The sequence below is a fragment of the Alteromonas sp. ABH4_453 genome, assembly GCF_056160665.1.
Genome location: NZ_JBSWXP010000006.1, coordinates 115,344 through 230,686, shown reverse-complemented (window position 1 = coordinate 230,686; position 115,343 = coordinate 115,344). Strand labels below are relative to the sequence as shown.

General features: G+C 44.4%; 101 protein-coding genes, 4 tRNA genes, 1 other RNA gene and 1 riboswitch (2 of these 107 cut by a window edge). Of the genes, 36 read left to right on the top strand and 70 right to left on the bottom strand.

The window, feature by feature from the left end; all coding sequences use genetic code 11:
* Positions 1-253 carry the beginning of a peroxiredoxin gene (locus ACXAGV_RS13655; protein ID WP_474873728.1) on the bottom strand. 353 nt of this gene lie to the left of the window's left edge, so the window shows 253 of its 606 coding nt (coding positions 1-253); its start codon is at positions 251-253; its stop codon lies off the left edge, out of view.
* Positions 254-516: 263 nt separating this feature from the next.
* Between ACXAGV_RS13655 and ACXAGV_RS13650 the strand changes: the two genes are divergently transcribed.
* Complete coding sequence (locus ACXAGV_RS13650) at positions 517-711, top strand: bacterioferritin-associated ferredoxin (protein WP_025254510.1); 195 nt, start codon at positions 517-519, stop codon at positions 709-711.
* Between the two features lie 123 nt (positions 712-834).
* On the opposite strand, the gene ACXAGV_RS13645 is transcribed toward ACXAGV_RS13650, so the two are convergent.
* The 5 genes from ACXAGV_RS13645 to ACXAGV_RS13625 all read right to left on the bottom strand — a co-directional run bounded on the left by ACXAGV_RS13645 (position 835) and on the right by ACXAGV_RS13625 (position 9,081).
* The gene (locus ACXAGV_RS13645; RefSeq protein ID WP_474873853.1) at positions 835-3,789 is read right to left on the bottom strand and encodes a TonB-dependent receptor domain-containing protein; all 2,955 of its coding nucleotides are present in this window, start codon (positions 3,787-3,789) and stop codon (positions 835-837) included.
* Between the two features lie 216 nt (positions 3,790-4,005).
* A complete protein-coding gene (locus tag ACXAGV_RS13640) occupies positions 4,006-5,061 on the bottom strand; it encodes a FecR family protein (protein WP_474873727.1) in 1,056 nt (351 codons plus the stop codon).
* A gap of 1 nt (position 5,062) precedes the next feature.
* The gene (locus tag ACXAGV_RS13635) at positions 5,063-5,623 is read right to left on the bottom strand and encodes an RNA polymerase sigma factor (protein WP_474831674.1); all 561 of its coding nucleotides are present in this window, start codon (positions 5,621-5,623) and stop codon (positions 5,063-5,065) included.
* Positions 5,624-5,789: 166 nt separating this feature from the next.
* Positions 5,790-8,396 carry a TonB-dependent receptor plug domain-containing protein gene (locus ACXAGV_RS13630; RefSeq protein WP_474873726.1) on the bottom strand — a complete coding sequence of 869 codons (2,607 nt, stop codon included), beginning with the start codon at positions 8,394-8,396 and terminating at the stop codon, positions 5,790-5,792.
* Positions 8,397-8,730: 334 nt separating this feature from the next.
* A complete protein-coding gene (locus ACXAGV_RS13625; protein ID WP_136780857.1) occupies positions 8,731-9,081 on the bottom strand; it encodes a Grx4 family monothiol glutaredoxin in 351 nt (116 codons plus the stop codon).
* A gap of 348 nt (positions 9,082-9,429) precedes the next feature.
* On the opposite strand from ACXAGV_RS13625, the gene sodB reads away from it, so the two are divergent.
* The 4 genes from sodB to ACXAGV_RS13605 all read left to right on the top strand — a co-directional run bounded on the left by sodB (position 9,430) and on the right by ACXAGV_RS13605 (position 15,114).
* Positions 9,430-10,011, top strand: a complete 582-nt coding sequence (gene sodB, locus ACXAGV_RS13620; protein ID WP_025254504.1) for a superoxide dismutase [Fe] — start codon at positions 9,430-9,432, stop codon at positions 10,009-10,011.
* Between the two features lie 242 nt (positions 10,012-10,253).
* The gene (locus ACXAGV_RS13615) at positions 10,254-12,176 is read left to right on the top strand and encodes a PrkA family serine protein kinase (protein ID WP_474873725.1); all 1,923 of its coding nucleotides are present in this window, start codon (positions 10,254-10,256) and stop codon (positions 12,174-12,176) included.
* Positions 12,177-12,278: 102 nt separating this feature from the next.
* The gene (locus ACXAGV_RS13610) at positions 12,279-13,565 is read left to right on the top strand and encodes a YeaH/YhbH family protein (RefSeq protein WP_474873724.1); all 1,287 of its coding nucleotides are present in this window, start codon (positions 12,279-12,281) and stop codon (positions 13,563-13,565) included.
* A 1-nt stretch (position 13,566) separates the two neighbouring features.
* Positions 13,567-15,114, top strand: coding sequence for a SpoVR family protein (locus tag ACXAGV_RS13605; RefSeq protein ID WP_474873723.1), 1,548 nt, complete (start codon positions 13,567-13,569; stop codon positions 15,112-15,114).
* Between the two features lie 28 nt (positions 15,115-15,142).
* Here the strand turns inward: ACXAGV_RS13605 and ACXAGV_RS13600 are convergent, their stop codons facing one another.
* The 3 genes from ACXAGV_RS13600 to prmB form a co-directional block, all read right to left on the bottom strand.
* Positions 15,143-16,360 (bottom strand): MFS transporter, encoded by a 1,218-nt coding sequence (locus ACXAGV_RS13600; RefSeq protein ID WP_474873722.1) that lies wholly within the window; start codon positions 16,358-16,360, stop codon positions 15,143-15,145.
* Between the two features lie 153 nt (positions 16,361-16,513).
* Positions 16,514-17,611, bottom strand: coding sequence for a chorismate synthase (gene aroC / locus ACXAGV_RS13595; RefSeq protein ID WP_474873721.1), 1,098 nt, complete (start codon positions 17,609-17,611; stop codon positions 16,514-16,516).
* A 9-nt stretch (positions 17,612-17,620) separates the two neighbouring features.
* The gene (gene prmB / locus ACXAGV_RS13590) at positions 17,621-18,556 is read right to left on the bottom strand and encodes a 50S ribosomal protein L3 N(5)-glutamine methyltransferase (RefSeq protein ID WP_474873852.1); all 936 of its coding nucleotides are present in this window, start codon (positions 18,554-18,556) and stop codon (positions 17,621-17,623) included.
* A gap of 152 nt (positions 18,557-18,708) precedes the next feature.
* Between prmB and smrB the strand changes: the two genes are divergently transcribed.
* Complete coding sequence (gene smrB, locus ACXAGV_RS13585) at positions 18,709-19,359, top strand: endonuclease SmrB (RefSeq protein WP_474873720.1); 651 nt, start codon at positions 18,709-18,711, stop codon at positions 19,357-19,359.
* A 28-nt stretch (positions 19,360-19,387) separates the two neighbouring features.
* Here smrB and ACXAGV_RS13580 read toward each other — a convergent pair whose 3' ends face one another.
* The 6 genes from ACXAGV_RS13580 to ACXAGV_RS13555 form a co-directional block, all read right to left on the bottom strand.
* Positions 19,388-19,513, bottom strand: a complete 126-nt coding sequence (locus ACXAGV_RS13580) for a hypothetical protein (protein ID WP_012517787.1) — start codon at positions 19,511-19,513, stop codon at positions 19,388-19,390.
* Positions 19,514-19,668: 155 nt separating this feature from the next.
* Positions 19,669-20,106, bottom strand: coding sequence for a hypothetical protein (locus ACXAGV_RS13575; RefSeq protein WP_474873719.1), 438 nt, complete (start codon positions 20,104-20,106; stop codon positions 19,669-19,671).
* A gap of 98 nt (positions 20,107-20,204) precedes the next feature.
* Entirely contained in the window at positions 20,205-20,663 is a 459-nt protein-coding gene (locus ACXAGV_RS13570) for a hypothetical protein (protein ID WP_474873718.1), read from the bottom strand.
* A gap of 292 nt (positions 20,664-20,955) precedes the next feature.
* On the bottom strand, positions 20,956-21,594 hold the full coding sequence (locus ACXAGV_RS13565) for a transglycosylase SLT domain-containing protein (RefSeq protein ID WP_014948754.1): 639 nt from the start codon (positions 21,592-21,594) through the stop codon (positions 20,956-20,958).
* 67 nt (positions 21,595-21,661) lie between these two features.
* Complete coding sequence (gene gshA, locus ACXAGV_RS13560; RefSeq protein WP_474873717.1) at positions 21,662-23,260, bottom strand: glutamate--cysteine ligase; 1,599 nt, start codon at positions 23,258-23,260, stop codon at positions 21,662-21,664.
* A gap of 74 nt (positions 23,261-23,334) precedes the next feature.
* Positions 23,335-26,220 (bottom strand): M16 family metallopeptidase, encoded by a 2,886-nt coding sequence (locus ACXAGV_RS13555; protein ID WP_474873716.1) that lies wholly within the window; start codon positions 26,218-26,220, stop codon positions 23,335-23,337.
* A 337-nt stretch (positions 26,221-26,557) separates the two neighbouring features.
* On the opposite strand from ACXAGV_RS13555, the gene ACXAGV_RS13550 reads away from it, so the two are divergent.
* The 3 genes from ACXAGV_RS13550 to ACXAGV_RS13540 all read left to right on the top strand — a co-directional run bounded on the left by ACXAGV_RS13550 (position 26,558) and on the right by ACXAGV_RS13540 (position 28,910).
* Positions 26,558-27,124, top strand: coding sequence for an Hpt domain-containing protein (locus ACXAGV_RS13550; protein WP_014948751.1), 567 nt, complete (start codon positions 26,558-26,560; stop codon positions 27,122-27,124).
* Positions 27,124-27,876, top strand: coding sequence for a pseudouridine synthase (locus tag ACXAGV_RS13545; protein WP_474873715.1), 753 nt, complete (start codon positions 27,124-27,126; stop codon positions 27,874-27,876). The genes ACXAGV_RS13550 and ACXAGV_RS13545 overlap by 1 nt, the downstream gene beginning before the upstream one ends.
* Before the next feature lie 92 nt (positions 27,877-27,968).
* Entirely contained in the window at positions 27,969-28,910 is a 942-nt protein-coding gene (locus tag ACXAGV_RS13540; protein ID WP_474873714.1) for a ketopantoate reductase family protein, read from the top strand.
* A gap of 40 nt (positions 28,911-28,950) precedes the next feature.
* Here ACXAGV_RS13540 and lysS read toward each other — a convergent pair whose 3' ends face one another.
* Positions 28,951-30,519 carry a lysine--tRNA ligase gene (gene lysS, locus ACXAGV_RS13535; protein ID WP_474873713.1) on the bottom strand — a complete coding sequence of 523 codons (1,569 nt, stop codon included), beginning with the start codon at positions 30,517-30,519 and terminating at the stop codon, positions 28,951-28,953.
* Between the two features lie 23 nt (positions 30,520-30,542).
* A protein-coding gene (gene prfB, locus ACXAGV_RS13530) for a peptide chain release factor 2 (protein WP_474873712.1) occupies positions 30,543-31,641 on the bottom strand; the annotation gives its coding sequence in 2 pieces (ribosomal slippage) (positions 30,543-31,565 and positions 31,567-31,641; 1,098 coding nt in all).
* A gap of 311 nt (positions 31,642-31,952) precedes the next feature.
* On the opposite strand from prfB, the gene ACXAGV_RS13525 reads away from it, so the two are divergent.
* Positions 31,953-32,171: a hypothetical protein gene (locus ACXAGV_RS13525; RefSeq protein WP_014948746.1), complete on the top strand. Its 219-nt coding sequence runs from the start codon at positions 31,953-31,955 to the stop codon at positions 32,169-32,171.
* Positions 32,172-32,396: 225 nt separating this feature from the next.
* Here ACXAGV_RS13525 and ACXAGV_RS13520 read toward each other — a convergent pair whose 3' ends face one another.
* On the bottom strand, positions 32,397-33,482 hold the full coding sequence (locus tag ACXAGV_RS13520; protein ID WP_474873711.1) for an alkene reductase: 1,086 nt from the start codon (positions 33,480-33,482) through the stop codon (positions 32,397-32,399).
* Positions 33,483-33,771: 289 nt separating this feature from the next.
* Here ACXAGV_RS13520 and ACXAGV_RS13515 point away from each other — a divergent pair, with 289 nt between their 5' ends.
* Positions 33,772-34,830 (top strand): flavin reductase family protein, encoded by a 1,059-nt coding sequence (locus ACXAGV_RS13515; RefSeq protein ID WP_474873710.1) that lies wholly within the window; start codon positions 33,772-33,774, stop codon positions 34,828-34,830.
* Positions 34,827-35,981: a fatty acid desaturase family protein gene (locus ACXAGV_RS13510; RefSeq protein WP_474873709.1), complete on the top strand. Its 1,155-nt coding sequence runs from the start codon at positions 34,827-34,829 to the stop codon at positions 35,979-35,981. Before ACXAGV_RS13515 ends, ACXAGV_RS13510 begins: the two co-directional genes overlap by 4 nt.
* Here the strand turns inward: ACXAGV_RS13510 and ACXAGV_RS13505 are convergent.
* Entirely contained in the window at positions 35,959-36,396 is a 438-nt protein-coding gene (locus tag ACXAGV_RS13505; protein ID WP_474873708.1) for a DUF2177 family protein, read from the bottom strand. The genes ACXAGV_RS13510 and ACXAGV_RS13505 overlap by 23 nt on opposite strands.
* A 202-nt stretch (positions 36,397-36,598) precedes the next feature.
* On the opposite strand from ACXAGV_RS13505, the gene ACXAGV_RS13500 reads away from it, so the two are divergent.
* Positions 36,599-37,045, top strand: coding sequence for a hypothetical protein (locus tag ACXAGV_RS13500; protein WP_474873707.1), 447 nt, complete (start codon positions 36,599-36,601; stop codon positions 37,043-37,045).
* Between the two features lie 69 nt (positions 37,046-37,114).
* Here ACXAGV_RS13500 and ACXAGV_RS13495 read toward each other — a convergent pair whose 3' ends face one another.
* Entirely contained in the window at positions 37,115-37,573 is a 459-nt protein-coding gene (locus tag ACXAGV_RS13495; RefSeq protein ID WP_474873706.1) for a hypothetical protein, read from the bottom strand.
* Positions 37,574-37,804: 231 nt separating this feature from the next.
* On the opposite strand from ACXAGV_RS13495, the gene ACXAGV_RS13490 reads away from it, so the two are divergent.
* Positions 37,805-38,671 carry a DUF417 family protein gene (locus ACXAGV_RS13490; RefSeq protein ID WP_474873705.1) on the top strand — a complete coding sequence of 289 codons (867 nt, stop codon included), beginning with the start codon at positions 37,805-37,807 and terminating at the stop codon, positions 38,669-38,671.
* Between the two features lie 94 nt (positions 38,672-38,765).
* Here the strand turns inward: ACXAGV_RS13490 and ACXAGV_RS13485 are convergent, their stop codons facing one another.
* Entirely contained in the window at positions 38,766-39,980 is a 1,215-nt protein-coding gene (locus tag ACXAGV_RS13485; RefSeq protein ID WP_474873704.1) for an endonuclease/exonuclease/phosphatase family protein, read from the bottom strand.
* Between the two features lie 410 nt (positions 39,981-40,390).
* Here ACXAGV_RS13485 and ACXAGV_RS13480 point away from each other — a divergent pair, with 410 nt between their 5' ends.
* From ACXAGV_RS13480 to ACXAGV_RS13460, 5 genes are all read left to right on the top strand, one after another.
* Positions 40,391-41,440 (top strand): PLP-dependent cysteine synthase family protein, encoded by a 1,050-nt coding sequence (locus tag ACXAGV_RS13480; RefSeq protein WP_474873703.1) that lies wholly within the window; start codon positions 40,391-40,393, stop codon positions 41,438-41,440.
* Between the two features lie 119 nt (positions 41,441-41,559).
* Positions 41,560-42,735 (top strand): DUF2891 domain-containing protein, encoded by a 1,176-nt coding sequence (locus tag ACXAGV_RS13475; protein ID WP_474873702.1) that lies wholly within the window; start codon positions 41,560-41,562, stop codon positions 42,733-42,735.
* A gap of 105 nt (positions 42,736-42,840) precedes the next feature.
* A complete protein-coding gene (locus ACXAGV_RS13470) occupies positions 42,841-43,476 on the top strand; it encodes a response regulator transcription factor (RefSeq protein ID WP_014975961.1) in 636 nt (211 codons plus the stop codon).
* 243 nt (positions 43,477-43,719) lie between these two features.
* The gene (locus tag ACXAGV_RS13465) at positions 43,720-45,570 is read left to right on the top strand and encodes a methanol/ethanol family PQQ-dependent dehydrogenase (RefSeq protein WP_474873701.1); all 1,851 of its coding nucleotides are present in this window, start codon (positions 43,720-43,722) and stop codon (positions 45,568-45,570) included.
* A gap of 65 nt (positions 45,571-45,635) precedes the next feature.
* Positions 45,636-46,304, top strand: coding sequence for a pentapeptide repeat-containing protein (locus tag ACXAGV_RS13460; RefSeq protein ID WP_474873700.1), 669 nt, complete (start codon positions 45,636-45,638; stop codon positions 46,302-46,304).
* 41 nt (positions 46,305-46,345) lie between these two features.
* Here ACXAGV_RS13460 and ACXAGV_RS13455 read toward each other — a convergent pair whose 3' ends face one another.
* From ACXAGV_RS13455 to prfC, 3 genes are all read right to left on the bottom strand, one after another.
* Positions 46,346-46,912, bottom strand: a complete 567-nt coding sequence (locus ACXAGV_RS13455) for an NADPH-dependent FMN reductase (protein ID WP_014978661.1) — start codon at positions 46,910-46,912, stop codon at positions 46,346-46,348.
* 288 nt (positions 46,913-47,200) lie between these two features.
* Positions 47,201-48,931: an arginine--tRNA ligase gene (argS, locus tag ACXAGV_RS13450; protein ID WP_474873699.1), complete on the bottom strand. Its 1,731-nt coding sequence runs from the start codon at positions 48,929-48,931 to the stop codon at positions 47,201-47,203.
* A gap of 33 nt (positions 48,932-48,964) precedes the next feature.
* Complete coding sequence (gene prfC / locus ACXAGV_RS13445; RefSeq protein ID WP_474873698.1) at positions 48,965-50,554, bottom strand: peptide chain release factor 3; 1,590 nt, start codon at positions 50,552-50,554, stop codon at positions 48,965-48,967.
* 352 nt (positions 50,555-50,906) lie between these two features.
* On the opposite strand from prfC, the gene ACXAGV_RS13440 reads away from it, so the two are divergent.
* The 4 genes from ACXAGV_RS13440 (at position 50,907) to ACXAGV_RS13425 (ending at position 55,407) form a co-directional block, all read left to right on the top strand.
* Positions 50,907-51,386 carry a MarR family winged helix-turn-helix transcriptional regulator gene (locus tag ACXAGV_RS13440; RefSeq protein ID WP_474873697.1) on the top strand — a complete coding sequence of 160 codons (480 nt, stop codon included), beginning with the start codon at positions 50,907-50,909 and terminating at the stop codon, positions 51,384-51,386.
* A complete protein-coding gene (locus ACXAGV_RS13435) occupies positions 51,386-52,459 on the top strand; it encodes an HlyD family secretion protein (RefSeq protein WP_474873696.1) in 1,074 nt (357 codons plus the stop codon). The genes ACXAGV_RS13440 and ACXAGV_RS13435 overlap by 1 nt, the downstream gene beginning before the upstream one ends.
* An 8-nt stretch (positions 52,460-52,467) precedes the next feature.
* On the top strand, positions 52,468-53,499 hold the full coding sequence (locus ACXAGV_RS13430; RefSeq protein WP_474873695.1) for a DUF2955 domain-containing protein: 1,032 nt from the start codon (positions 52,468-52,470) through the stop codon (positions 53,497-53,499).
* A 150-nt stretch (positions 53,500-53,649) separates the two neighbouring features.
* Complete coding sequence (locus ACXAGV_RS13425; RefSeq protein WP_474873694.1) at positions 53,650-55,407, top strand: diguanylate cyclase; 1,758 nt, start codon at positions 53,650-53,652, stop codon at positions 55,405-55,407.
* Here the strand turns inward: ACXAGV_RS13425 and ACXAGV_RS13420 are convergent.
* From ACXAGV_RS13420 to ACXAGV_RS13405, 4 genes are read right to left on the bottom strand one after another with little or no spacing between them, the layout of a single operon-like run.
* Positions 55,402-56,337: an alcohol dehydrogenase catalytic domain-containing protein gene (locus tag ACXAGV_RS13420; RefSeq protein WP_474873693.1), complete on the bottom strand. Its 936-nt coding sequence runs from the start codon at positions 56,335-56,337 to the stop codon at positions 55,402-55,404. The genes ACXAGV_RS13425 and ACXAGV_RS13420 overlap by 6 nt on opposite strands.
* A 30-nt stretch (positions 56,338-56,367) precedes the next feature.
* A complete protein-coding gene (dkgB, locus tag ACXAGV_RS13415) occupies positions 56,368-57,204 on the bottom strand; it encodes a 2,5-didehydrogluconate reductase DkgB (protein ID WP_474873692.1) in 837 nt (278 codons plus the stop codon).
* Between the two features lie 21 nt (positions 57,205-57,225).
* Positions 57,226-58,134, bottom strand: a complete 909-nt coding sequence (locus tag ACXAGV_RS13410) for a TIGR03571 family LLM class oxidoreductase (RefSeq protein WP_390606415.1) — start codon at positions 58,132-58,134, stop codon at positions 57,226-57,228.
* Between the two features lie 10 nt (positions 58,135-58,144).
* A complete protein-coding gene (locus ACXAGV_RS13405) occupies positions 58,145-59,344 on the bottom strand; it encodes an MFS transporter (protein ID WP_474873691.1) in 1,200 nt (399 codons plus the stop codon).
* Positions 59,345-59,536: 192 nt separating this feature from the next.
* Here ACXAGV_RS13405 and ACXAGV_RS13400 point away from each other — a divergent pair, with 192 nt between their 5' ends.
* A complete protein-coding gene (locus ACXAGV_RS13400) occupies positions 59,537-60,433 on the top strand; it encodes a LysR family transcriptional regulator (RefSeq protein ID WP_474873690.1) in 897 nt (298 codons plus the stop codon).
* Between the two features lie 7 nt (positions 60,434-60,440).
* On the opposite strand, the gene ACXAGV_RS13395 is transcribed toward ACXAGV_RS13400, so the two are convergent.
* The 10 genes from ACXAGV_RS13395 to ACXAGV_RS13350 all read right to left on the bottom strand — a co-directional run bounded on the left by ACXAGV_RS13395 (position 60,441) and on the right by ACXAGV_RS13350 (position 68,338).
* The gene (locus ACXAGV_RS13395) at positions 60,441-61,370 is read right to left on the bottom strand and encodes a DMT family transporter (protein ID WP_474873689.1); all 930 of its coding nucleotides are present in this window, start codon (positions 61,368-61,370) and stop codon (positions 60,441-60,443) included.
* 228 nt (positions 61,371-61,598) lie between these two features.
* Complete coding sequence (locus ACXAGV_RS13390) at positions 61,599-61,895, bottom strand: hypothetical protein (protein WP_014948713.1); 297 nt, start codon at positions 61,893-61,895, stop codon at positions 61,599-61,601.
* Between the two features lie 128 nt (positions 61,896-62,023).
* Positions 62,024-62,524, bottom strand: a complete 501-nt coding sequence (gene rimI / locus ACXAGV_RS13385) for a ribosomal protein S18-alanine N-acetyltransferase (RefSeq protein WP_474809190.1) — start codon at positions 62,522-62,524, stop codon at positions 62,024-62,026.
* A gap of 8 nt (positions 62,525-62,532) precedes the next feature.
* Complete coding sequence (locus ACXAGV_RS13380; RefSeq protein ID WP_474873688.1) at positions 62,533-63,204, bottom strand: alanine acetyltransferase; 672 nt, start codon at positions 63,202-63,204, stop codon at positions 62,533-62,535.
* Between the two features lie 307 nt (positions 63,205-63,511).
* A tRNA-Trp gene (locus ACXAGV_RS13375) sits at positions 63,512-63,588 on the bottom strand.
* 211 nt (positions 63,589-63,799) lie between these two features.
* A complete protein-coding gene (locus tag ACXAGV_RS13370) occupies positions 63,800-64,651 on the bottom strand; it encodes a phosphotransferase (protein WP_474873687.1) in 852 nt (283 codons plus the stop codon).
* On the bottom strand, positions 64,608-65,252 hold the full coding sequence (gene pnuC / locus ACXAGV_RS13365) for a nicotinamide riboside transporter PnuC (RefSeq protein ID WP_474873686.1): 645 nt from the start codon (positions 65,250-65,252) through the stop codon (positions 64,608-64,610). The genes ACXAGV_RS13370 and pnuC overlap by 44 nt, the downstream gene beginning before the upstream one ends.
* 5 nt (positions 65,253-65,257) lie before the next feature.
* A complete protein-coding gene (locus ACXAGV_RS13360) occupies positions 65,258-65,515 on the bottom strand; it encodes a hypothetical protein (RefSeq protein WP_474873685.1) in 258 nt (85 codons plus the stop codon).
* A gap of 17 nt (positions 65,516-65,532) precedes the next feature.
* Complete coding sequence (locus ACXAGV_RS13355) at positions 65,533-67,623, bottom strand: TonB-dependent receptor (protein ID WP_474873684.1); 2,091 nt, start codon at positions 67,621-67,623, stop codon at positions 65,533-65,535.
* 55 nt (positions 67,624-67,678) lie between these two features.
* Positions 67,679-67,782: riboswitch (TPP riboswitch) on the bottom strand.
* Positions 67,783-67,912: 130 nt separating this feature from the next.
* Positions 67,913-68,338: an acyl-CoA thioesterase gene (locus tag ACXAGV_RS13350; RefSeq protein ID WP_474873683.1), complete on the bottom strand. Its 426-nt coding sequence runs from the start codon at positions 68,336-68,338 to the stop codon at positions 67,913-67,915.
* 59 nt (positions 68,339-68,397) lie between these two features.
* Between ACXAGV_RS13350 and ACXAGV_RS13345 the strand changes: the two genes are divergently transcribed.
* Positions 68,398-70,740, top strand: coding sequence for a tRNA(Met) cytidine acetyltransferase TmcA domain-containing protein (locus ACXAGV_RS13345; protein ID WP_474873682.1), 2,343 nt, complete (start codon positions 68,398-68,400; stop codon positions 70,738-70,740).
* Positions 70,741-70,891: 151 nt separating this feature from the next.
* On the opposite strand, the gene ACXAGV_RS13340 is transcribed toward ACXAGV_RS13345, so the two are convergent.
* Genes ACXAGV_RS13340 through ACXAGV_RS13315 form a run of 6 tightly spaced genes read right to left on the bottom strand, consistent with a single transcriptional unit; the run spans position 70,892 to position 75,835 of the window.
* Complete coding sequence (locus ACXAGV_RS13340; RefSeq protein ID WP_474873681.1) at positions 70,892-72,157, bottom strand: tetratricopeptide repeat protein; 1,266 nt, start codon at positions 72,155-72,157, stop codon at positions 70,892-70,894.
* A gap of 2 nt (positions 72,158-72,159) precedes the next feature.
* Positions 72,160-72,771: an energy transducer TonB gene (locus ACXAGV_RS13335; RefSeq protein ID WP_012517738.1), complete on the bottom strand. Its 612-nt coding sequence runs from the start codon at positions 72,769-72,771 to the stop codon at positions 72,160-72,162.
* 1 nt (position 72,772) lies between these two features.
* A complete protein-coding gene (locus tag ACXAGV_RS13330; protein ID WP_012517737.1) occupies positions 72,773-73,171 on the bottom strand; it encodes an ExbD/TolR family protein in 399 nt (132 codons plus the stop codon).
* Between the two features lie 11 nt (positions 73,172-73,182).
* On the bottom strand, positions 73,183-73,707 hold the full coding sequence (locus ACXAGV_RS13325) for a MotA/TolQ/ExbB proton channel family protein (protein ID WP_012517736.1): 525 nt from the start codon (positions 73,705-73,707) through the stop codon (positions 73,183-73,185).
* 1 nt (position 73,708) lies between these two features.
* Positions 73,709-75,067: a MotA/TolQ/ExbB proton channel family protein gene (locus ACXAGV_RS13320; protein WP_474831370.1), complete on the bottom strand. Its 1,359-nt coding sequence runs from the start codon at positions 75,065-75,067 to the stop codon at positions 73,709-73,711.
* 6 nt (positions 75,068-75,073) lie between these two features.
* Positions 75,074-75,835, bottom strand: a complete 762-nt coding sequence (locus ACXAGV_RS13315; RefSeq protein ID WP_118489934.1) for a DUF3450 domain-containing protein — start codon at positions 75,833-75,835, stop codon at positions 75,074-75,076.
* 553 nt (positions 75,836-76,388) lie between these two features.
* Between ACXAGV_RS13315 and ACXAGV_RS13310 the strand changes: the two genes are divergently transcribed.
* A complete protein-coding gene (locus tag ACXAGV_RS13310; RefSeq protein ID WP_474873680.1) occupies positions 76,389-76,943 on the top strand; it encodes a 2OG-Fe(II) oxygenase in 555 nt (184 codons plus the stop codon).
* A 9-nt stretch (positions 76,944-76,952) separates the two neighbouring features.
* Here ACXAGV_RS13310 and ACXAGV_RS13305 read toward each other — a convergent pair whose 3' ends face one another.
* From ACXAGV_RS13305 to ACXAGV_RS13275, 7 genes are all read right to left on the bottom strand, one after another.
* Complete coding sequence (locus tag ACXAGV_RS13305) at positions 76,953-78,758, bottom strand: tetratricopeptide repeat protein (RefSeq protein WP_474873679.1); 1,806 nt, start codon at positions 78,756-78,758, stop codon at positions 76,953-76,955.
* Positions 78,758-79,750, bottom strand: coding sequence for an aspartyl/asparaginyl beta-hydroxylase domain-containing protein (locus ACXAGV_RS13300; RefSeq protein WP_474873678.1), 993 nt, complete (start codon positions 79,748-79,750; stop codon positions 78,758-78,760). The genes ACXAGV_RS13305 and ACXAGV_RS13300 overlap by 1 nt, the downstream gene beginning before the upstream one ends.
* 51 nt (positions 79,751-79,801) lie before the next feature.
* Positions 79,802-80,074, bottom strand: coding sequence for a hypothetical protein (locus tag ACXAGV_RS13295; protein WP_474835042.1), 273 nt, complete (start codon positions 80,072-80,074; stop codon positions 79,802-79,804).
* A gap of 5 nt (positions 80,075-80,079) precedes the next feature.
* Positions 80,080-81,210, bottom strand: coding sequence for a 2OG-Fe(II) oxygenase (locus ACXAGV_RS13290; RefSeq protein ID WP_474873677.1), 1,131 nt, complete (start codon positions 81,208-81,210; stop codon positions 80,080-80,082).
* Positions 81,211-81,276: 66 nt separating this feature from the next.
* Entirely contained in the window at positions 81,277-84,078 is a 2,802-nt protein-coding gene (locus ACXAGV_RS13285; protein ID WP_474873676.1) for a TonB-dependent receptor domain-containing protein, read from the bottom strand.
* Positions 84,079-84,403: 325 nt separating this feature from the next.
* Entirely contained in the window at positions 84,404-87,349 is a 2,946-nt protein-coding gene (locus ACXAGV_RS13280) for a TonB-dependent receptor (protein ID WP_474873675.1), read from the bottom strand.
* Positions 87,350-87,601: 252 nt separating this feature from the next.
* Positions 87,602-88,690: a tryptophan 2,3-dioxygenase family protein gene (locus ACXAGV_RS13275; RefSeq protein ID WP_474873674.1), complete on the bottom strand. Its 1,089-nt coding sequence runs from the start codon at positions 88,688-88,690 to the stop codon at positions 87,602-87,604.
* Positions 88,691-88,960: 270 nt separating this feature from the next.
* Between ACXAGV_RS13275 and ACXAGV_RS13270 the strand changes: the two genes are divergently transcribed.
* Positions 88,961-89,254 carry a late competence development ComFB family protein gene (locus tag ACXAGV_RS13270; protein ID WP_474831393.1) on the top strand — a complete coding sequence of 98 codons (294 nt, stop codon included), beginning with the start codon at positions 88,961-88,963 and terminating at the stop codon, positions 89,252-89,254.
* 14 nt (positions 89,255-89,268) lie between these two features.
* On the opposite strand, the gene ffs is transcribed toward ACXAGV_RS13270, so the two are convergent.
* Positions 89,269-89,365: signal recognition particle sRNA small type (ffs, locus tag ACXAGV_RS13265), an RNA gene on the bottom strand.
* A gap of 86 nt (positions 89,366-89,451) precedes the next feature.
* Positions 89,452-90,510, bottom strand: a complete 1,059-nt coding sequence (locus ACXAGV_RS13260; protein ID WP_474873673.1) for a Glu/Leu/Phe/Val dehydrogenase dimerization domain-containing protein — start codon at positions 90,508-90,510, stop codon at positions 89,452-89,454.
* 319 nt (positions 90,511-90,829) lie between these two features.
* On the opposite strand from ACXAGV_RS13260, the gene ACXAGV_RS13255 reads away from it, so the two are divergent.
* A complete protein-coding gene (locus tag ACXAGV_RS13255; RefSeq protein ID WP_014948689.1) occupies positions 90,830-91,297 on the top strand; it encodes an Lrp/AsnC family transcriptional regulator in 468 nt (155 codons plus the stop codon).
* 42 nt (positions 91,298-91,339) lie between these two features.
* Here ACXAGV_RS13255 and maiA read toward each other — a convergent pair whose 3' ends face one another.
* The 7 genes from maiA to pspA all read right to left on the bottom strand — a co-directional run bounded on the left by maiA (position 91,340) and on the right by pspA (position 97,751).
* Positions 91,340-91,993 carry a maleylacetoacetate isomerase gene (maiA, locus tag ACXAGV_RS13250; RefSeq protein ID WP_474873672.1) on the bottom strand — a complete coding sequence of 218 codons (654 nt, stop codon included), beginning with the start codon at positions 91,991-91,993 and terminating at the stop codon, positions 91,340-91,342.
* 169 nt (positions 91,994-92,162) lie between these two features.
* Complete coding sequence (locus tag ACXAGV_RS13245; protein WP_474873671.1) at positions 92,163-93,173, bottom strand: fumarylacetoacetate hydrolase family protein; 1,011 nt, start codon at positions 93,171-93,173, stop codon at positions 92,163-92,165.
* A 363-nt stretch (positions 93,174-93,536) separates the two neighbouring features.
* A complete protein-coding gene (gene tyrR, locus ACXAGV_RS13240; protein WP_474873670.1) occupies positions 93,537-95,093 on the bottom strand; it encodes a transcriptional regulator TyrR in 1,557 nt (518 codons plus the stop codon).
* 214 nt (positions 95,094-95,307) lie between these two features.
* Positions 95,308-96,108 carry a phenylalanine 4-monooxygenase gene (phhA, locus tag ACXAGV_RS13235; protein ID WP_474873669.1) on the bottom strand — a complete coding sequence of 267 codons (801 nt, stop codon included), beginning with the start codon at positions 96,106-96,108 and terminating at the stop codon, positions 95,308-95,310.
* 201 nt (positions 96,109-96,309) lie between these two features.
* Complete coding sequence (gene pspC / locus ACXAGV_RS13230; RefSeq protein WP_039222982.1) at positions 96,310-96,756, bottom strand: envelope stress response membrane protein PspC; 447 nt, start codon at positions 96,754-96,756, stop codon at positions 96,310-96,312.
* Positions 96,753-96,992: an envelope stress response membrane protein PspB gene (gene pspB, locus ACXAGV_RS13225; RefSeq protein ID WP_039222985.1), complete on the bottom strand. Its 240-nt coding sequence runs from the start codon at positions 96,990-96,992 to the stop codon at positions 96,753-96,755. The genes pspC and pspB overlap by 4 nt, the downstream gene beginning before the upstream one ends.
* Before the next feature lie 75 nt (positions 96,993-97,067).
* Positions 97,068-97,751: a phage shock protein PspA gene (gene pspA / locus ACXAGV_RS13220; RefSeq protein ID WP_474873668.1), complete on the bottom strand. Its 684-nt coding sequence runs from the start codon at positions 97,749-97,751 to the stop codon at positions 97,068-97,070.
* A gap of 221 nt (positions 97,752-97,972) precedes the next feature.
* On the opposite strand from pspA, the gene pspF reads away from it, so the two are divergent.
* The 6 genes from pspF to ACXAGV_RS13190 are packed head-to-tail and all read left to right on the top strand — an operon-like array spanning position 97,973 to position 104,455.
* On the top strand, positions 97,973-99,094 hold the full coding sequence (pspF, locus tag ACXAGV_RS13215; RefSeq protein ID WP_474873667.1) for a phage shock protein operon transcriptional activator: 1,122 nt from the start codon (positions 97,973-97,975) through the stop codon (positions 99,092-99,094).
* Between the two features lie 3 nt (positions 99,095-99,097).
* A complete protein-coding gene (locus tag ACXAGV_RS13210; protein ID WP_474873666.1) occupies positions 99,098-100,747 on the top strand; it encodes an ABC transporter substrate-binding protein in 1,650 nt (549 codons plus the stop codon).
* Complete coding sequence (locus ACXAGV_RS13205; protein ID WP_474873665.1) at positions 100,744-101,775, top strand: ABC transporter permease subunit; 1,032 nt, start codon at positions 100,744-100,746, stop codon at positions 101,773-101,775. Before ACXAGV_RS13210 ends, ACXAGV_RS13205 begins: the two co-directional genes overlap by 4 nt.
* A complete protein-coding gene (locus tag ACXAGV_RS13200; protein WP_474873664.1) occupies positions 101,762-102,655 on the top strand; it encodes an ABC transporter permease subunit in 894 nt (297 codons plus the stop codon). Before ACXAGV_RS13205 ends, ACXAGV_RS13200 begins: the two co-directional genes overlap by 14 nt.
* Before the next feature lies 1 nt (position 102,656).
* The gene (locus ACXAGV_RS13195; RefSeq protein WP_474873663.1) at positions 102,657-103,652 is read left to right on the top strand and encodes a peptide ABC transporter ATP-binding protein; all 996 of its coding nucleotides are present in this window, start codon (positions 102,657-102,659) and stop codon (positions 103,650-103,652) included.
* Entirely contained in the window at positions 103,652-104,455 is an 804-nt protein-coding gene (locus tag ACXAGV_RS13190) for an ATP-binding cassette domain-containing protein (RefSeq protein WP_474873662.1), read from the top strand. The genes ACXAGV_RS13195 and ACXAGV_RS13190 overlap by 1 nt, the downstream gene beginning before the upstream one ends.
* A 172-nt stretch (positions 104,456-104,627) precedes the next feature.
* Here ACXAGV_RS13190 and ACXAGV_RS13185 read toward each other — a convergent pair whose 3' ends face one another.
* The 10 genes from ACXAGV_RS13185 to ACXAGV_RS13140 all read right to left on the bottom strand — a co-directional run bounded on the left by ACXAGV_RS13185 (position 104,628) and on the right by ACXAGV_RS13140 (position 113,306).
* A complete protein-coding gene (locus ACXAGV_RS13185; protein ID WP_014948675.1) occupies positions 104,628-105,758 on the bottom strand; it encodes a sodium ion-translocating decarboxylase subunit beta in 1,131 nt (376 codons plus the stop codon).
* 3 nt (positions 105,759-105,761) lie between these two features.
* Positions 105,762-107,582: a sodium-extruding oxaloacetate decarboxylase subunit alpha gene (gene oadA, locus ACXAGV_RS13180; protein WP_474873661.1), complete on the bottom strand. Its 1,821-nt coding sequence runs from the start codon at positions 107,580-107,582 to the stop codon at positions 105,762-105,764.
* Between the two features lie 19 nt (positions 107,583-107,601).
* Entirely contained in the window at positions 107,602-107,889 is a 288-nt protein-coding gene (locus tag ACXAGV_RS13175) for an OadG family protein (RefSeq protein WP_474873660.1), read from the bottom strand.
* A gap of 219 nt (positions 107,890-108,108) precedes the next feature.
* Positions 108,109-108,585 (bottom strand): acyl-CoA thioesterase, encoded by a 477-nt coding sequence (locus ACXAGV_RS13170; protein ID WP_039223004.1) that lies wholly within the window; start codon positions 108,583-108,585, stop codon positions 108,109-108,111.
* 140 nt (positions 108,586-108,725) lie between these two features.
* Positions 108,726-108,802: transfer RNA gene (locus tag ACXAGV_RS13165), tRNA-Arg, on the bottom strand.
* 53 nt (positions 108,803-108,855) lie between these two features.
* Positions 108,856-108,932, bottom strand: a tRNA-Arg gene (locus ACXAGV_RS13160).
* A 37-nt stretch (positions 108,933-108,969) separates the two neighbouring features.
* Positions 108,970-109,061 (bottom strand) — tRNA-Ser (locus ACXAGV_RS13155).
* 565 nt (positions 109,062-109,626) lie between these two features.
* Positions 109,627-109,818 (bottom strand): carbon storage regulator CsrA, encoded by a 192-nt coding sequence (csrA, locus tag ACXAGV_RS13150; protein ID WP_012517705.1) that lies wholly within the window; start codon positions 109,816-109,818, stop codon positions 109,627-109,629.
* A gap of 134 nt (positions 109,819-109,952) precedes the next feature.
* Positions 109,953-112,550, bottom strand: a complete 2,598-nt coding sequence (gene alaS, locus ACXAGV_RS13145; protein ID WP_474873659.1) for an alanine--tRNA ligase — start codon at positions 112,548-112,550, stop codon at positions 109,953-109,955.
* A gap of 297 nt (positions 112,551-112,847) precedes the next feature.
* A complete protein-coding gene (locus ACXAGV_RS13140) occupies positions 112,848-113,306 on the bottom strand; it encodes a regulatory protein RecX (RefSeq protein ID WP_474873658.1) in 459 nt (152 codons plus the stop codon).
* Between the two features lie 117 nt (positions 113,307-113,423).
* On the opposite strand from ACXAGV_RS13140, the gene ACXAGV_RS13135 reads away from it, so the two are divergent.
* Together ACXAGV_RS13135 and ACXAGV_RS13130 are read left to right on the top strand one after the other, a co-directional pair.
* Entirely contained in the window at positions 113,424-114,749 is a 1,326-nt protein-coding gene (locus tag ACXAGV_RS13135; RefSeq protein ID WP_474873657.1) for a GNAT family N-acetyltransferase, read from the top strand.
* Positions 114,739-115,343, top strand: partial view of a M13 family metallopeptidase gene (locus tag ACXAGV_RS13130; RefSeq protein ID WP_474873851.1) — the beginning only. 1,471 nt of this gene lie beyond the right edge of the window; only the first 605 of its 2,076 coding nucleotides appear in the window; the start codon lies at positions 114,739-114,741; its stop codon lies beyond the right edge, outside the window. Before ACXAGV_RS13135 ends, ACXAGV_RS13130 begins: the two co-directional genes overlap by 11 nt.

Genomic DNA, 115,343 nt, shown 5'->3' with positions numbered 1-115,343 from the left:
CGTTGTGAGAGAACTGAGAATCGATAGAAACACCAATCACCTCAACACCACGCTTTTTGAACTCATCAAAACGCTTGTCAAAAGCAATAAGCTCTGACGGGCATACAAACGTAAAATCTAGCGGGTAGAAGAATACAACAGCTTTCTTGCCTTTGATTGCTTCACTTAGCGTGAATGAATCTACGATTTCACCGCTACCAAGTACCGCAGCTGCAGTAAAATCAGGGGCTGGACGGCCAACTAATACACTCATGAGTCTCTCCATTTATATTTGGATTGTAATAATAGAAGCGATTACGTTGTGTAACCACTTTGATAAGAAATTTCTTCCAAACAAAATAGGTACGAATAGGAAAATAACAATATTAAACAACGAGTTTTTTTACTGATCCTACCAACACTCCCCATTTGGTTCAGTCTTTCCTCAATGACCTTGTATTAAATTTGTCATTATCCACTTGCCAAAGCAAGGAATAACAATTATTATCATTTACAGATTCATTTGGAGTACGTTTAATGTTTGTTTGTATGTGCTATGGGGTAACTGATAAAAGCATTCGCGCTGCCGTTGAAGAAAACGGTGTGGGTAATATGCGTGAGTTACGTCAACATTTAGAGCTTGGCTCTCAATGCGGTAAATGCATAAATATGGCACAACAAATCATTGACCAAACCATCATTGATGAGTCACTGTTCAAAGACGTTGGCTAACTAGCGCTCCCTTATTCTAGCAAGCCTATTATAGCTGTCTGAACTGCAGACTACGTCTATACCGTTTCACTTTAACTCCCCCACCTTTTTACTCTTTCAAAAGTCGCCTGCGATTGCTTTGGGTTATTTAAAGCTATATTCGATACCAGCATAGTAAAATGCCCCGTTAATGCCGCCAGGCGAGGTGGGTGGATATAGCGCTCCCACTTCCCCTTTAAACGGGTTTTCATCTGGCAACGCATCAAACAAGTTCTGCGCACCCAATGTGAGCTGAGTATCAGGCAATATTTTCCAAGCAAGCTGCGCATCAAAAGTGGTGAGTGGACTGCCGTAAATATCTAAACCAGCGGATGCATCAAGATGATCTTCATAAAACTTTCCATAATAATTCAGTCGCCAAGTGAATGCCCATGCGCCTTTCGATTGCTCTAGTGTAATGCTGCCTCGATGCGCAGGAAGGTTGTCCTCTAACATTCGTATTCGTGCCGAAGTAAGATTAGGTTGAAGCTGTATTTCGCCATCGGTCAGCGCTGGATAAAGAGTAACCCGTTCTACTTGCGTGTCTGTCCAGTTGTAGGCAACAAGCAATGCATTTGACCAATCATGTAAAGCGAAGTTGTAATTAACAACTAAATCGACACCCTGTGTCTTTGTGTCAAAGTCATTGGTAAAGTACTTAGCTGAATTATATCTCGCTGCATCGGGGCGGCCTTTAACAATAAGCGCGTTAACATCATCGTCGGTCAAAGGAATGGCAGACGTTGTACTAATGCGATCGGCAAGACGGATGTTGAAGTAGTCAAGCGTAGCAAAGAAACTCTCACTTGCTTGCATAACCACGCCTAGGCTAAAGTTTGCAGATTCTTCCGGAGTCAGTGGCGTAGCACCTAACTGCAGCGATATAAGGTCTGTAGGAGGCAATGTAGCTTGGTCTTCTAAGCCGTTAAGGCCATAAGCCGTGGTCACATTAATGACGTTGCTTTGCCCTACGGTCGGGGCTTTAAAGCCTGTGTTTACCGAACCTCGCACGGCAAATGTGTCATTAAGTTTGTAACGGGTACTTAGCTTTCCATCAAATGTCGACCCGAAATCACTGAAGTGCTCTACCCGTGTCGCCACACCAAATTGCCATGAGTCAGTAACGTAAAACTCCAAATCCGCATACATCGCCCAATTGCTTCGACTCCAGTGCCCAGCAGATTGCGGCTGATATCCAGGGAAACCATTTGAGCCAATTGAAAACCCTTGGCTTAAACCTATCGGTGGCTCTAGAGCAAAAGGGCCTGCGATATAAGAAGCTTCATCGCCCGCTTTTTGAAAGTACGTCTCCTTACGCCATTCAACGCCTACGGCAATGCTAACCGGGTCCTCGAAAATAGTTTGAATGAGTTTCGTAAAATCAAGATTGGTTGTTCGCTCTACTTGCGATACTCCACCTGGCGAAAAGGTCGTTGGCGATTGCGGCCCAAGAGAAGGGTTAACCGTATTTAAGATGGCGTACTCAATATCGCTATAACCCAGGGTCGCACTAATGTCCATTGCCCAACCACGAGGTAATTCTTGTTTTACGCCCATGACTATCGAGGCATCTGTTATTGTGCCACCAAATCGGGGCGTAAAGCCGCCGGGAAACCACTCATTAAATGCAAAACAGTTTGCGCCGAGTTCGGTCGAGTTATCAGCGATAAGCCGGTAGTTTGCATCCTCTAATACATTGTTATTCGATAGTGTAATTGAAGGGCACGCTATACCGGTATCTACCCCATCTAAATCCGCGACGATAAGACGATTTTCTCCGGTATTTGGATCAGTGCGGCTAAATACACCTTCGCGAGTTTGCGGGTTTCGAAAGTAAAAGCCTCCGTGTATTTCCCTTCTCGCTGCAGTTGCAAAGCTATAAAACGTTGATGTAGAGGAAATATCAGCGCCGGCATTGAGCGCAAGTTTAATATCTTCGTCAACATCAAGTGCCCCCCAAACCTGAGAAGGCGAAGCGATAAAACTATTACCTTGCTCAAACAACGTTTGGGCATCGTTTCTCTGCACAGAACGCGACGTGCCATTTTGCTGTCGATACTCTGCGGTTGCATTCAAAAAGCCATGTTCGCCTAGCGCGAAGCCCTTATTAACCTGTATCTGAAATAGTTCGCCGTCACCCTCGCTGTACCCGCCAACTTTTAACGATGCGCTTCCACCATCACGGGCATCGTTGAGTACAAAATTGATAACGCCCGCGATAGCGTCTGAACCATACTGCGCTGAAGCCCCGTCTCGTAATACTTCAACTTGTTTTAATGCGTAAGCAGGAATGACGGAAATATCAGGGCCTTGTGCACCGTCAGATAGACCGCCGCCCAAAAACGTAATAACTGCTGAACGATGGCGTCGCTTTCCATTTAATAAAAGTAAGGTATGGTCCGAAGACATCCCCCTGAGATTTGCAGGCCTCACCAAACTGCTTGCATCATTAATGGGCTGGTCATTTACGTTGAGTGAAGGAACCATAGCACTCAACATGGACAACACATCACTGTTACCTTGAGAACTAAGTGTTTCTGCACCAATTACATCAAGGGGAACAGGAGAATCAACTGCGCTTCGTGGCGCATTACGCGTGCCAACCACAGCAATTTTTTCAAGCCCGTTAGCGCTTTCTTCATCTGGCTGTTCTTTGGCGTCAACAGCTTCACTTTTTGCAGTTAACGACGCGCGTGACCGAATACTCAACACCCCACTTTCATCGGCAACTACTGCTAACTCAGTTCCTTCAAGAAGTTGAGCCAGTGCTTCGTTCAGCGTAAAGGTACCGCTAACTGCATTGGTGGTGACTTTTTTCGCCAGGTCGAATGGAAACAGTAGCGTTGTGTTAGCTTGTTTCGCCAATTCAGTCAGGGCTTCGTTAGCGTTTTGTGCTGGAATAGAAAAACTAAAAGCATCGGGCGCTGTTACCGAAAGGGTTTCAGAAGGTGGTATTTTTTTTAAGGGCGATGAGCTCTCGTCTTGCGCATATAGCGATGACGTTGTTGATAACAGTAAACATACACCGGATACAATGTGTATAGGCGACGCGAGCGAAATACTTGAAGACTTAGTGATTTTCATTTGCGAAAAAAAGCTAGCCGAACACGCTAAGGCATGCAGCTTCTCTATTGCTTTTTTCGTTTGCCTGCTTATCGCAAAATTGCCGTTGTGCAAGATAAAAAATCGATGTAATTATTATTTTAATTATAGTGTCACATTAAATAAGTTGATGCCAACAAGGAATCACCAATAGCATCTCACTTTCAGAAACATTTAACTTTTCGCCAGCTTAAGCTCAATACTGGTCTCTGTGACCTTCTCGTAATTTATGTTAAAACTGCTTTCAAGCGCCGACAGCAAACCGTCTATATCACCCACTTTAAAATAGCCAGCCACTCTTCGCTTTCGTAAACTATCGTCGGAGATATGAAAGCGTACGGGTGTATATCGCCCAATTTCTGCTAGCACCGAATCTAGAGGCTCACCTTTAAAAACAATCATACCTTGCTGCCAAGCTAAGTCGTCATCAATGTCATTTTGCGACATACTTTCTCGGGCTTCTACTTTACCCAAAACAGTCGCTTTCTCCCCAGCAAACATTAGCAGGCCTTCTTCTGTAACGGGGCGCTTACCAAACAATGATTCATTTGAAGATGACGCTTTAAAACGGTCTTTAACTAATACTTTGCCATCAGTGACAACAAGTTCGAATGCGTTGTCATCAACATATTGCATATTAAACGCCGTACCTACCGCTGTAACCGTGTTATTTCCTGCGGTAACAGAGAAAGGTCTTGTTTTGTCGTGAGCCACTTCAAAATGAGCCTCACCTTTCAAAAGCACAATGTTGCGTGCTGTTGATGTGAAGTCCACAGTTACGATGGAATTAGTGTTCAGATGAAGCTGAGAACCATCGGCTAGTGTTACATTTTTCTGTTCACCAACGCCTGTTTGTACTTTTTGACTTACAGCGGCAAACTCAGGTGCGCTGTTTAACCAAGTTCGCTGAACAATGACGCCAACAGCAATTGCCATAACTAAAAACGTAGCAGCGATGCTCCACACTGCAGCCTTCGGTAAGCTTTGTTTTTTAGCGGTACTACGGGTTGTCGGTTGTGGAAACAGACCGCTTAGTTCGTTAAGCACCGACATGTCGTCCCACAAGCTAGCTGCATCTAATAATGCTTGGCGATGGGCATTACTCTCTGCCAACCAGGCGTCTAATTCTACTTTTTCGTCACTTTTTAAACCGCGATCGAGACGGCTTATCCAAAGGCAGGCTTGCTCTTGAATATCTTCTTTGCTTGAAAACTGGCGAATATTGTTCATGTTAACTACTGCTTATGTCCTGAGTCGCGGTAGCAGTGGCACGGGGAGATGCACTGTCATTTGAAAGCTCTGCTAAATACCTAGAGCACATCATTAAACCTTTGGCGACATGCTTTTCTACGGTGCTTTCGCTTAGCCCCACAAGCTCTGCAATCTCTTTTTGTCGCATGCCATATACTTTTTTAAGTAAAAATACGCGTTTTACATCAGCAGACAGCGTGTCTGTCGCTCGGCAAAAATGAATAAAGCGCTCTTTACTCTCTACATTTTTTTCTAAACTGTGCCCCACTAGTTCGTAAGGCAAAATATCCATGTCATCTAGCTGCTGCTTGTTTTTATTTTCTGCTTTTGCAACATGGTTTAGCGCTAAGTTACGCGCTGTTTTGAGCATGTATGTCCGCTCGTACTGTATTTCTTGTTTTAATTCTGCTTCGTAGCTCTTTATAAAGGCTTCTTGCACGATATCTTCAATATCGTCGGCGCCAACAATAGAACCTACCGCGCGCATTAATTTCGAGCGGTATTTTAAAAAGGTTTCAGCTACTGTCGACTTTCTTGTCATAATAATAAAAGTTGTGTGTTTCGAATTGCTTACAATGGCATCAATAATGCCTGTTTCTTCATAATTTTTCACGCAAATGATGTTCGATATTGAAAATAAAAGGGGAGCTAACGCTCCCCTTCACGTCGAAACAATTGTGAAAGTTATTTTCGCTAATAATTAGCGATTAGAACGTGTAAACACCTCTTAGATAATAGAAGCCACCGTTAATACCGATTGGTGAGGTAGTTGGATACAACGAACCTGCAATACCGGCATACTGTGTATTTTCATCTGGGTATTCATCGAAGGCGTTTTTCGCGCCTACTGTTACAGTAAACTCTTCAGTAAAGTTGTAAGCCACTTCTAAGTCCACAGTAATTTCTGAGCCTACTTTATCAATAGGCAATGCAGAATCTAAGTGATCTTCAAAGATACTACCGTAATAGTTCAAGCGTGCAAGGAAGCGCCAGTCACCGTTAGTGTGGTTTGCTGTTGCACTGTAGCGCACTGCTGGAAGGTTATCTTCTAGCATGCGAATACGCTCAGGTGAAATATTCTCTGATGCACGATCTACTTCTGTCGACGTCCAGTTGTAAGCAAGTGAGAACTTAGTTTCACCGCCCATCATTTCCATTGCGTAGTTCGCTACAACGTCCACACCTTCTGTTGTTGTATCGAAGTCATTCGTAAAGAAGCTGATCTCTTGGAAGCTAGACGCATCATTAATGCCTTGCGCAAGCAGCGCTGCGATATCATCATCAGTTAACTCGATACCAGACGCGGTACTGATACGATCTGTCAGTTCAATGTTGTAGTAGTCAGCAGTAATGAACAAACCATTTTCAAAGTCTGCTACTACACCAAATGTGATACTCTCAGACTCTTCAGGTGTTAGTTGCTCGCCGCCTTTAAGCTGAGATACCGGATCAGTTGGCGGTAAGGTTGCACGGTCAATAAGCTGTCCACCCTTACCAAACGCTGTGGTTACGTTACGAACGTTACTTTGACCCAGCGTAGGCGCTTTGAAGCCTGTTGAGAATGCACCACGGAACGCAATGTTCTCAAGCGCTTGCCAGCGGAACGCAATTTTACCTTTCGTGGTATCGCCAAAATCAGAGAAATCTTCGTAACGTAGCGCACCGGCTAACATGAAATTTTCAGTGATATAGGCTTCTGCATCAATGTAAAGCGCGATGTTGTTGCGGGACACACGACCTTGGCTATTGGCCGCCAAGCCAGGGAAACCATTTGAGCCAATGCCAAAGCCTTGTGTCGCCAGCGGACCTATTTCATAAGAGGCAGTATCACCTGCAACGCTCTCATAACTTTCGTTGCGGTATTGGAAACCAGTCGCTACGAATAGCGGCTCATACAAACCAACATCGAAAGGTTTTGTAAAATCAATATCAAGTGTTTGCTCAGACTGCGTGTAACGACCTGGGCTGAACGACGTTGGCGTGTCTGGACCAAGCGACGGGTTGATAGTGTTACTAATAGCAAAATCAACTTCGTTTTGACCAAGGTTCAAACTCACGTCATAGGTAATATCGTTGTCTAACTCGCCTTTAGTACCAAAGACAAGAGACATATCCGTTACCGTACCGCCAAAGCGAGGAGTGAAACCACCTGGAAGTATTTCGTTAAACGCGAAGCAATCTGGATTGTTTAACACCTGATTGATATAGGTCGGGTTTTCAAGAACATTGTCGCCAACTCGAATGTTGGTTGGACAGTTACCTGACATATCGCCAGTTAAATCCCCAACAAGTAGCAACTGAAACCCCTCACCCTCTTCAATCACTCCGTCGCCGTTGCGATCAGCTGGGTCAATACCACCGTCGTTCACGCCACCTCGGTTGTGTGGGTTACGAAAATAAAAACCACCTTCAACTTCACGCTCGGCGAAGTTACCGAATATATAAGCTTCTGACGTATCTGAAAGCTCTATACCTGCGTTTGCGAAAAGCTTGATGTCATGCTTAATTTCAGGCGAGCCCCAAATTTGTGCAGGGTCTGCGACAAATGTATTACCGGCAGCAACAAGCGCTGCGGCATCGTCACGCTGTATACTGCGAGACGTGTCATCAGCAGTACGGTATTCGGCTGAAAGGTTAATAAAGCCTTTGTCAGACAGTGGTAAACCCACGTTACCTGACAACTGAATCATGTCACCGTCGCCTTCGTAGAAAGAGCCGTAACGCGCTTCAAATGTACCGCCTTCCGATGCATCATTAAGTACGAAATTAATTACACCGGCAATGGCATCTGAACCGTATTGTGCTGCTGCACCGTCACGTAGTACTTCCACCTGCTTCAATGCAGCTGCTGGGATAACAGAAATATCTGGGCCCTGCGCACCGTCTGACAGACCGCCACCTAGGAATGTAATTACCGCAGAACGATGACGACGTTTACCATTTACAAGTACGAGCGTGTGATCTGAAGCCATACCACGAAGGTTAGCAGGACGAACTAGCGTTGAAGCATCGTTAATAGGCTGGTCATTTACGTTAAAAGACGGAACAACGGTTTGCATCATAGATACCATATCTGTGGCACCCTGCTGCTTAAATTCTTCGTCAGAAATGATATCAATTGGAACCGCAGAGTCTGCTACAGAGCGAGGCGCTGCTCGCGAACCAACGACGGCGATTTGTTCATAATCTTCAGCTTTAGCACTCTCTTCAGCTTCTTGGGCGTAAACAGGTGCTGTAGCCATTACTGAAAACGCAGCAGAAGCAGCTAGTACGCCTCGCACGTTTTTGGTCAATAAAGACAAGGATGTATTCATGGTGGTTTCCCGGATTTTCTCTAAAACACTTTCAGCGTTTTTCACACAATAAAAAAGTATTTCGAGAGGTTGTTATTTTATACCTTCAACACTGACTCATTTGCGGCCAGATACTTGGGTTTATAGAACGCAAGATATTAAAAAACAAACCTTTTTCGACAAAATAAAAATATTTTTTTAGACCATAGAGGATCTTTATTTCTGACCTGTCTATATAGTTTTTACGGGAATAAAAGTGAGGCGTTTTTGGCGGTTTTTAATGAAAAAAGCTGGCATAAAGCCAGCTTTTTAATCGACATTTAAGATGTCAGAAATCTGCTACAAATCGAAAGATTTACTCTTCTTCTTTGTATTTTTCTGCCGTTTCTTTAATAAGCGGCTGAAGTTCGTTTTGTTGGAACATTTCAATAATAATATCGCAACCACCAACAAGTTCACCTTCTACCCATAGCTGTGGGAATGTAGGCCAATTCGCGTATTTAGGCAGTTCAGCACGAATATCAGGGTTTTGTAGAATATCTACATAAGCAAATGGTTCGCCACATGACATCAACGCTTGTGATGCTTGTGATGAAAAGCCACAGCTAGGTAGTTTAGGAGAGCCTTTCATATACAACAAAATTGGGTTTTCTTCGATTTGCTGCTTGATTCTATCTAGCGTTGATTGATTTTCAGTATTATCCATTTGATTCCTCTGAGCACAAAAGTGTATTCCCTTTAAGATGGGAATGCATGAATGATTTATCAAGGCGAAGGGTATCATAAAATCCCTTTTAATTACCCATTACTGAATTGATCTTTTAGTACGCTCTATCCCTATCTACCTGTATATCTACCAACGCTATATCTTCACAAAATAGTTTTTGAAAAAAATTCACAATTTTGTCATTGAGTTATAAGACTTTATCCCCACATTTGGGATATGCTTTAGCGTCTAAGGTGATATAGTCAGCTACGCGTTGACTGGCACTTATTGAACAGGCGAAGATAAGTGTGCTTTAGACTACAATACTAAACCAACATGGAGACCGTCATGGCTTTTGAACTACCAGCATTACCATACGAACAAAATGCACTAGAACCGCATATTTCTGCTGAAACGCTTGAGTACCACTATGGCAAGCACCACGCTACTTATGTAACTAAGCTTAACGGCCTAGTTGAAGGTACTGACATGGAAAACAAAAGCCTAGAAGAAATCATCAAATCTTCTGAAGGCGGTGTTTTCAATAACGCAGCACAAGTTTGGAACCACACGTTCTACTGGCACTGCCTTAGCCCGAATGGCGGCGGTGAGCCTACTGGCGCACTAGCTGACGCGATTAACGCTAAATGGGGCTCATTTGCAGACTTCCAGGCAGCGTTTAACGACAAAGCAGTTAACAACTTCGGCTCTAGCTGGACTTGGCTAGTTAAAACTGCAGACGGTAGCCTAGATATCGTTAACACTAGCAACGCTGAAACACCTATCTCTGGCGATGACCTAACACCAGTACTTACTGTTGATCTTTGGGAACACGCTTACTACATCGACTACCGTAACGCGCGTCCTAAGTACCTAGAAAATTTCTGGGCACTGGTTAACTGGGAATTCGCAAGCAAAAACTTTGCGTAAGCCTTACGCCTGTTTGTAGTGCGCAACTCGTGCTACATAGCGTTAAAGAATACGAATAGAAAGCCCCGCTCTACAGCGGGGCTTTTGTTTATGTGAAAAGCTTCATTAACAGACACTAAATTCTTATTAAAGTTGCATTTTTTATTAGACGAAAAGATTAAAAACTATACACAATATTTACTATCCTTTTCCCAAATACCTACTAAGCTGAAATTACGGGGTTCCGTATTTAAGGGGTATTCATGGGTATTTTTGAACACTATCAAAGTCGCTATGAAGAGCGAAAACAGGAAGAGTTCACCATTGGGGAGTTCCTTGAAATTTGTAAGGAAGATCAAAGTGCTTATGCAAACGCTGCAGAACGTTTGTTACAAGCCATCGGTGAGCCAGAACTAATCGACACTGCAAACGACCCGGCGCTAAGCCGCATTTTCTCTAACCGCGTCATTTCTCGTTATCCAGCTTTTTCAGAATTCTATGGCATGGAAGAGGCCATTGAACAAATCGTCTCTTACCTCAAGCATGCCGCACAAGGTCTTGAAGAGAAGAAACAAATACTTTATTTACTTGGCCCAGTTGGCGGCGGTAAATCGTCACTGGCTGAAAGACTTAAAGAGCTAATGCAGCACGTGCCTATTTACATGCTTAAAGGCTCACCAGTGAATGATCATCCATTCTGTCTATTCGATGTCAAAGAAGATGGCGACATATTAGAAAAAGAATATGGCATTCCTAAGCGCTACCTAAAAACCATCATGTCACCGTGGGCTCGCAAACGCCTTCATGAGTTCAATGGTGATATTACCCAGTTCAAAGTGGTTCGGGTTTATCCATCGGTGCTTGACCAGGTGGGCATAGCTAAAACCGAACCTGGAGATGAGAATAACCAGGATATTTCAGCTCTTGTGGGTAAAGTTGATATTCGCCGCCTAGAACAATATGCACAGAATGACCCAGACGCTTACAGTTATTCAGGGTCGCTGTGTAAAGCCAACCAAGGCTTAATGGAATTTGTAGAGATGTTCAAAGCACCGATTAAGGTGCTGCATCCCCTATTAACTGCTACACAAGAGGGTAACTACAACCCGACAGAGGGCTTCTCTGCCCTTCCCTTCGATGGATTAATACTGGCACACTCAAACGAATCTGAGTGGCAATCGTTTAGAAACAATAAAAACAACGAAGCGTTTTTAGACCGTGTTTATATTGTTAAAGTCCCTTACTGCTTAAGAGTAAGCGAAGAAATTCACATTTATAAAAAATTACTCGATAGCAGCGAGCTTAAGGGCGCGCCCTGCGCGCCAGACACGCTAGAGTGTTTAGCGCAGTTTACTGTGTTATCGCGCTTGAAAGAGCCAGAGAACTCCAGTCTGTTTTCTAAAATGCGAGTGTATGATGGCGAGAGCCTGAAAGACACCGATCCGAAAGCCAAGTCTTATCAAGAGTACCGAGACTACGCCGGTGTCGACGAAGGCATGGAGGGTCTATCCACCCGCTTTGCATTTAAGATCCTCTCTCGCGTGTTTAACTTCGATCATCAAGAAGTGGCAGCGAATCCAGTTCATTTATTCTACGTATTGGAACGTCAGATTGAGCGGGAACAGTTCCCCCAAGAAACCGCTGATAAGTATTTGGAGTTTTTAAAAGGCTACCTGATCCCCCGCTATGTGGAGTTCATAGGCAAAGAAATTCAAACCGCTTATTTAGAGTCATACTCTGAATACGGGCAAAACCTGTTTGACCGCTATGTGACTTATGCTGATTTCTGGATCCAAGACCAGGAGTATCGCGACCCAGAAACCGGGCAGCTGTTTGACAGAGCATCGCTTAATGCTGAGTTAGAAAAAACAGAGAAGCCCGCTGGGATTAGCAACCCGAAAGACTTCCGTAACGAAATCGTTAACTTTGTTTTGAGAGCCCGTGCAAATAACGGCGGCAAAAACCCCGCGTGGACAAGTTATGAGAAGCTTCGCACCGTCATTGAGAAGAAGATGTTCTCTAACACGGAAGATTTACTGCCCGTTATTTCTTTTAACACCAAAGGCTCAGCAGAAGAGCAGAAAAAGCACGACGACTTTGTAAATCGTATGACCGAAAAAGGCTATACGCAAAAACAAGTTCGCTTGCTGTGTGAATGGTACCTACGCGTACGAAAAGCGTCATAACCTAAAGGCTGGAAGCTTCTAGAACGTAATTGGTACTAAAGCGTGCGCTAAGCGCGCTTTAGTACCGGTACTTGTGGTTCACAACAACTCAAGCAGGTGTGTATGGCGCATTTCATAGACCGAAGGTTAAACAGTAAAGGCAAGAGTACGGTAAACCGCCAGCGCTTTATCAAGCGTTACAAACAGCAGATAAAGCGCGCTGTATCTGATGCAGTGGGAAAACGTTCTGTTACCGACTTAGATTCTGGCGAGCAAATTAGCATTCCAGCCAGAGATATTTCTGAACCTATTTTTCATACCGGGCGAGGTGGCAGCAGAGATATTGTCCACCCAGGTAACGACCAATTCACCGCAGGAGATAAAATTGACAGGCCGCCTGGTGGCGGTGGTAAAGGCGCAGGTGAAGGCGACGCTAGCAATGAAGGTGAAGGGCAAGACGAGTTCGTATTTTCAATATCCAAAGACGAATACTTAGACTTACTATTTGAAGATTTAGCGCTTCCAAATTTAAAGAAAAATCAGTTCGATAAAGTTACCCAATTTGAAACCTACCGCGCGGGTTATCAGACCGATGGCGTGCCAAGTAATTTAGATATTGTTCGCTCACTCAAAGGTTCTGTAGCAAGGCGTATTGCCCTAAGCGGAAGTGATAGAAAGAAACTCAAAGAACTTGAAGAAAAACTGGTACTGCTTGTAGAAGACAAGCATGACAATACGCTGGCTATAAATGCACTAAAAGAAGAAATAGACGCACTTAAAGCCAAAATTGCCCGCGTGCCTTTTATTGATACTTTCGATTTGCGCTTTAAGAACTATGACAAACGGCCGCTTCCCTCAAGTAAAGCGGTGATGTTTTGTTTAATGGATGTGTCTGGCTCTATGGACCAAGCCACTAAAGAAATGGCAAAACGCTTCTATATTTTGCTTTATCTATTTTTAAGTCGCACTTACGAAAACGTAGACGTGGTATACATTCGCCATCACACTCAGGCTAAAGAAGTAGACGAGCAGGAGTTTTTCTATTCTCAAGAAACTGGCGGCACTATTGTTTCAAGTGCCTTGAAACTAATGGATGAAGTAGTGCGTGAGCGCTATAGCGATGGAGACTGGAATATCTATGCAGCACAGGCGTCTGACGGCGATAACTGGGCTGACGATTCGCCACAATGCCGCGATTTGCTTACAACTAAACTGCTGCCGGCCACCCGCTATTATGCCTATATCGAAATAACAGAAAGGCAACATCAAAGCTTGTGGCGTGAATACGAGAAAGTCGCCGCCACTCACGATAATTTTGTATGTAAGCACATACAAACCCAGGCCGACATCTATCCTGTGTTCAGAGAGCTATTCAAACGCTCTGAGCAAGATGCGCAGCAAGGAGCCTAATATGACAACCGACGCTATCGCAACAGAAAACAGCAAGGCTAAATCATCAAAACGACATTTGCTAAGCGATGGGCCCGACTGGACATTTCCGCTTATCGAAGAGTATGAGCAACACATCGATCGCATCGCCAAAAAGTTTAAGCTAGACACCTATCCCAATCAAATTGAGGTCATTACCGCCGAGCAAATGATGGATGCCTACGCCAGCATAGGCATGCCGCTCAACTATACCCATTGGAGCTTTGGCAAAAAATTTATTCAAACCGAGCAACAATATCGTCGCGGGCAAATGGGCTTGGCTTACGAAATTGTTATTAACTCTGACCCCTGCATTGCGTATTTAATGGAAGAGAACACTATTACTATGCAGGCGCTGGTGATGGCCCATGCCTGCTACGGGCATAATTCGTTTTTCAAAGGCAACTACTTATTTAAAACCTGGACCGATGCCAGCTCTATCATCGACTACCTGGTATTTGCTAAAAACTACATTGCCAAGTGCGAACAAAAGTACGGCTATGACGAGGTCGAAAATATGCTCGACTCGTGCCATGCGCTGATGAATTATGGCGTTGACCGATACAAACGCCCGCAGAAAATCTCACTGCAAGAAGAGAAAAACAGACAAGAAGAGCGCGAAGCCTATCTGCAATCGCAAGTAAATGAGCTTTGGCGCACCCTGCCAAATAGCCCCCATAGTAAACACAAAGAAAAAATTCGTTTTCCACAAGAGCCGCAAGAAAACCTGCTTTATTTTATTGAAAAAAACGCACCTTTACTTGAACCCTGGCAGCGGGAGATTGTGCGTATTGTACGGAAAGTTTCGCAGTATTTTTATCCGCAAAAACAGACTCAAGTGATGAATGAAGGGTGGGCCTGTTTTTGGCACTACCATATCCTCAATGAGATGTATGATGAGGGTTTGGTCAGCGACCGCTTCATGATGGAGTTCTTGCACAGTCATTCAAGTGTAGTGATGCAACCCGAGTACAACAGCCCTTATTACTCTGGCATCAATCCGTACGCGTTAGGCTTTTCCATGTTCATGGATATTAAACGGGTATGTCAGTCGCCTACTGAGGAAGACTATAAATATTTGCCCAGTATTGCGGGTAAGGACTGGCTGGAAACCGTGCATTTCGCTATGCAAAACTTTAAAGACGAGAGCTTTATCAGTCAGTTTTTATCGCCAAAAGTGATTCGAGATTTTAAATTATTCGCCCTTGAAGATGATACTGCTAAACCCTTTATCGCAGTCAGTGCTATCCACGATGAAAGGGGTTATCAAATTATTAAAGAGAAGCTTTCCGCCCAATACAATTTGAGTAATTTAGAGCCCAACATTCAGGTGCATAACGTGGATGTGCGTGGGGATCGGTCATTGACTCTGCGCTATATTCCTCAGCGGGGTATTCCGCTAGGCGATTCAAAAGATGAAGTTATGCGACACCTGCATAGACTTTGGAAATTTGATGTACGTTTAGAACAAGACAATGGTGATGAGGGTATTGAAGTAATATCGGAGTGTAAACGCGCACCGCAGGCGTAAGCCTGCGGTCAGCCCTCAGAACAAGATTTTAAGCCGCCTTTGCACTTTCCATTTCTTTTCTGGAACACAGTAGCAATGACAGTGCGCCTATTGCTGCAAAAACGGCTGCGGTAACGAACGTCTCATAGGCGTTAGTGCCCTGCTGCCATTGCTGCCCCGCCATGTAATTACCCAATGCGCCGCCAAGGCCAAAGGCTACACTAATATAAACGGCTTGCCCTCGGCTGTGATACGCCTTAGGTAAAAACTGGTGGATAAAGTGTACCGATACCGCATGGGTTAATCCAAAGCTTAATGCATGAATAAGCTGGCTTAATACAATCACCATAAACCTGTCAGCAAATGCCGCCATTACGTACCAACGAAGGCCTGTGAGCGCGATACTTACAAACAATAAATTCCACACGCCAAATTGACTAATAAGCCTGCGGGCAACAAGAAATATCCCCACTTCAGCAAGTACCCCCAGCGCGATAAATATGCCGGTTTGTTGTCCGCTGTAATCAAGGTCTCGCATATAGAGGGCAAAAAAGCCGTAATACGCGCCGAAGCTAATTTGCAAGCACGCTGAAGCGAATATAAAGATGGCGAAAGGTTTTTGTTTGGCGTATTTCCAAATACTGCCCGCCGTAGACGTTTCAGGTGCAGCTTCTTTGGGCGCATGTATGAACAAGGTACTTATAAATAAAAGCGCTAGTACACCAACACTGGCATGCACAGGAGTATCGGTAGTAAAAATATCTAGGGCCTTACCCACACCTACCGTCAAGCAAATAAATCCAACACTTCCCCATAGCCTTATTTGCCCATAGGTAGCCTTGGTTTTCGCCACTGTATTCATAGTGATGACTTCTAGCTGAGGCAATACCGCTGTCCAAAACATCATCATTAATCCGAACGCCAACGTAAGCCCCCAGAAACTGGTGAAGTAAAAGACAGAACTAAAAGTCAGCACCGTAAGAAAGCAGCCTAAACGCATGACGCCTATAGCGTTTCCCGTTTTATCAGCAACGCCTGCCCACAAGCCAGGACCTAAAATACGCGCTAGGGTAATGACGGCAAAAAGCTCACCAATCTCGGCAGAAGAAAAGCCCCGTCCATCGAGAAAGATCCCCAAGTATGGAACAAGTACGCCAAGTTGTCCGAAGTAAAGCCAGTAGGTAATAGCAAGGATAAAGAGCGCAGTTTTGCTACTTTTTGCGCTTGGATCAGCGCTTTTGGCGTTGTTTAGACCATTTGATGACAATTCACATCTCCATATGCAAAAACGCCACTAGCGCAAAACGGGTAGTGGCGAATAGTAAAATTGATTAGCGCAACATGCGCTCATGCTGCGTGTATTTTTAATCCGCGTTAACGTCGCGGTATTGGCATTGCGATCTTGCGATTTTAAAAATTGCTAGGCCTGACCTGCAATCGGCTTAGTCGTTGATAGCACGCCCATATTTTGCGCGCGGTGACGTAGCAAGTGATCCATTAACACTAGCGCCAGCATGGCTTCAGCAATAGGTACAGCACGAATACCCACACACGGGTCGTGACGACCTTTGGTGACGATATCAATCTCTTCATTGTCTTTATTAATGGTTTTACCCGGTACAGAAATACTTGAGGTTGGCTTAAGCGCCATGTGTACTTCAATATCCTGACCAGTAGAGATGCCGCCTAACACGCCACCGGCATGATTAGACGTAAACCCTTCAGGCGTTAACGTATCGCGATGTTCACTGCCCTTTTGATTAATAACATCAAAGCCATCGCCAATTTCAACGCCTTTCACCGCGTTAATGCCCATCATAGCGTGTGCTATTTCAGCATCCAGCCTATCAAAAACAGGCTCGCCTAGACCCACAGGGACATTTTTAGCTACAACCGACACTTTCGCGCCAATGCTGTCACCAGACTTTTTAAGATCACGCATGTATTCGTCCAGCGCATCTAACTTAGACTCGTCTGGGCAGAAGAACGGATTAGTGTTGGTCACACTATGGTCAACTTTATCTACCGTTACAGGGCCAAGCTGAGACAAATAACCCAACACCTCGATACCATGCACTTTTTTCAAGTACTTTTTCGCAATACCGCCAGCGGCTACGCGAATAGCTGTTTCGCGGGCTGACGAACGTCCGCCACCGCGATAGTCACGGCTACCGTATTTTTGATCGTAGGTATAGTCGGCGTGGCCCGGGCGAAAACGGTCTTTGATATTGCCGTAATCTTGGCTTCGCTGGTCTTTATTTTTAATCAATAAACCAATGCTAGTGCCTGTGGTCTTGCCTTCAAATACGCCAGATAGAATTTGTACTTCGTCGTCTTCTCTTCGCGCAGTGGTATAGCGCGAAGTGCCTGGTTTGCGTCTGTCTAAATCCACCTGAAGATCTTCTTCTGTGATCTCAAGACCTGGAGGGCAACCGTCTACTACACCGCCAATTGCAATGCCGTGGCTTTCACCAAACGTGGTTACAGTGAAAAGTTTTCCGAAGCTGTTACCTGACATAATTAACTGTTAATCCTTACTACTAAAATACTGTACTAATGTGTTTTTCTGTACGGCGAAAATACCTGAACCGCCATTTTCGAACTCAAGCCAAATGACTTCTAAGCCAGAAAACCTTTCATTCATGTGTACTTCACTGTTGCCTACTTCTACGAACAGCCAGCCGCCATCATTAAGGTAATTTGGCGCATCTTTAAGCATAATGTCCACAAGGTCTAAACCGTCGTCGCCTGCGGCAAGGGCAAGTTCAGGCTCGTGATGATACTCTTCTGGCAAATCAGCCATGTCCTCTGCGTCAACATAAGGTGGGTTGGACACGATAAGGTCGTATTTCTGCCCCTCTAAACTTGAAAACAGATCTGACTGGATTGGATACACGCGGTGGCTTAAACCATGCTCCTGAATATTAATGTCAGCCACTTCTAAGGCATCTGTGCTGATATCTACAGCGTCCACCTGCGATTCTGGATACGCATGAGCAAGTGCAATAGCAATACAAGCACCGCCTGTGCACATGTCGAGAATAGTGTTTGGCGCTGACTCAACAAAAGGCGCAAATTCGTTTTGAATGAGTTCGGCAAACGGCGAACGTGGGATAAGCACGCGCTCGTCTACGTAGAACGGCATACCGCAGAACCAGGCTTCATTAGTGATATAGGGCAATGGCATGCGCGTCTGCACACGTTTTAAAACAAGCTCTGCAATCTTCTCTCGCTCGCTTTTCGTTAAGCGAGACGCCATTACACTATCGCCCACCTGCTCGAGTATAGGGTGAGGCAAATGTAAAGCTTGCATAACTAGGCTTGTCGCTTCGTCCCACGCGTTATCAGTACCATGACCAAAATACAAAGCCGCATCGTTAAAACGGCTGGTTGCCCATCGTGTCATATCTAACAGGGTATGCAGATCTTCAATGGCTTCTTCAAGGTAAAACTTATCGGTCATGGCGTTTGGGTACATCAAAAATTTCAAAGCTGGTATCATACCCAAACTTCATACCGATTCACATAATTAACTACGTACCGAATCTTTCTATTCGTTATAATTTAGGCGTTTTGAATCGTTAAACTCGAGTGTATTAACCCAAGCTAGTGTTTATGAAAACCTTTAAAAAAGAGCTCAAAGCATTAAAGAAGCAACTTTCTGAACCTCATCGCCATAAAAGTCTGGCGAGACAGGAAGGCGCGCGCAATGGAAACACGTCTACGGATACCGAGGAAGACACCTTTTCATTTGCCGATGCTATGCAGGGGGTGACGCCTTTATCACAAGATAAAGTTGAGCCTGATAAGCAAGTTGAGTTATTTAAGAAGTCACAGCAGGTAAAAGGTGAACATCTAAAACACAGCAAGCAATTAGCGGCAAGCTTCGACTTTTCTGATATGTACCAGGCAGCGTTGCCGCAAGAAGGGCCCATGCGCTTTTGCCAAGAAGGTGAGTCTACACATATTTTGAAGCAGCTGCGCCGTGGCGACTACTCGCCAGAAATGACTTTAGATTTACATGGCCTAACCCGCGAAATGGCAAAAGCCGAGCTTGCCGCACTCATTCACACGGCAAGAAAAGAACTGATTGACTGCGTTTGTGTAATGCATGGATTTGGTCAGGGCGTGTTAAAAGCCGCCCTGCCCCACTACTTAGTTCAGCATCCACACGTACGTGCGTTTCATCAAGCGCCCCTTGAATACGGCGGTCAAGCAGCACTATTAGTGCTTGTTGATGTTCCGCTTCAAAATAATAAGCGTTAATTGCGCCTTGGTAGACCTACATGGTGACTTATTTGTCTTCATCTGCACTGTTGTGCATAAACAAATAAGTGTAATACATCATCATCGCTACAATAATGCCTATACCGAGTAGTGAGCCCCATACCACAGGGTCTTTCATCATAGTCCACAACATAAGTAATCTCCTCTTCAACTGAGTAAATAGTAGAGGAGGCGTTAGATAGAGGATATGATCCAGATCAAATTCGATTTCTAGTCGTTAGCTGTCGGCCTAATTATTTGATCCAGGTCAACATACAGTTAATACCAATCCGCATATTTGTCGCGCCATCACAATTGGGGCTTTGCCATACTTAGTTGTAACGATTGAATATATTCAGGTTCCCCCTCATATCCAAGCAACGCTTCTGCATTACGGCATAGCTGTTCCATCGATTCACTGACTTGGATATCAAAATTTGGGGGTGTTGCTCGAAGACTGTGTTGAAAGATTTTGGCGTTTACATGGTTGGCAAGCAAAAGAAAACCCAAACACCCATAGGTTCTTAGAAAGGGAAGCCGTGAACAAAGTTGCGATGCGGCAGTATGTGTAATCGTTAAACTCTTATCGGGTATAGATAGAATTACCCACTTATCAAGTTTCTGACCCTCTCTTGCGATATTCCTAAACCATCCATCGACAACGCTATCGTCGTATACATTGCTTGGTATATCAAATAGAACATTATTAACGTTGAAAAAACGGTATTGATGCTGACTACCTACCATGGCTACCTCCTGTTATGCCTTCATTCAATTGGTAGAGTGGAGCTCTGAACAAAGATCAGTTTTAACAGGACGAGTTCGCCTTGTTAGGATTGTTATGGCTATCGTCTGGCATTATTGAACTGGTTAACATTGTGAGCCTGCAGACAAGCAAGTACTTTTTCACTCAACCACAGTGTTGCCTGAGCAGTGTCGTCAAAGTATTCGAACGCTAGTGTTGAAGATTCATAAACACGAGACCAAAACTTCTTTTGCATTGCCACACCTTCTGGTTCATGAAGCACCACTGCCGTGGCGATTAGTCCCAATGCTACGGCTTTACTAACAATTTCTTGCCCAGTGTTAGTAGCCTCCATCGGCGCAAGTGCCAGACCATGCACATTTACTAAGCTTCCCCAACACGGTGTATCAATATTCTTTCTTTGTGCGCCAACCACACGCTCATACTTTTGCATGAACTCAAGATTAAACGGACCTACTAAGTCTATATGTAGAATATTTTGCTCTGCTTGAAAATGAGCGTGAACTTCTCCATGCGCACTAAACTTATCTATATCCATACGTTCCTCCACTTGAAAAGTATAGAACAAGATTAGGGCCAGATAAATTTGTTGCATATTGAGGGATAAAATTAATCCACAAAAAGTTATTGCAAATCATTCTCATTTGCACTATCTTGTAAATGCCTGTTCGACGTTGGGTAAAAAACGGTCTTGGCTTAGCGTCGCTGAGGGATAGACGCCCGTCTATCCCTCAATTTTTTCTTGAATATATTTTACTACTTATTTTAATCAACGTTCATAGACGCATAAAAAAAGCGACTATAACGTCGCTTTTTCTCGCTTCTTTAATTTAGCTAAACAGCTTCATAAACCAACCTTTTTGAAGATCTTCCTCGCAGGTTTTAAGTTGAGTAGCATAGCGCAGCGAGCGCGCTTTAACTTTTGACGCCACTTTCTTAAGCCACGGCTTTCTATCATAGCTTCTGCGTTTGTACCCGCCCCATCCTTCGTGATAGTTAAGGTATTGTGCGTAGGCGTCCCATTTAGAAATACCGTTCACCTTTTGCGACTTGTAAATAAACCATCCCATAAAGTCGATAGCGTCCTCGAAATCATCACGATCTGCACCACTGTTATCTGTTTCTCTCATATAGTCAGACCAGGTAGGTGTTTTCGCTTGTGAATAGCCATAAGCCGAACTAACACGCCCCCAAGGAATAAGCCCGAAGAAAACGTAATCTCGCGGTGGAAGCGCATCATGGCGGAAGGAACTTTCTTGATACATCATAGCCATTGGAACATGTATAGGCACACCCCATTTATCGCGGGCATCAGCAGCTGCATCATACCAATCGTCCTTTTCGTAGAATATTTCGCACAAATTACTGATGTCTTTAGGAGGCGTAGTTGCACACCCAGCGATAAACAGTGGAAAAAGAACGATGAGAGTTGATAAAAAAACAACCAATTTTTTGAACTTTTGGTTCATAGCTTGTCTTAACTAATGTTCTAGTAAAATGTGTGTTTCCCTGGAACCCTTCGATGCCTGACCTATGTCAGGCATTTTTTTTTGCTGGGGCCTCAGCGAAATAATCACGAATGAATGTATCAAAGTCTTTCACATCAGCAGCTTCTATTTCTCTTTGAGCAGCAAACGACACGTCAGCTTGGGCAGCAAAACCAGCAGCATCCGTATCCGTGTATTCAAAAGACTTCATCTCAGCTTGATAAGCTTGTGCCAGTTCTAAGCCCAACACGCCATTATCTTTGTCGCTTTCTAGCAAAGTAGCAAGTAGTTTACCTGACGGCGTTAGCGCCGGATCCGCCACCTTTTCAGCCTCGACGTTCACCGCTTGTGTATAACGCGACGTATCATTGGCCAAATCGAGTAATTCGGCCGCTTGCTCGAAGGACTTAAACAGCGAGGCACACCAGTTAGGTAGTGAAATATTTTCTCCGCCATTTTGCAGGAGCAAATCAGGGTTTCGCCCTTCTAACACCACTTTATTCATATTCTCTTTAGCTTCTTTAAGCTGCGCTTCGTCAAGTTCTGCACTTGGCATTAGTAAGCACGCCACTAAGAAAACATCTAAGAAATCGAATTGCGTCTGTGAAATACCAATTGCCGAAAATGGATTTACATCTAGAGCGCGCACTTCAATGTAGCTGATACCGCGTCTAACCAAAGCGTCTGTTGGCTTTTCCATTGACTGAGTGGGCTGCTTTGGGCGTATGGGCGAGTACAGTTCATTTTCAATTTGAATGATGTTGCGACTTAACTGTTGATAATTGCCCTCTTCGCCTGCAGCAAACTGGCTAAAACGGGATGAAGGCGTATTCATCGCATCGCGCAGCAAGGTGACATAGTTGTCTAGCTTGTTGTAACAGATCTTAAGCGACGATTGCTCTGCACTTGTGTAGCCTAAATCACTCATTCGAAGGCACGTGGCATAAGGCATGTATACCGTGCCTTTACCCACTTTCTTAAACGGCAAAGCGTGCTTTTTACCTTTTAGGAACGAACCACAAAGTGCGGGGGATGCGCCGTAAAGGTAAGGTATTAGCCAGCAAAGACGGCGATAGTTGCGAATTAACCCAAAATAATCCGCCGATACTTGATCTTGCGAATATTCTTTACCGTTCAGTTCAGCCCATAGCTTCCAAAACGTTTCGGGAAGGGAAAAGTTAAAATGAACGCCAGCAATAGCCTGCATCATGCTGCCGTAGCGGTTTTTAAGCCCTATGCGGTACACCCGCTTCATTTTTCCTACATTTGACTCACCAAAATAAGCAATAGGAATATCTGCTTCATCTTCGATGAAACACGGCATGCTTAGCGGCCATATTTGCTCTTCACCAATATTATCAATAACGAATTTATGGATATCTTTTAACTGAGAAATCGTTTTGGCTGCACTGTTTTCTGGCGGCGTAATGAATTCAAGCAACGATTCAGAAAAGTCTGTGGTGATTGAATTGTGAGTCAGCGCAGATCCCAGCGGTTTAGGATGGGGTGTTTGTGCCAACGTACCGTTCGGGTTTATACGAAGGGCTTCGCGCTCAACGCCGCGCTTAATATCTTTTAGCGCAGCGAGAAATTCGGGTGACTTTAGCGCAGCAATGCGCGCTTCAAAACGGGATGAGTCTACAGTCAAAATGGTGGTCCGTTATGTCAATATAGCCCCCTGTTATGGGGGGCAATAATGTAAATTCAACAAAAATCAATCTATCAGTTTAACGTTTCTCGGGTATTACTCTCTACTGATAACTCGATAATTGGCATCGATAGCGCGTTTAACTGAGGCAAAATTTTAGCTTTATCGCCTACTACAATAATTTGCATCTTATCAAGATTCAAATATTGCTTTGCCAAGGTATCCATCGTTTTCTTATCAATATTGTTGATAATAGCAAGCTGCTCTTCACGATAACCTTTATCAAGACCATAGCTAAGCAATTGCCTTAAAAAGCGCGCTTTACTGGTAGGTGTTTCAAATTCAAGTGCGTCGCTTAACGTAAAGGCATTGCGCATGAAGGCAATTTCTTCCTCGGTTACACCTTCAGTGCGGTAGCGATTAATCTCTTTTAAAATTTCAGCGATACCTTCACCTGTGTTAGCAGCAGTGAGGTCGGTACTTGCTTCAAACCAGCCAAGGGTTTTGCCACCAACGAAACCACTATTTGCTCCATAGGTGAAGCCTTTATCTTCTCGAAGGTTCAGATTTATGCGGCTATTAAATGCTCCCCCTAATGGGAAGTTCATAAGGCGAGACTTAAAGTGATCGCCTGTCGCATCAAAAGGTAAGCTTCTATCAACAATAAATACTACCGACTGAACCGCTTCTGGGCTATCCACTAGGAAAATTTGGTTTTCTTCGTACTTGGGAAAGTCGCTGTAATCAGCAAATTCATAGGTATTACCCTCCCACTGACCAATAAAGTCTAGTGTATTCACCATGTCTTTTTTCGGCAAGTTACCAACAACGACGATACTCGCTTTCTCTGGCGAGTAGTAATTGGCATAAAACGTTTTAACATCTTCCAACGTGATATTTTGCACAGTTTGCAGCGTGCCTTCATCCGGCAGGCTCACGCGGTTATCTTCACCAAACAGAACGAGGTCACGCGCGCGGCGAGCTAAGCTAGACGGCGTTTTCGCTTGCTGCTGTAAGCCTTGCACAACACGCTCTTTCATGCGGTCGAAATCTTCTTGAGTGAACGCAGGGTTGAACAGCTTTTCTTTTAACAGCGCTAGGGTTTCATCTAAATGCTTGGTTAAAGTAGAGACGTACACTTGTGAGTATCGACCTGCAGTACTAAATCGGATAGCACTACCCAGTTTTGCAAGTTCGCTGGCTAACTCTTCATTGCTGTAATGCTTTGTAGTTTCATTCATAAGTAACGCGGTTAAGTAGGCCGTACCCGCTTTACCCTCAGGGTCTAGCAACATGCCTCCATCCATGCCTAATGTAAGCGTTACCGTTGGCGTTTCGGTGCTGGTTACGCCAAGTATTTCAATGCCGTTAGCAAGTTCAGCTTCCCAATAATCTGGAACTTCCACAACCGGTGCCTCACCGGCTTTCGGCATTACGCTTCTATCAAAGCTAGGGGCGGTATTGGTAGATAGGGCACTGGAAAAGGCTTCGTCATCAGACACTTCTACTGTATCGATTTCAATATTTCTCACCGGACGTTCAAAGGTCTGCTTAGCCGCAGCGAGCTGAAGCTGCCCTTTTGGCACCACGCTTAACACAACGCTGTTGGCGTCTTTAATGTATTTATTGTAAACACGCATAACGTCTTCAGCAGTTACGGCGTTGTAGCGCGCAATATCTTCGGCAATCAAATCTGGCGTTTGGTAAAAGGTTTCGTTAGCGGCGAGGGCTGAAACTTTGCCAGATACACTTTGTAAGCCAAATACCGTACGCGCTTCAATTTGTCCTTTTGTACGCGCTAAATCATCTGCCGTTACACCACGTGTCTCAAACTCTTTTAGGGTTTCATTCAGTACGTTCTGGAGAGTAGAAAGTGAGGTGATTTTTGCAGGGTTAGCCAAAGCGAGTAGCTGAAATTCACAGGCAAGTTCGCGGCAAGGGTGAGACACTACGGCTTGCACAGCCATGCCTTCTTTCACTAGGTTTTTGTAAAACAGTGAGGTTTTTCCACCGCCTAGAATATCGGCCAATACGTCCAGAGGCGCTTCGTCTTCATGGCGACCATACACTGTAGGATAAGTTATTTGCAGAAGCGGAAGATGAACTTTATCTTCTAACGTTACATAACGGGTTTCGTCTAGCGTTACTGGCTGAGGCTCAGGCTCTTCTACTTTCGGTCCTGTTGGGATTTCCCCAAAGTACTTATTCACCCACGCTTTGGTTTTGGCTACGTCGATATCGCCGCCAATAGTTAGGACCGCATTGTTCGGGCCATACCAGCGCTTAAAAAAGGCTTTTAGGTCATTGACGTCAACCCGGTCTAAATCTTCGACATAGCCAATAGTCATCCACGAGTATGGATGCCCTTCAGGATATAGCGCTTCACCATTGAGCTCGAAACGCAATCCATAGGGCTGATTGTCCACACGTTGCGCACGCTCGTTTTTAACCGTTTCTCTTTGGTTTTCAAACTTAGTTTGGTCTACGGCCTCTAACAGATAGCCCATTCTGTCAGACTCTAACCAAAGGACTTTTTCTAATTGGTTGGCAGGCACTGTTTCAAAATAGTTAGTGCGATCGGTATTGGTTGTGCCGTTTAAGTTACCGCCCGATTCTGTAATCACCTTAAAATGCTGCTCATCGGCAACGTGTTTTGAGCCTTGAAACATCATGTGCTCAAAAAAGTGAGCAAAACCCGATTTACCTACCTCTTCTCGCGCAGAGCCAACGTGATAGGTAACGTCAACATGAACCAGTGGGTCAGAATGGTCTTCGTGGAGAATGACGGTAAGTCCGTTTTCTAATGTGTACTTTTCGTAAGGAATAGACACGGTGTTCGACGAATCAGCTACTGTGTTTAGTTGGTTATTTGTCTTCTCTTCCTGTACGTGCTGACACGCTGTTACTGCAATGACGCCTATGGTCATAACGAAGGTACGTAGGGTCAGTTTTCCTGACATGATGATTCCTTTTAAATTACTACACATTCTTCACTCTGCCTTTTCACTCTATATTTACTGAGTGGTACTTGGCTTATTGGGTGAAAACAGAGGTTGCTATCTCTATAGCGCAAGCGAATTTTCGAAGACTACCAGACTTTTTAGCGCTTTACTTGCTTCGACTTTGCTATGATTGTATTAATTTGTGTATTTCTGAAATACACTTACACTTCATAGCCTTTTGTAAAATAGGCTTTAGCCAGTTGAATTCGCTAAGTGATACGAATGAACTGACAAACGGTTTCCATTTGGAATAGAAATAGCCCAATAGAAGTTGCGAAATAAAAAGGATAGTTGCATGGATCAGTCAACAACAGTAGTCGATATTGATTTTGGAATGTCACAGCTAAGTGGTAACAAAAAACTGTTGTTCACCCTACTTGGTAAGTTTACGGACGAATACCGTTCTCTTGATGCTGACTTGCAGGCGCATGTTGCTAAGGGTGATTTTAATGAGGCTTACTCTCTTGTTCACACGCTAAAAGGCGTGACAGGAAACCTAGGGTTGTTTGCTTTGCACAATGCGAGCAAGCCTGTAGAAAGCGGCTTTAGAAACGACAAACGCGTTGCTGAACAATACCCTGCTTTTATCGCAGTACTAGATGAAACCATTGCTGCGGTTGATGCGTTGATCAAAGAGCCAGAAGTCACAGCTTCTGCCCCGGCACCGGCGAATGGAGCAGCAGCTGAGCAAGCGCGAAAACAGTTAATGACAGCGCTGAAAGCGAGCGAGTTTATCGCCCAGGACAAACTGGATGAATGGCTAGATGCCCTTGCCCTACCACAAGAAAAGCGCTCGGCTATTATCGATGCGGTAGACGAACTTGACTATGAAGAAGCCATTTCAGAGTTAGAAAATAGCTAGTGCAGCCGATCCCCGTTCTCTTTGAAAATACAGACCTCATTATTGTTAACAAGCCTATTGGCATTGCTATGCACGATGCCAATAATGAGGCAGATGTTAGAGAAAATATTGCCGAAAACGGCGAACCAGAAAAAATTGACGGCATTGTCACCCGATTAAAAAAGCAGTTAGCCGTAACAGAACTGCATCTTTGCCACCGCTTAGATACGGGCACGTCGGGCTGTTTGTGTCTTGCTAAAAACGCGGCTGTAGCCGGAGAAATTGGCGATCTTTTCTCATCAAGGCGCATCAGCAAATATTACTTGGCTTTGAGCAGCCAAAAGCCCAAAAAAAAGCAAGGCACGATAATGGGCGACATGAAAAATCGTCGAGGCGGCCAGCGGATTTTGCTAAAAACTTTAGAAAACCCGGCTATCACTCAGTTTTTCAGTAGCGCGGCTAAGCCCGGCACACGAGGCTTTATCGTAAAGCCTCACTCGGGGAAAACCCATCAAATTCGTGTGGCGTTTAAAAGCATTGGCGCACCTATTCTAGGTGATACACTTTATGGGGGTGAAACGTCAGACAGGCTGTATCTTCATGCATGGCATTTGCACCTTCCTTTGTCTTCTGGTGAATTATCGGTTACTGCACCTTTCGATACAGGTGAAGTCTTAAACGAAGCCGATGTGCAGACTTGGTACAACGGGCTTAATGCGCCCGAAACTTATCCATGGCCCTCCCTGCCCGCACGCTTTTTGCCGGCGTGCTAGGGTAAAACGCAAACGGCCTAATAGGTGCTAACCTAATAGGTGCTAATAGTCATAATAAAATAGAAGCTACTTTGAATGTTAAATAGGTGCTAATGGGTAAACTAAATATAGTCGGCGGCGGTGCCATAGGAAGCCTAATTGCTGCGAGCGCCCAGAAAAACGGCGTGCCGTATGAGTGCTACCCCAGAGACATGAAAACCATGCCGTCTTGCGCACATTGGCAAAACGGCCAAACCACTGCGCTAAAACCAGCCAAACCTTCACCTATCGTGTTACCTGAAAGTGATGTGCTGATATTCCCCTTAAAAGTATATCAACTTAAAGCAGCCCTATTGCAATGGCTTCCCTATCTCACACAGCAACCTACCGTTGTGTTACTTCACAACGGTATGGGCGGGCTTGAGGTCGCAAGAGATTTACTTGGCGGCGATTATCCTTTGCTTCTTGCTACAACCAGTCATGGCGCATTAAAAGTAAGCGCGTCGAGCGGCGATTTTCATGTTAAGTATACTGGCGTTGGCGCAACGCAAATTGGTGCGCCAAATGTAGATAAGCCATCACCTCAAACATTGGCCGCCCTTTCACAAATAGCGCCAAAACTAGCCAGCGCAATTTCGACGTTAGATAACGCACTTCCGCCGGTGCAATACCAAAGTAATATTCTAAAAGCACTATGGACGAAGCTTTCCGTTAATGCCGTGATTAACCCACTAACGGCGCTTCACAATATCCAAAATAAGTACATTGCTAAGCCTGAATTTGAACAAAGCCGTATTTCAATTTGCAATGAGTTTACTCAGGTAGCGGATGCTTACGGGCTAGATTTTGATGCACTGTCAGTTCATGAAAATGTGCTGTCTGTAGCCAAGGCGACCGGAGAAAACTACTCAAGCATGCATCAGGATGTGGCCCACGGTAGACAAACAGAAATAGACGCCATTAACGGTTACATTGTAGATATGGCAACAAAAAAGGGTATTCCCGTTCCCGAGAATACCCTTTTAGTAGAGCGTGTTAAGGCGCTGAAGCTTTAACAGCGCCGAGCACCTAAATCACGCTATTTAAGGATTAAGATTATTCTTGTTCACCCGCATCTTGCGCGTCTTTTGGCGCCTGAGGCTTCATGTGTGGGAACAAGATAACGTCTTTAATTGTTGAGCTATCAGTAAATAGCATAGCTAAACGGTCAATCCCGATACCTTCACCCGCTGTTGGCGGTAAGCCATATTCAAGCGCACGAATGTAATCGTCGTCAAAGTGCATAGCTTCATCATCGCCAGCATCTTTTTCTTCAACTTGCTTCGCAAAACGTTCCGCCTGATCTTCTGGGTCGTTAAGCTCGCTAAAGCCATTCGCTAACTCACGTCCACCTACAAAAAACTCAAAACGGTCGGTAATGAACGGGTTGTTGTCGTTACGGCGCGCAAGCGGTGATACTTCCCACGGATACTCTGTAATAAACGTAGGCTGCTCAAGCATTTCTTCAGCGGTTGCTTCGAAGATTTCACAAAGATACTTGCCTGCACCCCAAATACCATCAACTTCAGGTTCTTTAATGTGAAGCTGTTTTGCCATTGCTTTAAGCGCGTCAAGGTTCGCCTCTGGGTCGCGAATAGCTTCCTCGTTAGCTTCTGGCCAGTACTTAAGAATAGCTTCGCCCATGCTTAAGCGGTCAAACGGCTTACCAAAATCGTATTCAACTTCAGACGTTACGTTGCCTTCAGCGTCTTTGGTTGTGTTTTTGATAATGCTTGTACCAAGAATATCTTCTGCCAGCGTGCGCAGCATATCTTCTGTAAGGTTCATCAGGTCATTGTAGTCAGCATACGCTTGGTAGAATTCAAGCATAGTAAACTCTGGGTTGTGACGGGTTGATAGACCTTCATTACGGAAGTTACGGTTAATTTCGAACACACGCTCAAAACCACCAACCACTAGGCGCTTAAGGTAAAGCTCTGGTGCAATACGCAGGTACATATCGATGTCTAACGCATTGTGGTGAGTCACAAACGGCTTCGCTGTCGCGCCACCAGGAATAACCTGAAGCATTGGCGTTTCTACTTCAAGGTAGTCACGTTCGGTAAGATAATTGCGAATACCGTTTACAATCTTGCTACGGATCATGAACGTTTTGCGCGTTTGTTCACTTGTGATCAAATCAACGTAGCGCTGGCGATATTTCGTTTCTTGGTCGCTCAAACCGTGGAATTTTTCTGGCAATGGACGAAGTGCTTTGGTTAGCAGCTCGTATTGCTCCATGTTCACGTAAAGGTCGCCTTTACCTGACTTATGTAGGTCACCCGCCACGCCAATAATGTCACCAATATCCAGTGCACCATATTTTGCTTTAAGCGCTTTTTGCGTGTCTTTATCTGCGTATGCCTGAATGCGGCCAGTCATATCTTGAAGCAACATGAAAGGGCCACGCTTTGCCATAATACGGCCAGCGATGCTTACTTTGTTACCCTGCTCTTGTAGCGTTTCTTTGTCGAATTCACCGAACTTAGCTTGAAGCTCATCCGCATAGTTTTCGCGACGGAAGCTGTTTGGGAAACCGTTTGCACGGCACTGTTCGCGAATAGCGCTTAGCTTAGCACGGCGCTCTGCAATCAATTTGTTATCGTCTGTTTGTTGGTCAGTCATAACCTTTCACTTCGTTGTTCGGTTTACAGCCCAGATTTCAGGCTGGCTTCAATAAATTTGTCCAAGTCGCCATCTAGCACGGCTTGAGTGTTGCGTGTTTCCACGCCAGTGCGCAAGTCTTTAATGCGAGAGTCGTCAAGTACGTAAGAGCGTATTTGACTTCCCCAGCCGATATCAGACTTGCTGTCTTCCATCGCTTGTTTTTCGGCGTTTTGTTTTTGCAGTTCAAACTCATAAAGTTTGGCTTTTAACTGCTTCATCGCCTGATCTTTGTTTTTGTGCTGCGAGCGGTCGTTCTGACACTGCACCACAATACCCGTTGGCTCGTGAGTAATACGTACCGCAGAGTCCGTTCTGTTTACGTGCTGTCCACCTGCGCCCGATGCGCGATAGGTATCTATACGTAAGTCAGACGGGTTGATATCTATATCGATATCGTCGTCAATTTCTGGGTATACAAACGCTGATGAAAATGACGTGTGACGGCGGTTACCCGAGTCAAACGGTGACTTACGAACCAAACGGTGCACGCCAGTTTCTGTGCGCAGCCAACCGAATGCATATTCGCCCTGAATACGCAAAGTTGCGCTTTTAATTCCGGCTACATCACCGTCTGATACTTCAATAAGTTCAGTTTTAAAACCGTGGGCTTCACCCCAACGCAAGTACATGCGAAGCAGCATATTCGCCCAATCTTGCGCTTCTGTGCCACCAGAGCCCGACTGAATATCAATGTAGCAGTCGTTCTCATCATTTGGACCAGAAAACATACGGCGAAACTCAAGCACTTCTAGCTGTTCAATTAAGCCTTCAAGTTCACTTTGGGCCTCAACGAAGGTATCTTCATCTTCGGCTTCAACGGCCAAGTCAACAAGACCTTCAACGTCTTCAGTTCCCTGATCAAGCTTATGGATCGTTTCAACAATTTGTTCAAGGGCCACTTTTTCCTTGCCAAGTGCCTGCGCTCTGTCTGGATCGTTCCAAACATCAGGACTTTCTAACTCTCGGCTAACTTCTTCTAAACGCTCTGACTTTGCATCAAAGTCAAAGATACCCCCTAAGCGCTTCGGTGCGCTCGCGGATATCTTTTATCGCATTAGTAACGGGGTTTATTTCAAACATAGTCCGCTTATTTCGTTAAAAATTTAAGACCGCGGATAGTACCGAATTTGAAGGAATTTTGATAGGGGTTGGCGCAAATATTGCGACACTGAGTTTGTGCAAATTTTCGTATGGATTTTAAGCGCCTTCGTTGAAGCGAACATTTTTGCCGTTCAATGGCGCGCATCTACTATTGGCTAGGCTGTCTTAGCCCATACGAATAGAGTAAATGTTTGAAAAGGCAGCCTTCAGCTGCACTAGTTTGGAGCATTATTGCTAATTGTCGCGTGCGTTTAGTGTGCGAATTGATTGGAAAATCTTTTAGGAAAAGTATGTCGTTCAATAATTTATCTTATGCCGTTATCGGCGTACTTCTCGGTCTTTTTGTATTGGCCTTGGGCCAACTCGTCGACTGCCAGAACCTTGCCGGGGCAACGATGGCGTTACAGTGCCCCAACGGCACGCCCATTTCTAAATTGTGGCTTGCCACGTCAATGTTAATAGCGGGAAGCGGAATTTTCACTTGGCTATATCGCAATCGTAAATATTAACCGTAAAGTGCAGAAATGACTCGGTGAGTATCAACGGTGTTAACACATCACTGCGTATAACTGTTACGTAATGAGTCTAACTGCTGACTGACGAAAGTAAGAATTAGAACGAACAACATGTTTTAAGTGCTGTTCGTTCTGGTAAAAAAGAGCCATGCTCATTTTTCATGGATTGCCCCTTTTTCCTGAGCAAAGTGTTTTCTACACACCCGCTGGAATTTCCGGCTATTTAGCAAAAGAATAATCTGTGTAGCCCTTCTCACCACCGCCAAATAACGTATCGGGGTTGTGCTCATTCAGCGGTACATTATTCGCTAGTCTGTAGGGTAAATCTGGGTTCGCCACGAAAGGTCGACCAAAACCAATCATATCTGCCCACCCTTCAGTTAGAGCTTGTTCGGCACGCTCTGTGTCGTACTTTCCGGCATAAATGAGCAGACCGCTATAAGCTTCACGAATAGCCATCTTGAATGATATTGGCATTTGCGGCGCATCATCCCAGTCGGCTTCAGCAATATGCATATAGCCAATCTTGAAACTATTAAGCATAGAAGCAATCGCAAGATAGGTCTCTTCGGGATTGTCGTCGACCGTCCCGTTTAATGTTGTTAGGGGCGCCAAACGTACACCTACTTTATCAGCGCCAATTTCCTCAGACACAGCCTGCACCACTTCTTTCAAGAATCGAATACGGTTCTGTACACTTGTGCCGTATTCATCAGTTCTTGTATTACTCTGAGAATCAATAAACTGGTTAAGCAAGTAACCATTAGCAGAATGCAACTCAATGCCATCAAATCCGGCATCTACGGCATTGCGCGCCGCAACGCGATACTCTTCCACCACGGCTTTTATATCTTCAATGCTCATTTCTCGGGGCATGACCGACTCAACAAAGCCAGGGTTGCCGCCTTCATCAACAAATACTTTTACGCCTTTTGCTTGAATCGCCGATGCGCTAATTGGCTGCTGCCCTTCTGTATTTGATGGATGAGAAACACGACCCACGTGCCAAAGTTGCGCAAACATCACACCACCCGCTTCATGGACTTTATCTGTTACCAACTTCCAGCCATCGATTTGCGCCTTGGTATAAATACCCGGCGTCCACGCATAACCCTTACCGAGTGCCGAAATTTGTGTGCCTTCACTCACAATAAGCCCTGCACTCGCGCGCTGAGCGTAATATTCAGCCATAAGGGTGTTGGGCACATCTCCCGGCTGTGTTGAGCGGGAGCGGGTCATTGGCGGCATAACAACCCGATTGTTCAGCGTTTTTCCAGCCAGCGATAGGGTTTCAAATAGTTTCATAATACGATCCTTTGGACTTTATTCTTGCAATTTACACGTTTAGATAGCGGTAAATATAAGACCCTAAAGCTGGATTAGAACCCGTACTTTTAACAAAGCACTTTTGCATTTTTCACAAAAGTACCGGCACATTTCGACGACGTTATCCCAAATTTCATGCATCTCCTCTTGACGCAGAAAAAATTAAGCTTACACTTGTTCGCTGAGTTGGCGTACAAGTGTAAGCTAAACTATTTTCATCCTTTTTGTATTTAAGATATTCCGACGAAATACAGGTGTGATTTCTACATTGAGACTATTACTAGATAAATTCACTGATCGCATTTTTCACCATGCCTCTTGGAAGGGCTACTGGGAAGTGCTGATGCAGCAAGTTAGACCCGCGTGGCGCGATGGATATTTCAGAGCTAGAGTTGTGACCGTAAAAAAACTGAGAACGGATATGCTCGAGGTGTTACTTATACCAGAGAGGTCTTGGCCAACGCATATTGCAGGGCAACATATCGCATTAACCATAGAAATTAATGGCAGGCTCACCACTCGCGTGTTTACCATAGCGAGTGGTGCTAACACCCGACAAAAAGAAAAGCAGATTCGCCTTGTAACCAAGGTTAAAGCTCAGGGCGCATTAACACCTTATCTTCACTCTTGTGTGCCTAATCAATGGGTAAATATCTCAGCCCCTATGGGGGAATTTATCTGGCCGAAGGTGGGAAAGCCCCTACTTATGATAGCAGGCGGCTCGGGTATAACTCCTTTCATTGCCATGCTTGACGATGCCGTTAACAACGCGCAGCTAAACCATACACCGGTACACTTACTTTATTTTGCTAAGCCAGGCGAGCATGTCTTACTCAATGAAATATCAGCGTTAAGTCAGCGCTGTGAGCACTTCACCTATGATATTTTGAGCAAGCAAAAAGACGGAGACGTAGAAGCGCATTTGTGTAACTTTGCCAATGCATACTGGTTAGTGTGTGGTCCACATGCCATGTTCGAGCAAGTTGAAAGTTATGCAAAAACGGTCAACGTCCCTGTTTCGAGCGAGCACTTCGCTGCGCTTCCTGTGGTGAGCAACACCAGCCTTACCGAAAACGAAACCTTCTCTTTGGTTCACAATGGCCAATCTTTGGCTATTGACAATCAGCAAACCCTACTTATACAACTTCAGCAAGCAGAACAACCTGTGACTTATGGCTGTGGCATGGGAATTTGTCATCAATGCCAATGTGTTAAGAAACGGGGCGTGGTAAGAGACACCCGTACTGGCGAACTTTCAGATAGTGCAGAGCAACTTATTCAGTTGTGTGTATCACAAGCCGTTACTGATTTGGAGATTCAACTATGAACACTAGCGTTTCAATAGACAAACAACACCGTGAAGCAGCCATCGAACAAGCGCATTTTCCGATAAGTGAAACCAAAGCAATTCGGCCAACGAGCACTAAAGAGAAACCGAACTACGAGTTACTTGCCGCTCAGCTTGATGAAATTAAAGCTGACATTAAACGAAAAGTGGGTGCTGAAGATGCGGCCTATATCCGACGTATTATTCTTGTTCAGCGAATTTGCGAGTGGAGCGGACGGATACTTTTAATGTTGGGGTTCATTCAACCGCTGCTCTGGGTTGCCGGCGTATTGAGTTTAGCTACAGCAAAAATTCTCGATAATATGGAAATAGGCCACAACGTGATGCACGGCCAGTACGATTGGATGAACGACAAACACATTAATTCGAAAGGCTATGAGTGGGATATCGCCTGCGATGGTTCGAGCTGGAATCGCGTTCATAATTACGAGCATCACACGTATACCAATATTATTGGGAAAGACAGAGACTTTGGCTATGGTTTGCTTCGCCTGTCTAATGATTTCAGATGGCGTGTAAAAAACCTATGGCAGTTCGCAACTTATATCGTACTTAGTGTTTTATTTCAGTGGGGCGTGTCTTATCACGAGATGGCTGCAGAACGGGTCTTCTTTGGAAAGAAGAAAGACAACCGCAAGAATCAAGTTACCCATAATGAACTTAAGAAACGCTTTTTTAGTAAAGGCGCACGTCAGTTAGTAAAAGATTATGTACTATTTCCTTTGTTAGCTGGGCCGTTATTTTTATGGGTATTTACCGGCAACCTTATCGCCAATTTGCTACGCAATTTATGGACATCTACTATTATCTTTTGCGGCCATTTCACTGGCGACGTGGAAACGTTTAAACAAGAAGATTGTGTTAATGAAACCCGAGGGCAATGGTACTACCGACAAGCGCTGGGCTCGTCGAACATAAAGGGCGGAAACCTGTTTCACGTGCTTACTGGGCATTTAAGCTTTCAAATTGAGCACCACCTGTTTCCAGATATCCCAGCCAGACGCTACCGAGAGATGGCGCCCAAGGTAAAAGCCGTATTCGAAGAACACGGCATGCACTACAACACTGGCGGCTTTTTAAAACAATACGCCAGCGTGTTAAAACGCATTATTCGCTACTCTTTCCCTTAACCAGTTGAAACCCTAACCAGCCGGCCATGGCGCTTGCGCTGGTTAGGCACGTGCCCCACGCCCAATCAATCAACATAATAAACAAAGTAAAACCTTCAATAATGCTGTACGCCGTTAAATTGTAGGCGCCATAACTGGCCAACCCTAGAAACGCGCCATCGATCCCAGCATAAAGTAGCGACTTATCTCTGTTCGCCACCACAGCAAGTACAAACACCACACATCCATACATGAGGTAAAAAACCACCCAAGGCCACGTGATAAATTGACTTCTAAGCAGAGGAGCCATTTCACTTTGATACCAGCCATCCGCAATGACGCCAAGCCACAAGAAGTCGAGCACACCAAAACACACAAAGATTGCAATTAATGACACGACGATGTTTTTCGCAAAGCGAATGATGTTGGAAAGCATGGAACCTATCCCTGTAAATAAGCAAATTGCGGATGCAAGTGATTTAAAATATGAATACGCAAGTGTTGCACAATAAGCGCACCGCGAGAATGCTAAACCTTAAAAAACAAATCCACACTTTACTTAAAACTTACAGTGGGTGCTGCAACTAAAGAGGCGTTTGAATATCAAAGTGACGTGGTTCAAATAAGCGTTAAATAAAATGAATAAAACACTATTAGTAATAACGACCTCTTTGATTGTCAGTGCGTGCGCTCATAGGCCTCCACCTTTAGACATGGATGAAATATTTTTTGAAACGAAGATCAAGCAAGACGGTACCAAGCTCTTCGCCTTTAGCATTCCGTTAATGCAGCATCGTGACGGTGCCAAAGGTGGCGGTAAAGGCGGCCGTGGTCAGGGAGGCGAACGAAGTGGTCGTGGCGGTCGCCAAGGACAGGAAAGTCGCGAAGGCTCGTCACATAGCAGCGATAGAATGACTGAGCAACTTTATACATCTCTTGATGAGAAACTGGATGAGACCGGTTACTGCCAAACGGGCTTTCTAGAAATAGATACACACCAAACCAAAGATAGGCTACACCTATTAGGTGAGTGCAATGAAACGGCGAGCGAACTGGACAAAATCGAGTTCCCCAACGTTAATTAACCCGCGTTGTTGTGAAGCGCATTGCCGATGGCGTGCGCTTCATTCAACGTTCGTTTGCTAAACAACCTATTAGTCAACACACAAGGTATGCTCCACAACGCCGTTAGACACATAGGCTCGACAGCCGAATAAGTCCGTACTTTCTAAACACACGCCGCGCGCCTTTTCTCCCGCTTCCATATTATTGTTTTCCGTAACACAAGCCACTTCGCACTCGCTGCTGTCATTACACGCATTACCAGCATCGTTTGCTGGTAGCACACAAGCATGCGCCTGCTGTCGGCCTACTTTCTTCCAGTTACCACCGTGTTTATCGCACACTTTTTCAGACTCAATGGAATAGGCCTGCTGTACCAACGGTAAAGAGGTATCAACAACTTGCTCTAATCTTTCGACGTCTTCAACACTCGCGATTGGCTCATCAATAGGTTCTGGGGGCTGAGCGCCACAAGCCGTTAACGTTGCACTCAAGCCTACTGCCAACCAGGCCCTTAACAGATGCTGTATCTTAACGCTTGCCTGTTTCATTCTTTCCCTCTATTTGTTTTACTTTTTAAACAACCACTACTTAAAAGCCACGCTTTTTTAAACCTGCGATACTTATGACCACCGCTATTAGATAAGTTCTTATTTTGTCGATAAATCCTTATTTGCTTATTGCGCTATGCCTAGTAAATTATCAAACCTATGAAATTTTAGTGCTACCTCGACGGGTCTCTACATACACTTCGCAAAACTAGCAGTATTTACGGACGCTTTATGACACTAAACCAAACCGAAAACATGGTCACCGCATTGCTCACTTTTAGCTTCGCAGTTCTTGGCCTAACATTTTTACTTGGTGCAAACCCCAATGCACTAACCGCTACATTTAATTTCTACTCGTTAGACACTGTGTTGAGCGAGAGTGCCCTTGGTGCTTTTTCTGGTATCGCATTGCTGTTACTACCGTTAATGACCATTGCAGCACGTTTTAACCTTGTTTCAGCAAAAGCAGTAACACTATATGCCGCTTTTGTAACTGCCATTCCATTGCTGACGTTATTATCACCAACAAGATGGATGGCCGATTTAGGGGGCTTTCCGATTATTGGCAGCGGTCAAGGCATCATTAAGTACTTCGCAGTATTACCGCTTTTCCTGTTCTTGTTTTATCGCGACAAACTTTCTCATAAACAGCTGACTTACCTTAACTTTGCACCTGTAGCCATGGTTTTACTATGGATAGGAAGCATGAAGTTTTTCGAGTTTGAAGCCAATGCTATTGTTGGGTTAGTAGAAACCTCGCCGTTTATGTCGTGGCTTTATGATGTGTTCAGTGTACAGGGAGCATCGAATGTAATAGGTAGTTTTGACGTCTTTTTTGCGCTCGTTTTGGGCGTAGGTATTTGCACTAAGAACAAGCTAATGATCATTACGAGTGGAATCGCTTGTTTATCCGTATTTTTGATGACCCAAACATTTTTGTTTACTGTGCCGGATACCTTTAACAGTACAACAGTCGTAAACCGTTTAGGGCAATTCGTTATTAAAGACCTTTGGTTTGTCGCTAACTTAGCGGTAGTGGCCTACTTCACAATATTTAATTCGGTGTCAGACCAAAACCGAGAAGCGCAGATAGACTAAAATGTGCTAAGTTGAGTTACATAAGGCCGCTTGCCGCGGCCATCCCAAGTGATATAAAACAACACTCAAATAATAAGCAATCGTTTGATGGCCTTTATTTATCTTGTTCTAGCGACAAGCTTACCCAGACCAACCTATGATCTGAGCTGGCAGCACGGTCTTTAACTAATCGATACAGGTCACTTGTTTTAGCTGGCCAAAAAACGCCTGCATCATGTACATCGAACCCATATCGAGATGGTAGAACATAGTCGGCTCTGGCGCCCCAATAGGCAGTAAAACGCTTGCTAAACGCAGCGCCGGACGCGCCCGCACCACCTGCGCTTGTTGGAATTGTGTCGTTATTGACGAGCAGGTGCTCAGTTAGCTGTTCTATTACACCTTCTCTGTGTTTGTCCCCGATATCAGCAGCATTAAAATCACCTACAAGCACAAAGCGCGTATTATTTGATAGGCTAACTTTCTCACCCGTGTCATCATAGATATATGCGCCTTTGTCGGGAGACAGGTAATCCGCCATTAACCTTATTTCATCGAAATTACGCTTTCCGTTTCTGTCTTCGCTCCCATCAAAATTCGGTGGCGTTGGGTGCATTGCTAACACATGTACGGTCTTATCACCCACTTTAATTGGTACGTCCCAATGAGACTTTGAACTTAACCTCAATCCCGCCCATTCATTTACATCGTACCAAGGAGTGCCCTTATCCACGCTGCCATTTTCATCAGGGATTATAGGTATTTGTGGATGAGGCATATGGTGCCATTTGAATTTCTGAAAGGTACGAATACTCTCCACATCAATAGGGTATTTTGACAGTAGCGCCATTCCGTATTGACCTGGATATAAACCAAACCCATAAGCGTCGCCACCAAAACCTTCTGCCTTACCATTATTGTCTAAGTCGAAGGTGGTAGGCTCGCCCGTGTTTACTGGCGCTACGTAGGTGTAGGGGTAATCCACTGGCTTTAGGCCACGCTGAGAAACGTTCAGGTAGTTCTTTATAAAAGCCTCAACCCCTTTGCGTTTATCTGCAATGTAATCAAACTCATTCAACATCAAAATATCAGGGTTCACACGTTGAATGATCTCAGCAATATTTTGAACTTGAGGGTGCTCGCCCGTAGATAGAACGTGTTGAAGTACTTTGTCGCTCGACTCCATACCTAATGCTTTGTAGTTGGTGGCTTCCATACTTACGTTAAACGTAGCAACTTTTAGCATTTGCTCTTCTTGCGAATAAGCCAACGTGGATACGCATAACGCGGGGAAAAGAGCAGTGACAAAGAAAAGCGCCCTAATTTTCATGTTGTTACCTTTAAATAAAGTCGTTTGCTAACGATACCAATATAGACAAGGATTCTATACTATTTTGTACTGAAGAATAGCCAGGATCTGTTTAGCGCTAGGGGCAATGAACCTTACCTAAAGTTACCTCACTTACGGCTATTTTTTTGCCCTTGTCGTCACAATCTTGGGTTAGTTTTAATATCTCAAACTATGTCGCCATCATCACTTTGAAAAATAAGTGCACAATTAAAAACATTGATAAAATAAAATTGCACAATAACAACCATACAGTGGAATAATAGAATCCATTACTCATATTGTACTGATAATCTTTTTCTGGCCTTAAGAGAATATAGCGCCCCTGAACTTCAACTGCAGCGCGCATTTTTAAGTAATGGCCAAGAACTCAATAGAAAGAGAGAAGAGTTATGAAAAGCTGGGTTTCAAAAGCGATCAATATTATCAATGCAGATTATCAACGTTCGGCTGATACGCACTTAATCAAATTAGAGCAGATCGCCTTTAAAGATATTGATATCTACCTTAAAGATGAAAGCACCCATCCAACAGGCAGCCTAAAGCACCGTCTAGCCCGGTCCCTTTTTCTGTACGCCCTTTGTAATGGAAAAATTGTAGAGGGAACGACTGTGGTTGAAGCCTCGTCAGGCAGTACAGCGGTGTCTGAAGCTTATTTTGCTAAAATGATTGGCGTTCCATTTGTTGCTGTTATGCCTACATCTACCGCCCAAAGTAAAATCGCGCTTATTGAGCGATATGGCGGACAGTGTCACTTTGTGGATTGCCCTACACAAATGCACAGCGAAGCCACTAAGGTAGCGAAAGAACTTAACGGCTACTTTATGGATCAGTTCCTTTACGCTGAGCGCGCTACAGACTGGCGCGGCAATAATAATATTGCTGAAAGTATTTTTGAGCAGATGAAAGCCGAGCCCCACCCTGTACCACACACCGTGGTTATGAGTGCAGGTACAGGCGGAACATCAGCAACCATAGGCCGCTACATTCGCTACAAAGGTCTTTCTTCAAAACTCGTTGTAGTAGACCCAGAATTCAGTGTGTTTTTTGATAGCTTCAAAAATAAGGATCATACACTTACCGCTACCCGTGGAAGCCGCATAGAGGGGATTGGACGTCCTAAAGTGGAAGCCTCATTTCAGCACGACGTTATAGACGACATGATTGCCGTTCCTGATACGGCCAGTATTGCTACTATGCATTGGTTAAACAATACCATGGGAATAAAAGCCGGCCCCTCCACTGGCACAAACCTATGGGGTGCACTAAGTATTGCTGAACAAATGAAGCAGCGAGGAGAAATGGGCTCGATTGTAACGCTTATGTGCGACAGCGGAGAGCGGTATAGTGAAACTTACTATAATGCTGGTTGGGTAGAAAAGACCATTGGTTCATTCGCTGAATACACCACCAAACTAGAGGCCATTGGAGCCCCTGCTTAAATAGCCTGTTTCTGCTGTTTAAAGTGCTGGGGCGTTATGTATCGCGCAGCACTTTATTCAAAAGGTTTAACACTATACATTGGTGGCATACTCATATCATTGATAAAGCGCGTAATATTATGCTCAAAATAAAGAACCTTATTTACTGCACTGCTGCACTAGCCACCACGGTTACTGCAAATACTGCTTTTGCTAGCAGTACGTCGACTATTGATGCCGCGAACACAAGCAGTACTAGTATTAACCAAACCGCAAATGCGACCACCAACGCTGATACTTCTAACAGCAACTACGAAAGCGTTTTTGCCAACCTTGCACTTCACTGTATTCATCAAGAGTTTCCCAATGTAATAAAACACATGATGAATAACGGCGATGACGTTAAGGCACCAAATCAACTCTACCCTTCATTTTATGGTTGTTTAGACTGGCACTCGTCGGTTCATGGCCATTGGCTTTTAGTAAGAATGCTAAACACTGCGCAAGATGCAGTGGATAAGGATGAGATCATTGAAAAGCTCAACATCAGCTTTACGCCTAAAAATATCCAAGGTGAATTGACGAGCCTTAAGCGTGAAAACAATGCCTCATTTGAACGCCCCTATGGTCTTGCTTGGTTCCTGCAGCTAACCGCTGAACTACGTCAATCTTCCCTTCCTGAAGCAACAAAATGGCTAAATACTTTACGTCCTCTCGAGGACGAAATTGTAGCCAGAGTAAGCGCATGGTTACCCAAATTAGCTTACCCAATCCGAACGGGTGAGCATAGCCAAACCGCCTTTGCTTTTGGCTTAATGTTGGATTGGGCGAAAACAGCAGGTAATAAGGAGTTTGAAGCGCTGTTAACGTCCAGGGTGAAAGACTACTATCAGGACGATACACAGTGCCCTCTTGCCTACGAACCTTCAGGACAAGATTTCTTATCACCGTGTTTGGCCGAAGCTGATTTAATGCGAAGAGTAATGTCTAAAAAGGACTATAGCCAATGGCTTTCAGCGTTCTTTCCTAGCCTCACAGCTAGAACATCAAATTGGCTAGCTCCCGCTACAGTGACTGACAAGACGGATGGTAAACTCGCTCACCTAGACGGGCTGAACATCAGCCGAGCGTGGATGATAGAAGGCATAATGCAAGCTTTGCCTGAAGGTGACAAACGCTTACCTGTGCTTAAGAAAGCATTAAGTTCACATCGTGAGGCCGGGCTCAACGCGGTGTTTGGTGACATGCACTATATGGGCAGCCATTGGCTTGGCAGCTTTGCCAGCTACTTAGAAACACAGCGCGGTTTGAATTAACTTATATCCTACTAAAGTGTGAGATGAATGAGCACTAAAGTGCTATTCGTCTCACACGCCTACCGTGGCATGCTCATTCTATGGTGATATGAATAAAGCGCAGCTATGGAAATTTTACTCGTTGATGATCACGCAATAGTGAGAGAAGGCTTTTCTACACTGTTATCTTCGGTACTCGAAGGCGCTGTCGTCACCAATGCAAAAAATGCGCAGCAAGCCACAAATGCACTTCGTGCGAACCACTTCGACCTCATTATTTTAGACATTAATTTAGGAACCACCAGCGGACTCACGCTAGCGGAATATATTGTTCAGCGCTGGGAGCACGCAAAAGTACTTATGTTCAGCATGTTCGATGATATTTCCATCATCGATAGAGCTATGAAACTAGGGGCAATGGGCTATGTTAGTAAACAAAGTGAACCTGATGTACTGATAAGCGCGGTGACATCTATCATTAAAGGCCGCCGTTATTTAGAACACAATACTGCCATTGAGCTCGCTACATTCAACCTGTCACATTCTGGAGGCAACTTAACAGATCTGACACAAAGAGAGTTGGATATATTCCTTGGCATAGCGAATGGGCTTTGCCGAAAACAGGTCGCTGAAAGCCTCAATATTTCTGAAAAGACGGTCTCAAACGTTATCACCCAGCTCAAGCGAAAACTTGAGCTACAGACAAATGCCGAGTTTGTTCACCTTGCCATAAAGCAGGGTTATATCAAAATTGCCAGCTAAACAAGCGCCACTAAACAAGGTCGGGAAAACTTCCCTGTACTTTCGTATCTTTTTTATACCCCTTTGGTACTGACTTTGTCTCATGATAAAGATACCTAATGCAAATCAATATATTAGCGTTTTCATTACACTTCAATCTAAGGGAATTTTTCCCGTATTTTGAAGGACGGAATCCGTTTATCAGGGCCTCTACTTAGTTACATACTGTTAACACAACATCAAGGTAACAGTGGAAATAAAACTATGGCTAAGTTCTATTCAAAGGCTTCATTGGCCTTAAGCGTAATTATTGGTTTAGGTACGAGTTCACATTTATATGCGGACGATGGCGTGACATGGGCAGACATTGAAAATGATGCCAAGACGCCTGAGAACGTGCTGATGTATGGTATGGGTCCAGAAGCTCAGCGTTACAGCGGACTCGACCAAATCAACAAAGAAAATGTACACATGCTATCTCCGGCTTGGGTGATGAGTTTTGGTGATGAAAAGCAACGGGGTCAAGAGTCCCAGGCAATAGTGTACGACGGTATTGTCTATGTAACCGGTAGCTACTCCCGTATCTACGCCTATGAAGCAAAAACAGGTAAGAAGTTGTGGGACTACGCCCACCGCCTTCCAGAAGGTATTCGACCTTGTTGTGACGTGGTAAATCGCGGCGCAGCAATTTATGGTGACTTAGTCTTTTTCGGTACGCTGGATGCTGGCGTTGTTGCCCTTGACCGGCTAACGGGCAAAGTAAAATGGAAGAAGCGCTTTGAAGACTATCGTGCAGGCTACACCATGACGGGGGCACCTACGATTGTTAAAGACCAAAAGTCAGGAAAGGTCATGCTTATTCACGGTTCATCCGGTGATGAGTTTGGTGTTGTAGGAAAACTATTTGCACGCGATCCTGAAACCGGTGAAGAGATTTGGATGCGTCCATTTGTTGAAGGCCACATGGGCAGATTAAATGGAAAAGACAGCACGCCTACTGGTGGTTCATACGAAGTGACAACGTGGCCGAAAGATGAAAATGGCGAAATGGTTGAGGCATGGCACCACGGTGGTGGCGCACCATGGCAGAGTGCAAGCTTCGATGTTGAAACTAACACTATCATCATAGGTGCAGGTAACCCCGCTCCTTGGAATACATGGAAACGCACCGCCAAAGGCGGCGATCCGCGAGATTGGGATAACCTTTATACTTCCGGCCAAGTGGGTGTAGATGCAACCACTGGTGAGGTTAAATGGTTCTATCAACATACACCTAATGACGCATGGGATTTCTCTGGTAACAATGAACTTGTTTTATTCGACTATTACGATAATGGAAAGCTCGTAAAAGCGACGGCTCATGCAGACAGAAATGGCTTTTTCTATGTAGTTAACAGGCAAAACGGTGAATTCATCAGAGGCTTTCCCTTTGTAGATAACATTACGTGGGCCACACATATAAACCCTGACACGGGTCGCCCAGTCGAAGTAGACGGACAGCGCCCGCCACTGCCTGAGCCTGGTGAAAAACGAGGAAAATCAATAGAGGTTTCGCCTCCTTTCTTGGGCGGGAAGAACTGGAACCCGATGGCCTACAGCCAGAATACCGGCTGGTTTTATATGGGCGCAAATCACTGGAAAGAAGACTACTGGACAGAAGAAGTGACCTATAAGAAAGGTGCTGCTTACCTAGGACAGGGTTTTAGAATTAAACGCATGTATGACGATCACGTGGGTGTACTTCGTGCCGTAGACCCAGTTTCAGGTGAAATAAAATGGACGCATAAAGAGAAACTTCCTATGTGGGCTGGGGTACTGGCGACGAAAGGCGGACTCATTATTACCGGAACGGGCGATGGCTATGTCAAAGCTTTCGATGAGGAAACCGGTGAAGAACTTTGGAAGTTCCAAACGGGCTCGGGCATCATTTCATGCCCTATAACCTGGGAAGAGGATGGTGAGCAATACATCGGCTTAGCGTCAGGGTATGGTGGTGCAGTACCTCTATGGGGAGGAGATATGGCTGAACTCACCAAACCTGTCGCGCAAGGTGGTTCGTTCTGGGTATTTAAACTTCCTAATCACAATAAAAAGCAAAACGTAGCTAAACAATAGCTTTATCTTTGCAACAAACCAAACCGAGAGGCGGTGAAAACGCCTCTCGGCATTAAGGAGCTCTCATGCGCTTACGTTTTCAAGCAACCAAACAACTCCCTATATTATTAGTTGTCCTATATTCAGCAACTGCCAGTGCCATTCCCGATTTCGAAGATGACGTGGAAATTATCAACGGATGTGAAATAAAACCAAAGACAGTGTGTAGCGATACAGACTTAAGCGGTGCTGATTTGAGCCATGCAAATTTGCACGGGGCAGTATTCACCAACGTTAAGTTCAACAAAACAGATTTAAGGCACGCCAACTTAAGCTATGCGACGTTTAAGAAAAGTAACCTAGATCACGCTGATTTAGCTACCGCCAATTTAAAACACGCAGATTTACGCAGCTCAAAAGTTCGCAACGCTAACTTAGAAGCCGTAGATGGCTGGGCGCTTTTCGGTCAAGGGGTTGATTTCACTAACTCCAACTTTTCAGGTGCTAACTTGGACCAAGCGCGTTTATCAGGTGCGACAATGGTAAACACCAACTTACGTGCCGCACGCTTAGAGCGGGTTTGGATGAACAAAGCAAACTTTGAAGGTGCTTCACTGATTAACGCCAATATTCAGGAAGCAAAACTGAACGATGCAAGTTTGTATCGAGCGAACCTAACCGGCACGCGCATCCACTACGCAACATTTCAGGGCACTTTCATGGACGAATGTATAAACTGTCCTATTGACTGGTAAGCTAGAGCCCCTTGGGGTTACTCTAGCAAGGTCGCTTTCGTCTAAGACACTTTACCTGCCAACTCAGCCGTTTCTTTACCCAAATTTTTAAGCTGCTTAATCGTCTTTTCATCCGTAATTGCGCCATCTTCCATAAGCGTATTTACCTTCGCGATAGCTTTTTGGTTCGGCAGCACCATAGTACCTAGATTTTCAAGTAGCATTCTCAGTACCACCAGCACGCGCATGCCGCCTAGCCCACCAGCAGACGCAGCCATAATTCCAGCCACCTTACCGCGATATGCTTGTAATGGCTTTTCGCCTTCCCCCATGCGCGATGCCCAGTCGATGGCATTCTTTAGCAGTGCGGGATAGCTTGAGTTGTATTCTGGTGAAGCAATAAGAAAACCATCATGGCTCATTAGCAATTCTTTGAACGCCTGTGCTTTTTCAGGCATACCAAACTCTGCTTCCTCATCTTCATTAAACAACGGCATTTGAAAGTCAGCTAGGTCTATAACGGTAACCTCTGCGCCAGCCTCACGTGCGCCCTCTGCGGCAACTTTCATAATAGCTTGGTTGAATGAACCTTTACGGGTACTACCTGCAAATGCAAGGATCTTAGTCATTTGAGTTTCCTGTCGTTAATTTAAGTAGTGTTCTAGTTGTCTGATTTATAGGAAGCTATCGCCCTATCGGTTCTAATCGAAATGTTATACCACTGTACCTGCGGTTACACGCCGCGATTACGAACATTTTAAGTCTCGCTGAGTACGCAATAATCTATGCCCACTGGTATAACGATCACGATTAGCGCAAACGAGCGTTGTAGGGTTGACGCTTATGTTTCGCATAAAAAAAGGCTGACAATCAATGTCAGCCTCTTTGTTATCAATATGTATGTTGTACCGCGAACACTACATTTTTTCTAGTGTTTCGATGCCAAGTAGGGTTAATCCTTGCTCTAGCGTCTTGGCAACCAGAGCTGACAACGCTAGACGGCTATCGCGTACAGCTGGCTCAATACCGTCTTTTAACATCGGGCACGCTTCGTAGAATGACATAAATGCTGAAGCCACATCATAGAGATAAGTACACAGTACATGAGGCGTTGCTTCACGAGATACTGTACCAATCACCTCTTCAAACTGCATAAGTAATACAGCTAGCGCGTGCTCTTGTTTCTCAGCAATATTGATATCTACTGGCATGGTGGCCATATCCACACCCGCTTTTCTGAATAAGCTTTTCACACGGGTGTAGGCATATTGAAGATAAGGCGCGGTGTTACCTTCAAAGCTTAGCATTGAGTCCCAGTTGAACATGTAATCGGTTGTGCGGTTTTTAGATAGGTCAGCGTATTTCACAGCGCCAATACCCACCTTGTGAGCGACTTCTTTAAGCTCGTCTTCGCTTAAATCGTTGTCGCGCTCTGCGATAAGCTTACCCGCACGCTCAACGGCTTCATCCAGTAATTCGACCAGTTTAACCGTGCCACCGGTACGGGTTTTAAATGGCTTACCGTCACTGCCTAGCATCATACCAAACGGGCAGTGCTCGTAAGTTTGCTCTTCTTTCATGAAGCCTGCCTTACGGCCTACAATTTCAGTTTGCTTGAAGTGCAGTGCCTGACGCGCGTCAGTAAGAATCAGCGTACGGTCAGCGTTTAACTTGCCGCTGCGATAGCGCATTGCCGCAAGGTCTGTTGTTGCGTATAGATAACCGCCGCCCGACTTTTGAACGATGTAAACCGCAGGGTTGCCTTCTTTATCAGCAAGCTCTGGAATAAATACTACCTGTGCACCTTGGTCTTCTACTGCAAGGCCTTTCGCTTTAAGGTCGCTGATTACGTTGGCTAAATCGTCGTTGTAAGCCGACTCACCCATAATATCTTTACGGGTCAGGCTTACATTTAGCTTGTCGTACACTTCTTCGGAGTGAGCAATAGACACGTCAATGAACTTTTCCCACAGCGCCAGACACTGAGCGTCACCGCCCTGCAGCTTAACTACGTATTCACGGGCGCGGTCGGCAAAACCTTCTTCTTCGTCAAAGCGTACTTTGGCTTCGCGGTAAAAGTCTTCAAGATCAGAGAGCGCAGTTTCAGCCACTTCATCTTGTAGCTTGTCTGATAGGTGCGCAAGCAACATGCCGAATTGCGTGCCCCAGTCGCCCATGTGATTTTGACGAATTACATTGTGGCCCAAGAATTCAAGCACTTTAACCACAGCATCGCCGATGATGGTAGTACGCAGGTGACCCACGTGCATTTCTTTGGCTAGGTTTGGCGATGAGTAATCTACGACAATGTTCTGCTCTGCTGACTTAGCAATCCCTAGACGTGGATCGGTTAGCGACAATTCACATTGATTAGACAGCCATTCGTCATTTAAATGTACGTTGATAAAACCAGGGCCAGCCACTTCTAGTTTGCTGGCAATATCGTCGAGCTTTACAGTCTCAACAATTTTCTCTGCAATATCACGTGGTTTTTGCTTAAGCTGCTTGGCTAGCGCCATAGCGCCGTTAAACTGATACTCACCAAACTCAGGTCGAGCACTGCGCGAAACTGGCACTGGCGCATTTTCTACGCCCATTTCTTGTAAAGCTTCAGTGAAACGGTTAACTAATAGTGCATGTATGTTCATAATATTTTGTGTCTTTATTTAATCTTTACTAGCTTAATTTTCGCGCGTGTTCGTAAACTGTATATCTGGGTAGCGCTCTTGCGACAGCTGCAGGTTCACCATTGTTGGCGCGATATACGTTAGGTTATCCCCCCCATCAAGGGCTAGGTTCTGCTCACCTTTGCGGCGGAACTCGTCTAGTTTCTTCTCATCATCCGCGTAAACCCAACGGGCTGTTGCAACGTTCACGTGCTCGTAAAGTGCATCTACATTGTATTCGGCTTTAAGTCGTGCCACTACCACATCAAACTGAAGTACACCAACCGCGCCCACAATCAAATCGTTGTTTGCAAGGGGTCGAAATACCTGTACCGCACCTTCTTCGGATAGCTGAATAAGCCCCTTAAGTAACTGTTTTTGCTTAAGCGGATCTTTCAAGCGAATACGCTTAAATAGCTCTGGCGCAAAGTTTGGAATGCCAGTAAAGCGGTAGTTATCGCCCGAAGTAAAGGTGTCACCAATTCGAATAGTACCGTGGTTGTGCAAGCCGATAATATCGCCTGCATAAGCTTCTTCTAGTAAAGCACGATCGCCTGCTAAGAAAGTCAGTGCATCAGAAATACGCACATCTTTGCCTAAGCGGCTGTTGCGCATTTTCATGCCTTTCTCATACTTACCAGACACAATACGACAAAACGCAATACGATCGCGGTGTTTCGGGTCCATGTTGGCCTGAATTTTAAATACGAAGCCGCTGAACTTACCATCAGTGCTTTCGATAGTGCCTTCTTCTGTCTCGCGGCCTAGTGGGGCTGGCGCCCATTCAACCAGACCATCAAGCATGTGGTCTACGCCAAAGTTACCCAATGCCGTACCGAAGAATACGGGCGTTAACTGACCTTCACGGAATAGCTCTTGATCAAATTCATTCGATGCACCGCGTACAAGCTCAAGCTCGTCGCGCAGAGTTTCGGCAAGGTCGCTTCCTACTGCCGTATCAAGCTCTGAGTTATCCAACCCTTTAATGATACGCACATCTTGAATAGTGTGACCCTGACCGCTTTGATACAAAATAGTCTCATCGCGGTGAAGGTGATATACACCTTTAAAGCTCTTACCACAGCCGATTGGCCACGTGATTGGCGCGCACAGGATATCAAGCTCGGTTTCTACTTCATCAAGCAGTTCCATAGGATCGCGAATATCGCGGTCTAGCTTGTTCATGAAAGTCACAATTGGCGTATCGCGCAAACGAGTAACTTCCATAAGCTTACGAGTTCTGTCTTCTACACCTTTCGCCGCATCGATTACCATAAGGCATGAATCAACGGCTGTTAGCGTACGATAAGTATCTTCAGAGAAGTCTTCGTGCCCCGGGGTATCCAGCAGGTTTACCAAGTGATCGCTATATGGAAACTGCATAACTGAGGTGGTTACCGAGATACCACGCTCTTTTTCCATCTCCATCCAGTCAGACTTAGCATGCTGACCTGATTTTTTACCTTTTACAGTACCGGCGGTCTGAAGCGCACGTCCGAACAACAATACTTTTTCAGTAATGGTGGTTTTACCCGCATCCGGGTGCGATATGATTGCGAACGTACGTCGCTTTTTAATCTCTTCTAGAAGTTTCTTATCTGACATCAATACTTATCTTCGTTATCTATTATCCCTGTAAACCAATAACTTACAGGCGCGTTTTATATCGGATAGGCAATGCTTGTCCGCGCAAATTGTATATTGCGGTGAAACGCTTGATACGGCTTGGTAATTAATTGCGCGGATTTTAGCATTTTACTGGGCGTAACAGTAGAGCGAAATTACGTAGCACCTATCTTATGACGGGTTAAATGAATCGACGGTTTAATTTCAAAGGTGCCTTTAAGTTTTTAACGTTTAATTTTACGAAAACCTTCACGTAAACGCTCGACGAACTTATTAACCTATTCGTCCCATAACCATTTACTTAGCAAGCTAATCAAATAAAATACTTAGCATGCTAATTATTTTATCAGGTATCACGATGACGTTTTCAGAACCTATGCCACTTCACTTAATCGCGCTGTTTGCACGTACTTCAAGAAGGTGCAGAAAAACAGTCACCAAATCTGTAGCCCACCTTGACCTCACTGAATCTAGGTGGCGTGTAATGATCCATATGGCTTTGCTTGGCGAAGGATGTACCCAACAAATGTTAGCAGAAAGTCTTGAAATAGAGATGCCGAGTCTCACTAGAACAATCAAACAATTGGAGACGGCGGGGTTGATCAAACGCGTTGTTGGCGACACCGATAAGCGAAGCCGTTTGCTTTATTTCACACCAATGGGAAAAAGCCGTATGAAGGATATTGAAAGCACGCTGGCCGCGCTGCGGGACGAGGTCTATGAAGGTATATCCGATGAGGAGCTAAATATAATGACTCTATGCATTAACAAAATTGAGCAAAATGCCGTTCGGCTTCTGGAGGCAAATTAGTGAGTGAAAGAACACCCGACCAAGCTTTTGCAAGGTACGTAAAACTGGCGTTAGTAGCCTTTGCTGCCTGTTTTATATATTTTGTAGTTGCTGATATCCGCATGCCAATGACACCTCAGGCGAGGGTATACCATCAGGTTACACAAATATCACCTCAGCTTAATGGCCCAATCACTAAGGTATTAGTTAGCAATAATCAACATGTTAAAAAAGGGCAAGTATTGTTCGAAATTGACGATACACCCTACAATATCGCGCTTGAAAAAGCGCAGATTGAATTAGCAAATGTGGCACAAGAAAACGCTCAAATTGACGCCCAAGTGGACGCAATGAAGGCAAGAATAGCAGCCGCCACTGCCATACTCGTAGAGCGCAAAAGTGACTATCAACGGTTAAACACCTTAATAGAAAGCAGCGTGGTTTCTCAACAAGACGTGGATAAAGCTAACGCTCAACTTCAAAGCGCCGAGGCAGATTTAAGCGCACTTAAAGCTGAGTTAAACCAGCAGATTGTTGCTAGGGGAGAAAGAGGAGATCGTAACCTCAAATATCGAGAAGCCCGCAACGGGCAAAATCTTGCCGAATTAAATCTGGAATACACCAGAATAAAGGCTCCACACGACGGTATTATGGCAAATATGCAGGTGACAAAAGGAACCTATGCCAAACAAAGCGTTCCCCTTGCATCTGTTGTAGATAATAGGCTTGACCTGGTTGCTGACTTTAGAGAAAAGTCGCTAATCAATGTAGAGAAAGGCGTGCGTGCTAAAGTTGTTTTTGACGCGATACCTGGGAAGGTCTTTGCGGCGCAGGTGGAAGATTTCGAGGCTGGCGTTAGTGATGGCCAACTGTCAGCAAACGGCACGCTAGCCGCAGTTGAGAAATCGAACCGATGGGTACGTGACGCGCAGCGCCAGCGTGTTCACATCAGCTTAGAAGAAAGTGAAGCACCATTAATTCATCTGACGAGTGGTGCACGGGCGACGGTTCAAATTGTTCCTGATAACCCTGTAGAAAGTTTTGTCGCGAATGTTCAAATTCGCTTTATCAGTTTATTGCATTACATCTACTAAAGCAGGTTATGAAAACACAACTCAGTCAAAACGATGTTCAACAGATGCTTAGGATTGCCAGCGGCACGACCCTCGGGTTTACGATATCTAAGGCGATGGACTGGCCAAACCCAATATTTTTTACCCTTTATCCCATCTTATTGTTAGGGCTGGTAGCTGTTTTAAATGGGCACATAATAAGACAGTTTCTTGCAGCGACCGTGTTCCCGGCAATGGTTGTGCTAGTAGTGTATGGTTTGTTTGGCTCCCATCCGCTGCTTATTACACCATTAATCGCAGCAACCTTTGCTTTTTTATTTTGGCAAATGAGTAAGGGTACATTGTTTTTGTTTGGCGCATTTTCTCTTGTTGGTCTGTCTTTACAATTGCACTTCGCAAGTTACAGTAACGATGGAATAGACGTTTACCCTTTGGTGATTTCAAATATTGGCGCAATTTTACTTGCTTTAGCCATCGCTTTTGTCTTGCACCTTGTATTTCCTGATGAAGCACCGCGAACACCACCCCCTAAGGTGTCTAAAGACCAAGCGAGCATCCGACACGAAGTCATCTTATGCACGACAGTAGCTACGTTATCTTTTGCTGTGTTTCAAACCTTCGATTTAGTTGATTCTATTTCGGCGCAAGCAGCGAGCATACTGATTCTGTTTCCTCTTTGCTGGAAAGGGGCCACCTTGAGCGGTTGGCAGCGAGCAATAGGCACCTTGATTGGGTGCAATTTAGCCCTGATCGCTCAGCTGGTTTTGCTGGATTACAGCGATACGTTATTTTTCGCTAGTTTTAGCCTGTGGATATTGGTCTTTTTTATAAGTCGGCAGCACGTTTTGAACGGTGGTGGCGCGGGGACCGGCTTTGGCGTACTGACCACCTTTGGCATCTTGTACGGACAGTCACTTTCCCCCCAACAAGATATTATATACAGTGCGCTTTATCGGTTCTCGTCTGTTGCGGTAGCCATTGCATTGAGCCTGTGTGCTATTTTTGTTGTACATAGCCTACTGAATCAACATCAATCTACACGGCACCACACATTTTCTTAAGCTTACTGATACCAGGCTAGACTGAGCAGTGCTCTAAAAACATAAGCTGATGATTATGTATTTTTGTTTTATCTTTTGAAGGCTTACATTTTTAAACAATGTGCTATATTGGTTTTTAAACCAAAAAAAACAACACTACAAGGACGATGGATGCTGCGAATATTGTTCGCATGGCTTGTAATAGCATGCTTTTGCCAAACCGCTAACGCAGCTAATTTTAATGATCCACAGTCTATGCTGTCTTTAGACAGCGATGTCGTTTTTGCAGTAAGCAACTCCGCTGAACTTACAGGCGATGAACAGTGGTTTTATAGCGCTGATGTGATAGCAAGGTCGCCTTCACAGTATTTACATTTTAAAGTTCGCGTTTACAACCAATTAGATACGCAAGTTCCTGTCTGGTTTTCAATAAGCTTTCCTGCAATTAAAACACTCGCTGTCACCGACGGTACCCAACAATGGGAAACAGGAGACGATACACCTTACAACACTCGTACGGTAAACACGCCCAACTATCACTTCCCGTCTGTATTGCAGCCTTTGTCTTATACCGAGTTCACCGGCAGCATGTCAGGCGAGATACTTAGATACAGTTTCTCTGTTGCTACACCGGAATATTATAGCAACCTTTACATGAAAACCTTGCAGCGTGATATGGCGTTTTTCGGCGCAATGGGGCTGCTTACTGTTCTTTGTACATTGGGTTTTATTGCAAGCCGCAATTTAGTTTTTCTTAGCTTTGCTTCGTTTATCTTTGCCACAACGTTTTGGTTCTTCCGAGTTTTTGGCTATGCATTTGAACTACTGTGGCCTAATACACCAAGTTTGAACGACATTAGCTATGCTGTAAGTATTTACTCTGTTTTAATTACCGCCTTTTGGGTTTTGTTTCAGACACTGGCCAGAGACAACCACGAAGTTTACGGAGCAAAACCGGTTAAACGATTCTGCGTAATTCTGCCATTTATGGGTATTTTGTTTTGGCAAAGCATGGGGCTCGATATAGCTCTTAAGCTCCCTGTTATTCTCTTTTTCCCTTATATACTGATTGCAGCTCTCGTTATCTTTGTAGAGCATAAACGGGGCTCTGATAGAGCCAAATGGCTAGCAGCCGCTATGCTTCCAGTAACATTTAGTACCTTAGTCCTTACTATTATTGCACTTTTTGAGGTTGAGCTTTATTTAGAGCCTATCGCCACCTTCATGACTGGGCTCGTGATGACCTGTCTGTTTATAGTCGCGCTTACCGCGAACTACATGGTTAAGGTTGTGCAAAGAGAAAGAGACGCACAAAAAGAAGCGGCACTATTAAAAAGTGAGCGGGCATCTAAATTAGAAGTGCTGGTAAAAGAGCGTACCCTTGCACTTGAACAAACGAATAGCACCTTGGCAGAACTGGCTTCCAAAGATAGTTTAACGGAGTTGCCCAACCGACGTACGCTGGATATGTTCGTAGACAATACGTTTGATAAAAGCTTACACGACCATAACGCGCTAGCCATTGCGCTAATCGACTTAGATCACTTCAAAAATATCAACGATACATTTGGGCACGATGTAGGTGACGAAGTACTAAAGGGCATTGCTAACATTCTTGCGCCGCTTAATGATGAGGGACAAGTAGCAGCGCGCTATGGTGGAGAAGAGTTTGCCATTGCAAAGCACGTCACACAGCCTAATGGTAACCAGTCTAGCGAAGCCGAGGAATTTGCAAAACAATTGGAAATCGTCCACCGTGCCATTAATCAGTTAGCGATTGCATCGATAGATGACAGGAAACTGGGAGCATGTATAGGTTGGACACTATGTAAAGGCTCCGACGATATTGTCGAAGCCTTTAGGCGAGCTGATAAAGCCCTCTACCTTGCCAAAGATAAAGGAAGAAACCTAATCATTCCGGCTTTATGACACGGTTACCACCGCCTTTCGTTTGTCTTCTTTTGAAAATTGCAGCGCGTTGTTCAAATTATCGAATTCAAACACGTTAGGTATTTCGACAACCAACGTTTGCGCAGCAACTTGCTCAAGTAACGCCTCACCGTCTTTCACCAAACGCTGCCACTGTGACAAATCGCCATAATCATGCAGCGCACCTAGCGCTATCTCATGATAAGAAATAGTACGCGTGAAAGGCGCATCAACAGGCTCTTCAATCCTGCCTAGAATACTCACCACGTGACCAGTAGCTTCAAGAAGCGGTACAAGTGACGCCGCATAGTCTGGCCCATTAGCGTCGAAAAGCGCGTAAAATGTTTGTCCTTCGGGTTTACCGCGATGGATGGCTTTTACTCCCATCTCATCGGCTTGCTCTTGCGAGAAGCTACCTGAGATAACATGCACACTAAAACCTGCTTGGGAAAGCATTTGTGCCAGCAATTTGTTAACTGCGCCCATACCGCTGACCAACACATCAGCCCCTTTTCTTACCGGCACTTTACTAAACGCCTGCCAGGCAGTAAGCATTGGGCATGGCAAGGCAGCAGCTAGTGCAAAATCAACGCTTTCCGGCACGACCATTACACGGCTAGCATACACCTCACTGTGATCGGCAAAACTTCCGTTTTCACCTAGGCTATGATGGTAAGCCACACGCTTACCCAATAGATTGTTATCAACGCCCTCACCTACAGCGACAACAACACCCGCACCGTCCACACCGGGAATATGCCCTTTTTCCCAGTCGCGCGGATTATCATCGATAAATTTCCAGTCAACTGGGTTAATGCCAATAGCATAGTTGCGCACGACAATACGCCCTGCCTTCGGCTCAGAAAACTCGCGTACCTGCTTTACCAGAGATGCGCCAGCTTGTTCAAATTGCCAAACGTTAGCTTGCATAAAAGCTCCTTAACACAGTGATTTTTCCGATTAGTCCCACGCAGGTGAAAAATCTGGGTTAGCTTGACGGTCGCCACAATCTAGCGCGTCAATCTTTGCGATATCGTCAGCGCCTAAGGTAAGTTCAAGCGCTTTGAAATTGGTTTCCAGATTCTTGCGCTTAGTCGACGATGGAATAGTGACTAAACCATGGGCCAGCTCCCAGGCTACCACTACCTCAGCAGTGCTCACGCCGTGCTTATCTGCAATTGCAATGATGGTCTCGTCTTTTAGCACTTTACCCACAGCAAACGGCATATATCCCGTCACTGTGATACCGTGTTTCTCACACGCTGCACGCACTTTTCCATTAGTAAGGTAAGGGTGCACCTCTACCTGATTCGTGGAAATAACGCCCTCGCCCAAGATACTCACCGCTTCTTCAATTTGTGCCACGGTAAAGTTAGAAATACCAATTTCTTTTGTGAGTCCCAGTTCCTTAACGCGCAGCAATTCACCTAGGTACTCTTCCATGCTTTCGCCGTTTTCCGGTGACGGCCAATGAATAAGTAGCAGGTCAACGTACGACAGTTGAAGCTTTTCCAAACTCTCTTTTACGCTATCCACAAAGCTTGCTTTATTCAGCTTGTCATTCCACACTTTGGTGGTGACGTAAAGGTCTTCACGTGCAACAAGATTTTCTGCAATAGCGTCTTTAATAGCGCGACCTACCGCTTCTTCATTGCCGTAAATTTGCGCCGTATCAATGTGACGGAAGCCCACTTCAAGTGCCATCGTCACGCTGTTATAGGCTTCATCGTCTTTTAAGCGAAACGTGCCTACACCTAGCGAAGGAATTTTAGATTGTGACTGATTTAAATTCGGCATGATGCCTCCTTGTTGGTTCCGTTATTTATGAAAGTGAGGTAATACGTTGTCAGCAATGCGCTGCATCGCGTCTTCTACTGGTTGCGTATTACGTCTGAAGTGCAGGCCAATATGATCAACCCCCGCTTCTTTCATTGCATTGAGTTCTTTGATAAGCCCATTTACACCAGTTTCAACCCCGAATCGGTGGCGTTTTATGGGCGCTTCATCGTCTTCAACCAAATTAAGATGAATAAAGCTAACGTACGGCTTGTTGCCCGCAACATTTCGCCATAGTTCTACGCGCTTTGCATGGTCGTTCGGTGTACCTGGATACGCCAACCAACCGTCCATATTTTCTCCAACCCACTGAGGGCTTTGCTGAGCGAGCCCTGCAACGTACAAAGGCGGCGTGGTTGAGCGCGGTAACAGCGACATGCCAGGCTTAAGGGCATTCTCACCGTGTTTTACAATTTCAAGTGACTGCCTGAATTGCTCGCCGCGACTGTCAAAATCGACATCGAACAACGGATACTCAACCGGTCTATCTCCACTAGCGACACCGAGTATAAGGCGGTCGTTACTTAGCTGCTGCACTGTTGCTGCCGCCTTTTTAACAAGCCATGGCTGCCTAAGAGGTAAAACAACAGCGGCTGTGCCTAATAAAATATTGTCTGTGATACCCGCTAAATAGCCCAGGTAAGTGAAGGTTTCGAAAACCTGAGCGGCGTCACCAAAGCTAGGATCGTAAACTGGTACATCTCGTACCCACGCGGCTTTAAACCCTAATTTGTCGGCTAGCTGAATACGACTGTGATGCTCGGTCATATCAGGTACGCCGAATGGCGTACCTTTTGTGGCGTCGAAATGCGCCCAGTCGTTATCTAGCGGAAGCTCTACACCTACAGAGAACGTATGTTGTGCAAGCTTATCAAAGGTATTTGTCGTCATTGTGACCTCCCTACGCGCTCGTTGTGTTATTCGCCGTATTTGCAGTACTGAGTGCACGCTTGTCTAAATAGCCGCTGTAGCGAGTAACGACCAAGGCTGCGACAGAAATAAGTGCACCAATCCATGCGGTATCTGATAACTGCATACCGTCGACAATTGCACCGCCCAGAATTGAACCCACTGCTATGCCAATGTTAAATGCCGCAATGTTTAAACCTGAGGCTACATCAACAGCATTTGGGGTAAACTTCTCTGCTAATTGAACAACGTACACCTGAAGTCCTGGGACATTGCCAAAAGCAAAGGCGCCCCACACTAAAACGGTGATCACTGCGGCAACTTTACTGCCCATGGTAAACGTCAGGGCAAACAAGATGACTGCAAGGGCTGAAAAGATGATAGTTAACGCGCGGATTGGGCCTTTTTTGTCAGCAAGCTTGCCGCCATAAATATTGCCTACCGCGACAGATACACCGTAAACCAGCATAATTAAGCTGATGGCTGAGGGCGCAAACCCCGCCTCTTCCTGCAATATAGGAGCGAGATAGGTGAATGCCGTAAATGTGCCGCCATAGCCCAATATCGTCATTAGATACACTAATACCAGACGAGGCTGAACCAACACCTTCATTTGTTCACTCAAGGTGGCCGGTTTACTTTGTTTAAGATTGTTCGGTACCAGCAACGCACTGCCTATTAGCGCAAGCGTGCCAAGTGCAGAAACCACAAGGAAAGTTGCTCTCCAACCGAAGTTTTGACCAATCCAGGTGCCTAAAGGTACGCCAGTAACCAAGGCGACGGTTAAGCCCGTAAACATAATGGCAATAGCACTGGCTTCTTTTTCTTTCGCCACTAGCCCTGTAGCAATAGTTGACCCTATGGAAAAGAACACACCGTGCGCTAAGCCTGTCAAAATGCGAGCTAAAATTAAGCTCTCGTAGCTAGGCGCTTGCCAAGCAAGAATATTACCAGCCACAAATAGCGCCATTAAGCTAAGTAGAACATGCTTTCTATTCCACTTTCCCGTAAGGGCGGTAAGAACCGGTGCGCCAACGGCAACACCAACGGCGTACAAGCTTACCAGTAAGCCTGCGCTCGGTAACGTAACGCCAAGATCGGTAGCAATGGTGGGGACAAGCCCCACTATTACGAACTCTGTTGTGCCAATAGCAAACGCACTTAACGTTAACGCAAATAATGCAATAGGCATTTCAATTATCCTCAAAAAGTAATTAACGAGGTGGCTTGATTAACAACGCCACCATTGGCTTCTAGAACGAATAACTACACCGTTTTTTGAAAGCCATTAATAAAGTGCGTACAGTTTGACGATAAATTTATTTGCAAAAAACAGCACTAATGACAAAATACTTTTGCGATATTTGAAAATATAAGGTGTGCGATGCCAGTCTCATCAAAAACTGAAGATTTAGAAGCGTTCCTAACCGTTGTGGATACAGGTAGTTTTTCCAGTGCTGCCAATCTACTCAATCAGCAGGTTGCAAAAGTTAGTAGAGCGGTTACCCGTCTTGAAGATGGCTTAGATGTAACCCTATTGAATCGCACTACCAGACGGTTGGAACTAACAGAAGAAGGTGAGCTTTTCCTGCAATATGCCAGAGACGGGCTAAATATATTAGAAAAAGGTGAAGAAGCATTACGACTATTAAAGCGCGCCCCTTCCGGAAAACTTCGGGTCGATGCTGCGAGCCCGTTTGTATTCCACCAGCTAGCGCCGTTAGTGGGTGAATTTCGAGAAGCATTTCCTGACATAACACTCGATATCACCAGTCACGACAGCATTATCGACCTGCTAGAACATAAAACCGATATCGCAATACGTATTGGTGATTTAAGCGACTCTAACTTGCACGCTAGACGTTTAGGAAAAAGTAAGCTGCATATTGTGGCGAGCCCACAGTATCTTGAAAAATATCCTATATCTGAAGGTGAGGATGGAATTAGCACGCTAAACAAACACAAACTGATTGGCTTTAGCGACTCACCAAGTCTAAATAAATGGCCGCTCAAGCAAGATATTAACTTGCAGTACAGTCTTCGTGCGTCAAGCGGCGAAACTATTCGCCAGCTGTGCTTGGCAGGTCAAGGTATCGCGTTACTTTCTCACTTTATGGTACACAAAGATATCAGTGCAGGCTCGCTGGTAGAGCTATTTCGCGACGATATCGTCAGTCCAAACCGCAGAGAGCCGGTACAAGCGGTATACTATAAAAATAGTGCAGTATCGTCTCGTATCTCTGCGTTTTTAGATTTTATACAGCCTCGACTAACTCTTTAACTTACCTTTATTTCGCGTGGCCTTTACCTAATATCTTTTTAAGTGTGCTTTGAGGAAGGCCATTTACTATTAGCGCGGCTATCATCAATATTGCACCGGCCATAACCATAGGCAGTAGCGTTTCTTTAAGCAATATCACAGAGCTTACATAGCCCACTATCGGCGTAAGTGTACTAATAAGCACGATTTTATCTGGGGGTAATTTAGGCCCCGCCGCTACCATGAGTCCAAAACCGAGACCCGTTGCCACTGGACCAATGTACGCCAGCAGTAACCAATCGCTTATATCGTAAGCCCCAAAATTAGGTGTTCGTTCAACTATCAGTGCAATAGCAAGCATGGCGAGACCTGCGATGGTAAACTGCCAGAAGACAGCTTCAATGACGCTTCCCTTCCACTTGTGAAAAGACACTCTTCGAATAGCGACCGCCCACAATGCAGATGCCAGCAACATACCAAAGAGCGGTAGCCATGCGCCCGGTTGTCCCGAAGCAAATAAAATCATTGCACAGCCAATGGTAGATATACCGGTTAGAATTAATCGCTTAGAAGGCGGGCGTTGCCGATACCATAGGGTGTCGATAAGCAGCATCCAAAGCGGTGTGGTGTAAATAAGAATACTGGCCGTGCCGGCAGGAATAAACTGCAGTGAGACAGTAATAAGCCCCATTGATAGGATAAACTGGAAAAAGGCAACGACAAACACCACCGAGCGATCTTTACGATTGAGCACCGGTAAACGTTTTTTGGTGATTAATACAAACAACGCAAGTACGGGAAGACTTAACAAAAAACGTAAGCACACCATCCATACAGGCCCCACAATCTCGAGACCTAACTTCATACCAGGCCAATTAAGTCCTAAGCACAACACCGCAACCAAAAGCATTTTAATACCTTTTGATTGCTCTTTTTCCGCCACCGATGATGAAGACATGCGTTTTAAAAAATCCAATTACACGAACTGCGTTAAGAGAAGTTTCTACCGCCCGGTAAGCTGAATGTAGGCGGAGAATTTTAAGGGCGCAAATATAAGTGAATTAGCAAGGGATTAAAACCTTCCTGACCGTGTAAATACGCCAATTTATCGACCAAATGGTCAACTTTTTAAAACCTTGTGGAAACTTTGCTATACGGGTGGTTAATCACTGATAAACACTTTGACTTACAGGTACAATGCAACAGACAGCAGCTTCCGCTCCCCTCTTTCTATTTTGCTTACGCTGTGCATGTACTTATCTGGCCGAAAAAAGTAAATGCGGTTAAAGAGATTAAAGATGACTTTCTCTGCCCAAAATTGACCGCCGCGCTTCGGCTTTTTTAGTACTACATTAAATTTAAAGTAACGCCCGCTGCCCATAGGGTCATTATGCTCTAACACGCTATGACCCTCTTTATAGGTAACCACATTTATAGCAAATCGTTTTGATGAGATTAAAGCCTTGTTGAGCACTTTAGCCATGCTATTTCTACCTTGGTTAATTGGGACGTGTTCTAATTTAAACACGCACGGCTATGGTCTGGAAGCGTATGCTGAGTTCAGATAATGCTTTGATATACGCGAAACGTATATGCCTAGGATTACAAACACTAGGCTAAGGTGGGATTTGTCCACTTCATGATTTTAGCGTTTTCTTTTTGTGCGCTGTTTCCATTACTCTTGTCATGCCCGTCATTATCACTTTTTACGGTGTAATAGTTTTTGCGGGTTTCTATATGCTCAAACCCGGAGCTCTCATACAGCGCAATAGCAGTATCATTACTTTCACGCACTTCTAGCCACATTTCACGCATTGCATTATTCACCGATGTCTCAATGACAAAATCAACTAAAGCGCGACCTATACCCTTGCCTCTAGCGCCACTGTCTACCGCAATATCCATCAGCGTAGCTTCATCAACGACTTCAAGCATAATGGCATAGCCAACAATCTTGTCATTATCAAAGGCAAACACCCCGTAATAGGGTTTGGTGAAACAGTCTGCGAAGGTACTTAGTTTCCAAGGCGACACTTGTGCCTCTTGATGGATAGCATGCGCAAGTTCAATGTGCTCGTTAAAGCCTTGTGGCGGTACGATTGTTAACTTCATCGACGCGACTACTGGCCATTAGCAGAGTGGATTAATGCGCGTGCTGCGCTGATAAGCTGCGCCCACAGCTCCCTTTTTTGCACAGTTGTGAGTTTTAGCGGTGTGGCTGGCAATATAATGGCCGTTTCGGTTACCGATAGCGTACGGCCAATCATTATGGTGCTAGCCCACTGTGACGGTATACCCAACTGAACACAGGCTAGCTGTAAGTCTTTTAGCCATTGCTGTGATTTTGCTTTCTGTTCGGCACTTAACGGAATACCTTCAGGCGATACTGCCCCTTTTGCTTCAGCTTGCGCAACTTCTGATTTATTCGCGACATTTTTCTCAGTTGCCCCATTTAATGGCACATGACGAGTGGGCGTTTTGGCTGCGACAGCATCTTTAGGCTTAGGTTTGTCTTTTGCATTACTGCCTACATTTGCCCTTAATTGGGCAAGGCGTGACTGCTTTTCTTCTTGAGAGATTGGCGTTGAAGGTGGCTTATTGGTTTGAGCGTTTTGGCTGAAGGGTAATTGTGTCGATGAACTACTACCAGTGCCGACGTTGCGTTGTACTGCATTAGTATTGTTTTTTTTCGCTTGGTCTTCCAGCTTTAGCTCAGTGTAGGCTTCTTTGGTGATCCAAACCGGGATCCCCATTTCTTGTAAAACCGCCTGCTGATATGAAGTAAGAGACATTGCGCAAAAACACCTAACGTGGATAGTTCATAGTATTTGTTTAGTTTACTAAAGTTGCAGGCTTGGTTGAATAACTATCGCGTTCTTTTGCTCGGATTGCACCTGCTGTTTAATGCTCAAGCGTTAATTCATAAGGGTTGATTCTTAAGCATTATTCGCAAATTTATAATGCCTAGCGCTTGGTATAAGAGGAAATAAAACAGCTGCAGCAAATTAAGCTCTAGCAAAAGAAACCAATAGGCTTTAAGAAGAATTTAACAAAGAAACGATTTAGGATTTGAACGCAAACGTTCACAAGAAGAGAAAGTGGCAGGGGTGGAGGGACTCGAACCCCCAACCATCGGTTTTGGAGACCGCTGTTCTACCAATTCGAACTACACCCCTAGCGCGCTGTGCATTATACGGATGACATTAAAAAGGTAAAGCCTTTTTATCACTACCATACACTGCATGCTCAATTAACACGCAATGCGCTGTTTTTTCAATCGAATAACACCAAATAGGCTTTATCTATCACCTGTGTTTTGTCTTATTGCCCGCTTTTAAACTGACTTCTATACAGCGTCACTTTTAAATACGGAGCAGTTTATGACAATTAAACTTTATTGGCGTTAAGCGCAGCAAACCACAGATCATTAGTAATAGCGACAATCTCGGTGTGCAGATCAAATTTCGCTATCGCCTCTTGCTCATCGATATTCATTAGCTTGGTGTAATGCTTAACGAGCTCTCTACTTTCATTGATTTCAAGTTTATTGATAAGGCAGCAACTTGCTAAATCGAAGTAGCGGTTTCCCATGGCAGCATATTCCCAATCAATAATTTTGAGTGAGTTATCTGCGCTCAGTAATAAGTGATTAGTTAACAAGTCATTATGACATAACACATAGTCGTCATCGTCTTGTTCACTTTTTATTACTTGTTTTTGCAATGATTGGGCTTTTAAATAAAGTTCACTGCTCATATCGAGCTGTGCAACATCAATATAATGCTGCCATCTTGATGCTAAATCTAATGACCTAGCGGTAATGGGCAAAGAATGAATACGAGCGAGGGTGTTGGCCAGCTCAAGCATTGAAAGCGTCGCACTGTCGCTGTGCTCTAGCCACTGCTCAACCCAGATGGTTTCATCATCGCTTAACCATATAGGTTGCGGCGCTACTCCCAACCTATAAAGCTGTTGCTGCAAAGCAAATTGGTGCGCACGATTAACCCCACTAAAGTCATCATCGCCCATCCATTTCACCGCTAAGTCGACAGAGTTACAATCCGACTTTGGTTGCCCACTACTTTGGAGGTTATTTGCGATCAAGGGTAACTGACTATCCGCGAGCTCTTGAACGCGGTAAACGTGATTTACCGCTCCAGCAGGGTGTGACGAAATTTTCGCACTGTCGCTAAGATTAAGCGCCTTTTGCAGCGTGGCGATGATATCCAACCTGTTCACCTTGTTTTTTATATTGTACTAGCCACTGGTAATACCCAAATACCGCAAAACCAACGTAGCCTAAGAACAGGCAAGCAGATAATGCATAACCCACTTGCAGGTATAAATAGGCGGACGCTAAATTGATGAAAAACCAGTAAACCCAGTTTTGCAGAATTTTATGCGCCACCATAAATGTTGTGACTACACTCAATAAATTAATGCTCGCATCTAATAGTAGGTACTCACTATTGAACTGTGAGCCTGCCACCTCAGAAAGAACCCAAGCGAGCAATAACATACTCGGAACAATGAGCAAATGAGCCCACAGCGGCCAATGAAGCACTGGCTTAACATCGCCGTCTTCCGACCCTTTCGACCACTGATAATAACCGTATCCCGCCATTATCATGTAAAAGAAATTAAGCGCAGACTGAAATGGCAACGTCACCTGCCAAAATAGCCAGGTATAAATTGCGGTACTCACAAAGGCGCACAGCCAACACCAGCTGTTCTGTTTTGCGGCTAACAGCACATAAGCAATAGCGAGGACAACCGCTACCCACTCTAACAGTGAAGTAGCGGTAATTTGAGAAGTGAACTCAGAAAAGAAGTTAGCCATTATGATTATTTTCTAGATTGCATGGCATCAAAATTTAAAAACTTAGCAACGAAAATAGCCTGCCCTACTTCTTCATGGGTTCTTTGCATTTCTTCACCAAGTACTTTCATAACCACACCATAGTCACCTGTAACCTGCGTGCTGGTTGAACTTGTCGAAACCATGATATCACTGTAGCTATTTAACCTATCAATGAAATCTTGAATAGGTGGAATATATTCGTTAACCAATGGGTACAACGACAGTTCAACCATAACTTGCATGTCTGTTTCCTTTTATTTTAAAACGCGTACTTTACCGTAACGCCAAACTGACGACCGTTACCTATTTGGTAATATGGCTCTTCAAAGGCGTATTCATCGCGAGGGTCATTGCTGAAACCACCAAACCCTCGCGTGTAATACTCGCGGTCAAATGCATTTTGAACCCACAGTGAGGTCTGCCAATCACCGTGTAACACCACAACCTCCGAATTAACCAGTGTTGTACTTGGCGCGGTTACATCATGGCCATCAGAGAAACGGTATTCGCTTTTGTAATCTACATCTACACGCCAAAGCATGCTATCTGTAAGTGCGTACTCACTATACAGGTTTGCGGTCCACTTAGGTGATTGAGCCTGTCTTTGCTCAGACACTTCAGTGCCGTCTGCTAGTGTATACCCTTCAAAAGTAGCGCTTAGGTAACCAACGCTTGTATCTAGCTGCCAATTATCAGTAGCAAACCAACTAAGCTCCAGCTCGGCCCCTTTGTTTGTTCCTAAATCAGCATTATCGATAATATCTACGAACCCTGCCGTGCCGTCATCACGGGTGATAACGTCAAAATCACTTACCTGGGTATCTTTTCTATCCATGTAGAAAATTGCAGCGCGGGCAATTAGGTCTGGTGTAAATAAGGGGCCCTTTACGCCTACTTCGTAGTTCCAGTTGTATTCCTCATCGAAGAATCGCTGATTGTCATTCACGCGGCTATCTGGGTTAAAGCCTGCACCTTTATAGCCACGCGAGATGCTGCCGTAATAGAAGTGCTCGCCTTGTGTATACTGAAGCGCTAATTTCCCGCCGACCATAGTGGTATCAAAGGCCCGTGTAAGCTGATTATTATCGGCATAATCAAAGTCATAGTTTTCGACTCTTAAACCGGCTACTAACTTTAAATTGTCATTCAAACGGCTTTCAGTCTGAGCATAGATAGCGGTAGTTGTTGGGGTATACTCACTGGCAAAGTCACTATCAAGATACGTGTATTGACGTAGGAGCTTTTCTTCCGTGTTTTTATAAAATACGCCTATTGTCCAGTCGGTCATACCATCAAAAAGTGCAGCACTGTCAGACGACACAAAACGCAACTCACCGGTTTGAGTTTCAACATCGCGGTAGTACGCATCAAACGATGTGTAACCCCATGGGTGAAAGCCAGTAAAAGTCCAATCTTCATCGTAGCCATAAGCAATATTGTGAGAAGCATGGGTGGCAATTAGAATAAAGTCGCCCGCTGCTGTATTGGTTGTAGAGCGCGCGCTTACAGCGTGGGTTTGATGCTCGTCAAAGCCTGGCTCGTCAGACAGGGTTTTGTTGTCATTGTCTAACGAGAATGCATCGTAACCGTTATCAATGTCATACCAGCGATAAGTAAGTGCAAGCGTGGTTCTTTCGTCTACACTGCCCTCTACAGCGAAGCGCAATGCAGTTTCATCGATATTATTAGTGTCGCTTCTACCTAAAAACGTATTTTCTACAAAACCATCGCTACGGTCATGCACCAGTGCAACGCGATATCCCCAATCAGAATTAATATCGTCGCCAGTGGCACCTTCAATACGGTAACTATCTTTATTGCCAATGCGGGCCTCAACGTAATCTGGCGCGTCGCTTCCTACATTGTTACTGGTAAGCTTTACCGCTCCAGCCAGGGCACCCGTACCATAGAGCGTAGCTTGAGGCCCGCGATAAACTTCTAGTTGTTTGGTATCAAAAATAAGACCTGCTGCGGCAAGACCAGAAAAATCGAATTCATCGACAATAAAGCTCACAGAAGGATTAATAGGCTCGGCAAACTGGCTACGCTCACCAATACCACGTATTTGTATGAAGCGGCCACGAGATGCGCCTGCAGCGAAGTTCACATTTGGAATACTGTTTAACACGCTGTCTATATGGCTAGGCTGCCTACTGCTAAGACGTGCTTGGTCTAAAATAGTCGCACTAGCACTTAGCTGGTCGAGTGTGGTTTGACGAAAATCACCTGTTACAACGACGCGTTCAATATCAGTTGGCGTGCTATTTGAAATGCTGTTTTCTTTGCTTTCTTGTGCATAAGATGCAACAGAACACGCAAGTAGTGAAAGAGTGAAAAGTGTTTTATACATGGGATCTCTTATTCTTATTTAAGAAAAAAGATCCGGGTCTAACGGCAGGTGATAAGGCTATATTGTGAACCATCCCTACGCCGGTATTATCCGGATCAGGTTTAAGGGTTCCCACGAATGTGGATCTCAGACCGAAAACGGACACCCCTTGGTATAGTGTTGCGTAGCTAAAACTAGCAAACTCAACAACTGCGACGGAGTCTACCAGTTCGATACACGCCGTCAAGCAGATAACACATTAAGCTAAGGTCATAAATTTTATATGATATAAGGCGTTGAAAGCTGAGGGCTATTCAGCGTCAATATTCATATTTAGGCGACGTACTTCATCGTCAGTTTGAGCCTTTAACCCTTCCAAGGTTTTGCCGTGTGCCGTTGGTTGACGGGTATCTGGGTCAACCTTTACAAAAACGATATCGTCTGCAAAACAAATAGTTTTCTTGGTGGCTTTGTTACGAACTAAGCAGCTTACGGTAATAGACGTGCGACCCACAGCCTTAGTTTTTAGGCCAAATTCTACGATATCTCCCTGCATAGCCGGTGATTCAAAACTAATTTCACCAATATGCTTAGTTACCAAGCAATTAGTTTCTAACTGACAAATAGCCCAAATTGCAGCTTCTTCGTCTATCCATTCTAACGCGCGGCCACCGAACAAAGAATTGGCGTAATTAAGGTCGTTTGGCATAACTAGACGCCTAGAAAGAAAGCGCATTCGAATTCCTCATAATAAATCGCTACTATAGCATTAGATTATACCGAAAAAACTGATTCATGGCGCTAACTCAATTACGCGAATGGCTATTAGCCCCTTATTGTGAAGATGGCTCAAACGTCACTCCGCCGCTTCACCGAAAAATACTTATTGTCTCTGGCGGAAATGCTTTCTGTAATGCCGCACTTTGCTGCATACACTCGCTCGCGGATGACATTTCATCTATGAGCATTGCAAGTTTTACTGGCAACACGCTGAAAGGAAAAAAGCGCAAACAGGTACTAGGTTGCGAATACGACACGGCTATCTTGGACTGCCGCGATACTTTCAAGCCAGGAGATATGATGGCTGTAGCAGGTACTGTTAAACGCCAAGGCTGTTTAGTACTTGTGTGCCCAGATTTCAGAGAGTGGGTCGAAAATGTTTCTGTGCCGTTTATTTCAGAAGGTTTTACGCTTGCTCGCAGCCGTTACCTCGCCCGCTTTATTGAACGCCTTCGGAATAACGAGTATGTAGCCTTTCATACAGAAACTGAAACAATTCTGCCTGATGTAGAAAGGTATCGCGTAGGGCAAACACCTAAGCAACACGCTTTTAAAAGTGCGCGGTTTAAAACGCAAGAACAACAAGATGCCTATGAAAGTTTGTATCAAGCATTCTCAGTAAACCAATTAAATGCTCTCGTCACTGCTCCAAGGGGACGGGGCAAATCCTCTCTATTAGGTATATTCATCGATCGCTTGATCAGCGAAGGAAAAAACGTGTTGCTTACTAGCGAGCAAGTGAGTAACGTTGCTAACCTAATGTCGCGTGTCAATAATCACAAGGCTTCGATATCCCCCCCGCTTTTGTCATCTTATGGCTTCTCTGATGACAAAGAACCAACGCCAATTAATCACAAAATAACACCTCTAGGTTCGGTTAAATGGGTCCCCCCAGACAGTGAGCTTCTTTATAGCAGCAGTCCTTCTTCCTCTTCTTATTGCAATAACAATGGTTGCAGTAAGAATGCCCCTTTCGATCTTGTTGTGGTTGATGAGGCAGCGTCCTTACCATTGCCTGTTTTAGCACGTATGTTGGCCCATAACCCACAGTGGGTATTAAGTACTACGCTTCAAGGTTACGAAGGCTCAGGAAATGGTTTCATTCACAAACTCATTCCTAACTTACCTAACACTGTTGAGCACCTAAGTTTGTCAACGCCGCTGCGTTGGTTTGATAACGATCCTGTTGAGAGGTTCTTAAATCACACCTGTTTGTTTGAAGAATATTCCAAGAAAGATACCCCGTGCCTCTTCGCCTCTGAAAACCGAGCTAAAAATAACATCGCACTTTTAGAACAAGAAGACAGTGAGTTGTTGATGAAGGTCTGTAGTTTCAATATTTGTTCATTTGAAAATATGGCTGAACACATGCTTCAACAAGTGATGTCACTTCTTGCGCTTGCACATTACCAAACAACGCCTGACGACTTCATGCGTTTATTAGACAGCCCAGACGTGCTTGTTGCCACACTTAAAACAGAAAGGTTGGTGCTTGCTGCGGCAATAATCAATATTGAGGGAGGCAACAGCTTGGGCGCTTTATCTTGTGAGATTGCATCGGGGCGTCGCCGTCCACAGGGTCACCTAGGTGCACAGCGGTTAACATTACTGTCGGCAGACCCTAAAGCCGCAACGTTTAATTACTGGAGAATTAACCGTATAGCAGTACAGCCGAGGCTCCAAGCCAGAGGGATTGGTAGCTACCTTGTTCAAAAATTGATTGAAATAACTCATGATAAAGCCATTGATGCTTTGTGCACGTCGTACGGGACAACAGCTAAACTCGACAAGTTTTGGTCTAACCAGGGTTTTCAAATTGTTGATTATGGGAGAAAACCAAACAAAGCCAGTGGAGAAACCAGTGCTTTAGCTATCTTACCGAAAACCTCTAGTGCAAAAGCTATGGTTACGAGGCTTATCGCGTTGAAAACTAGCCTCAACAGTGCCGCAAAGCTAGATGAACTTCCCCACTCTGTTCTTTCAACCTATGTAAACAAGCTTATTCACTTTACTCTAGGAACACGCCCACTAGACGATGTGTGGCCCATCTTAAAAAAGTTAGCTTGCGAAATAGAACCGATGAGCAACAAGAATGACCATAAGTCGCGTCAAAAAAGCGGAGGACAGAAATACAGTGACTTGGCTTTAGAGCAGGAAGAATCGCTTACTGTACTCAACCAGTTAGTAAACATTATAGACTCACAGGATTACTTGAAAGCGCTTTTTACAAGTTCTGATAGAGAAATAGGGTGTATTAAGGCGTTATTAAAAGATCACGATATAAAAGTAAATGGATTGAAAGAGGTCACATCCTTAATTAGAACGACTGTCCAACCCGCTTTCGATTCAATAAATTAATTTAAATAACGCTATTCAAAAAGATTTGAATACTTCTATTGTTCGTTGAAAAACGAATTTATATTTTTATTGCTTCACCTTTGGAGTAAACAAACCTTAGCTAAAGACAAAAAAAGCCTCCCGAAGGAGGCTTTTGAGCTAAAACCGAATATTAAATGTTAATACCACGGTTTTTAGCTTTTTCCTTGATGTAAGGTTCCCACGCAGCCGCGTTACGGCGTAGTGAGCGATCTTTCTTAGCTTCCTGTACATGCTTGTACGCAGACTTGAAGTTACCCGCATAGAAATTCGCTTCCATTAATGTGAAGTGAATCTTCGCCGGGTCTTCGGCACCACGCTCTAGAGCATTTTCAAGAGCTTTGATAGCACCCTTATAGTCTTCAGCTACAAGTAAAAGTGTACCTTGCTTACGATAATGCTCAGGGTCTGAACTCTTAGCTGCAGCTTGTGCATACAAGTTTGCCGCTGTTTTGAAGTTCTTGGCCTGATGATATGCATTAGCAATGTTAGCTAACATATCCGCATCGTTTTTAAGCAAACCTTCTTTTGAGTGCTTTTCAAGCAACTTAGCCGCCTTGTAAGGCATACCGTTGCTTTGATAAAGCTGAGCAAGCGTTTTGATTTCTGACTCTTTTTCTAGATAACCTTGCATGTAAGCAAGCTCTAGCGTTGAAAGACCTTTCTTATAGTCTTCAACTAAGATGTAGAAAAAGCCTAGACGCGACCACCAAGTCTTTTCCTGAGGGAAAGTTCTAACAAGATCTTCCGCCACAGCAACAGTCTCAGGGTACATCTTACGCTCGTAGTAAGACGTTAGCTTAAGTACATACGGGTTTTTATTTGGCTCTTCATACAAAGCAATTGCTTTATCTGCTGGCTCTACCATCTTAGCTAGTTGCTTAGATTCGAAATAAGCCTGTGCCAAACGCGTATAAACGTCAGCGTCTTCCTTACACGTGAAGTCCATCCACTCGTTGTACCATTTGATGGCATCAGTGTACTTCTCTTCCTGCATGCTCAAATCACCTAACAATTTAAGTGTTTGAGAATGTTCAAGGTCGTTAAGTACTTTTGGTTCAACTGATTCAACCAAATACCCTAACGCTTTAACACCTTGACCTTCTTGCGCAGCAAGTAAGTTACCAATAAAACGCTTAACATAAGCTTTATCAAAATCGTCTGAAGGGTCGATTTCATAAAGAACATTCAGTGCTTCATTGACTTGGTCTGCACCATAAAACTCATAAGCTTTTTGAACTTTCTTACCGGTACGCTCACCTACTAGCGTTGTTTTACCCTTCTCATAGCCAGGGCAAACAACAGGTGCTGACTGCGCTAGAGCAGCGGGTGCTGAAAGCACCGCACCTGCGCCTAGCACTAAAGCAACGGCTGACATTTTGAATGTACGTTTCATCATGATCATTGCTCCAGTTTAAAGTCTAGCTGTACGAACATGCCAGGTTGTTTAACCGGCTTGCCATCAACGATCTTAGGCTTGTATTTCCACTTACGTAGAGCACGACGTGCTTCACGGTCGAATACGCGCTTAGGTTCAGCTTCAATAACTTCGATATCTTCAACACCACCAACTTCGTTGATAGTGAAAGACAGTCTTACCCAACCTTCACGGCCATCGCGGGCTGCATCAGGTGGATATTTCGGGTCGATACGAACGATAGGTGTAGCTTCACCGTCACGTTGCATTGCACCAACACCACCGATGTTTACACCAACACCACCTGTGTCGATAGCTGGAATAGCTAAGCTAAAGCCATCTGCATCAGGTTCCGCTGTTTCCGGCTCTACTTGCTCCATTTTAGGAGGCTGTGGAGGCGGTGGCGGCGGTGGTGGTGGAACACGAGTACGCGTTTGCGTCTGGTCGTCTGGTTCCTGCATTACAATATCGATAACCGGTGCAGGCGGTACTTCGTCTGCTGGTCTAGATGAATTTTCAATCAACTTGGCCATTAGAACGAAAAGGGCAAATGCAACCGCAGCACCTAATACAATAGATACAAGTATACGTAACATCTTATCCCCTTGCCGCTACCGAGACTCGGTTAACGCCAGCGGCTTTAACCTGATCCATAATTTCAACTACTAAACCATGCTTTGCTTTTACATCAGCTTGGATGATTACGTAGTCAGTTGGCTGCTCGGTTAGCAGTCTCTCAATATTCGCTCTTACGCTGTCCGGCGCTACTTCACGCTTATCTAGCCATACATTTCCGTCTTCCGTTACGGCGATGAAAATGTTTGCATTTTTGTGAAGAATCGCCTGGCTCGCATCTGGCTTGTTGACTTCGATCCCTGCTTCTTTAACGAAAACAGTGGTAACGATAAAGAAGATCAGCATGATAAACACGATGTCCAACATGGGCGTCATGTCGATCTGTGCATCTTCTTCCTCGGTTCTGACTTTTCGAGCCATAATCTCTCTCTCTAATGATGTGGCAGGCTATCAACTAGCCCTTCTCTTGCCAGCTTCACTTTCGCTTCAAGACGTGAACTGATGAACAGTCCAGATAGCGCGGCTACCATTCCCGCCATTGTCGGGATAGTCGCCATAGAGATACCAGCCGCCATTAGACGTGCGTTGCTGGTGCCCTGTGTTGCCATTGTCTCGAAAACACTGATCATACCGGTTACTGTTCCAAGTAGACCGATTAGTGGACACATTGCAATAATGGTTCTGATAATCAGCATTCTAGCGTTTAGATCGTCTGACGCTTGAGAAATCCACGCGTCACGGATTCTATGCGCATACCATGATGTGGTATCTGCTCGGGCATCCCAATTCGCGATGATGTTTTTCTTCACCTTTGGGAAGACCGAGGTTAAATACCAGTAACGCTCAATCATTAAAACCCACATGAGAAAGAGCGCGGCAGCAACGAAGTAAAGTACGTCACCGCCGGTAGCGATAAAGTCCCTGACCGATTCGAATAATCCAATCAGGTAATTCATATTACGCTTTCTCCGACTCTGAGTGAGCAGCTACGATACCCGCAGTTTGCTCATCAAGAATGTGGATGATTGACTTGCTACGAGAAGCTACGATGCTGTGAGTAAGGATTAGAGGCAGAGCCGCGATAATACCTTGAGCAGTAGTTACAAGAGCCATTGAGATACTTCCTGCCATCATACGTGGGTCACCAGTACCGAATAGTGTGATAGTTTGGAACGTCTCGATCATACCTAGTACTGTACCTAGTAGACCTAGTAGAGGAGCAATCGCTGCGAAAATCTTGATTACGTTGATGCCGCTTTCAATTTTAGGAAGCTCGCGAAGAATCGCTTCATCAAGTTTAAGTTCAAGGTTTTCTGCATCAGCCGTTTTGTTCTCTTGGTAAACTTTAAGAATACGACCTAGAGGGTTACCTTCAGATGGGCTGTTCACATTTTTAAGCTGTGAACGCATTTTACCACCAGTAATGGTAAGCGTGATCATCTTATAAAGACCAATTAGTAGACCAACAGCTAGCATTAGCGTAATTGTGTAACCTACTGGACCACCCGCGTGATAACGCTCAGACATTGTCGCTTTTTGCTTCAATAGACCAAGGATACCGCCTTGAGAAGGGTCAGCGTAGAAAGGTGTGAAACCTGAAGTCGCGTCGATTAGATCTTCAGCAGACGCTACGAAGTGACCGTCTGGTTGACGACCTAGAGGCTGAACAACTTCAGACTCAGCATCGTATGCTAGGTAACCTTCTTCACCAACAAGGTTGAAAGTACCAATACGAACAACTTCTTGCTGTGAAGAACCGCCGTCTAGGTTAACTACTTCAGTAGTAAACTTAACAACTTCACCACCTTCAGTCATTTCTTTTTGAAGTGCAAACCATAGGTCTTCTAGTTCTTTAATGTTAGGAAGACCTTTAGAGTCTTCTGACATTTCCGCTAGAAACTGGCTACGGCCAGGGAACTGTGCACTAACGATTGATGTAGAGATACGACCGTAAGCTTCAGAAGATGCTTGACGTACCACACCGAACATCTCACCAAGCGTACCAGTAGCTTGGTCAAGCTCAGCGGCTTTTTCGTTAAGTGTTACTTCGTTATCTGAGAATTGCTTCTGTAGACGATCGCCACGGTCTTGCTCAGCTTTAAGGTTCGCTTGAGCTTTGCGTAGAAGCGCTTGCTTGTCAGCACGTGCTGATTGGAACTCAGCTTCACGCTTTTTGTCTAGACGAGCTTCAGAAACACGGTTCTGTTGAACCTGGTCTAAAAGATCTTTCAGGCTCTTTGCTTCCTGAGCTTGCGCTCCGGTTGCCGCAACTGCAACTGTCGCAGCGGCTAAAAGAGATTTGAATACTGGTTTCATTAACAATTACTCCGCTGCGCTAATTGGTAGTTTAACAAGAGCCGCAGGAATGGTGCCGTTAGCCATTTTTACTGCGTCAATAGTTGAAGAAAGGTACTCATCACCTAGCTTCTCCCAAGTGCGGCTTTCATTGTTCCAAACCCATGCGTGCGTTTGGTCAAGAGAAAGAGCTAGTAAAGCTGTACGACCTAGGTTAAAGAAGTCAACAGTTACTTCAGTACCCGCATCATCGATAGTACCTTGGTAAGAATTGATCTTAGTACCGTACTCAACTTCTACTAGGTAAGCTTCTAGTACCTGACGGAACTGCTCAGAAACAGTAACGTTAGAGTTAGCCATCAGGTCACGAAGACGCTCAACGCGCTGTAGACGCTCTTCCAAACGAATTGGACGGTCTAGCTTGATGAACTGCTCTAGGCTGTCAATCATGCGGAACATAAGAGGAACAATGCCCTGCTTAGTTTGTTCGATGCTGTCGATTTGACGCTGTAGAGAGTCGATTCCACGCTGCTGGTCTGCAACTAGGCTAGCGATGTAATCGTTGTAGATTTTAAGGTTTTCTGTCTCATCTACTGTTTGACGATACTCAACAAGTAGTTCTTGAGACTGTTCAAACAACGTGTTGATTTTTTCTTGAGATTTCGCTGCAGCCGCGTGGATTTTCGCTTCTTCTTTATGAAGATCTTCAAGCGTATCTGCAGAGACTGCACTACCTGTTAGTGCGAATGCACCCATAACAGTAGAAGCAATAAGAGTTCTCTTGCTCATTTTGGACATAGTTCCCAACCAAATTTCTTATTTGAATCCTCGCCGATAAGGAAAATATTCGGGCAAGGGGCGTATAAAACTTTCACAATTTTGTTTCAGGAATGTAGCACTGACGTCAATGTTCAGTACTACGAACGTAGTATACTCACACGGATTGTTACGTTTAGTCAAGTAACACACTATTTACACCTAACAGATTTAGGTTTAACTGCTCATTTTCCGCCCAGTTGGGTTGAATGTGCATTCAAAATCATTCTGCATTAACCTGGACACATCTTAATCGTTTAACATTTATCCTAAATTAAACGTTTAAATGCATAAAACTGAAGGTGAAATGCAAACGCGTGCAGTAAAATTCACTGCAATAGCTCAAAAGCATCAAGACTATTACAATATTGCTTAGCTTGTTATCTCAACAATTAACTTTTTTGAAGATGACGTTGGCCTTAATCAAATCTAAAGTGTAAAAAAATAATCGTGTAATTTAACATTGGCTTGCTATACACAATTTGTTATTTATACCGCACCTATACATAACAAGAATGATTAAACTATGATCGCACCTGCATATAGCTACACTATTGATGACAAACCTGTTTGGGTATTCGACAATTTATGCTCTCTTGAAGAAGCAACTGGTATATTTAAAGGTTTAGAAATTAGCGCATTCAAACATACTGAAATCGCGCGTCCCGATACTGCGCAATACAAGCATTGGGCAGTAGAGCTTAATGATACACAAGTGCGAGGATTAGCAGTTTATCAACTTGCTATTAAGGAAATATTCAATACCACCGGTAAGCACTACAAAGCATATCGAGGCTATGTTAATTATGCGTCCTATGGGGATATGCTTTTTACACATACTGACTGTTTGCCTGAATCAGATGAACTTACGGTATTGGTTTACCTGTGCCCTGAATGGGATATAGAGTGGGGTGGCGAAACACTTTTTTACAACAGTAAAGATGATTGCGTTTTCGCCTGCACACCTAAGCCTGGAAGGACTGTGGTATTTCATGGAGCAATCAAACATGTAGGTAGACCACCAAACCGTATTTGCTACATGCCTCGATATACACTTGCTTTTAAATTAGAACCAGCCTAAAAGGCTATATCAACCAAGATGTGGCACAATATCGAAAGCCACCGTCAATCGCTGCTCATCAGATAAAATTGGATTTGTGCCGTGCCACATATATGAGGGGAATAAAGTAATACTTCCCTCTTGTGGCTTAATTGCAAAATCTTCTTGTATATCGACGCCGGTAATATCTGGCCGTCCGAAAACCAACCAGCCGTTCCCGTTTGTTTTAACTTCGGCGGGCACATCTACGTAAAGCACGCCACTTAACCATCCCTCAGAATGATAGTGAGATTTATGAAACCCTTTCTGTCGTAACCTAACTGACCAACTGCCTATAAAATCGATATCTTGGCTTAGTCGAGATAAGAATGGATGTTTCTTCTCATTGCTGAGCGTTGATAAAAATGATTTCACCCTTTCTTCAATAGCGGTTTTTAGCTCTTTAATAACTGGGTGCGTTGAATCGAAAAGGTTTTCAAATGTCTGGGAGCCATTGCGAAGGGATTGCCCTATAGGGTGCCGTTCGTCATTATGAAGTGTATTTAGATGCTTTCTAAGAAGGTTAATAAATTTTCTGTTCATACCTTCATTTTCAAGCAACGATGCTACGCTTAAAAACCTTTCATAATCGCACAAGTGACTATATTTAGCTTCATCGCCATTGGCTTTGTACGCTGTAGATAGTAATGTCCAATACCCCTGATTAAGCGGAGCGATTCGGCACACTAACTCAAGTGTCTTTATCGCTTCTTTGTACCTTTTAAGACTCAGTAATGAATAACTTTTCTCAACGAGTAAAGGGAGCGTCTCTAAAGTGGGTTTAGACGCTTTAGCACTAACGGTTGCAAGCGCTTTTTCGAATTCCCCAAGCTCTCTTAACGCGTTTGACAAATTCGCCGTTATAGCGATTTGATAAGCCGGTAGCTTGGCTTCAAAAAGCTTTTCTAGCCATAATTTAGCTTGATTGAATTCTTCTGCCCTGATCATCAATTCTGTATATGCCAAAATTAAATCAGGGTTGTTAATCGATAAGTTTTTTTCTAAAAGAGCAAAAGGTGCTTCAAGGTTTTGAACCCAGGCTAAATGAGCATATTCTTTGTGCAAACTTACGCTTTCCGGAAAGACCTTAATCCCCTCTTTATAGGTAGCAAAGGCCTCATTTAATGCTCCGTTAAGCGCAAAGACTGCCGCTAGATTCTGAAAAAGTTCTGAAGTTGGATTTCCCGTCGACAGTGCTTTTTGGTAGAGCGATATTGCTTCATCAAGCTGGCTATTTTTGCGTTTTATATTTCCTAAATTGTTTAGCGCTTTTATATTTTGTGGCTCGCTGGATAATAATTGCTTTAAATAACGCTCAGCCTCGCCGTCACGTTGACTCTCCACAAGTACTGATGCCATTAACAGTAACACTGTGTTTTTATTTGGCTGCTTTGCCAACAGCTGATGACAATGACTTTCAGCTTCGCTATAGCGCTTAGCAGCATACAAAGCTCTCGCTAAATTATACTTGTAATCAAACGCGTTAGGCTTGATTTTTAACGCTTTTGAAAACCATAAGACAGCTTTATCGCTTTGCATTTTGTCTAGAAACACATTTCCATAGCTATTCATTAGGTCAGTAGATTTAGGAAACAGCTTTAATCCTTTTTCAAAGACTTTAACCGCTTCATCAAGCCGACCTATTTTTCTTAACGCACTGCCATGTAATTGTGAGACAACGGGGTCAACACGAGTTAACACCCCATTTTTTTTCACCATATTAATGACAAAAAGGAAATCACCTCTGTTGAAAGCATTAATAAGATTTGGAATAACTATATTTGGGTGGGACTGCATTATTCGTATAACCTTCTATCCAATGAAGCAAGTGCCCCATAATGCGCTGACCATTCGCCATACTCAGATATAAAGTGGGCAACTTCCTCTCGCTCTTTAAGAGTTAAATGCGGATTCCATATATCTAGAATTAATACTGCTCTGGACGTTTCGTTTTGATTTTCTGCACTATGCTGGTAGCTATCGTCAAACAAAATAGCTTTTTTACCCTCACTCCAATGCACTCTTTTATCAGCAACGTGTAAATACGAACTATCGTTAACTATCAGTGGTATATGCAACGTCCACTTAATATTAGATATGCCGAAATGAGGTGGAATTTTTGTACGTGGCTGTAGCACAGATATCACTACTTCTGGCGCGTGTACCGGACAGTGCGCCAGAATTGGCGATTTGAGTAGCGCCTTTATTTCTTCAGGAAGGCTATCTCCATTTTCGGTAAACTTACCGCCTTTTATAAGATGTAGCGAATTCCATTTTTGCGCTAACTGTGCCCATTCCTCGGTATCTGGCACCTCGCCGATATCATGAATATACTTTTCGTTAGCGTGTGATAAACGAGAAATAAATACATCTTTGTATGCACTCAGCGAATCTATAAATGCTTCAAGTCCTTCCACCTCATTTACATCCGAAAAGGGAGCGGAAGGGAGGCTTGGAACAAATAGAAAGCTGGGAGATTGGAAGGCCTTATCGAATTTCTTTTGTTCGGCGCCACAAAACATCGAAATCGCGCGCTTAATTCTCTCACTCGAGCCAATCGGCTGTGTTTTTCCAAATAAGTCACGCCGGGCTAAATTAGCCGCGTTATGAATATGTGTGGCTTGAGATTTAGAAAGTAATACGTTCGATGCTGGCGACAAATACTCAGGCCAAAGCGAATAAACTTCACTGTAAAGAAAAAGGGCATCGTTATAGTCGCCCACATTTATTGCGGCAGTGATGCGCGCGAGTGTTTCTTCAAAGCTGTTATTATTGTTTTTTTTAGTCATACAAATATGGGAAGCGTTTTGCTTCCCATATTAAACTAACATTCGATGTATTTACAGGTCACCGCCGCCAGTTTCTGTTCCACGCTGCATACGCAGCCAGCCATCGCGACCGGCTTCACGCATTTGCTCTCGTTCTTCTACTGAGTAACAAACGCGTTGCATGCGGTTTGAACCTATCTTTTTCTCCATTTTGCAGACCATACCGTCGTCTTCTGCATTGGTATCAGCTTTCGCATATTGAGAGCTTTGATTACTGGTTGAACCACATGCACCTAGTGTTAGAGCAAGGCTTGATGCAAGAATTATTTTTGTTACTTTTTTCATCCGTGTTATCCCTTAGTATAAGTACCGTAAACTACACTACCATAAATGGTTGTACATTCTCTAATCCATTTTGTAACTAACCATTTATTTTCTGAAACAGTTGGCGTACCGGCATGGTAGCTATTTAACAATAACTTACCGTGTTCATCTGTGTTAGAAAAAACAACCATATTTCCGCTTGTTGGCGCTATGCTAATACCAAGCTTTGGAAAAAGAGTTTTCCCTCCCTCGTTGACCGTATTTAAGTACACAAGCGCGGTTTTAATGCGCTGTTTGCCATCTTTAAACATTAGCGCATCGTTTTTTTCGTTTAATCCGTCATAGTGAGGTTTGTACTGCTGGCCCGGCTCATACCTCAACATATTCAATGCCTCACCATTACATCTTGGTGTGTTCGTTACCTGTGATATTAATTTGTCTAGCTTGCGGGTAATCCAGTCGCAATGGTTAGGTGCTATTATCGCTACATAACTTGTTCTAACACTATCAATCCTACCCTCTCCCGTTAAAGGATCTACAATCATTGAAGGTTGCAGCAGTCCGCTAAACTTCGTAATCAGATAGTGACATTCGTATTCAGATAGTATGCCTTCGTAAACTTCAATAGGCAGGGAGTTATCTAGCACTTTTGAAGGTTTATGTTCTCTATGTAGTGATTCGGATATTTCTTTAATGGCTTCTCGTTCAACACCCTCGTCAATAATATCTTGTATCGACGAAACCAAATTAAGCTGTTTACTTATATTCGGTGCTAGGTGACACACTTTGTCCGCAACGTAAGAAAATGTAGCGTTTTTTACCGATAGATAAGATAGGGCAACTAAGTAAGCCTCAATGACACCTTTGTTACCAAGTGTAAGTAGCGTCTTAGCGACTTCACTGATACTCGTTGTCACTTCACCAAAATAGCCAATCTGCAATTTGTGGAACTGAACGACGGGATTGTCTGCACAAGCTACACCATTTAAGAACTCCACCGATTCTGCTGGGTTCTCCCCTGACTTGAAATAGGCATAGTCTAAAGCTGCATTAAGATCTCCCAAGTTACCTGCTTGCTTGAGCCATCGCATAGCCTCAACGGTTTCGCCTGACGAGTGGGCCTCGTTAGCATTTTTGATACACTGCTCTATATTCATTTACTGTCGTCCACATAACAAAAAAGCCTCCGAAGAGGCTTTTTTAAATTCTATCTACAACTTCAATTAGAAGTTAAGGTTTACTCGTGAGTAGAAGAATTGTCCAGGGATTTCATACATAGACGGGTCAAAGCTGTTAGCAAACGTCGAGTAAGAAACTTCTGGGTCAGTATCAAACAGGTTGTTTACACCAACAGTGATACGTAGGTTATCGTTAACCGCGTAACCTAGTGATACATCATGATAAGCCATATCTTCAAGCTCGTTGAAGCTATCGCCACCAATCTCTTCACTTGGATCGCTACATAGTTCTTGGTCAAGTGAATCGCTGATTGAACACTCTTCCGTCGTGTGACCGATGAAGCGAACTAGCCAGTTAGCTGTCCAGTCGTCGTATGCCCAAGTAACTGCTAAGTTGGTACGTAGACGTGGAACAACGTCACGGTCGCCCGCAAGACCGGCATCGTTAAACTCAGTAGATGTATTTGTTACTGGGTCGATTACGATAGTAGTACGCTCGTCAACATAAGTACCATCCCAGTTGATGCGGAAATCACCGTACTCAGTTTCAAAGTTATACGCCACGTTGTAATCGAAACCAGAAGTAGTTTGACCACCAAGGTTTGTTGCGCCGTTGAATAGGTCAACAACGTTACCACCAGCACCACGTGTTATTAGTGAACAAAGGTTAACACCTGTTTCAGCACACGCGTTAAGGATAGTTTGCGCACCTACAGTAGAAACCGCGTTATCAACTTCGATATCAAAGATATCAAACGTGATTGATAGACCTTCAACCGCTTCAGGAGAGTATACGAAACCGTATGTGAAGCTCTCTGCTTCTTCAGCTTTAAGGTTCGCGTTACCACCGATAGTAGTACGGATTTGCGTGTTAGGTTGCGAATAAGTAGCAGGGATGCCTGCACAGCCTGGAAGGTCAGGGTTACCAGCAGCGCCACCATTACATGGGTCTGTCAATGGAGAGAAGCTATCGCTGTTACCACGGAACAATTCTTGTAGTGAAGGAGCACGGAACGCTTCAGACCAAGTACCACGTACTAATAGGTCTTCGTTGATGCGCCACTTGATACCCACCTTAGAGTTAGTTGTGTCACCGAAGTTGCTGTAGTCAGAGTAACGAGTAGCAAGTTCTAGATCCAACTGTTCTACGCCAGGCATATCTGAAAGTAGTGGAACTGCAAGTTCTAGATAAACTTCTTCTACACTGAACGCACCAGCGGTAGGCTGACGCGCATTACCTGAAGTGATACCCGCAGCGATAATTGCATCTGGCTGGTCATAACCTTCCTGCCAACGCTTCTCGTAACCTGATGCGAACGCTAGGTAACCAGCTGGAAGCTCAATAAGCTCACCAGAGATGTTTGCAGAGTAGCTTTCTAACGTAGTGCTTTGCTCGTCCTGCGCAGTGAACGTGATGTAATCAAGCATTTCTTGCGTGATTGTACCTTCACCGATGTCTGTTGAACCACCGAATAGGTTTAGCGGAGTACACTCGCCCGTGCAGTTAGCTGGGTCGCCGATAGCTTGTGCTACGCGGTTCATGTTTAGAAGACCATCAGTCAACTGGTTCTGAGTGATGTCAGCGTATGTGTAGTTTGCATCCCAGAAGAACTCTCTGTCAGCAAATTCAATTACACCTTCGAAGCCACCGTTAAACTGGAACTGGTCAACGTTTTGTTTGAAGCTACGGAAGCCCGCTTCCATCATACGACGACCGAATAAGAACATTTCGCGTGCATTTGGATCTGCATCTAGTACTGATTGGTCTGTCGTAACGTCAAAATCGTAAGGGCTGAAAGGATTATTAGCTGATAATGTGAAGCCAGTATCACCAAACGCAGTACCGATAAATAGCGGAGTAGGCGCAAGAGCCTGCTCTGATTTACGGTTACCGTAGAAGCCCGTTACGTTAACAGATAAGTTGTCTGTAAGCTCATAACGTGCCTGAGTATAAATGTTAGTACGTTCTTGCGGCGTAGAAAGGTAGTTAAACGGCGCGAAGTTGAAACGACTTGTTGGTTCAACCCACGGCTCTAGACCGCCGTTACCGTCGCCTTGTTGATTAAAGCTAGTGTCAGCCTGGTCAAAAGTCCAAAAACGACCTTGAGGAGGAGCCGATGAACCACCGAAACCTTCTGGCGTACCAAAAGTTGGTACTGCAGAGATTTCACGGTCGCCCGCTAGTGTAGGCTCTTCTTCCACGTAGCTGATGTTTACGTAAACATTACCTTTGTCGTTAGCGGTACCAAAGCCGATATCCCACTGCTCTTTGTTACCGTCGCCTTCGTCATACTGACCTATATAGCCAGACGCGTGAACGCCTTCGAAATCTTGACGTGTAATGATGTTAACAACACCTGCTACTGCGTCAGAACCGTATACCGCTGATGCACCATCTTTAAGTACTTCGATACGCTCGATGATAGATGCTGGGATATTGTTAAGGTCAACAGAGCCAGTTAGACCTGGAGACCAACGCTTACCGTTAACAAGTACTAGCGTACGGTTTGAACCGATACCACGGATGTTAATAGTCGTTGTACCATTACCACCGTTGTTATTATTGGTGTTGATAGCAGAACCAGCTGCTGGAATAGACTGAAGAACGTCACCAATTGAAGTGATACCGAATTTTTCGATATCAACACGTGACATAACTGTAACTGGGTTTGCACCTTCAATGTCGGTACGACGGATACGAGAACCCGTTACTTCGATTTTTTCTACTGCGTCCGCTGCTTGTTCGGTTTCCTGTGCGTTAACTGCGCCTGTGAAGCCGATAGTTGATGCTGCACCGAATGCGCACGCTAACTTCACTGACTTAGCCAGCTTAGAGTTTGTAAACATGTATTGTCTCCCTGGACCACTAAAACTCTTAGTGTGTGTTTCTTAAATCGTTTATATAACGAATTATTATTAGTAAGGTCGAAGCCTCACTTTGATAATAACCACATCCTAAGCGAACGGTCAACTGAGATCAGACGGGTGTTCCGTAAAAGTTCAATTTTTTTTTCTATTTTTACCTTGTTTCGTAAATATTAACTTACATTTAACATTGAAAGCGCAAAAAACAACCTCCCAGTACACTTTTTAAACTGACCAATAAAAAAGGCGCGGTGTACACCTAAAGTACATATACCCGCGCCTATTCTTATTTTGGTTATGTCATTATTTAAAACGAGTAATTTACGCTAAAGCGAACATATCTAGGTGTTTGCCATGCGGTCGGTAGACCATAATTTGGATTGACATCAGGATTTGTTGGATCAGCCGAGCTCTCATCATCGTATATTTCATTAACTTCTGTAACACGGTCGTTGTTAAGCAAATTGAAAATATCAGCTCGAACTACCAATGTTTGCTCTTCGCCAATATCAATATTATAAGACGCTGAAACGTCGATTGAGTAATAGCTGCTCGTACGGCCACGCGAGCCGCGAGGCGCTGGCTCACCACCGGCAAAAAACGACTCTGAATCATAAGCTTGAGCAAAAAGATCGGTAGGATGATAGCCAAATGCATTTATAGGGCGGCCAGTCCAAAGCTGTAAGTTTGCCCCAAGGGTTAAATCTTCAGTCACGGCATAAGCACCGTAAAGTTTAACTTGATGACGTCTGTCATTAGGTAGGTCACCATAAGCGTTATCAAGCAAGCCAGGCTGGTCAAATAACGTTGTTAAACCTGCATCATCCTGTCCGTTATCTGAGCGTACATAACCTTCGTTATTACCCCAGCTATGTGACCACGTATACGCTGCGTTAAGCATCCACACACCGTCCCATGCTCTCTGCCACATAAAGTCTACCGCTGCATATTTACGAATTGAATCAGGGTAGCCCAAGTCTTCAGCTGCTAGGTCCATGTAGACTAACTCACCTTCAGCACCCGGCAACTCGGTAGTACCAATACGCATATCAGAATTAGGGTTTGTTAGTACATACTGGTGGAATCCATCCCAGATATCAGATACATCACCGTAACCATTTGCTGCCGCCCACTCAATAACAGCCGCATCAATTGCCATATCTTCTATAGTGGTCGAAAGCTCACGATATGTACCTTGAATTGACATGCTCCATTCGTCGCTCAATTGGAATTGGTAACCTGCGATAAATTCATCCGAATACATTGAATCCAAGTTCTGATCTACAATTTCATCCGGTGATTTTGCGGTACCGTCAGCGAATACATCATCAGGCTGGGTTTTAGCGCCCGTCAGATTAGGGATACCCAAGGCTTCATCAGCGAAACCTTCAAACTCGTAGTATTCTTGAGTATAAGTTTCCGCGCCTGCTAGACGAATATTCGTGTTTGCAGCAATAGGTAAGTAGTATCTGCCGTAGCTTGCCCATGCTTTGGTCTCGCCGTCACCGAATACGTCCCATACTGCGCCTAGACGAAGTGCCCACTGGTTGTCAAGTTTGGCGAAAGACTCACCGTCAGCATTAAAGTTTTCAAACGTATCGTTGCGAATACCAGCGTTAATGACCAAGGTGTCAGTAACCTGCCATTGGTCTTGAACATAAAAAGCAAAGTTTTTTGAGTCGAACTGGCCACCTACGTTATAGTCGCGATAACGGACCTGATAAATTTCTTCGTTGGCAGCATCACTGTCATCTACGTAATACAGATAATAAGCGCCACCCGAGTTAACTGTGTTGCTGTTTGAAGTAAGTTTTTCGTAGTCTACACCAAATCGTACCGAGTGGTCGCCCGCATACCAATCTGCGTCTAATCGAATAACTTCACGCTCATCATCACCTTGCTCCGCGGTGAAATTAGCCCATGTGTTTGTAGGAACAAATGACGCTGTGCTGTCATAGCGGTAATAAACTACTGGGTTGCCATCTAGCTCGCTTCGTACAGTTCTGTCTTGTTTGTTAATGCCATACTGAGCAGAAATTGAGAAGTCATCATTAATAATGCTCGTCCACTTGGCAGTGTAGTTTAAGCCGCCTTCGTCTTCATAACCTACACGTCCATTAGTATATTCACCGGCGTCAACAGAATCATAAGTCGTGATTTCTGTCGAGCGCTCATCAGAGAATGCCGTGATTTCTAAAATGTTATTTTCCGTAACATACCAGTCAAGTTTGGCAACCCAGAATGCATCATCATCTTTTTCAAAATAACCATTCTGAAGTACACCGCCAGAGGTATTTGTCTGTTCACCTGCATAGTTGTTTTCCGCTGAGCGTGGGTTAAATAATGCATAGAAGAACAACTTATCTTCAATTAGTGCACCGCTTGCCCATACGTTGACATCCCATTCATCAACCTCATCTTGCGTATTGTCAATTCGGTACAAGCCATTTACGTTGTTGCGTGAAGAATCACGCTGTTCACGGAGTGCATCTGGTTCCCAGTAAAAGTTGGCACCCGCTTTGAATTCGTTAGTACCACTTTTGGTTTTAGCGTTGATAACACCGCCTGTTACACGTCCAAACTCTGCTGAATAACCACCCGTTTTTACTTCAAAGGTTTCGTACATATCAAACGGTGGCTCACTTGATCCCACGCCAGTACGGAAGTTAGTGATATTTAACCCATTAATGTAGTAACCATTTTCGCCCACAGACGCGCCGCCAATTGAAGGCAAATCTCCAAATGCTGAGTCACCCTGAGTAGTACCTGGTGCTAATAGCGCTACAGAAGTCAGGTTACGTGGAACCGGTACTCTATCTAACGTTACGCTATCTACTACGATACCAGTACTTGAACTCGTCACGTCAACCATGGCAATAGTGGTGCCAGTAACCTCAATACGCTCTACGTCATCGCTTGCAAGACGCATATCTAGATTTGTTTTGCCGCTAATACCAACTTTTACAGATTCTTGAATGGTAGTACGAAATCCATTCTTTTCGGCGGTAACTTTGTAGTTACCAGCAGGAAGTAATGGGAAGCGGAAGTTTCCTGACTCATCACTTTGTACAGAGCGTGTAAGACCCGTATCTAAGTTTTCGATGGTAACAGTAACATTGGCAAGGCTGCTGCCATTTACTTGAACAGATGTTCCCTGAATAGAGCCATTGGTGTTATTTGCTAAAGCTGGTGCAATTGCACCAATTGACAGTGCAACTGCTAATGCAACTGCACTTCTCTTGATTTGATACATGTACGTATTCCCTGGTTAGTCTCGATTTAGTATTAAGCTTTTATGAAAAATCAATTAAGCCAATCTAAATCATTGTATTTATTATAGATAACAAATATTATCCAAAAGGATAATTGACTATACAGAGCAGAGTAATCAACTCATTTGAGGACAAGTTGCGACGAAACGATTCTTTTGAGCGATTACCCGTAGAACTCGCCTCAGCTTTACGATAAACAACTGATATAAATGCATTTTTACGCATATCAACGTTTACTGCAAATAAAAACCTAACTGCTTTCTTACAGATTCAGGTAACTCAGGCAACGCACTTTTAGGCAGTAAAAATGTTGCCATGTTAAAAAAGTCTAAATAGATACGATTAGACTCAGTAGTTTTCTTTAGATAATGGTGCCCAGAAGACCCCCCGGTCCCAATCTTAGTGCCCAACATGCGCTGCACCATCATTGCATGACGGTAGCGCCAGATAGTGAGTTGCTCGTCTATTTCAGTTAATGCAGTAATAAGTTGAAACGGAAGATTAAAGATAGGCTCTTCTGAATACTGCTTTATAAATAACGCAGACAATAGCGCCTTATGATTAAGCCGGAACTTATCTTCACCTCGTAGCTTTTCGAATTTCGCTTCGTCAAACAGGGCGTCGAAGTTTTCCGTAGTGGCTTGAAGGTCTTTCAGTTCCTGGCGTTTTTCGGTTTCCGACAACATATCACTGGTAGAAATGGTGTGGTGGTCATCTTTCAACATCTCTTCAGCTGCACTTTTGTAGTATTGCCAAAAATCGAACCCTTCTGTTTTTAATAGCGGCATTCTAGATAGCCAGTTATCGACCAGTTCAAACAAACTTGGTTTGCTCTCGAGGCTCTCTAGTAGCGCCCTATCTTTATCGGTCAGTCGGTTATAAAAGCTTTGCTTATCGAAATCGATTCTAAAATCGCGTTTTAAACCAAGAGAAATTTCTAAGCGTTTAAACTGAATACTTTGGAAACCAGACGCAGGTACTAGGTAATCTCGAAATGACAAAAACTGCTGTGGCGTCATGGTTTCCATAATAGCAATTTGATCATTCATTAATTTTTGTATTTGTATGACTCGCTGGAGTCTATGTACAACGAGAGTTAACTGCTGATCTTTTACCGTTTCTTGGTTAAAGGTATCAATAACGGCATTGAGTTCGTGAAGAACCTGTTTAAACCACAGTTCGTAAACTTGATGTACGATGATAAATAGCATCTCTTCGTGCGCAGCATCACCGTATTTTTCACTCTGCAATTCTTGTGCGCCCAATACTTTGTCTAAATGTAAGTAATCGCCGTAATAGCAGGGCTCTATATTCTTTTTCATTTTAGTGCTGCCTTAATACTGGTTTTAACTAGGTAATTCTACCACCGTCACCTCGACATCCCCAGAATACAAGCTATATATTATAAGGTTACATAGCTTAGGGCATTTTCGTATCGCGGTGGGCGTAAACGAATGTATCCATTCCAAGCTTGAAGGGTTTGTATAAGCTAAAGATTCTTTTATGCTAGAGGCTTCTTGCGCAACTTATTGCTCGCATAATATTCAAACCGCTAAAGCAAGATGCTTACAAAAACTATAAGGGGAACGAAGGTGAAACTAGATGATGACATTCACAACTATTATGAACATCTTGTATTAGAAAGGATAAGTAAGCTTGGGCTTGATAAAACGAAAAGTCCCGACTATTTGGCCGACTTATGTTGTCTTGCGTTAAATCAGGTTCCACCTCGCTATATTCGATATGAGGTCGACATGGCATTTTATCTGCCGCAAAGTGAACGCAATCAGATGGAAATGAATGTTGAGCACGCAATAAGCAAGGGTTTGAAATATTTAGACGAAACTGAAAAAAGCAAAAAAGACAAAATAGAAGAAGCAGAGTAAATAGTTGGGTGGCGGGCCTCCAGCCACATCCCGGCACATGAGTCGTCTGCTGCGGCTGCTCCCTTCCAGGCCTGACCGGGTTCACAGAGTATCATTGCGGGAGGACCAAAAGCCCACCATAGAAACTCGCATTCTAAGCAAAGTCATTCGCCCCTGCCTGAGTGCGGGGCGCATTATGACTATTTGGCTTTGAGTTTTCAACCCTTTATAGAAAATCTCTCTTCAGCAATAAGGTTTGCAACACGGTTAGTCGCGGCGCCCTCTAGCTCTGCGCGGGTATAAATTTCTTTTAGCGTTTCGCCAATTTGTTCAATATGTGTGCGAAGTGCTTCGTTAGAACTTGACTCCATACGCTGATGGAAGATGTCGATAACCCCACCCGCATTGATTACGTAATCTGGTGCGTACAAGATACCGCGTTGCTGAAGCAATTCACCAATATCTTCCCGTGCCAGCTGATTATTAGCTGCACCAGCAATCACTTTTGCTTTTATTGCCGGTAGTGTCTGATCGTTTATCGCGGCACCTAATGCGCACGGCGCTAACACGTCAACGTCTAAACTCAAAATTTCTTCTGGTGCCACTGCAGTTGCGCCAAATTCAGCCACCGCTTTTTCAACGCCTTCCGGATAAATATCAGCGACATACAGTTCAGCGCCCTGCTCGTGTAAGTGCTTGGCAAGTCGATACCCAACGTGTCCCATTCCTTGGATGGCCACACTGACGCCATCCAAGCTGCGCTTCAAGCCATACTCTACGGTAGCCTTTAAACCAACAAACACGCCATAGGCAGTCGACGGTGCAGGGTTTCCATCTGGAACTTCACCGGCGTAGTGATACTGCGCTTTAACACCCGCAATGTAGTCAGACTCCGTTGCCATTGTTTGCAAATCTGTTACAGAAATACCTGAGTCCTCGGCGGTGAAGTATTTGCCACCCAATGACTCTACAAACTTACCCATTGCTTTCATCATTTCTGGCGATTTGGCTTTACGAGGATCGCCGATTATCACCGACTTGCCGCCGCCAAGCTCTAAGTTAGCCATTGCGGCTTTGTAAGTCATTCCCTTAGATAATCTCAGTACGTCGGTCAACGCTTCACCGCTATTGACATAAGGCCACATTCGACAGCCGCCAAGTGCAGGGCCAAGATTAGTGTTGTGTACAGCAATAATGGCACTCAGGCCCGCCTTCTCGTCGTGATAAAACGCAACATGCTCGTGATTATCGAACTCTGGGTGATCAAAAACTGACATATTTTCCCTATTAATACTGTAATGAGTTAAAGCTTACCCAAGCCAGAGCTGTCACGAATTCTAAACAGTGCTCGTTTGGGTCAATGTGAGAGTATGATAACGATTTGCGATACACTTGGCGCCTTTGAGTCGGCCTCGCAAACATCGACTACATTTTGCCAAGTGTATCTGATTGCTCTGAGGACAGGCCTTGCAAAGTTTGTTAATGAATTTTACAAACTGAAACGCAATAGATTTGAATACTATTTTTCTAGGACAGTTATCCTAGAATTTTTTTTGATATATAATAAACATCATAAAAACGACGGAAACAGTGTTAATGAAATTGGATAAGTTTGACCGTGAGATTTTACGTGTACTTCAGCAGGACGCCACGGTATCAATGGCAGATTTAAGTCAGCGTGTTGGATTGTCACATACGCCATGCTGGCGCCGCGTAAAAAGAATGGAAGCCGACGGAATTATCTTAGGTAAAGTTACCTTGCTAAACAGCAAAAAACTTAATTTAGGCGTATCAGTCTTTATCTATGTCACGCTTAAAAACCATGACGGTGACTCACTGACCGACTTTGAAAATGCAGTTCAGAACATTGATGAAATAGTAGAGTGCCACACCACTAGCGGCGAAAAAGACTATTTGCTGAAAGTGATAGTGGAAAGTATTGAAGAGTACGAATTCTTACTTAAAACGAAGTTGACGCATCTGCCACTTGTGGACCACCTAAGTTCAACATTTGCATTGAAGCAAGTGAAAAACACCACCGAACTTCCCATTAAGCGACAGTAGTAAAAAATTATGGGGTTAGAGTCACGACTCTGCCCCCATCACTCAAGTTGCGTCTGCTTGGTTTTCAGGCCGTGCCTGTTCAAATGCACTCAACTCGTTACAGTTTTTCACAATTTTACTAATTAGCGGATAGCGACTCATATCCACATTAAAGCGCTGTGCATTATACACTTGCGGCACTAGGCATATGTCAGCCAACGTCACGTCGAAATCAAAGCAATATTTACCCGCTTGAGTTTGTAAGCGTTTTTCAATGCCATCAAAACCAAGCGTGATCCAGTGAGCGGCCCATTTAGCTACATCGTCTTGACATGCATCGAAATGCCCCTTTAGGGCGTTTAACACGCGAAGGTTGCCAATCGGCTGAATATCACAAGCGATATCTTGCGCCAACGCTCTCACTCTCGCCCGATCTGTTAAGTGCTCTGGCACTAGCCTGTGTTCACTTTCGTATCTCTCATCAAGATATTCAATGATGGCTAATGACTGATTAAGTATAATATCTTCGTCTTCGTCGACGAAAGTTGGAACAAGGCGTGCGGGGTTCAGCCGTGAATACTCACTGCTATGCTGTTCACCACCATTATTTACAAGATGTACTGGTACGTACTCATATTCAACACCTTTTAGGTTAAGCGCAATGCGTGCTCGATACGAAGCAGTTGAACGCCAATAGCCGTATAGTTTTATGCTCATGTACTCACCACTTATCAAATGAGTGTTCAAGAAGCGCCTGCTCGCACTTGTTTATCTGCAGTCAACTTCCTTCATTAACAATAGTGCGGAAAACAACAGTGCGTTTTTATGGTGAAACCTATTTACCCACTCAAATGCTTGTATCCGCCTAATTCAACCTGCTAAGTTGTTAACTCAGTGGTTTTACCTGCTGTTCGATCGCACCAAATACTGAGTTACCTTCTCTATCAAGCATTTCAATGCGAATGCGATCGCCAAACTGCATGAAAGGCGTGGAAGGTTTTCCGTCGCGAATGGTTTCAATCATTCGAACTTCAGCAATACATGAATAACCCACCCCGCCTTCACTAATTGCTGAACCGTGATCAGTACCTTGCTTATTTGAAACCGTGCCTGAGCCAATGATAGCGCCTGCACCTAGGTTTCTGCTCTTCGCTGCATGTGCAACTAATTGACCAAAATCAAATGTCATGTCCTGACCCGCTTCTGGCTTGCCAAACAATTCACCGTTATAGGTTGAGCGTAAAGGCAGGTGAACTTTACTCTCTTTCCACACATCGCCTAACTCATCTGGTGTTACTGCCACAGGAGAGAAGCTAGAAGCAGGTTTTGATTGAAAGAAGCCGAACCCTTTCGCTAGTTCGCCAGGTATCAACCCTCTAAGCGAGACATCGTTAACCAGCATAACAAGGCGGATACGCTCTGAAGCTTGCTCTGGTGAACACGCCATCGGAACGTCATCGGTGACAACCGCTACTTCCCCTTCAAAATCTATTCCCCAGTCATCGCTTGGCAATATAATGTCATCAAGAGGTCCGATAAAATCGTCTGAACCACCTTGATACATCAACGGATCAGTCCAAAAGCTTTCCGGCATTTCTGCATTTCTTGCTTTTCTCACAAGCTCTACGTGATTCACATAAGCACTTCCGTCAGCCCATTGATAAGCCCTTGGCAGCGGTGACTCGCAGCGAGACGCGTCAAAGGGTACGCTGTCGCACGTGTTATCATTGAGTGCTTGGTATTTCATCTGGAGCTGAGGTGCAATCTCTTTCCAGTTATCCAATGCTTGCTGCATCGTTTTCGCAATGTCTTGTGCACTGCACGCGCGAGAAAGATCCTTAGACACTACCATCAGGCAGCCATCGCGGGTTTCATTTTTGTAGGTCGCTAATTTCATTGTTCTTTCCTCGACGAATAATTTACTTTCTGCGCTTATAGCTTGAGTGTTAGTTCAATTGACCTGAACAACAAATTTGATGCTTCAGCCCACCAGCTCTGTGCATAAGCGTTAGTTTTCTAGGTATAGTTATGCCACTAGTGGGTATAACTTGAGAAGTGTTAGAGCGACGAAGTTTTATTTCGCTGTAAGAAAGGATGTACGCGTTACACCACCAGTCATATAGATATGGCACAGCAGGCTTGCTGTACAGGCAATGTAAATTTTTCGTAACAGGTAATGTTGTTGTGCTATTCAATTAAAAAGGACAATAACGAAACGCGCTGACCCTAGCCAAATAACAAAGGTCAGCACATGGATGAGTTAAAGCTTAACCGTCGCTTTGTTGATGCCGTACTCTCGCAGCTTGTTCGCAATAGCAGTATGGCTCAAGCCTAGCTTTTTGGCTAATTGGCGAGTACTCGGATAGGAAGGATACAATCGCTTGAGCAGGTCCTTCTCAAATTTCTTCACTTCCTCATCTAATGTTCCGTCAAAGTTTTCATCTATATAGGTAACACTAGGGGCACAGCTTGGAAGTTGAATATCTTCTTTCGTTATTTCCTTCCCATCAAGCAGTGACAACGCGCGATATAATGCATTTTGCAGCTGTCTTACGTTGCCGGGCCATGGGTACTGCTGCAGAAAATCAACGCATGATTTACTCAGCTTCGCAGGGCGACGGCCTAGCTTTGTGCTGTGTTGGACAATAAAAGATTCGGCAAGAGGCACGATATCTTGTCTTCGGTCTTTTAATGATGGCATAACTAGACTTAGTACATTTAAGCGGTAGTAGAGTTCTTTTCTAAATCTCCCTTCTTCTACAAGTTGACCTAAATCACGACAGGTAGTGCAAATGAATCGAACATCTACCTTAACGGGCTCAGAATCTCCTACTCTTCTAAATTCACCATCTTCAAGAACGCGCAGTAATTTGGCCTGAAGCTGTGAAGACATATCCGCTATTTCGTCAAGTAATAAAGTACCTCCTTTCGCCTGCTCCAGCAGACCTACTTTTGCGTTTGGCTGGTTAAATGCGCCCGCTGCATAACCAAATAACTCAGTTTCTGCCACACTATCAGGTAATGACGCACAGTTAAGCGCTAAAAACGCACCTTCGCTGCGGCGGCTAGACTGATGGCATGCTCTAGCAATCATTTCTTTACCCGTTCCTGTTTCGCCGAATATTAGAATAGGAGCGTCTAAATCAGCGATTCGCTTCGCTTCATGAACGACGCGTTTCATAAACGGAGATTGAGTAATAAAGCGATCAAAACTGTCGGTGGGCGACTGGTGAAAAGCAGTAAATTGTTGACCAAGGCGCATTTCTGATTTCAAGATAACTACCGCACCCGCCATGATCATATTTTGCTCACCATCAGGTACAGTTATAGGCAGCATATCGGCAAGATAATCCTGCTGAATGAACTTCACTTTTGAAGATTGTGGGCCTGGTGACTTTCCATCCATCCACTTAGTAAAGTTGAATCCCTTAACAGCCTCGGTGATCTCTGTACCTACAATTTCACTGCTTGGCATCTCAAGCCCAGCACTTACCGCTTCGTTACACAGTAAAATGTTACCTTTAGCGTCAATAGAGAACACAGGGTCGGGCAGCGTTCTTAAGATCGCGGACAGCTGATTTTTTTCACGCTCGCCTGGCATGAAAAGGGTCGTCTTCACATCATCGATCCCATCAATACGACGAATTTGAGGCATAAGATGTTGAAAATCTGCAAATTCAATATTGGGAAAATTAAGGAAAATTTTACCTGCGGGATCAATTTCAATACCGCGTAAGTCTATTTCTTTAGTAACGAGAATATCTAAAACATCTTGGGTAATACCAAGACGGTCCTGACAGCTTATTTCTAGACGCATAGAGTGTTATAGCTTCATTGTAAACATATTTGTACAGAATATCATACTTTTACAAAAAGATAACAAGATAAATGTTACAGATGATTAAATTTGTGCAGAAAAAATCAGTAAAGACGCTCAGAGCAAGGAGTAATGGGCTAAGCAATGCCTTCAAACGCGAATACCGCTTCAATGAGCGGCATCGTATATAAAACACATTTATTTAACAATAGTGTTAGCTAGCTTTTTTCTCTTTAGGAGGGAAAAGCGGGGAAAATAGCCCTAGGGATTTAGCTTTTTCCACAAGCGCCATGATATCCATTTCGGCTAATTCAAAGAGATGGTCAAACTCAGGCAGAACGTAATATAAAGGCTGCATAATGTCGATGCGATAAGGTGTTCGAAGCGCATCAATTGCAGTAAGCGGGTTACGCAATGGAGTGTCGCTGTCCAATGCATATATGGTTTCGCCAGGTGAAGATAAGATGCCGCCGCCATATATCTTAAGTTCATCCCTCGCGCGCACCAACCCAAACTCTACTGTGAACCAATAAAGGCGCGCCAAATAGACTCTATCTTCTTTGCTAGCAGCTAAACCCAACTTGCCGTACGTGTGGGTAAAGTGGGCAAATGCTGGATTCGTTAATAACGGACAATGGCCAAACACTTCGTGAAAAATGTCGGGCTCTTGCAAGTAGTCAAATTCTTCGCGAGTACGAATAAAGGTTGCCACAGGGAACTGCTTATTCGCCAACAGCCTAAAGAACTCACCAAAATTAATTAATGCTGGTACTTCGGCTGTTTGCCACCCGGTTTTCTCCATCAATACTTTATTGATGTCTGGCAGCTGTGGAATTGCTTTTTTGTTTAGTTTCAACAAGTCGAGACCATCCAAGTATTCTTGGCACGCTCTTTCTTTCACCAGCGGAATTTGTCTCTGATAGAGTTCAGACCAAATCTGATTCTCTTCATCTGACCAATGGATAATGCCATTTTCATCAGATTGTCTCGACTGGTATTGCGTTGATTTTGGCATAACTTCTGTAACCAATAGGTGTTTGATAACTGCCTATCAGTCTAATGAAATTCGCGACGTCGAAAAGTGCAAGCTCTCACTGGGCTTTCGTTTCACCTGTAACAAGAATTTTACATTGAAATTTAAAGTCATTGATTTAAAAGAAAAAACCGCTCTCCATGAGCGGTTTCAACTTGAAACGTTTGTGAAGTTTAATGCCAATTAAAGACGACTAATTTCTTTATTAAGTTGGTATTCTCGAGACGTTACATATGTTTCCATTTTGCGAAGGCGAACTTCAGCTTTTTCAAAGCGATTGCGAATATCATGAAATGCTTGCTTGGGTGGCTCACCCGCTTGCCACACTTTCGTCTTCACTTCGACTTTTGAGCTTTTTACCTGACCACCGTTAGGATTTGTCCAACCTTTACCCTTTGAAAAAACAGGTTGTGCTGGCGCATTTTTCAACCCAATGGGCTTCTTATCAAGAATGAACCAAGCTGCAATATAAGCAACAAAGATGAAAGGTCCAGCCAACAAAAAGAAACCTGTTACTACTAAAATTCGAACTAACCAGGTTTCAAGGCCAAAATACTCGGCTACCCCTGAACAGACGCCTGCAATCCTTGCATTTTCTGGATTTCGATAGAGCTGTTTACCATTTCTCATGCTCTATTCCTCCACTCAGGCGCCTCGCTATCCAAAATGGCCTCTAATGTCTCAATTCGCTCACTCATTTTCTCAGCTTTCTCGGCTAGGTCTTGTAAGGATGCATGCTCTTCCGCACTCAATCCTTGGTTGACCTGCTTTTTACTGCGGTAGTGTAAAATTAGCCATATGGGAGCTACGAATATTGAGAACACCACAAGGGGCATAACCAACACTGCAATTGTACCTTCATCCATCTCAATCTCTCCTACAAACTCTGATGTAACTACCCTCCTTCCAATTTAACATCAGGAGGGTACACACTATTCTTATTATTCTGATTTTTCAGTGCTTTTATTCGCACCTTTAACCTTCGCTTTCAGCGCCGCAAGTTCGTCTTCCACTTTATCGCTAGCCTCTAACTCGGCAAACTCGTCTTGCAGTGTCTTTTTACCTAAATCATAGGCTTCTACTTGGGATTCAAGATCATCGATCTTACGCTCGTACTGCTCAAACCGTCCCATCGCATTATCAACTTTAGTGCTATCTAGCGTCTTTTTCACTTCAAGACGTGAGCTAGCCGTTTTCTGGCGCATAATAATCGCTTTCTGACGATTCTTGGCATCCGCAAGTTTTTCTTGAAGCTGGCTAATTTCATCTTGAAGCTTGCTGATTTGTTCTTCAACAACGGCCAATTCTTTACTGAGCGCTTCTGCAGCTTCTGCAGACTTTTTCTTTTCTTGCAGCGCAGCGCGTGCTAAGTCTTCTCTATCTTTGCTTAACGCTAGTTCTGCTTTTGCTTCCCAATCATTTGCATCGCTTTCATACTTTGCAATTTGATTCGCTATTTCCTTTTTATTGGCTAAAGTTTTTGCAGATGCAGAGCGCACCTCAACCAATGTGTCTTCCATTTCCTGAATGATTAATCTAACCATTTTCTCAGGATCTTCGGCTTTGTCTAAAATCGCATTAATGTTCGAATTCACAATATCTGTAAAACGCGAGAAGATACCCATAATAATTACCTCTTGCTAAAAATGGTAAGTGTTAGAAAACACCACACTTGATAAATAGGTTACTCTTGGTATAGGTAGTATTCAATATACTTGCCAACTTTCTGTCGATGCTAACCTACTATTTTTTATACATTTTTCACGCAGACAAATAATACTCGTTTATCAATTTATTTTGTTCTACACTATTAATTGGTCGAAATGACTAATTTTTGAGGGATTTAATGAGTAGGTATCGACAGCAAGACAATTTACTTGGCCAAGCAAATAGTTTTCTAGAAGTTTTAGAGCAAATTTCACAGATTGCACCGCTAGACAAACCCGTTCTCGTCATCGGCGAACGAGGCACTGGTAAAGAGCTGATTGCTGCGCGCCTGCACTTCTTATCAAAACGCTGGGATCAAAACTATATTAAGCTAAATTGCGCAGCGTTAAGCGAAAGTTTATTAGAGAGTGAGCTTTTCGGTTATGAAGCAGGCGCGTTTACTGGCGCGTCAAAACGTCGTGAGGGCCGTTTTGAAGTCGCTCATAACGGTACCTTGTTTTTGGACGAGCTGGCTAACACATCAGGTCTCATTCAGGAAAAGCTACTGCGTGTCGTTGAATACGGTGAATTTGAGCGAGTTGGCGGCAGCAAATCAGTAAAAACTGATGTTCGCCTTATTGCAGCGACAAACGAGGATTTACCGGCTCTTGCTGACGCTGGTGAGTTTCGCGCCGACCTTTTGGATCGACTTGCGTTTGACGTTATTACTATCCCTCCTCTTCGCGAACGTCGTGAAGACATCATGATGTTAGCTGAAAATTTTGCTATTAATATGGCCCGCGAAATGGAGATGGAGTTATTTAGCGGATTTACCGAGAAAGCCAAACGCACGCTACTTGACTATGATTGGCCTGGTAACATACGTGAGCTCAAAAACGTGGTCGAGCGAGCGGTTTACAGAACCAACAACCCTCATCTTCCAGTACATGAAATAGTGCTTGACCCTTTCGAGTCTGTCTATCGTCCAAAGAGCAGAGTAAAAACAAACGACAGAGTGAGCACATCAGACTCGGTTAGCAAAAAAGTACAGACAGACACACCATTTGTTGGCGAGCGGACAGAAAATGTCGACGTTACTCCGCGTGCCCCAGCTCCAAAGCAAGAAATTGTAGAATATCCCATAGATTTGAAAGAACGCTCTCAACAACATGAGATAGATATGATAAAACAGGCACTTGCTGATAGTCAGTTTAATCAAAAGAAAACCGCTGAAAAATTGAGCCTAACTTATCATCAGCTACGAGGCTATCTCAAAAAATATAACTTATTAGATTCTTCCGCTGAAAACGTTGAGGCGTAAAGCATGTCCCTTGGTTTGGTAACGCGTTTGTCATTGTGTTTATGTACGGCGCTTCTCGTTGCATCTTGTGCTAAACAAAATAAGCAAGCGTTTTACAATACAGGCATAATTTACTGCTCTGAAAGCAATCCAGTTACTTTTAACCCCCAGCTCGATACATCAAGTACTACCTCGGATGCCTCGTCTCACCAACTGTACGATAGGCTGCTCGATTTCGATCCGGGCTCAGGTCGCATTGTGCCAAGCTTAGCGAGTAGTTGGTTGGTAAGCGATGATGGACTTACCTATGCTTTTCAGCTTCGCAGAGACGTTTGGTTTCACAAAACAGGCTATTTCAAACCAACACGGAATTTCAATGCCGACGACGTTATTTTTAGCATAAACCGATGGCGTTTGCGTTCGCATCCTTATCACTATGTATCAGGCGGGCGTTATCCGTATTTTGAAAGTATTGGTCTTGCTCAAAATATTGAATCGGTAGAGCGTGTCAACGGCTATCGCGTTGAAATAACGCTTAAACAACGCGATAGCTCATTTTTATCAAATTTAGCCACAGACTTCGCCGTAATTTTGTCAGAAGAATATGCCGACGCGCTTGCAAAGGCCGGAACACCGAGCCAAATTGACGAACTTCCTATTGGCACCGGGCCATTTAAATTTTACAGCTATCGCAAAGATCACTTTATTAAGTATCAACGCCATGACAACTATTGGCGCATACAAGCAATGGAAGAAAAAAAGCCGGAAACGCCCGTGGTCGAGCAACTCATTTTTGATATAACCCCACGAAGCTCACTTAGATTGGCCAAGCTAATGACTGGGGAATGTGACGCAACAGCGTTTCCTGCACAAACTGAGCTTGAAGTGATTCGCACCGAAAGTGACCTGACACTAGCCGAAAAACCGGGCCTTAACATTGGCTTTTGGGCCTTTAACACCCAACGCCCGCCATTTGACAACCCTGATGTAAGACGGGCACTCGCTGCCGCTATTGATAAGAACACCCTATTAGAAGCGGTGTATTTCGATAGCGCTACGCGAGCGAAAACATTGTTGCCTGCGGCAAGTTGGGCGTTTCAAAATGATGCTGATGACACGGCCTACAATCCGGTATTGGCACGTAAATTACTGGCTGATGCAGGTGTAGCGCCTGGATTTTCAATGACGATATGGGCTATGCCCGTAGAACGCGCGTACAACCCAAACGCGAATAAAATGGCTGAGCTTATTCAGCGCTACCTTCGCGACGTTGGTGTAGAGGCCACTATTGTAAGCTACGATTGGACTACATTCAGGCGCCATCTTCAAGAAGGTCTGCACGACTCAGTATTAATTGGCTGGTCTGCGGATAACGGTGATCCTGATAATTTTTATCGCCCCCTTTTGAGCTGCGGCGCCATACCATCGGGCACAAACCGGGCGATGTGGTGTAACGACGACTATGATAAGCTGCTCAATGAAGCCCTTCAAACCGATGATATTGAAGAACGTACCGCTATTTATAAACAAGTGAATCGTTTATTATACGAGCGTCTTCCTTTGGTGCCCATTGCCCATGCCTATCGCTATCAAGCATACAGAAATGAACTACAAGGCATGACAATAAACCCCTTCGGTGGTGTGCGTTTTGGCGGGGTAGAAAAAACACTGTGATCCAGATTCTCGTAAGATACTGCACTTTATTTATATTAACGCTTTTAGTGTTAACAATTATTTCGTTTTCACTCGCATACCTTTTCCCAGGCGACCCCCTCGAAAACTTGACCGGACTTGTGCCTCAAAACGAAATTCAGCGCGCGGCACTTGAAAAACAATTTAAGCTAGACCAGTCCTATGTTTTTCAATTTTTCTACTACGTGGGTAATCTACTGACGGGGGACTGGGGATACAGCTTTACCTCTGGTCTGCCGCTTCGAGAAGAAGTAGGTATTGCCATGCCCGCTACCATAGAATTAGCAACGTATGCGATGTTAATGGCTTTATTTGTTGGAATACCTTTAGGGTATTATGCGGGTATTCGCTGTTATTCAACGTCTGATCATTTAATCAATAGCACTAGTATTACTACCTATTCTTTCCCCGTTTTCTGGTTTGCGTTACTGCTAATTCTCATATTTAGTTTGCAATTAGACGTGGCACCACTATCTGGTCGCATAAGTTTGATTTACGACATAGAACCAATTACGGGCTTTATTCTGTTTGACGTTTTACTGTCAGATATCGAAAACAAATCCTTGGCATTTAAAGATGCCCTATCGCATTTAGCACTACCTACGTTTGCGATTGGTGCTATTACCACGGCTTCAATGATTCGCATAACTAGGCGCTCTGTTATAGATGTCAAGCATCGCCCTTACATTGCGGCTGCCGTGTCACGCGGGCTTTCTAGCTGGCAAATATTCTTCCGTCATATTCTTCGTAATGCGCTGCTTCCTATTTTACCGTTAATGGCCATTCAAATTACTACGCTTATTACGAATGCTATGATTGTTGAAACCCTATTTTCATGGCCCGGTATTGGCAACTGGTTGATTCAAGCCATTTATCAACGAGATTACCCCGCTCTGCGTATCGGTATGATGGCGGTATCTACGGTGGTGATTACCCTAACTATCCTCGTTGATTTATTTAACCGTTTGATTGACCCAAGTAGAGAGAAATACGAACGTGCCACAGTTTAGTTTGTACGAAGAAGAGTTCCATCCATCGCCGTGGCAAAGAACCTGGGCGTCGTTTAAAGCGAGCCACATTTCTATGCTCGGCTTAATCATGCTGGCGCTGTTTGTTGTATGTGCATTGTTCGCTCCTGTCATCACACCCTATGATGCAATAGAGCAAAATATTGATGGGTTATTAATACCGCCAAGCTGGCTAGCTAATGGCTCCATTTCTCATCTTTTTGGCACAGACGCGTTGGGACGAGACTTGTTTACTCGTATTATCTATGGCTGCAGAACTACGTTAGGCTCAGCATTTATCACTGTTGTGCTTGCTATGTTAATGGGCGTAAGTCTCGGAACGCTCGCTGGTATGCTAAGAGGAGTGCGATCCAGTGTGGTTAACCATTTACTCGATGCACTCATGGCTATACCCACCCTCCTTATTGCCATTATTATCGTTGCTATATTGGGTACAGGCTTGGTCAACAGTATGTGGGCAATCACGCTGGCTTTAATTCCTCAGTTTGTACATCACACGCGAAGCTTTGTGCGCGCTGAGATGAAGAAAGACTACATCGTGGCATCCACATTAGATGGCGCTAGCAAATGGCAGCTTTTCGTTCACTCTATTTTACCCAATATGACGGAAATGCTGGTTGTGCAAGGAACCCTTGCCCTTTCTATCGCGGTTATTGATATTTCAGCGCTGGGCTTTTTAAGTTTAGGGGCACAATCACCGTTACCTGAACTAGGCGTTATTCTAGCCGACGGGCTGGATGTAACTTACTTGGCTCCTTGGAACGTAGCCGTCCCCGGCATGACGATATTTTTTGTTGTACTGTCCATCAATATCGTGGGTGACGGCTTGCGTTCTTCACTAAGAAAAAGAGTGAGTCACTAATATGCCGATGCTTGATATCAAAAACCTCACCTTAGAAATGCAGAACGGTGACAGCACTATAAAAGCGTTGGATAAAGTAAATTTGTCAGTGAGTTCAGGCGAGATCCGTGCACTTGTGGGCGAATCGGGTTCTGGTAAGAGTCTTATTGTATCGGCAATCTGTGGAGCGCTGCCAAATCAGTGGAATTTAACCGCCGACCGTATGAGCTGGAATGGAGAAAACCTTTTAGGCATGTCGGTTCAACAACGTCGCGAAGTGATGCGTCGTGAAATCGCGGTGGTTTTTCAAAACCCACAAGCGGCGCTCGACCCGTCGGCAACGTTAGGCGAGCAACTCGAAGAAAGTATTCCTGATGAATTCGTTGAAGGTAGCTGGTTTTGGCAACGTGCGCAGCACAGAAAAAAAATAGCCATAAGCACTGTACACAAAGTGGGGATAAAGCACCACAAGCATTACTTGAGCGCATTCCCCCATCAAATCCCTGCTGATATTGGGCAAAAGTTCATGATAGCAATGGCGCTGGTGTCTCAACCCAAATTACTTATCGCAGATGATCCCACCCGAGGCATGGAGCCCACAACCAAGACGCAGATCCTAAAACTCTTTACGCGTCTTAATCAAACTCGCTCCCTATCCATTTTGTTTGTCAGCCATGATTTGCTTGCCATTGCGAGTATGTCACATTCAATGACAGTGCTTTACGCCGGGCAGACTGTGGAATCGGGAAAAATGAAGCACATTAAGAAGCGCCCGCTTCATCCTTACACCAAAGCATTGCTAGATAGTGCACCGAGTTTCAGAAAAGATTTGCCACCGAAGTCATCACTACCAACCTTAAGCGGCTCTATTCCAACGCTTCAACATTTGCCTATTGGCTGCCGATTAGGGCCACGCTGTCCACGAGCTCAGCGCGCATGTGTACAAACGCCAGCCGTACGAAAAATTCACGATCATAGCTACAGCTGTCATTACCCTCTACATATGGAGAAGCCGTGATGGATATTTTGCAGGTAAAAGATCTTACGTTTATACATAACGAAAAGAAGCGCTGGTTAAAACGGCCTGAAGTATTTCAGCTTGGGCCGGTTAATTTGAGCGTTAAGCGAGGAGAAACTATCGCCATTATTGGTGAAAACCGTTCAGGTAAATCGTTACTTGCAAAATTACTAGTAGGTGCACTGCCCGCCGATGCCGGTGAAATCGAAATAAACACCCACAAGTATTTAGCTAAGTACCAGTCAAAAGATGGGCAGCGAAAACGCACACACGACATTCGGATGATTCTGCAACACAGTGCTGAGTCTATGAATCCGGCAGTGCCCGTTGGCAAAATTCTGGACGAACCTTTACGTTTAAATACAGGGCTAAGTGAAGCCGAACGCAAACCAATTGTTGAAGATATGTTGGTTAAAGTAGGACTTTTACGCGAACACTATTACTTTTACCGTCATATGCTGTCTGATGGACAACAGCAGCGCGTAGCGCTAGCCAGGGCCATTGTATTAAAACCTAAAGTGTTAGTAGCTGATGAACCTTTTGCAGCACTAGACCCTACTATTCGTTCGCAAACCGTAAACCTTATTTTGCAGCTACAACAAGAGTTGGGCTTAGCTTTTATTTTTATTAGCCACAATTTAGGGATTGTGCGCCACATTGCAGATAGAATTATCGTAATGGAAAGCGGCGAAATTGTAGAGGAAGGGAAGACCGAGACCATCTTTAGGTGGCCACAGCATACTCGTACTAAGAAGCTAGTAACCGCATACCAATCGCTAGTGCCTCAAAATACGATAAGATAAAACGCTAGCTTCCATTCTCATAGACGCGAACACTTCTTTCTTTCACGCTGATTTAGCCCATGAAATTGAATGCGCTAGTCATCTTCACTCTAGTCGATATCCTTTGCTGAAATAGTGCTAAAAATTTAAAAAAGGGGCTGTAGATGCCCCTTTTTTAACGCGGTCGTAGAATTTACCCGACAAGTGCCAAAAGGATTCCTGCAGCGACCGCGCTTCCGAGTACGCCTGCCACGTTAGGCCCCATTGCGTGCATTAGTAGGAAGTTATGTGGGTTTGCTTCTAGCCCAACCTTGTTCACTACCCTAGCCGCCATTGGCACAGCAGACACGCCAGCAGCGCCAATCAGCGGGTTTATACTGCCACCAGACAGCTTGCTCATTAGCTTAGCCATAAGTACACCCGCAGCAGTACCTATACCAAACGCAATAGCGCCAAGGCCCAAAATGCCTAAGGTCTCGACCGTGAGAAATGCTTCAGCTGATAGCTTTGATCCTACGGCTAAACCAAGGAAAATAGTGACCGTATTGATGAGCTCGTTTTGGGCTGTTTTGCTCAATCTGTCTACCACGCCACACTCTTTCATTAAGTTACCGAAGCAGAACATGCCAACAAGCGGCGTAGCGGCAGGTAAAAACAAGATAGTCATAAACAGCACTGCGAGTGGGAAAATAATCTTCTCTCGCTTTGATACAGGTCGTAATTGACCCATTTTTATCTCGCGCTCTTCTTTTGTGGTCAGCGCTTTCATTATCGGTGGCTGGATAATAGGCACCAACGCCATATAAGAGTATGCAGCGACTGCAATCGCACCAAGCAAATCAGGCGCAAGCCGTGAGGCGAGGAAAATGGCAGTAGGCCCATCCGCGCCACCTATGATAGCAATGGCGCTCGCGTCCTTTAACGTAAACTCAAAGCCAGGTATAAGGTTCAGCGCTATCGCGCCAAACAAGGTAGCAAAAATACCGAACTGCGCAGCCGCGCCAAGTAACAACATTTTGGGGTTAGCAATAAGCGCACTGAAATCAGTCATTGCGCCTACGCCCATAAAGATGAGCAGAGGAAACACCCCTGTATCTATGCCGATTTTGTATATGTAGTGCAGCAACCCGCCCGCTTCTGAAAAACCAGCAATTGGAATGTTCGTAAGCAATGCACCAAAACCAATGGGCAGTAGAAGCAATGGCTCAAACTTTTTAACGATGGCCAAGTACAACAAGCCGAACCCCACTGCCATCATTATCAGCTGGCCGGCTTCAAAGTGCGCAAGCGCGGTACTATCCCAAAGTACCATTAACTTATCCATGTACTACCCCAAGAAGATTAACGGTTGACCACTGGTGACGGCATCGCCTTCACTAACCGTAATGTCGGTGACCGTACCGGTATATGCACAGCGGATCTCTGTCTCCATTTTCATGGCTTCAAGGATCATCACCACATCGCCTTCTGACACGCTGTCGCCGTTTCTCACCAAGACTTTGAAGACGTTACCTGCAAGCGGTGCATCAATAGACTGAGAAGCGGTAGAGTCTGATGGCGCAGCGCTATTGGTTTGAGGCTGTGCTTGCGTCTGAGAGCCACTAGCAGGTGTAACGCTCGTCAGCGTACCTGAAGGTGCCACTTCTACGCGATACACTCTTCCATCTACGTTTACGTCGTAAGTTTCACTCGCGGTAGCCCCTTGTGAGCTTGACTTGGCTTCAGCAGGCTTAGGCGCACTCGAGCTTTGCGACTCTTGCGCGCTAGGTGCAGGTTCAAACGCATCAGGGTTGCCGCGGTTTTCGATAAACTTTAGGCCTATTTGCGGGAATAAGGCATAAGTCAAAACATCATCAATTTTATCGTCTGACAGCGATAGTTGCTTTTTCTCAGCCAGTTCATCAAGCTCTTTACTCAGTGTATCCAGCTCTGGTGCAATATTGTCAGCAGGGCGACATGTCACGGGCTCTGCGCCATCAAGCACACGCGCCTGCAACTCCTTGTTTACTGGTGCTGCGGTAGCGCCATATTCACCTTTGAGAACGCCTGCGGTTTCTTTTGTAATGCTTTTGTAACGCTCGCCGGTGAGTACGTTAAGCACTGACTGCGTGCCCACGATTTGTGAGGTTGGCGTAACAAGAGGAATGAACCCAAGATCTTCCCTTACCCGTGGAATTTCTTTTAACACTTCTTCGAATTTATCTTCAGCGCCCTGCTCTTTAAGCTGACTTTCCATGTTGGTTAGCATTCCGCCCGGTACTTGAGCCAAAAGAATACGTGCATCTACCCCCTTGAGACTGCCTTCGAACTTGCTGTATTTCTTTCTTACTTCCCTGAAGTAACTGGCAATTTCTTCTAGTTCGGGTAGTGCAATACCCGTATCGCGCTCTGTACCTTCTACGATAGAAACCATGGTCTCAGTTGCGCTATGACCATAAGTCATGCTCATTGAAGAAATAGCCGTGTCCAGCATATCAATGCCGGCATCGATAGCTTTTTGATACGTCGCCGTACTCAACCCTGTTGTGGCATGGCACTGCATGGCAATAGGTACATCAACCGTTTCTTTTAATCCGGTAATCAATGCCTCGCACTCGTACGGTTTTAAAAGCCCAGCCATATCTTTTACGCAGATAGAATGAACCCCTAGGTCTTCAAGCTGTTTCGCCATTTCGAGCCAAAGCTTAAGGTTGTGCACAGGGCTTACCGTATAAGAAATTGTCCCTTGCGCGTGAGCGCCACTGTCTATGGTCGCTTTTATTGCGGTTTTCAAATTCCTAATGTCATTCATGGCATCAAAAATTCTAAATACATCTACGCCACTTTCGTGAGCACGCTCTACAAAGCGAGTGACAACATCGTCAGCATAATGGCGGTAACCCAATAGGTTTTGACCACGCAACAGCATTTGCTGTTTTGTGTTAGGCATGACTGCTTTTAGCTTTCTGATGCGCTCCCAAGGGTCTTCCCCTAAATAACGAATACAGGCATCGAATGTAGCACCACCCCAAGATTCAACTGACCAAAAGCCAGCTTTATCTAGTTTTTCCGCTATGGGAAGCATATCTTCAATACGCATGCGCGTAGCAAGAAGAGATTGGTGGGCATCACGCAGAACCAGCTCGGTAAGGGCCAGAGGCTTAGACATGGTAACTCCTGATTAGGCTTTATTTTTTAGAATTTTGGCGATGGGTATGAATTGCGGCAGAAATAGCTGCGATAACGTTTCCGTCTATTCCTGGTTGTACCGCTTGATTGTTTCGGCGCAAATTAGCTGAAGGCCCTTTTAAATTAGCTGAAGGCTCTGCTGTTTCACCGGGAAAAGCTTCACAAAATCGGGCAATGAGATGAATACCCACAATAAGAAGCCCTAAGAATGAGAAAACAAATACCATTCCTATAAGCATAAGAGAACCTGCTTCAAAGAGTAGGCTAGCGACGGATCCCGAATCCATATTCAATCCTGTTGTTATTTTGTACCTGAATAAGTATCACGTGGTTTTTAAAAACACAACAAAGCAGCATAAAAAACCACTTTAAAATGAATAAAACCCGCAAAAATGAAACTTAATGCATTATTCTTTAATAAATTTGCAACATAAGCATATTTTAGGAATTAGCATAAGCGTTGCCGATACCAGCAACCTGCGTTTACGTTCATTTATACTCACGCCTTAATGAAAGCCTATATTTTCCGTAAAGTCACTGTCTAGCTGTTTAGCGAAATCTTTCGCATGCATCGCCACTAATTCTAGCTGCATATGTCGTTCATCCTCAGGTACGTATGCAGGCACATTTACTGGACTTCCCTCACAGTCCACCGCCATAAAAGTTATAAAACAGCGATTTGCGACCGACGTGGTATTTTCCGTGGCGTCGCCCGATTTAACCACAACATAGATATGCATACTTGACGCACCAGTGTGTACCAACGATGCGGTTATCTCAACTAGCTGGCCTACTTTTATAGGTTTTATGAAACGTATGCCATTAGCAGACACCGTGACGCAGTAACATTTGGACCACTGCGCGGCACAGGCATAGGCTGCTTGGTCAATCCATTTCATTACAATGCCACCGTGAACGTTACCGCCAAAGTTGACGTCGGTAGGTTCTGCTAAAAATCGAAAAGTAGTAGATGGATGTGCCATAGCGTACCTCGCGCTTTACTGCTGTTAGACACAATAAGTTTAGCTTAAAATTTAAACAGCGCGCTTAGACGAAAGTGGAGAGAACAAAAATAAAGGAGTAGAAATGAAAAAACCCACCTAAAAAGGTGGGTTTTTCAATATGGCGCGTGTGGAAGGATTCGAACCTCCGACCGCCTGGTTCGTAGCCAGGTACTCTATCCAGCTGAGCTACACACGCGTAAACTTATGTACTTTTGAATTCTACCTCAAAAGGTGACGCTTTAAAATAAGTGGCGCGTGTGGAAGGATTCGAACCTCCGACCGCCTGGTTCGTAGCCAGGTACTCTATCCAGCTGAGCTACACACGCGCAAAACTTGTTGTTGGCCGTCACTGCCAACGAATAATGGCGGAGAGGGAGGGATTCGAACCCTCGATACGCGTATATGCGTATGGTTCCTTAGCAGGGAACTGGTTTCAGCCACTCACCCACCTCTCCTTGACTGCGGGGTGCATTTTACGGATTCATTGGCCTGAGTCAAACCTTTTTTATAAAGAAATTGTTCACCCGCTGCCATTTTAAACGATTCGAGCAAAAAACCAGTAATTTGTTCGCAATACAAGCAATTAAACCGAATTTTATTTAACGACCCTCGTTAATTTGCATTTGAATATGCGCAGCTTCATTGCAGTTTTAACTGACCCATCTTAATAATTTAGTCAATTTTTCAAAAATAATATCAAAAAGTTTTGAATTTATTTGTTCATAACCAAGTACGCTGATTCGTATTACTTACTTCAGTTCTTTAAAAACGCTCCAAAACCTCAAATAGAGCGGTATATGTCTCGACTTTAAAATCGTCCACCCAGAAGGCACAGTGCTAGAAAAAAGCTGTGCACGACCCAGAGACTTAACTTGGTCGTTAGCGCGAGACATCACAACGTCATTTCTGGCGAAATAGAACAGAAACAATAGACTTGCGTTAAAGCCCGATAAGATTTACTCACTTAAAACAAAAAAGGCCAGCTTAAGCTGACCTTTTCCAATGAAGCATATTATGCAATTATTCCGCAGAGCCTGGCTGACCGCCTTTTTCTGCTTGAATGCGCATGTATATCTCTTCACGGTGCACAGAAACTTCTTTTGGTGCATTCACACCGATACGTACCTGATTCCCTTTTACACCTAGTACGGTAACGGTTACATCGTCACCAACCATAAGCGTTTCACCAACTCGACGAGTCAAAATAAGCATTCTCTTGCTCCTGTTCCTTAATACTGAACATCATCCATTAAGATTTGCCAACCCATCGGCACGACCCGATGGAAGCGACAGTGATTCCCTGTTTCTGCGTCACTTCAAAAACTCACTGTTATAAACAAAAATAATTATAGCTTATCTTGTAACCAAGCGTTAACCGAATCTAGCGCTTGGGCCAAGTTTTCAGGCTGATCACCGCCGGCCTGCGCCATATCTGGACGACCGCCCCCTTTGCCACCTACTTGAGATGCAACAAAGTTAACTAGCTCGCCCGCTTTAACTTTACTAGTGAGGTTTTTAGTAACGCCAGCAATAAGATTCACCTTCGCGTCATTAGCCACACCTAATACTACGATCCCTTCGCCAATTCGGTTTTTAATGTCATCCATCATTGAACGCAATGACTTCGCTTCAACACCTTCCAAATTAGCAATAAGAACTTTAACGCCATTTATCTCTACTGCATTACTAAGCATATCAGCACCTTGCTGACTCGCCAGTTTTTGTTTCGCAGAATTGAGCGCTTTTTCTAGTTCTTTAGTCTGATTTTGTAGAGAAACTACACGATCAAGTACATTTTGGCTGTCTGTTTTTAATAATGCAGACAATGAAGACAGTGTCGCTTGCTGTGTTTGCACAACTTCAAGTGCGTGTTCGCCAGTGACCGCTTCAATACGTCGAACGCCCGATGCAATACCCGCTTCGCTGGTAATTTTGAACAAACCTATGTCACCAGTACGCGTAACGTGAGTACCACCACATAACTCAACAGAGAATGGCCCCATGGTTACCACACGAACTTTTTCGTCGTACTTTTCGCCAAATAGCGCCATAGCGCCTGATGCTTTGGCTTCATCTAAATCCATTAGTTCAGTTGCTAACGTATGGTTTGCTCGTATTTCTTGGTTAACTCGTCTTTCAATCTCAGCAAGCTGCTCTGCCGTTACTGCCTCAAAATGCGAGAAGTCAAAACGCATGCGCGGCGCTTCAACCAATGAACCTTTCTGGGTTACGTGTTCACCTAGAATTTCACGCAATGCTGCATGAAGTAAATGCGTAGCACTGTGGTTCTTTTTGATAGCTTCACGATTTGCTGCATCAATCGCTGCGGTTGCCGTATCACCTTTAGATACCGAGCCTTTAGCAACACCTTTGTGTGCAAACGCATTGCCCATTTTTTGAGTATCGGTAACAACAAATTCACCGTTTGCCACGCGAAGCACACCCTTGTCACCTGCCTGACCACCGCTTTCAGCATAGAACGGCGTGCTGTCTAATACCACAACGCCTTCTTGACCGTCTTCAAGCTTCTCAACAAATGCATTGTCGGCAATAAGTTCAACCACATTAGCCTGACCTTCTACATCGGTGTACCCAGTAAATGAGGTTGTGTGGTCAATGGCGAGTTTACTGTTGTAGTCTGCGCCAAAGTTGCTAGCCTGCTGTGCACGAGCACGCTGCGCTTGCATGGCAGCTTCAAAACCTTCTTCGTCAATCTTAAGATCGTGCTCACGCGCTACATCATTGGTTAAATCAGTAGGAAAACCATAGGTGTCGTAAAGCTTGAACACTACGTCACCCGGCACTGTATCGCCTTCCAAGGTTTCTAGTGCATCGTTTAGGATAGCCATACCACGGGCTAGCGTTTTGCTAAACTGCTCTTCCTCAACACGCAATACTTTTTCTATTACCGGCAGTTGGTCTACAAGTTCTGGGTATGCTTCACCCATTTCTTTGGCAAGTGATGCTACAAGCTTGTAGAAGAAGATGTCGTTTGCGCCAAGCTGATAGCCGTGGCGAACAGCGCGACGAATAATACGGCGTAGTACGTATCCGCGCCCTTCATTTGATGGCATTACACCATCGCAAATTAAGAAGCTGCACGAACGAATGTGATCGGCGATAACACGAAGTGACTTGTTCTCTAAGTCTTCGCTACCAACAATTGATGCTGCCGATTTGATCAAGTTTTGGAAAAGGTCGATTTCGTAGTTGCTGTGCACGTTTTGCAAAATAGCGGAAATACGCTCTAGGCCCATACCGGTATCGATTGAAGGCTTAGGGAGTGGCTCCATGGTGCCGTCAGCTTGTTTATTAAACTGCATGAATACCAGGTTCCAAATTTCGATAAAACGGTCGCCGTCTTCTTCAGGTGTTCCCGGAGGACCACCCCAAATGTGCGCACCGTGATCGTAGAATATTTCAGAACAAGGACCACATGGACCGGTATCACCCATAGACCAGAAGTTATCTGACGTGCTAATGCGAATAATCTTTTCTTTTGGAACACCAATATGGTTTTCCCAGATGTCGAAAGCTTCGTCATCTTCAGAATAAACGGTGACTAAGAGCTTTTCTTCTGGCAAACCAATTTCTTTGGTAAGGAAATTCCATGCAAACTCTATCGCTTCTTTTTTGAAATAATCGCCAAAGCTGAAATTACCCAGCATTTCAAAAAAGGTGTGGTGACGCGCAGTGTAACCTACGTTTTCAAGGTCATTATGCTTACCACCTGCGCGAACGCAGCGCTGCGACGATACCGCACGGGTATAGCTGCGCTTTTCCGCACCTAAGAAGCAGTCTTTAAACTGGTTCATGCCCGCGTTGGTAAAAAGAAGTGTGGGATCATCTGCCGGTACCAGTGACGAGCTCGCCACCGCTTGGTGGCCATGGCTTTTAAAATAATCGATAAACTTGTTACGTAAGTCAGCAGTTGATAATGTCATTGAAAACCTAACTTCCTTTATTCTATTCTTGAAACGTGCGATTTGCCTGTTCTAATGAGCTTTATAATCGGGGCAATTTGCGAATACGCAATACGCCAATCCTCGCTATAATTCTCTGGATAATTAAAATGCACACAAATTTGCGCAACAATACCACGGATAACGCAATTTTGTTAAGTGTAACGGGGGTAAGATAGGCTCAAATTTCACTTTATACAGACGAAAATAGCCAATATTCATAAAACGAATCGCTAACGGCACTTAATTGTCGGGAAACATGGGCGTAAACCAGCAGTTTTAGTTAGATTCGTTCGCGCTTACCGCATATTCAATGTGTTCTTGGTAAAAGCCACGATATTGAAGAAATTGTTTCTGCTTTTGTCTTAACGCGAATTCGGTTTCATAAAACTCGCCAAACTTTTTCTCTTTTACTTTTTTAGCACTTTCAAACCAGTCAGCGTCAATGTCTCTCATTGCGTGTTCTGCAGTACTTTCATCTACACCATATTGCTGCAAGTCTAATTTTATCGCGCGGGGTCCCTTCCCTTTTAAGTACAGTGCGCGAGCTCGGCTTTCTGCAAATCTAGCATCGCTTTGGATATCAGCATCCTTGAATTCCTCCAGAATAGGCATGAAAACATCACTCGCTATTCCCTTCTGCTGCAACTTTCGCATAATCTCGTTAAAGCTATGCTCTCGTCGTGCCAGCATGCGAGTAATCGCGTCGGTAATGATTTTTCGGTCGAACTCTGACATTTTTGTAAACTTACTCTTCTGTATTAACGTAGAAACCGCGTTATTTTAGCGTTAAATACTCGTACATTGCGACTATCTAGCGTTTTAAGCACTTAACCTCTACATGATGTAAACTGCATGACAGCATCTGACTATCGCATAACAATAATAGATTCGATTGAACAGCTCTCTAAAGAGCGCTGGCAATACCTCGCAAAAGAAGCGGGCCCTTTTCTTTCGTACGAATTTTTGCATGCGCTAGAACGCAGCGGCTCGTGTAGCAATGAATCTGGGTGGCAGCCTTGCCATATTGCTATAGCGCAGAGCCAGCATGAGGCTGTTAATCTCGTTATTCCCGGCTACCTGAAAACTCACAGCTACGGTGAATACGTGTTTGACCACGCTTGGGCTAATGCTTATGCACAGCACGGTCTCGACTATTATCCTAAATGGATATCGGCCATCCCCTTCACGCCCGTAACAGGTTCTAGGCTGCTTTGTGATGGGCACATTGTGCTTACTCCGGCGCTTTTACACGAACTGGAAGGTACGGTGGCAACGTACGTAGAATCCGTATTTGGTGAAACCTTATCTTCTTTTCACTGGTTATTCCCAAATGAAAGCACCTCGGCTCAACTTATTGGTAAAGGCGAACCTGAGGCCAGTGAATTAGCCGATGATTTGCCTAATGACCAATTTAAAGTTCAATCCAGTAATTCCAACCACTACCTGACCCGATACGCGGTTCAGTTTCAGTGGCATAACTACGGTTATGGTGATTTCGACGATTTTCTTAACGCGCTTACCTCCCGCAAAAGAAAAGATATCAAGAAAAGTCGACGTAAACTGAACGAGCAAGGCGTCCGCTTTATCCATCATACCGGCAATGAGATTAGTCCAGATACACTGCAGTTTTTCACAAAGTGTTACAAAGCAACCTATTTAAAACGAAGCGGTCACGTGGGATATTTGAATGATGCGTTCTTTGAGCAGCTTGTCGAGAGCATGAGCGATAACATGCTTATCGTTACGGCAATAGAGAATGAGGTAGCAGTAGCCAGCGCCCTCTTTTTCTACGATGAGACAGGACTGTATGGCAGATATTGGGGAGCACTGAAAGAAATAGACGGGCTACATTTTGCCTGCTGTTATTTTGAAGGCATTGAATTTGCGATCGCGAAAAAACTTCCGCTGTTTAACCCTGGAACCCAAGGTGAACATAAAATACTTCGTGGTTTCGAGCCCATTTATTGCCGTTCACATCACAAATTACAACATGTGTCGTTTCACACTGCTGTAGCAGACTTTTTACAGCGAGAAACGCCGCATATCGCAAGCTATTTTAATCAGGCACGGAATGCATTACCGTTTAACAAGGAATTTGTGCCTACTTTAAAAACAACGAGTGTCACTGCACCTAACGACGACACTTATAATCACAACGAGAAAAATGATGAAATATAAACTTCTTGCCGTAGCAATTGCGGCATCTTTAGGCCTTGCAGGTTGTGGCCAACCTGAGCAAGCAAAAGACCAAACCAGCAAAGTTGAAGCACCAGAGATGAAAGGTGAAGCAGAGCTAGGTTCTTTCGGCGTAGACTTGACCGCTCGCAACGAAGCCGTAAAGCCTGGTGACGATTTCTTCATGTACGCGAGCGGTACATGGTACGACAACTACGAGCTGCCCGCTGACAAAACTCGCTACGGCGCGTTTACGGGTCTTGCAGAGCGCAGTGAAGAGCAAGTTAAAAATATCATTGATGGGCTAATGGAAAAGTCTTCTCTTAATGCAGAAGAGAAGCTTGTTCACGACTTTTTCGTTGCTTATATGGATACCGATACTATCAACGAGAAAGGTATTGAGCCAATTAAAGACGTACTTACGTCTATTGATAGTATTGAGAACAGAACTGACCTAACCAAAGCGTTTGGCAACAGCTGGTTGGTAGGTTCAAGCACACCTATTTACGGTGGCATGTGGTACAACCGCCTTGACCCGAACGAATATCAGTTAAGTGTTGGCGTGGGGGGTTTAGGTCTTCCTGATCGCGATTACTA

Excerpts from the sequence above, each read along its gene's own strand:
- ACXAGV_RS13195 (WP_474873663.1), top strand. The coding sequence starts at position 102,657 with ATGCCGATGCTTGATATCAAAAACCTCACCTTAGAAATGCAGAACGGT.
- rimI (WP_474809190.1), bottom strand. The coding sequence starts at position 62,524 with ATGAAGTTAACAATCGTACCGCCACAAGGCTTTAACGAGCACATTGAA.
- ACXAGV_RS13430 (WP_474873695.1), top strand. The coding sequence starts at position 52,468 with ATGAAAACACAACTCAGTCAAAACGATGTTCAACAGATGCTTAGGATT.
- ACXAGV_RS13635 (WP_474831674.1), bottom strand. The coding sequence starts at position 5,623 with ATGACAAGAAAGTCGACAGTAGCTGAAACCTTTTTAAAATACCGCTCG.
- ACXAGV_RS13625 (WP_136780857.1), bottom strand. The coding sequence starts at position 9,081 with ATGGATAATACTGAAAATCAATCAACGCTAGATAGAATCAAGCAGCAA.
- csrA (WP_012517705.1), bottom strand. The coding sequence starts at position 109,818 with ATGCTTATTTTGACTCGTCGAGTTGGTGAAACGCTTATGGTTGGTGAC.
- ACXAGV_RS13410 (WP_390606415.1), bottom strand. The coding sequence starts at position 58,134 with ATGACGACAAATACCTTTGATAAGCTTGCACAACATACGTTCTCTGTA.
- ACXAGV_RS13605 (WP_474873723.1), top strand. The coding sequence starts at position 13,567 with ATGACAACCGACGCTATCGCAACAGAAAACAGCAAGGCTAAATCATCA.
- ACXAGV_RS13475 (WP_474873702.1), top strand. The coding sequence starts at position 41,560 with ATGCTCAAAATAAAGAACCTTATTTACTGCACTGCTGCACTAGCCACC.
- ACXAGV_RS13300 (WP_474873678.1), bottom strand. The coding sequence starts at position 79,750 with ATGACTAAAAAAAACAATAATAACAGCTTTGAAGAAACACTCGCGCGC.
- ACXAGV_RS13440 (WP_474873697.1), top strand. The coding sequence starts at position 50,907 with ATGCTAATTATTTTATCAGGTATCACGATGACGTTTTCAGAACCTATG.
- ACXAGV_RS13460 (WP_474873700.1), top strand. The coding sequence starts at position 45,636 with ATGCGCTTACGTTTTCAAGCAACCAAACAACTCCCTATATTATTAGTT.
- ACXAGV_RS13280 (WP_474873675.1), bottom strand. The coding sequence starts at position 87,349 with ATGTATCAAATCAAGAGAAGTGCAGTTGCATTAGCAGTTGCACTGTCA.
- ACXAGV_RS13360 (WP_474873685.1), bottom strand. The coding sequence starts at position 65,515 with ATGCAAGTTATGGTTGAACTGTCGTTGTACCCATTGGTTAACGAATAT.
- ACXAGV_RS13575 (WP_474873719.1), bottom strand. The coding sequence starts at position 20,106 with ATGGTAGGTAGTCAGCATCAATACCGTTTTTTCAACGTTAATAATGTT.
- ACXAGV_RS13310 (WP_474873680.1), top strand. The coding sequence starts at position 76,389 with ATGATCGCACCTGCATATAGCTACACTATTGATGACAAACCTGTTTGG.
- ACXAGV_RS13520 (WP_474873711.1), bottom strand. The coding sequence starts at position 33,482 with ATGAAACTATTTGAAACCCTATCGCTGGCTGGAAAAACGCTGAACAAT.
- ACXAGV_RS13650 (WP_025254510.1), top strand. The coding sequence starts at position 517 with ATGTTTGTTTGTATGTGCTATGGGGTAACTGATAAAAGCATTCGCGCT.
- ACXAGV_RS13255 (WP_014948689.1), top strand. The coding sequence starts at position 90,830 with ATGAAATTGGATAAGTTTGACCGTGAGATTTTACGTGTACTTCAGCAG.
- ACXAGV_RS13330 (WP_012517737.1), bottom strand. The coding sequence starts at position 73,171 with ATGGCTCGAAAAGTCAGAACCGAGGAAGAAGATGCACAGATCGACATG.
- ACXAGV_RS13400 (WP_474873690.1), top strand. The coding sequence starts at position 59,537 with ATGCCAGTCTCATCAAAAACTGAAGATTTAGAAGCGTTCCTAACCGTT.
- ACXAGV_RS13485 (WP_474873704.1), bottom strand. The coding sequence starts at position 39,980 with ATGAAAATTAGGGCGCTTTTCTTTGTCACTGCTCTTTTCCCCGCGTTA.
- ACXAGV_RS13275 (WP_474873674.1), bottom strand. The coding sequence starts at position 88,690 with ATGAAAAAGAATATAGAGCCCTGCTATTACGGCGATTACTTACATTTA.
- ACXAGV_RS13210 (WP_474873666.1), top strand. The coding sequence starts at position 99,098 with ATGTCCCTTGGTTTGGTAACGCGTTTGTCATTGTGTTTATGTACGGCG.
- ACXAGV_RS13425 (WP_474873694.1), top strand. The coding sequence starts at position 53,650 with ATGCTGCGAATATTGTTCGCATGGCTTGTAATAGCATGCTTTTGCCAA.
- ACXAGV_RS13260 (WP_474873673.1), bottom strand. The coding sequence starts at position 90,510 with ATGTCAGTTTTTGATCACCCAGAGTTCGATAATCACGAGCATGTTGCG.
- ACXAGV_RS13185 (WP_014948675.1), bottom strand. The coding sequence starts at position 105,758 with ATGGATAAGTTAATGGTACTTTGGGATAGTACCGCGCTTGCGCACTTT.
- ACXAGV_RS13505 (WP_474873708.1), bottom strand. The coding sequence starts at position 36,396 with ATGCTTTCCAACATCATTCGCTTTGCGAAAAACATCGTCGTGTCATTA.
- phhA (WP_474873669.1), bottom strand. The coding sequence starts at position 96,108 with ATGCCAAAATCAACGCAATACCAGTCGAGACAATCTGATGAAAATGGC.
- ACXAGV_RS13495 (WP_474873706.1), bottom strand. The coding sequence starts at position 37,573 with ATGAAACAGGCAAGCGTTAAGATACAGCATCTGTTAAGGGCCTGGTTG.
- ACXAGV_RS13480 (WP_474873703.1), top strand. The coding sequence starts at position 40,391 with ATGAAAAGCTGGGTTTCAAAAGCGATCAATATTATCAATGCAGATTAT.
- prfC (WP_474873698.1), bottom strand. The coding sequence starts at position 50,554 with ATGTCAGATAAGAAACTTCTAGAAGAGATTAAAAAGCGACGTACGTTC.
- ACXAGV_RS13315 (WP_118489934.1), bottom strand. The coding sequence starts at position 75,835 with ATGAGCAAGAGAACTCTTATTGCTTCTACTGTTATGGGTGCATTCGCA.
- ACXAGV_RS13390 (WP_014948713.1), bottom strand. The coding sequence starts at position 61,895 with ATGGCTAAAGTGCTCAACAAGGCTTTAATCTCATCAAAACGATTTGCT.
- ACXAGV_RS13290 (WP_474873677.1), bottom strand. The coding sequence starts at position 81,210 with ATGAATATAGAGCAGTGTATCAAAAATGCTAACGAGGCCCACTCGTCA.
- alaS (WP_474873659.1), bottom strand. The coding sequence starts at position 112,550 with ATGACATTATCAACTGCTGACTTACGTAACAAGTTTATCGATTATTTT.
- ACXAGV_RS13140 (WP_474873658.1), bottom strand. The coding sequence starts at position 113,306 with ATGTCAGAGTTCGACCGAAAAATCATTACCGACGCGATTACTCGCATG.
- ACXAGV_RS13405 (WP_474873691.1), bottom strand. The coding sequence starts at position 59,344 with ATGCCTATTGCATTATTTGCGTTAACGTTAAGTGCGTTTGCTATTGGC.
- ACXAGV_RS13305 (WP_474873679.1), bottom strand. The coding sequence starts at position 78,758 with ATGCAGTCCCACCCAAATATAGTTATTCCAAATCTTATTAATGCTTTC.
- aroC (WP_474873721.1), bottom strand. The coding sequence starts at position 17,611 with ATGTCAGGTAACAGCTTCGGAAAACTTTTCACTGTAACCACGTTTGGT.
- ACXAGV_RS13490 (WP_474873705.1), top strand. The coding sequence starts at position 37,805 with ATGACACTAAACCAAACCGAAAACATGGTCACCGCATTGCTCACTTTT.
- ACXAGV_RS13540 (WP_474873714.1), top strand. The coding sequence starts at position 27,969 with ATGGGTAAACTAAATATAGTCGGCGGCGGTGCCATAGGAAGCCTAATT.
- smrB (WP_474873720.1), top strand. The coding sequence starts at position 18,709 with ATGAAAACCTTTAAAAAAGAGCTCAAAGCATTAAAGAAGCAACTTTCT.
- ACXAGV_RS13510 (WP_474873709.1), top strand. The coding sequence starts at position 34,827 with ATGAACACTAGCGTTTCAATAGACAAACAACACCGTGAAGCAGCCATC.
- ACXAGV_RS13340 (WP_474873681.1), bottom strand. The coding sequence starts at position 72,157 with ATGATGAAACGTACATTCAAAATGTCAGCCGTTGCTTTAGTGCTAGGC.
- ACXAGV_RS13355 (WP_474873684.1), bottom strand. The coding sequence starts at position 67,623 with ATGTATAAAACACTTTTCACTCTTTCACTACTTGCGTGTTCTGTTGCA.
- ACXAGV_RS13335 (WP_012517738.1), bottom strand. The coding sequence starts at position 72,771 with ATGTTACGTATACTTGTATCTATTGTATTAGGTGCTGCGGTTGCATTT.
- prmB (WP_474873852.1), bottom strand. The coding sequence starts at position 18,556 with ATGACCGATAAGTTTTACCTTGAAGAAGCCATTGAAGATCTGCATACC.
- ACXAGV_RS13580 (WP_012517787.1), bottom strand. The coding sequence starts at position 19,513 with ATGTTGTGGACTATGATGAAAGACCCTGTGGTATGGGGCTCACTACTC.
- ACXAGV_RS13350 (WP_474873683.1), bottom strand. The coding sequence starts at position 68,338 with ATGCGCTTTCTTTCTAGGCGTCTAGTTATGCCAAACGACCTTAATTAC.
- pspA (WP_474873668.1), bottom strand. The coding sequence starts at position 97,751 with ATGGGTATCTTCTCGCGTTTTACAGATATTGTGAATTCGAACATTAAT.
- ACXAGV_RS13630 (WP_474873726.1), bottom strand. The coding sequence starts at position 8,396 with ATGAATACATCCTTGTCTTTATTGACCAAAAACGTGCGAGGCGTACTA.
- ACXAGV_RS13345 (WP_474873682.1), top strand. The coding sequence starts at position 68,398 with ATGGCGCTAACTCAATTACGCGAATGGCTATTAGCCCCTTATTGTGAA.
- ACXAGV_RS13525 (WP_014948746.1), top strand. The coding sequence starts at position 31,953 with ATGTCGTTCAATAATTTATCTTATGCCGTTATCGGCGTACTTCTCGGT.
- ACXAGV_RS13455 (WP_014978661.1), bottom strand. The coding sequence starts at position 46,912 with ATGACTAAGATCCTTGCATTTGCAGGTAGTACCCGTAAAGGTTCATTC.
- ACXAGV_RS13135 (WP_474873657.1), top strand. The coding sequence starts at position 113,424 with ATGACAGCATCTGACTATCGCATAACAATAATAGATTCGATTGAACAG.
- ACXAGV_RS13190 (WP_474873662.1), top strand. The coding sequence starts at position 103,652 with ATGGATATTTTGCAGGTAAAAGATCTTACGTTTATACATAACGAAAAG.
- argS (WP_474873699.1), bottom strand. The coding sequence starts at position 48,931 with ATGAACATACATGCACTATTAGTTAACCGTTTCACTGAAGCTTTACAA.
- ACXAGV_RS13170 (WP_039223004.1), bottom strand. The coding sequence starts at position 108,585 with ATGGCACATCCATCTACTACTTTTCGATTTTTAGCAGAACCTACCGAC.
- tyrR (WP_474873670.1), bottom strand. The coding sequence starts at position 95,093 with ATGCGTCTAGAAATAAGCTGTCAGGACCGTCTTGGTATTACCCAAGAT.
- sodB (WP_025254504.1), top strand. The coding sequence starts at position 9,430 with ATGGCTTTTGAACTACCAGCATTACCATACGAACAAAATGCACTAGAA.
- ACXAGV_RS13420 (WP_474873693.1), bottom strand. The coding sequence starts at position 56,337 with ATGCAAGCTAACGTTTGGCAATTTGAACAAGCTGGCGCATCTCTGGTA.
- dkgB (WP_474873692.1), bottom strand. The coding sequence starts at position 57,204 with ATGCCGAATTTAAATCAGTCACAATCTAAAATTCCTTCGCTAGGTGTA.
- ACXAGV_RS13465 (WP_474873701.1), top strand. The coding sequence starts at position 43,720 with ATGGCTAAGTTCTATTCAAAGGCTTCATTGGCCTTAAGCGTAATTATT.
- ACXAGV_RS13610 (WP_474873724.1), top strand. The coding sequence starts at position 12,279 with ATGGCGCATTTCATAGACCGAAGGTTAAACAGTAAAGGCAAGAGTACG.
- ACXAGV_RS13615 (WP_474873725.1), top strand. The coding sequence starts at position 10,254 with ATGGGTATTTTTGAACACTATCAAAGTCGCTATGAAGAGCGAAAACAG.
- pnuC (WP_474873686.1), bottom strand. The coding sequence starts at position 65,252 with ATGGCTAACTTCTTTTCTGAGTTCACTTCTCAAATTACCGCTACTTCA.
- ACXAGV_RS13245 (WP_474873671.1), bottom strand. The coding sequence starts at position 93,173 with ATGAAATTAGCGACCTACAAAAATGAAACCCGCGATGGCTGCCTGATG.
- pspB (WP_039222985.1), bottom strand. The coding sequence starts at position 96,992 with ATGGATGAAGGTACAATTGCAGTGTTGGTTATGCCCCTTGTGGTGTTC.
- ACXAGV_RS13555 (WP_474873716.1), bottom strand. The coding sequence starts at position 26,220 with ATGTCAGGAAAACTGACCCTACGTACCTTCGTTATGACCATAGGCGTC.
- ACXAGV_RS13285 (WP_474873676.1), bottom strand. The coding sequence starts at position 84,078 with ATGTTTACAAACTCTAAGCTGGCTAAGTCAGTGAAGTTAGCGTGCGCA.
- pspC (WP_039222982.1), bottom strand. The coding sequence starts at position 96,756 with ATGAGAAATGGTAAACAGCTCTATCGAAATCCAGAAAATGCAAGGATT.
- ACXAGV_RS13640 (WP_474873727.1), bottom strand. The coding sequence starts at position 5,061 with ATGAACAATATTCGCCAGTTTTCAAGCAAAGAAGATATTCAAGAGCAA.
- ACXAGV_RS13570 (WP_474873718.1), bottom strand. The coding sequence starts at position 20,663 with ATGGATATAGATAAGTTTAGTGCGCATGGAGAAGTTCACGCTCATTTT.
- ACXAGV_RS13395 (WP_474873689.1), bottom strand. The coding sequence starts at position 61,370 with ATGTCTTCATCATCGGTGGCGGAAAAAGAGCAATCAAAAGGTATTAAA.
- maiA (WP_474873672.1), bottom strand. The coding sequence starts at position 91,993 with ATGAGCATAAAACTATACGGCTATTGGCGTTCAACTGCTTCGTATCGA.
- oadA (WP_474873661.1), bottom strand. The coding sequence starts at position 107,582 with ATGTCTAAGCCTCTGGCCCTTACCGAGCTGGTTCTGCGTGATGCCCAC.
- ACXAGV_RS13380 (WP_474873688.1), bottom strand. The coding sequence starts at position 63,204 with ATGTCTCTTACTTCATATCAGCAGGCGGTTTTACAAGAAATGGGGATC.
- ACXAGV_RS13320 (WP_474831370.1), bottom strand. The coding sequence starts at position 75,067 with ATGAAACCAGTATTCAAATCTCTTTTAGCCGCTGCGACAGTTGCAGTT.
- ACXAGV_RS13550 (WP_014948751.1), top strand. The coding sequence starts at position 26,558 with ATGGATCAGTCAACAACAGTAGTCGATATTGATTTTGGAATGTCACAG.
- lysS (WP_474873713.1), bottom strand. The coding sequence starts at position 30,519 with ATGACTGACCAACAAACAGACGATAACAAATTGATTGCAGAGCGCCGT.
- ACXAGV_RS13325 (WP_012517736.1), bottom strand. The coding sequence starts at position 73,707 with ATGAATTACCTGATTGGATTATTCGAATCGGTCAGGGACTTTATCGCT.
- pspF (WP_474873667.1), top strand. The coding sequence starts at position 97,973 with ATGAGTAGGTATCGACAGCAAGACAATTTACTTGGCCAAGCAAATAGT.
- ACXAGV_RS13565 (WP_014948754.1), bottom strand. The coding sequence starts at position 21,594 with ATGAACCAAAAGTTCAAAAAATTGGTTGTTTTTTTATCAACTCTCATC.
- ACXAGV_RS13470 (WP_014975961.1), top strand. The coding sequence starts at position 42,841 with ATGGAAATTTTACTCGTTGATGATCACGCAATAGTGAGAGAAGGCTTT.
- ACXAGV_RS13500 (WP_474873707.1), top strand. The coding sequence starts at position 36,599 with ATGAATAAAACACTATTAGTAATAACGACCTCTTTGATTGTCAGTGCG.
- ACXAGV_RS13295 (WP_474835042.1), bottom strand. The coding sequence starts at position 80,074 with ATGAAAAAAGTAACAAAAATAATTCTTGCATCAAGCCTTGCTCTAACA.
- ACXAGV_RS13175 (WP_474873660.1), bottom strand. The coding sequence starts at position 107,889 with ATGGATTCGGGATCCGTCGCTAGCCTACTCTTTGAAGCAGGTTCTCTT.